This is a genomic window from Streptomyces sp. NPDC097640 (assembly GCF_040302705.1).
GTDB lineage: Bacteria > Actinomycetota > Actinomycetes > Streptomycetales > Streptomycetaceae > Streptomyces.
The window spans coordinates 60,634-153,722 of record NZ_JBEOSB010000009.1; the positions used below are offsets into that span (position 1 = coordinate 60,634).

Below are 93,089 nucleotides of genomic sequence, written 5' to 3' on the forward strand. Positions count from 1 at the left end.
GGGGTGTATCCGTTCCAGCCGTTGCCGATTTTGACGGGTGTTTGGTTGGAGTATCCGCGTTGGCTGGTGCCGGGGTAGAGCCATAGGTCGCCGGTGGTGTCGTTGCGGGCGATGATGTCCTGGTGCTGGTCGTGGTCCCAGTCGGTTGTTCCGAAGGGGGTGTATCCGTTCCAGCCGTTGCCGATTTTGACGGGTGTTTGGTTGGAGTATCCGCGTTGGCTGGTGCCGGGGTAGAGCCATAGGTCGCCGGTGGCGTTGTTGCGCGCGATGATGTCCTGGTGCTGGTCGCGGTCCCAGTCGGCCACCCCGAAAGAGCTATAGGCGCCGGTCGCGGCCGCAGCGCCAGTCGGGTTCAACAGTTGCAGGGTGCTGGCGAACAGCACGGTGGTCAGGGCCCCGAGCCGCCGCCGTCCGCGGCGGTCTCCGAGGCATCGTAGGACGGTAGTGCGAGTATTGGCCTTCACGGTCCCTCCATGGACAATGCGTCACAGTGTCCGCCGCGATGCGTATCCGCCCCGGGGGGCCTGCGGCGGTCCATCAAATTCCGGATACGGCATGCCGTTCTTCCGGTGCAGACAGGCAACGGCCTGCACACCGGGGTGCCATAGCGGCTGATTCCGCTCTCGATCAGGTCGGGGACGCCGTCGGACGGCGAGTCCGGCGGCGCTGTCCCCCCTTGCGTGCCTCATGCACGGGCACCTGGAAGGAAACTATCCCCGGAGCGACGTCGTGTCGTGAGTAATCTGATACTCAATCCCGGCCATGGGCCCGCGGGGCCCGAGGGTGGGGCTGGTCCGCGCAGGAGGGCTCGATGGAAGATCGGGAACAGCGTCCGGCGCCGCTGGGAGGCCCGGGTCCGTCTCCGGGGTCTTGGCCGCTCACCGGCCGGGACCACACATTGGCCGAGTTGCTCTCGCTGCTGGAGCACCCGGACCGGCCTGCTCTGTTGATCGCCGGTCCCGCCGGTGTCGGCAAGACCCGGCTGGCCCGCGAGCTGCTGTCCCGGGCCGCGGCATCGCAGGGGCGGGTACTGGCGGCACCGGCCTCCCAGAGCGCCTCGCAGATCCCCTTCGGGGCTATGGCGCACCTCTTACCGGCGACGCTGCCCGCTGCCGAGGGGCGCCCCAATCTTCTGCGGATCCTCGCCGATGCCCTGCTTGCCCATGCCCACGAAGGACGACAGATCCTGTTCGTTGATGACGTGCACCTGCTCGACACCGGATCCGCCTCCCTGCTGCTGCAACTGGCGGTACGTGGCGGCATCCGGATCGTTGTCACCGCACGTTCCGGTGTGCCGATGCCGGACGCGATCACGGCATTGCTGCGCGGCGGCTACGCCAGCCGGGTCGACGTGCCCGAGCTGAGCCCGGATTCCGTCGGTCTCCTGCTCGAGCGGGCACTGGGCGGCCCGGTGGAGAGCGCGACCGCGCGCCGGCTGTGGAAGTACAGCGGCGGCAATGCCCTGTGGTTGCAGCAGCTCGCGGACGCGGGACTGGCCTCCGGGGCACTGGCGGTCACAGCGGAGGTGTGGCGCTGGCAGGGGGCGTTGGATGTCAGTGAGCAACTGATCGATCTGGTGAGTCGCCGTATCGGACAGCTCCCTTCGGACGTGTCGCGCGCCGCGGAACTGCTGGCATTCGGGGAGCCGCTCGGTGTGACGGTCCTCGAACAGCTCACCGGCGCCGCGGTGATGGACGAACTCGACCGCCGCGGCCTCATCACGAACGAGGAGGACGGCTGGCGCGCACAGGTACGGCTGGCCCATCCCCTCTACGGGGAGGTGCTGCGTCGGCGGACGCCGCCTCACCGGCGGCGGCGGTACTGCCGGGATCTGGCCGCGGCGGTCCAACGGACGGGCATGCGCCGACGCGAGGACCTGGCACGCGTCGGCGGCTGGCGGCTCGAAGCCGGCGATCTCACCGATCCGCAGCTTCTGCTCTCCGCGGCCGGCCATGCCATCATGACCATGGACTTCACTCTGGCGGCCCGGTTGGCCAAGGCGGCCTGTGACGCCGGCGGCGGCGCGCCGGCCCGGCGGGCACTGGCTGTTGCGTTGGGCCACACCGGGCACGGTGCGCAGGCGGAGCAGGCCCACAGCGGCCTGCCGCACGCCGTTACGCCCGATCGCGATCAGTTGCGGTCGGTGCAACTGCGCGCCGCCAACATGTATTTGTCCCTGGACCGGCCCTCCGACGCACTGGACCTGCTGCGCCGCGCCGAACAGGCGATGAGCGACAGCGCCGCGTGTGCGGAACTGGCGGCGCTACAGGCCGTCCTGCTCGCGGCGCAGGCCGACTGGCCGGCATATACGCAGGCCATCGCCCGCGCACGGCAGGGTGGATCACCGAACCCGCGGACAGCCGTGCGGATCCACTACGCGGAGTGCATCGATCATTTCTGCCACGGACGGCCAGGGGCCGCGTTGCAGCTGATCGAATCGGCACTGCCGATGCTGCCGGGCGAGGACGACCTGCCGATGTTACGAGCCGGTCTGCTGAGCTGGTCGTCCACCGCGCAGGCCTTCGCGGGCCGACTGGACGAAGCCGAAGCGACCGCCACCGCCCAGTACCAGCACGCACAGGACGTCCATTGGGTCGGCAGCCAGGGCGCCTGGCAGTTCTACCTCGGCAGGATCGCCGCCCGCCGGGGACGTCTGCGATCCGCCCGGCGGCACATGCGGGAGGCAGCGTCCACGCTGCGCGACGACACCACCTGGGGTCAGCAGGCGCTGCTGCTCGGCGAATGGGCCACCATCGAAGCGCTGACCGGCAGCCCGGCCAAGGCGCAGACGCTGCTCGACCAGGCGCACCTGGCCCGCGTGGAGTCCTATCGCATCCTCCACATCCCGGCCTTCTCGATGGCCCGGCCGTGGATCCTGGCCGTTCAGGGCCGGGTACGCGACGCCACGCGACAGGCGATGCGCGCGGCCGACGACGCGCGGCGCGAGCACGTCCAGCTCTGGGAAGCGGAGTTGCTGCACATACCCGTACGGCTCGGCCGTCCCGCGGCCGTCTCCGGCCGGCTCATGGAGCTCGCCACCGCCTCGGACACCCCGCACATCAGGATCTATGCCCAACACGCCGACGCACTCGCCACCCGAGACGCGGCCGCCATGGAGCAGGTCTGCACCGCGTTCGACACCATCGGCATGCGCCTCCACGCCGCCGAGGCCGCCGGGCACGCGGCGGACCTGTGGTTACGCAAGGGCAGCACGCAGGACGCCCAGCGGGCCGCCGACCGATGCCACCGACTCGCGCACCACTGCGAGGGCGTCACGACCCCCGCCATCGTCGCCTGCCGAACGCCCGAGCTGACCGATCGGGAACGCGACATCGCACGCCGTGCCGCCGCCGGAGAGAGCAGTCAGCACATCGCGAGGCAACTCGGCATCACCGTGCGAACCGTCGACAACCACCTCTACCGGGTCTACCGCAAGACCGGCGTGACCAGCCGAAGAGAACTGCGGAAGGTCCTCGCGGTCGCCCCTGGCGCCGCCGATGAGGCTGCGGACGAATGAGAACCGGGCCGGGCCCGTGGGTGTCGGAATCCGGTCGTCGACTTGATCGGCCTGCGCCGGGTGTGCGCGCTGGTGTTCCTCGATCACGGCACACGCCGACTGCACATCCGGCGCTCGGGGCGGGCGGCAACAACCAAGGCCGGGGCGCACCCGGCCCGTCTCTCGTTCGAACCGAGACGTCGACCCCAGCCGCTGGGCAGCGATCAGTGGAGGCCCCTGTCGCCCGATTCGATCAGCGCTATGGGGTGTGGCGGCGGACCGCGTCGAGGAGCTGGTCGATGTCGTCCGGGGTGTGGGTGAAGGAGGTGACCAACCGGACGATCCCGGGTGCCCAGCGGTCGTGGTAGAAGGCGTAGCCCTCCGCGAGAAGCTGCTCGGTTGTGTGCCGGGGCAGGCGGCAGAAGAGGAGGTTGGCCTGCGGGCTGCCCAGGAGTTCGGTGCCGGGGATGGCCTTGAGGCCGTCGCCGCGCCGGGCGGCCATCGCGTTGGCCTGGCGGGCGTTGCCGAGCCACAGGTCGTCGGTGAGGTAGGCGTCGAGCTGGGCGGCGTGGAAGCGCATCTTGGAGGCGAGTTGACCGGCGCGCTTGGCGCGGAAGGCGAGCTCGGTGGCCAGCGCGGGGTCGAAGGAGACGATGGCGTCGGCGGTCATGGCCCCGTTCTTGGTGGCGCCGAAGGACAGCACGTCGATGCCGGCCTTCCAGGTCATCTCGGCCGGGGTGGCATCGAGATGGTCGAGGGCGTTGGCGAAGCGCGCGCCGTCCATGTGGACGCGCAGTCCCGCGTCCTTGGCGATGACGCCCAGGCGGCGGGTCTCGTCGAGGGTGTAGACGCTGCCGCTTTCGGTGGCCTGGCTGATGCTCAGCACGGACGGCTGGACGCTGTGTACGTCGCCGGCCCGGCGGCGCACCGCCCGTCCCAGGGCGTCGGGGTCGATCTTGCTTTCGTCGCCGGGGACGGTGACGAGCTTGGCGCCGTCGGTGAAGAACTCGGGCGCGCCGCATTCGTCGTTGTTGATGTGGCTGTCGGAGTGGCACAGCACGCTGCCCCAGGGCGGGGTGAGTGCGGCCAGCGCCAGGCAGTTCGCGGCGGTTCCGGTGGAGACGGGAAAGATATCGACGTCCCGTTCGAAGATCTCGCTCAGCTTGCGGCGGGCGCTGTCGGTGAAGGGGTCGTTGCCGTAGGGCGGGGCGTTCCCGGCCGCTGCCGCGGCGACGGCCCGCACTATCTCGGGCGAGGCGCCGGCCATGTTGTCGCTGATGAAGGCGCGGCCGGACGGGGTGACTGCGGTGGTGCTCATGGGGAGGGTTCTCTGGCTTTCAGGTGCTGATGGGGGAGGCGAGGACGACGGTGACGTCCGCAGGCTCGGTGTCGGTGCGGTAGAAGTGAGGGGCGTCGCCCGCGAAGGCGAGCATGTCGCCGGGGCCCAAGCCCTGCGGCGCGTCGACCGGACCGGCGGTCATGTGTCCGGTCGAGACGAGCAGATGCTCGATCGTGCCGGTGGCGTGGGGCACGCCGGGCAGCTCCGTCTCGGGCGGAACACGCAGGCGCCAGATCTCCAGGCTGTTGCCGCTGCTGATGCGGCGCAGCAGCTCTCGGGAGACTTCGCCGGGTTCGGCGACCGTACCGGGCCGGTAGACCGGGCCGGTGTCGGCCTCCCGTGCCAGCAGGTCGGCGAGCGGGATGCTCAACGCGATGGCGATCGCGTCCAGGGTGTCGATCGTCGGATTGCCCTTGCCCGCTTCCAGCTGCGACAAAGTGGCCTTGCTCAGCCCGGCGCGCCGTGCCATCTCGGCCGCGCTCATACCGCGCTGCTGGCGGCGCAGGCGGATCTTCGTACCGACCGCGGCGGCGGTGCTGCTCGCCGGCTGCCGACCGGACACAGAGGCTGCCATCAAAGACTCCTGTGGGCGGCGGTGTAGGAGACGCGGATGCGCCCCTTCTTGATCTTCAGTGTCGGCAGGACCACCTCGGCCAGATCGCCGAGGCTGCGCACATGGGTGCCCCCGCACGGCGCGGCATGCAGATCGTGCAGGTGCACCACGCGCCGCCCCTCGCCCTCGTACCGCGCGAAGACGGGCAGATCGTCAGCGATCGCCGCCGCCACCGAAGCCCGCAGGGTGGCGGTCGCCTCATCCCGGCCATCCGGATCGGCCAACCGCGTCTCCGTCTCCGGCACCTGGAACTCGATCCGCGCCTGACCTGGGAAGTGGTTGTTGCTCACCGTCTCCCAGCCCTGCATCCGCCCCACAGCCTCGACCAGGTGTCCGGCCGTGTGCAGCGCGGCATGCGCCATGCGCGCCTTCGGGTCGATCCGCGCCCGTACGCGCTGCCCCTCGGCGAGGAGAGGCAGGCTGCCGCCCTCCGGCGCCATCGCCACGATCAGCCCCGACTCGCGGTCCCGGACCGGAACGATCTCCGCGTCCTCCAGCCAGCCCCGGTCGGCGGGCTGGCCGCCGCCCTGCGGATGGAACGGACAGTGCTCGACAGCCGCCCAGGGCGACCCGTCGCGGTGGCCGACCGCGATCACCCGCGTATCGGCCTGTTCCAGGTAGGTGTCATCGAGATAGGTGCTGATCTGTACAGCGTCTCGACTGATCCCAGTGAAATGAATCATACGTTCAGTATAACGAACTCGGATAGAGTGCTGAACTAATCGTTCGGCATAATGAACGAGCGAAGACCGGGTGTGCTCACCGAGTCAACGCGAGCAGTTCATCGATCACCGGTTTCTCACCACCGCCACCGAGGTGAGCGATGGCCGCAAACGGCGCGATCACCTGGCTCCAGGCGTGGAGCCGGTCGCCATCGAGGCCGCACGCCGCCGCCACGCGCGCGCAGCGGGTCTCGACGCCCTCCAGCCCGGCGCCGGCCAGGACGTAGTCCACAGCGTCGAAGCACGGATCACCGACACAGGCTTTCGGATCGATGGCCATAAGACCGCGGTCCGGGCCGGCGTCGAGCACGTTGCCCAGGTGCAGGTCACCGTGGAGCAACACGGTTGTCGCTTCCGTGTCCAGCAGCCGCTCGCACCGCTGGATGGCCCTGTCCCACGCGGTGACGTCCATCCGTGCACTGATCGCAGGCTCGGACAGCCGCCTGCCGACCCGGGCGAAGGCCTCCTCGCACCGCCCACGCAGCACACGCGTCGGCAGCGGAGGCGGAGCGACCCCGTGCAAGGCGGCGAGCAGATCCGACCACTGTTCCGGAAGCGAAGCGGCAGGCATGTCCTCCGCCGGCGTTCCGGGCACGATCTCCTCCAACACCATTGCGCCAGCCTCCTCGTCGACGGCCAGCACAGAGGGCACCCGGCCCGAGGCGGCGAACCACCCCAGCATGTCGACCTGCTCGGCCAGAAGGGCCCGCTCCGGACTGATTTTCAGCACCGCAGGCGCGCCGTCGGGCCAACGGCACCGCAACGCGACCGACGAAGCACCGTCCGGGAGGGACTCACCGAGCGAAAGCGAAAGTCCCCAGTGGGACGTCAGCCGCGCGATGAGATCCGGCGTGTCAGCGCACCATTCGGCAACCTGGGGACCGAATCGACGTACCAACCGCGTAGTGACGCTCTCCACATCCACCGGCAGTCGTTTCACACGGGTCAGTCTGCCGCCGGCGCGATCTTTGTCCACCACTTTTCCGCCGCTCCCGGCCCGCGGCGCAGGAGTTGAGGCGGCCGCTGAAACGCAAGCTTCAGGGACAGTGGAGACTGCGGGACAGCCCTCTGCGATGTGATCAGGAGCCCCAGTGGACGACATGGAATTCGCCGAAACTCTGGAGACGGTCCTGCGGGACCTCCAGGCGCAGTGCGCGGTGCAGCCGCAGGTACGTGTGGACGACACGTACGGGATCATGCTCTTCGCCCCCGACGGCTCGGGCCAGGGCCTGACTTCACCACCTGGTGGCACCGCCGCGGAGCGGCTGGCGAACCTGGCAGATCAGGTCCAGGAATGGGCGGTGGAGGCGCTATGGAGTGAAGGCGCATCGGCGGTCTGGCCACAGTGCCCGACACACCCGGACACGCATCCGCTGACGGCGACAGTCCGCACGGACACGGCGGTGTGGGTATGCCCGAAGAGGGGAACGACGCTGGCGCGGATCGGAGAACTGGAGACCCAATAGAGCGGGTACTGTCGGCAATCTCCCGGGCCATATAAGGTGACCATTTTAACGGCCTTGCCTCAAAGGGCAGGCCAAAGAATTACCTGCACGTGACGTCGGCGGATCCCCCGAGTCATCCAACTACTGTAATTATTTCCGACTGCGGAGACTCGCGGCGCCGGCTGAAATATCGGGCTGATAAGACCATGGCCCGGCACCGTGTGCGCGGTGCCGGGCCGTGAGTCTGCCGACGGGTGAGCGGTCAGCCTTGGCGGGCCTTGAAGCGTGGGTCCTTCTTGTTGATCACGAAGGTCACGCCACGGCGGCGGACCACCTGGGCGCCGGGCTTGGTCTTCAAGGAACGCAAGGACTTGCGTACCTTCATCGCTGTCCCCTTCCAGGATCGAACGGGTCCGGCCGTCAGTGTCGAATGGGAGCGGTGCGGCCGTAGCGCCGCTCGAAGCGCTCCACCCGACCAGCGGTGTCCAGGACCCGCGAGGTGCCGGTGTAGAACGGGTGGCTCGCCGACGAGATCTCGACGTCGACGACCGGATACGTGGCGCCGTCCTCCCACTCGACCGTCTGCTGGGCGTCGATGGTGGAGTGGGTGAGCAGTTGGAATCCCGATGCGCGGTCGCGGAAGACAACGGGGCGGGAGCTGGGGTGGATGCCGGACCTCATGGGTTGTGCCTCCTCAGGGGGCCTCCGTCGCCGGGCGACGGAGGCAGGTGTCAGCGTTCTTCGCGGAACAGGACGTGCTCGCCGACCACCGGGTCGTACTTGCGCAGGACCAGCCGGTCGGGGTCGTTCAAACGGTTCTTGCGGGTCACGTAGGTGACTCCGGTACCGGCCGTCGACTTCAGCTTGACGACGGGCCGCGTGGTGCTGCGTGCCATGGGGGACTCCTTTCGCCACCACCCGAGTCTCGAATGACTCGGCCATGTCAGATGTCCCCTTCAACCACACGACCCGGCGCTACATTCCCGGTGGTGTCCGTCTCAGCGAGCACCGACCGCCGCGCGCTCCCGGGCGGCGCGCACGGCCGCCGACAGGCTGCCGGTGTCGTGGGCACCGTGGCAAAAAGGGCAGCGGAAAAGGGAAAACGTCAAAGTGCTGCCGAGGTATTAGCCGAGCGTTTCACGGTCACCGGTCTATGAGTGACACCAATAGGCCGGCGGTTGCGAGGCTCCCTCCGGAGCTATTCACTGGAGACAGGGGCAGAGATTTTCGAAGGGGGCGCATCAACAATGTCCGCCACCGCCCTCCACGCCCTGGACGGCGCTCATCTGTACATGGCTGCCGGCGACGTCATGGTCGACGGCAGCGGCATCCGCGACCTTTCCGTGCCTACCTTTCTGATCGAGCACGAACAGGGTCTTGTGTTGATCGACACCGGGCTGGCCCCGGAGAGCTTCGGCGGGCCGGAATATGGGCGGGAGGCGGTCTACGGGGACCTCCGCGATTTCGCGATCGCCCGCTGCGAGCGGGGAAAGTCCGTCATCGACCAGCTCGCCACGGTGGGCAAGCGCCCGGAGGACGTTACCCACGTGGTTCTCACCCACGACCACTTCGATCACACCGGGGGGCTCCCTCACTTCCCTCAGGCCATCCTCCACATCGGCAGGGCCGACTGGGAGAACGTGCAGGGGGTCATGAACGGAACCCGCGTCGACCCCGTGGTACGTCCAGGGGACTTCGCCCCGGTGCTCGACAGCACGTGGCGGCTGCTCGAAGGGGACGTGGACCTGTTCGGTGACGCAAGCATGCGGCTCATCGCCGAGCCGGGCCACACCATGGGCAACTACGCGGTCCTGCTCCGTTTGCCGTCCCGCACCGTCCTCCTCACCGGCGACACCGCACACCTGCGGGCCCAGTACGACTCGGAGACCCCGATGCCACTGGACGCCGACCGCACGCTCGCCGCGCAGGCGATGCGCAATGTGAAGGACCTCGCGGCGGCAGAGGACGCCGACGTGTGGATCGGCAACGACTTCGGCGACTGGCTGCGTTTCCGCGGGCCGACCACCCTGAAATGACTGAGCGGGCCGGGTGCGCATCCCGGGTACATATTTCGATGACGCTCAAAATTTGACCTCCATCGAAGTATGGGGCAGTGTGGATGGTGTCGCGTCATGAATGCGGCTTTTAACCCACCTTCTTCTCTTGTGGACTGGTGCACCATGGCCAAGCTCGTACAGTTCGACCGTCTCGGCGGCGCCGAGGTTCTCTCCCTCCGTGAGGTCGAGGACCGCGCTCCGGGCGCGGGTGAAGTGCGTATCCGTGTCGATGCGATCGGCCTGAACCGGGCCGAGATCATGTACCGGGACGGCGCGTACTTCTACCAGCCGGTCTTCCCTTCCACGCTGGGCTATGAGGCCGCCGGCATCATCGAGGGCGTTGGCGAGGGCGTGGAGTCGTTCGCCGGGGGCGACCCGGTCGCTGTCGTGCCCGCGTTCCTGCAGAGCGAGTACGGCACCTACGGCGACCACGTGGTCCTTCCGGCGTCGGCCGTGGTTCTCCGACCGGCGAACGTCGACGCCACCGCGGCAGCAGCCGTGTGGATGGCCTACATCACCGCCTACGGTCCGCTGGCCGAGAGCGGCCGGGTGCGCCCCGGTGACTACGTGCTGATCACCGCGGCCTCCAGCAGTGTCGGTCTTGCGGCGGTCCAGATCGCCCGCCACATCGGCGCGATCCCGATCGCCACTACCCGCGGCCCGGGCAAGAAGCAGCGCCTGCTGGACGCGGGCGCGGCCGAGGTCATCGTGACCGACGACGAGGATCTGCCCGCCCGGATCAGGGAGATCACCGGCGGGCAGGGCGTGCGCCTGGTCTTCGACCCGATCGCCGGCCCCGGCGTCGAGTCCCTCGCCCAGGGCATCGCCCCGGGCGGCTTCCTGGTCGTCTACGGTGCGCTCGACCCGCGCACCACCCCGCTGCCGAACGCGCAGGCTTTCCCCGCGCTCAACAGCAGCACCTACACCCTTTTCGAGATCACTACCGACCCCGAGCGCCTCGCCCGCGCCGTCGCGTTCGTCAACGCGGGCCTGGCCTCGGGCTCTTTCACCCCGGTCGTGGACCGCACCTTCGATCTCACCGAGATAGCCGAGGCTCACCGCTACATGGAGGCCAACGGCCAGGTCGGCAAGATCGTCGTCACCGTCAGCCACGGCGCGGCCTGACACATCCCCGGCCTGACACATTCCCGGCCCCGCGCCGGACACACCCCGGCCCCGAGGCCTTGTGCGGTCCGCCGCCTCCGGAGACGGGGTCCATGTCGATCACATGCATTCAAGGAGTCAGATATGAACCGCGCTGTGCGTTTCCATGAGACAGGTGGGCCCGAGGTCCTGCGTCTGGAGGAGGTTCCTGTCCCCGTGCCGGGGCCGGGCGAGGTCCTGATCCGTACCCGGGCGCTGGGGTTGAACCGGGCGGAGTCGATGTTCCGGCTCGGCCAGTACGGCATCGACCCCGTCTTCCCCTCCGGGATCGGGTACGAGGCCGCGGGTGTGGTCGAAGCCCTCGGGGAGGGCGTGCGCGGGCTGAGCGTGGGCGAGGCGGTCAGTGTGGTGCCCTCGTTCGCCATGACCGACTATCCCGTGCACGGCGAGGCGATCCTCGCGCCCGCCGGCGCGGTCGTCGCGCACCCCGAGCGTCTGTCGTTCGAGGAGGCCGCGTCGGTGTGGATGCAGTTCGTCACCGCCTACGGCGGCCTGGTGGACCTCGCGGGCGTCCGGGCCGGGGACACCGTCGTGATCTCCGCGGCGTCCAGCAGCGTCGGCCTGGCGGCCATCCAGGTCGCCCACAAGGCCGGGGCCAGGGCCATCGCCCTGACCCGCACCAGCGCCAAGCGCGAGCAGCTCCTGGCGGCCGGGGCGGACGCGGTCATCGCCACGGCCGAGGAGGACGTCGCCGCGCGCGTGGGGGAGCTGACCGGCGGAAAGGGCGCCCGGGTCATCTTCGACCCCGTCGGGGGTCCGGCTCTGGCCGACCTGGTCAAGGCGGCCGCCCACGAAGCCGTCATCGTCCTCTACGGCCTTCTCGACCGCACGCCGACTCCGCTGAACGTCGGTGAGGTCCTCTTCAAGCACCTCACCATCCGCGGGTTCGAACTCTTCGAGATCACCGCCGACGACCGGCGCCGGGCCGAAGCGGTCGCGTTCGTCAGCGACGGCCTCGCCAAGGGCGAGCTCACCCCCGTGATCGACAAGACCTTCCCCCTGGAGGCCATCGCCGACGCTCACCGCTACCTGGAGGCCGGCGGCCAGGTCGGCAAGATCGTCATCACCGTCGACCAGCCCGAGGGCCGGTCATGAAGTTCGGCTTCATCATGTTCCCCACCCAGGACGCCATCCCGCCCGGCGACCTCGGCGTGCTGCTGGAGAACCGCGGCTTCGAGTCGCTGTTCATGCCCGACCACACCCACATCCCCGCCGTCACCCCGGAACGCTACGACGTGATGAACCTGGCGCCGGAGTTCAAGAACGGCATGGACGCCTTCGTCGCGCTTGGCGCCATCGCGCAGGCCACCACCACTCTGCAGATCGGCACCGCCGTCCTGCTGGTGACCGAACGCGACCCGATCATCACGGCCAAGGAGGTCGCCTCCGTCGACGTGTTGTCCGGCGGCCGGATGAACTTCGGCGTCGGGCCCGGCTGGATCAACCAGGAGATGCGCAACCACGGCACCGACCCCGACCACCGGTGGAAGGTCATGCGCGAACGGGTCGAGGCCATGCGGCAGATCTGGACCCACGACATCGCCTCGTACCACGGTGACCACGTCAGCTTCGACCGCATCAGGTCCTGGCCCAAGCCCCTCCGGAAACCGCACCCGCCCATCCTCGTCGCCGGCAACGGCCCCAACGTCGCCCAGCGCGTCATCGCCTACGGCGACGAATGGATCCCCATGCTCCGCCCCGACGTCCTCGACCACATCACCGAGTTCAAGAAGACCGCCCGCAAACCCGGCACCGACGAGCCCATCCCCGTCACCCTCTTCGGCGGCGAACTCGACGACGTCGACGCCTACGCGGCCGCCGGAGTGGACCGCGTCCTGTTCTGGGTCCGCCCCCAGGACACCGCAAGAATGACCACCACCGTGGACCATATCGCCCTGAGCCTCGGCAGCCGTCTGCGCTGAGCGTGTGTAGGCGACCTGTGGCGGACTTGGTCAAGGCGCCTGTTGGCGAGACGAACGTCAAGTGGTGCGTGCGGCATCGGCTGTGGTCGCGTTGGTACGGGGGTAGCGGGCCCTCATGGCGGGGCTGGCGGCGGGGCCGGCGGCAAATACGTATGCGTGGCCGTCGTCGAGGCGGCGGCCACTCTTGGCATCGACAACCACGGGGTCGACTTCTTCGCCGCTGCCGGTGTCGATCAGGATCATGCTGCGCTGCTCGGGGGTGAGGCGGGAGTTGCCCCAAGCCGCCAGAGTGATGATCACCGGGCGCAGGGTGCGGCCCAGGTCGGTCAGGACGTACTCGTAGCGGACGGGGTTGGTCTGGTAGGGGCGGCGCTCCAGCAGGCCGTCGGCGACCAGAGTCTTGAGGCGCGCGGTGAGCATGCTGGTGGAGATGCCGAGGTTCTCCTGGAACTGGTCGAAGCGGGTGTAGCCGTCGAAAGCGTCGTGGAGGATCAGCAGCGTCCACCACTCGCCGACGTGCTGCACGGTCGTGGACAGCGGGCACTCGAGGTCTTCCGCCCTGATGCGGCTTGCCAAGGTTAGCCACCTCCGCAGAGTTACTGCTAAAGTCGAAGTTAGTAGCTTCTATTTTAGCAGTAATGGTGGGCGCGGTGGTCCCGCCTGCCCGCACACGGAAACGGAGCCCGTCATGACCACACCTGTCAGCGAAGTCAGCGAAGTCAGCGAATCCATGGAGGGCCGACGCGCCCTGGTCACCGGCGGCACCAAAGGCGTCGGTGCGGCCGTCGCCCGACGCCTGGCCCAGGCCGGCGCCACCGTGCTGGTGACCGCGCGCAGCCGCCCGGACGGCGTCGCGGCCTCAGACATCATCACCGCGGATCTGGCCACCGCCGAAGGTGCCGCCACCGTGATCGAGGAAGCCCTCCACCGCCTCGGCGGCGTCGACATCCTGGTCAACAACCTGGGCGGCTCGGAAGCACCCTCGGGCGGATACGCGGTCCTCGGCGAGGACGACTGGGCCAGGGAACTCAACCTCAACCTCCTCGCCGCCGTCCGCCTGGACCGTGGCCTGCTGCCCGCCATGATCGAAGCGGGCCGTGGCGTCATCATCCACGTCTCCTCGATCCAGCGCCGCATGCCGCTGTGGAACGGCACCCTCGCCTACGCCGCCGCCAAGTCCGCGCTGACCACCTACAGCAAGGGCCTGGCCAACGAGGTCGCCCCGCACGGCATCCGTGTCAACACCGTTGCTCCCGGCTTCGTCCAGACCGCCGCCGCCGACCACCTCGTCGCCCGGATGGCCGAGAACGCCGGCACCACCGACGAAGCGGCACTGAACCAGCTCATGGACTCCCTCGGCGGTATCCCGCTGGGCCGCCCCAACCGCCCGGAAGAAGTCGCCGAACTCGTCGCCTTCCTCGCCTCCGACCGCGCCTCCGCCATCGTCGGCGCCGAGCACGTCATCGACGGCGGCACCATCCCCACCGTATGAACCTCCGACTCCCAGGAACCGCCATGCACACCGACCAGCCTCAGAACATCGCCCCCAACGCCCTGCCCGAGGTGATCACTCGCTATCTGGAAGCCCACCGCGGCAAAGACACCGCCGGCGCACTCAGCGCCTTCCACCCGGACGCCACCGTGACCGACGAGGGCAGGGACCACCGGGGTGCCCCGGCGATCGAGACCTGGCTGACCCGCTCCGCCGGCGAATACACGTACACGATCGAACTCACCGGGGCATTGAAGATCGACGCGGCCCACTACGTCGCCACACACCACCTTGAGGGCAACTTCCCAGGCGGGGTCGTGGACCTGCACTACCGCTTCACCCTCAGCGAGGGCCTCATCGAGGACCTTCTCATCGAACCCTGACCCGCGGCCCCGGCACGGCGGGAATCGGCCCCGGTTCAGTAGGTGGCGGGCCCCTTGCCTGGACCGCGAACCCGCGGCGAGCCTGTGTTGCTGCGGAGCCTGAAGGATCAGGTGACGTTCTTTTCCAGCGCGGCGAGGTAGCTGTGGATGGAGTGGTCGCGTACGCCGTCGCTGGCGGGGGCGAAGAGGTCGGCGGTGAGTCCTTTGACGCGGTCGGTGAGCCCGCCCAGGAGGGACATGGACTCGTGGACTGTGCCGTTCGAGTCGATGTAGCGCAGGGCGTCGACGTGGGTGTAGGCGGGCTCGGGCGGGAGCTGGGGGACGATGTCGTTGTTGTTGACGAACCGGTACATGCGCTCTTTGAAGCCCTTGTTGTAGGCAGCGGCCAGTAGGCGGTCGCAGGTGCGGGGCTGGCCGTAGGTGTAGACGCCGTCGGCGGTGAGCCGGGGGTCTTCCAGGTACATGCGGGCGCCGGCGAGCATGGCCAGTGCGCCGCCGAGGCTGTGGCCGGTGAAGTAGACGCTCTGGCCGTTGCTGCGCAGCTGCGCGTGGGTGTCTTTGAGGTCGGGGTAGATGGAGTCGAGGGCTTCGGCGAAGCCGTAGTGGACGTAGCCGGTGTTCGCGGGGCCGGGCCAGGGCGGGGTGGAGGCGTCGGAGAGCCAGTCCTTGATCTGGGCCGGTTCCGTACCGCGGAACGCGGTGACGATCATGGTGTCGCCGGCCAGGGTGTAAGCCTGGGTGTCTTCGAGGGGGAAGGGCGGGGTGAAGCGGGTCTGGTGGTGGCGGATGGTCGTAAAGCCCCACGCACGGGCTTGTTGCTCGATGGTGGCCTTGTCCTTGTAAGCGAGGTCGGATGCCTGAGCCAGCCAGTAGGCGCGGTCCACGCTGTACCCGGCCGGCAGGCCGTCGATCCTGACAGATGCAGCCACGGGTGATCCCTTCACGGAGGAGATGGGTGTGACACGGGGCGCCCGCGCCCCGGCTTAGGCGACCGGCGAGCGCGGGGTGACCAAACCCGTCATAGCGGGCGCGCCGGTGGCAGGCGGTAAGACACACGCGCTGCTCACCCTGATCGCCTAAGGTCTTCGGCACCCAATGGCGGCTCGGTGTGCGGGCGCGCCGATCGGCGGCGCACCGAACACGGATGCACCCCGTCCAGTGGCCCCGGCACTGATCGGGCGGCCGGGCTGACCGCCGGAGAACAGCCCGGGAGAGTCTGTCCGGCCGAGGACGGCATGGCTGCGGGGAATCGCGCCCTGCGGGCGGGTCGACGGGGATGTCGCCGAGTCGGAGACGGACTGCTCCGCCGGTCTGCGGGGTCGTCTGCCGGACCAGGAATCGAGGCTAAAGGAGCCGGAGTTACCGATTTCGCATGTGTGCACAGGCCCGTTTATGATCTTGGTTGTGACTGTGCAGAACTCTGACAAGACGCCGTCCCGTAAGCAGCGACTCCAAGAGAAGCAGCGTCGCCAACTGTCGGTGGTCGACACCGTTGACAAGGCTGAGGTCAAGGTCCGCAAGGCAGAAGCCGAACTGGCCGTTGCCGTCGCCGAGGCGGTGCAGGTGTTCGGCGACGAACGCTCCGCCTCTGAGGGGCTCGACATGCCCGTTGAAGCCATACGTCGTTTCGTTGGCATCGCGGCGAGCGAAACCGCCTTGGCCGACGAGACCGACCCCGCTGGCAGGTCATAAGCTTGTCGATGTCCGTCTGCCAATCGCAGCGACCGTCGACGTAGGCCTTATGCCCGATCCCCGGACGACGGACTGATCGCTCTCGACGCCACCGCTTTCCCCGCACTCATCAGGGCGCGGGCGATGTCGACGCGCTGACGCCGGCCGCCGGCCGCCGGAGAGTTGGTGGGGGTGGCGGTGCGCGCGGTCGGCGAGGCCGACGGCATCGGGTAGTTCCATGGCCCGGCCACGGGCCTTGGCGGGGGAGCGGCCAACGATCCGGGCCATGACCTGCGGTTGTCCGGCGGCGGTGAGCGAGAGCAGCAGATTGGGCTGCTGGAAGACGATCCCGACCTTACGGCGGCGCAGGTCGGCGAGTTCGCCACGGGTCATCCCGGTGGTGGTGATTCCGTCGACGGGGACGGGGCCGGTCGCTCCCAGAGGCCGGTCATGTGTTCGTGGAGGACGTCGTGTGCCTCTTGCGGGGTGAGGTGACCGATGAGGACGTGCGTGGTGAGGCCGTCCGCAAGGGCGAGGAGGGTGCGGGCCTCGCGCGCTGGATCGAGGGGCACGGCGCGGTCGGCGCCCTCGCCGGCTTCCGAGATGAGGCGGGTGAACGTCTCGTGCAGGGCTGCGTAGTTCGCCTTCAGCGTCTCGGCGAGCGCCTCGCTGACAGCCGCCTGCGCGACAAAGGCGAGCCAGACCCGGGCCTCGGCGCGGTGCTCCTCCCTGAGCAGTGAGATCTCGGTGGCGGCGTGGCCCAGGGCGGTGCCGGCCGACTGGGCCGGGCTCCTGACCAGGCGGGCCTGCACGCGCTCGCTGATCCGCTCGCTGACGTGCCCAAGAGCGAATACGAGCATCTCTTCCTTGGTGCGGAAGCACCGCTGAACGGCGCCCATGGACACCTGCGCGCGAGCGGCGACGTCGCGAAGGGTCACGCCCTCGAGGCCACGTTCGTCGGCGAGGTGGCAGACGGCCTCGGCGATGAGGCGGCGTCGGCCCACGTGATCAACCTGCCTGGGCATGCCCGGTCGCCTCCCTGCTCCACGGTGCTCTGCTCGCAGCGCACTTTATGCGATGCGCTCGTATCGGTACCAGGGTACGGTTGCGGTTCCGATGCAAGCGCATCGGTACGTAGGGGAGGAAGGAAAGGCCATGCAGGACGCCCTGTGGAAAATGTCGGCCGCCGCCCAGGCGGAGGCCGTGCGCGGCGCACACGTCTCGGCACTCGAACTGGTCGACAGCCACCTCGACCGCATCGCCGAGGTCAACCCACAAGTGAACGCGGTCACACAGCTCCTGGCGGAGCGCGCACGCGAGGCCGCGGCACAGACAGACCGTCGGCGGGCCGCCGGTGAAGCGCTGGGGCCGCTCGCGGGCGTGCCGTTCACCGTGAAGGAGAGCACCGCCGTCGAAGGTGTGCCGACCACGTTCGGCACGGAGCGCTTCCGCGATCTGGTGGCGCCGGCCGACGCGCCCCCGGTGGCGCGGCTGCGCGCGGCCGGGGCCATCCCCATCGGACACAGCAACATTCCCACCCTGATCCTGGCGGGGATGCACACGCGCAGCGAACTGTTCGGCGACACGGTCAATCCGTGGGACAGCAGCCGGACCCCGGGCGGCTCCAGCGGGGGCGACGCGGTGGCCGTGGCCACAGGCATGGCGGCGCTCGGGCTCGGCAACGACTCCGGGGGATCGGTGCGCGTCCCGGCCCAGTTCTGCGGCGTGGCCGGGCTGAAGCCGTCCACGGGCCGGTTCCCCGCCGACCACCGCATTCTCGGCCCGGACGACCCAGGCCCGGCGTCCCAGATACTGGTCACCGACGGCCCGCTGGCCCGGAGCGTGGGCGACCTACGGCTGGCTTACGAGGTGCTGGCCGGGACCGATCCGCGAGACCCACGGGCCGTACCGGTGCCCGCGTACGGCGAAGCGCTCCCCGGACCGGTGAAGGTCGCGGTCGTGGCGGACCCCGGCGGGCACGGCGTCCACCCCGCGGTTCGCGGAGCCATCGAGACCGCGGCCGACGCGCTCCGCGACGCCGGATACGACGTGCGCGAGGTACGGGACGTACCCCGGATGGACGAGGCTCTCGAGGCGTACGGCCGGATCACCGTGACCGAGTTCGCCCCGACCTGGCCGGTGGTGCGCGAGCTGCTCGGCAAAGGCGGGGACCGCTACATCCAGATGGCGATGGAGCAGACCCCGCCCGCAAGCGCGGACGAGTTCATGAAGCTGATGGGCACCTGGATGACCATTCGCCGCTCGTGGGCCGAATTCCTCGACGCCTACCCGCTGTTGCTCGGCCCGTCGTTCACCGAGCCACCGGTCGAGCCGGGGCTGGAGTCGCGCGACAGGGCGGGCCGGGACCGGGTCGGGTCGGGAATGCGCCTGTGCAGCGTGACCAGCTTCGTGGGCGTGCCCGGTGTGGCCGTACCGACCGGCGTGGTCGACGGGCTCCCGTTGGGCGTGCAGATCGTCGGGCGCGCGTTCCGGGAGGACCTGTGCCTGGACGCGGCCCAGGCGATCGAGGACCGGCTCGGAGTTCTCACACCGGTCGACCCGCGCGTGGGAGGCCGGGCTGAGTGAGCCGTTGCGCCAGGGAGAGCACGCTCGGCGGCCCCGCCTCCCCCCGCAACCCTCACCCTCAGCATGCCGGCCCCGTGCCGAGCATGCGCTCGGACCGTGTCCTGCGACGGGCGGCCCCGCCCCGCAGTCCGGGCACCGGTATGAGCCGGACAAGTTCTCCGCCGCCGGACTCACACCGGCTCGCTCCGAGGTCGTGCGGCCTCCGCGTGTCGCCGAGTGTGCGCTCCAACTGGAGGCACGTGCGGTCGCGCTGACACCGGGCGGAGAGGGCCGGTTCTTCAGCGTCGAGTGCGAGGTGCTGCGCGTCCACGCGGACGAGCGCATCGTCGTGCCCGGCGCGCACTACATCGACCCGGCGGCCTGGAGTCCGCTCATCTACAACTTCCGCCACTATCACGGCCTGGCTCCCGAGGTCGGCCACGGCTTCCGGTCGGAAACGGCCAGGAGCGCGGCGCGCACAGCGTAGGGCGGGGTCACGGAGGTGTACCTGGAGGCACAGGGTTGAATTTTGTCCTATGTCAAACTTATCTTTGACATAGAACAAAGTGTTGATCTGTGCGGCGGAGGCGGTGATCGTGCCGATCAGCGGGACGACGGCGACGGAGATCGTGGGCGGTGTGCGAGATCTGATCGCGTCGGGCGAGCTGACGCCGCGCGACCTGCTCCCGCCGGTGCGGACGCTGGCGGCCGAGCTGGGGGTGAACCGGAACACGGTGGCGGCGGCGTACCGGCAGCTGGTGGCTGCCGGTGTGGCCGCGACACACGGCCGTGGCGGAACCATGCTGCTGAACGCAACAACCGCCGCCCGCCCCCGGCCGAACGCACCGGGCCATATCACTCCGCGAAAGGAACCCCCCGCCATGTTCACCGGCCTCAGCGCCTTCCCTCTGACCCCCATGAGCGAGTCGGGCATCGACGAGCAGGCGTACGCCTGGCTTGTCGCGCGCCTCGCTTCCGCGGGGGTGGACTCGATCGGTGCGCTCGGCTCCACCGGAAGCTACGCCTATCTCTCCCGCGAGCAGCGCGCCCGGGCGGCGCGGATCGCCGTCGAGGCCGCCGAAGGGACCCCCGTCATCGTCGGTATCGGCGCGCTGCGGACCTCGCAGGTCCTCGCGCTGGCCGAGGATGCCCAGAAGGCGGGCGCGTCGGCGGTGCTGCTGGCCCCGATGACGTATCAGCCGCTGACCGAGGACGAGGTGTTCGGACTGTACGAGGACGTCACCCGCGAGCTGTCCGTTCCGCTGTGCGTGTACGACAACCCGAACACCACCCACGTCCACTTCACCGATGAACTACACGCTCGCATCGCCGGGTTGCCGCAGGTCGCCGCCATCAAGATCCCGCCCGTGCCTGACGAGGCGGCCGCCGCGAAGGAGCGCGTTCAGGCGCTGCGGGCGCTGGTCCCGGACACCGTCAGCATCGGGGTGAGCGGAGACCGGGCGGCGGCCACCGGGCTGACGGCCGGGTGCGCGGCGTGGTACTCGGTCGTCGGCGGGCTGTTCCCCCGCACCGCGCTCGCCCTCACCCGTGCCGCCCAGAGCGGGGACGCGGAGCTGGCCACGGCCCTGTCCGAGCGGCTGCAACCGCTGTGGGAGCTGTTCCGCCACCACGGCAGCCTGCGCGTGATCTCCGGCGCCGCCTCCCACCTGGGCCTTGCCTCCGAGACCAATCTCCCCTTGCCGCTGCGCGGCCTCGCCCCCGAGGCCCGCGATCGGCTCGTCACCGTGCTGGACGGCCTGGACCTCGATGTCTCCTCGTGAGCACCACAGCTCCTGTCGTCCCGCACAGCCGCGCGCCATGGGCGGTGCCCGTGCGGCTGCCCGGAGGACCGGCCCCGGGCGCCTCCCCGTCTCCTTTTCAGGCTGAGGCCCAGCGCTTCAGGAACTCGATCGCTGCGGAGCCGACCTCCGCGGGATGCGAGGCACTCAGGAAGTGCTGCCCGTTCTCAATGATCTCCAGGCGCGCCTCGGGGGAGCGGGTGAACATCCGGATCTCCTCCTGGGCGTTCGGCACGGAGTACACCTGGTCCGCGGTGCCGTGCAGCCACAGGACGGGGCAGCGGACCTCGTCGAGCCTGCCGTGGAGCCCGTCGCGGTCCCGCAGGTTCACCGTGCTGAGGCGCAGACGGTGGCGCCCGGCGTCACCGGTGTAGTTCGCACGGTAGGCGGCGAGCCAGAACTCGCGTTCCTCGGCCGAGACGCCGCCCAGGGCCGCGGCGAGGACGGCGTCCACGACCTCGTCCGGCACGACCCAGTCCTCGCCGACCGGGTCGGCGAGGGCGTCGACGAGCGGCGTGTTGGACGCTATCCCGTCCCAGCACCCCAGCTCGCGGCTGCGCGGGCTCTCGAAGTCCATCGACGTGCCGAGCGGGATGAGGCCCTTCACGACGTCCGGGGCGAGCAGCGCCATGCGGACCGCCACCCAGCCGCCCTGCGAGGTTCCCAGCACGAAGGCCTCGTCGATTCCGAGGGCCTCGAGGGCCTGGAGGTTCGCGACCGCGCTGTCCCAGTAGGTGAAGTGCTGGTACGCCGCCCTCGTGCGGCCGTGCCCGTAGGGTTCGAGGGCCAGCAGGTTGGCCGCGGCCCCGAGCTCCGGGTCGGCGAACTGCGGCCGGTACAACTCGGCCGAGGTGGTGTACGAGTTGATCAGGACCAGCGTCGGGAGTGCGGGGTCGTACGGCTTGCCGAAGGTGTACCCGACGGTCGATCCCCCGAGGTGAGGGATCTCGACGGTCTGTCCGGGCTTGCTCACGGTGTACTCCTCGATTCGTATGCCGGGGTCTCTGAGAACGAGGCGTCGGAGCGGAGGACGGGAGTCCGGAGACGTCCGGCAGTCTCCGGTCCGCTCCACGCTTGCCGGCGGGTGGCGATGCGGGCGGTTCCAAGGCGCTGGTCGATGCCCTCGAAGCCCACTCGACGGAGGTCCCCACGAAAGAGCCGAACACGGCTCGACGCGCCTTGCGCTCGGCGCCGCGCCTGGCCTGTCATGGTCACGCAATAAGTCCCTTCGGGGGACGGCTCCGGTCGAGTCCACTGCCATGATGGGCAGATGATCCACAGGATGTCGAATAATGGTTCGGACTCACCCTGTTCGCATCTTTCGTAGCCGTGGCCCAAGAGGGCTCGATCTCGGCGTGCGCCCGCCGACAGGGAGTCACGCAGCCAGCGATGACACGTCAGATCCAGCGGCTCGAGTACGATCCGCTCGGGCGTCGCTACGGGTGAAGCGGGTCGGGGGCGAGGGTGATGGTCATCCATGGCACGGCGGCTTCACGGAAGCTGTGCCCGACCGGGTCGATGCCGCTCTGTTCGGTGAGGCTGAAGGTCGCCACCATGATCATTTCTGAGTCGTCGGCGACGGAGACGAGCTGGGTCCCGCAGCGCGGGCAGAAGCCGCGGTGCAGTGTGGGCCAGGTCGAGTACCAGGTCGGCTCACCTCCATGGCCGGTCCAGGTCAGGTCCTCCCGGCGGAAGCCGACCCATGCCATCGCCGGCGAGCCGGAGAGGAGCGTGCAGTGCTCGCAGGAGCACAGGTGGGGGTCGTCCGGAGCGCCGGTCACCTCGTACGCGATGTCGCCACACTGGCAGCGGCCTGTCCGCTGGTCGCGGGCGGCGGTCGGTTCGGTCACGTGAATGTCTCCCTTGGTGCGGAGCGCGGTTGGGATGTCAGTGTGCTACGGGCCGAGAGGCCGTTACGTTCGGGATGCCGGACTTTGGGAAAGTGCTTTGCATGCCGCCCACCGGCAGGTGGACGTGCGGGTCACGCATTCTGCTCCCCGCGCCTGCGTGGATGATCCCGGTCGCAGTCAGTGAGGTTTTCTCAACGAAATGATCTCGTGAGGTGACTTGGCCCAGAAGGTTCCGCGAGTCGCGATGAGTTCTGCGGCGTTTGGCGGTCCTACTGTCGAACCCGTTACCGAGGAGGACTTCTGATGCGTAACGTGACCTATTCGATGAGCGTCTCACTTGACGGCTACATCGTCGGGCCGGACGGCAACTTCGACTGGACGGCGCCCGACGAGGAGGTCTTTCGCTTCTGGATCGACGAGATCCGAGAGGTCGGCGTCCACCTGTTGGGACGACGGCTGTACGAGACGATGCTGTACTGGGAGACCGCTGACCAGGACCCATCGCGCGACGACTCAGAGCTCGAGTGGACCGCGCTCTGGAAGCCGCTCCCGAAGGTGGTGTTCTCCACCACGCTGTCAGCGGTGCAGGGCCATGCCCGCCTGGCCTCCGGCGACCTGGCGGAGGAGATCGAGCGGTTGCGGGCCGAGCCGGGGGAGGGCGACATCGCGATCGGCGGCGCGACTCTCGCCGCCGAGGCGGCCGCGTCGGGTCTGATCGACGAGTACCGGACCGTGGTCTACCCGGTGCTGGTTGGTGGTGGCATTCCGTTCTTTCCCCAGCGCGAGCGCCGGGCGGATCTCGAACTCGTCGAGACCCGCACCTTCAACTCGGGAGTGGTCTACCTCCGCTATCGCGTGGCGCGCTAGCCGGCTCTCCGCCGAGCCCCGGGAAGAACGGGACGGCCAGTGGGGTTCTCGCGACGGAGATCATTTCCACTGGCCGTCGAAGACGAGGAGGGCGGACGGGGACGTTGATGCCGATGCGGGCACCGATGCGGCCCTTGCCCGCGAGGGCAGGAAGGCCCTTGGCGGCCGCCTTGTACGAGGTGGGCAGGGCATGGAGCCGGGCCGCGGTGATGTCCGGGACGGACCTGTGGATCGCGGCGTTGCCCCCGCTGATCCCTCGGCGGCGCTGGACGCAGGTGTTCCCTGTGACGCCCCGCGCCGTCAATTCCTGGTGCGCAGCCTGCCCAACCCGGCGAACCTTCGCGGTCACGGCACCACGGAGGTCAGACAGCGCGGCCAGGCGACTGACTTGCGCGGTGCCCGAACAGAACGGCCGACACCTGCGCTCGGGGTCGCTGAGCCGGTAGGGGATGCGCCTACCGCGGGGCAGCCGCCGGACCGTGACGCACGGATCAGCACGGCAACCGCACCACGAACACCGTCTCCACGTGCGGCCGGCTCGTCACGGAGACATCTCCGCCGTGTGCCCGCACCAGCTGCCTGACGATGGACAGCCCCAGCCCGCTGCCTCCCGTCCGCCTGCTGCGGGACTGTTCGGCCCGCCAGAAGCGGTCGAACACCCGGGGCAGGTCCTCTTGGCGGATGCCACTGCCCGTGTCCCTCACCTCGATGGCGACGGCGCCTGCCACGCGGCGGGCGGTGAGGGTGACGCGGCCGTCCGGCGGGGTGTGGCGTATCGCGTTGGACAGAAGGTTGCCCAGGACCTGGCGGAGGCGGACCGGGTCGGCATGGACCGAGAGGCCGTCCGGGGCATGGACGGCGGTCTCGACACCGCCGGCGTGTGCGGTCGTTTGGTGCGCGCTCATGGTCTGCTCGATCAGCTCGCGGAGGTTCAGCTTCTGCGGACGCAGGCGCAGGGTGCCGGCATCTGCGGCGGCGAGCACCTGGAGGTCGTCCACGATGTGCTGGAGGAGGTCCGCCTCCTCCTGGAGCGAGGTGAGGAGCGCCGAGTCGGGCTCGGCCAGGCCGTCCTGCGCCGCGTCCAGCCAGCCGCGGATGTTGGTGAGGGGCGTGCGCAGTTCGTGGGCGATGTCGCTGACCATGACCCGGCGCTGCTCGTCGGTGCGTTCGCGGCGTTCCGACAGGTCGTTGAGGGCGGCGGCCAGGTAGCCGGTCTCGTCCTTGGTGGTGACGGGGATACGGAGGTGCCGGCCCGAGGGAGCGCGGGCCGCGTTCGTCAGCGCGCGCAGTGGACGTACCAGCCTGATCGCGATGACGGCGGTGACGGCGATGGTCGCGGCCAGGACCAGACCGGTGGTGGTCAGGACCCGGAGGGTGCCGGCCGGTGACAGGTCGAAGACGGCGGTGGCCGTGCGGGGCGGGCCGGTGACGAACAGAAGGGCCGCCGGGGCGACGTGCGCCGCCAACTGCTCCCGCCGGCCTTCCTCCACACAGTCGTCCGCTGCGCTGGGGCCCCGCGCGGAGTCGTCGCCGTCCACCCGGAAGTCCACCGTGATGGTCAGGGGGGCGGGCAGGCGTACGTGGTTGCGCTCCGCGCAGCTGCGTACGAGTCCGGTGAGTTCGGCCAGGGCCGCGGCCTCGGTCGGGGTGGGGGCGAACAGGTCCTTGGACGCGCAGGCCTGGGTGGAGCCCACCGAGGGCCTGAGCGTGCGCACGGCGGGTCTGCCACTGGCCTCCTCGACGATGTGCGCGCGTACTCCCGTCCGGTCGTAGAGGCAGGTGACCTCCTCACGGGCGAGCTGTCGCAGACGCGCCCGCTCCTCGGCGGGCAGGCGGTAGGGGCCGACGGCTCGTGGGTCGATGCGGGAGACCTGCCCCGCCGGGCCGGCTCCCTGATCCGTGAACGGAGCGACGTGCAGCGGATCGATCACGGCGCTCGCGTTGAGGGGCAGCCGTTCCGCGGCCGGTCGATGCGACGTGGCGATGACCTGGCGCGCCCGCGTGGTCAGGATGATGGTGCGCCCCGTCGACTGGGAGAGATCCAGGACGGTGCGCTCGACACCGTTCCAGTTCCGGTGCGCCGCGGCGAAGCCCTCCAGCGTGTCCTGGATGGTGGCGTCGTCCGCGAGGACCTGGCCTCGCTCCTGCTCGATGGCGAGGGTGGTGCCGCGTACCGTCAGCCAGGCCGTGGCCCCGATGGACACCAGGGCGATCAGCACGGAGGTGATCAGCAACCTGAACAGCAGGCTGTGGCGGAGCGGGACTTCAGACGTCAAGGTGGCCTCGGGACAGCTTGTATCCGACGCCGTGGACGGTCAGCAGCAACTCCGGTCTGTGCGGCGAGGTCTCGATCTTCTTCCGCAGGTTCAGTATGTGCACGTCCACGGTGCGTTCGGTCACGGCTCGGCCGTGGTCGGTGATGCAGCCCAGCAGCTGAGCCCGGGTGAAGACCCGGTCGGGTGCGGCCGCCAACGTGCTGAGCAGGCGGAATTCGCCAGGAGTGCAGTTCACCGGCCGGCCGTGGACGGACACCTCGTGCCGGTCCGGGGCCACGGTCAGCGGTCCGGCCTTGAGGACCACTTCCTCCGTATGCTCCGGATGTCGGCTGCGCCGTAGCAGGGTCCGGATGCGGGCCACCAGTTCGCGTGGCCTGAACGGCTTGGTCATGTAGTCATCCGCCCCGATGCCCAGGCCCAGCAGCAGATCGTCCTCGGTGGAGCGGGCGGTGAGCATCAGAATGGGCATATCGCCCGTGGCGCGTATGCGGCGGCATATCTCCAGCCCGTCCAGACCCGGCAGCATCCAGTCGAGAACGAGCAGGTCGGGTGGCCGCTGGGTGGCTTCCTCGAGGGCTGTCGGGCCGTCGTGCACCACGGTTACGGCATGGCCGTCATGCACCAGGTAACGACGGATCAGTTCTGCCTGCTTTTCGTCGTCTTCGGCCACCAGCACGTATGCGGACATGGCCCGATGATAAACCTGCGGGGCGCGGGGTGAGCGCCGGCATATCTGGTTCAATTCCCTGACAACTTCCTGACAATCGCCTGAAGGGGTCCGGTGGGGGAAGCGTTGACACCTTTCTGACAAAGCCTTGTCATGCTTCCAGGCATGCGAAACAACTCAGGCCGCCCTGACCCCGGTTCGGGCCGCCCGGACAAGGAGACCCTGTTCCTTTCCTGTGCCGTGCTGGCGGTGACGCTGATCACCGGCTGTTCCGGAGGAGACGTCGACAGCCAGGGGGACGGAGTTGTCTCCGTTACGGAATCCGGTGGAGGCGTAGGTGGAGAGGGCGGGGCGACGAAGAGCCCGGCGGCCGACGATTCCGAGTCCGGCCGCCCCCAGATTCGGCTGGACAGTACGGACGCCGAGGAACTGCGCATGTACCAGGGCTACCTGCGCTGCCTCAAGGATCACGGAGTGTCCATTCTTCCGGCCGGGGACAAGTTCGCGGACTGGGCCGATCCCGATTCGTTGGGGTACCCCGGTGAGGATGTGGCAAAAGAGCATCCGGAAGCGGAAAAGACATGCCTCGGAAAGAAGCCGATGCAGCCTGCGGAGCTGGACCCGAAGAAAAACCCCGACTACCTGAACGATTACCGCAAGTATATCGAGTGCAACAACCGCAGAGGGCTCAAGGTGGACCCCCTTCCCGACGGAAGTGGCTGGAACTACAAGCCCGGTGTGAATCCGCCCAGGAATGCCGACCAGATCGACGAGGAATGCATGCGTGAGGCGTTCAGTGGTAAGTGAGCGCGACGCCGGGGACACCATGCCCCTGCGGGTGACGGCCCAGGAAGGGGCGGGCCCCCGCGAGCCGACGGCGGGCCGCCGGAAGAAGAAGGCCGTGTATCTCGCCGTCGTCGCCGTACTGCTGGCAGGAGGAACGGGCGCCGGGCTGCTGTGGGTCGACAGGGGCGGGAACGGCTCCGAACCCGAGTCCGGCCCGAAGATCAAACAGATCGCCGTGGTCAAAACGGATCTGTCGGGCAGCAGAGAGATGGAGGGCACGCTGGGCTACGACTCCGCGCGCACGATCCGCAGTGCCGGTGAAGGACGGGTGACGTGGCTTCCGAACCGGGGTGCGACGGTCAAACGCGGCCGGCAGCTGTACCGCGTCGATGAGCGTTCCGCCGTGATCTTCTATGGCAGCACACCCTTGTACCGCAGGCTCGACACCCCTGGCAGCGTCGGCCGTGACATATGGGTCGTCGCCGACAACCTCAAGGCTCTCGGCTACGACATCGGGGCACAGCCGGCGCCGGGCACGGTCGTCCGGCAGCAGGCCCCCGCGGACGACCCCCCGCCCATGACAACGGACCCCGGGCAGGAGGAGACCACGCCCGCGGCCGACCCGCCCGCGGCCGACCCGCCTGCGGCCGACCCGCCCGCGGCAGGCCAGCCCGCGACCGGCCAGTCCTCGGCTCCGGATGGCCCGGATGGCGGAGCCGGCCAAAGAACCGATGCGCCACAGGAGCGGCCATCGAGCCCAAGTCCGTCGCAGTCCACGGTCAGGGAGGGCGACGGTGTGCTCACCACGTCCCTGATGTCCGCGATCAAGCGCTGGCAGAAGGCCGTGGGCATCAAGCCGACCGGCATTCTCGACATCTCCGACGTGGTCGTGACGAAGTCGGCGGTGCGGGTCTCGGACGTCCTCGCCCAGCCCGGGGACGAGGCGTCGGGAGACCTGATGACGGTGACCGCCACCACCAAGTCCGTGACCGTGCCGGTGCAGTCGCTCGACATCGGGTCCATCAAGTCGGGCCAACGGGTCACCGTGGTGCTGCCCGACCGGTCCACCGCCGCGGGCCGGGTCGCCACGATCAGCACCACCGTGCAGGGAGACCAGGACGACACGGGCAACGCCCGGCAGACCAGGATCAACGTCACCGTGTCGCTGGACGACCCACAGGCCGTCAAGGGCATCGACTCCGCTCCCGTACAGGCCCAGTTCCAGGGGGAGTCCAAGAAGGGTGTACTCGCCGTCCCGGTCGGCGCCCTGCTCGCCCTGCGTGAGGGAGGGTACGCAGTCCGGCTCTCCGGCGGCAGGCTCGTCCCGGTCGACACGGGCATGTTCGCCAAGGGGCTGGTCGAGATCAGCGGCCAGGGCATCAGCGAGGGCATGAAGGTGGAAACCACGGCATGACCCAGGTCATCAGCGTGCACGAGGCGAGCGTGACCTATCCCCCCGGGGTGAGAGCCCTCGACCGGGTCTCCCTGTCCGTTGCGCAGGGCGAACTGCTCGCCATCCTCGGCCCTTCCGGCTCCGGCAAGTCCACGCTGCTCAACATCATGGGCACGCTGGCCCCGCCGACCAGCGGCAGCGTGGTCATCGAGGGGCAGGACGTGGCGGAGCTGTCCGACCGCCGGCTGTCCGCCCTGCGGGGGCGGCGCCTGGGTTTCGTCTTCCAGCACTTCCACCTGACGGACGGCCTCACCGCGGCGGAGAACGTGGCGACCGGCCTGCTGTATGCCGGTGTGCCCAGGAAGCACCGGAAGAAACTGGCCGAGGAGGCCCTGGCCCGGGTCGGACTCACTCGCCGGGCCGGCCACCTGCCACAACAGCTCTCCGGAGGAGAGCGCCAACGGGTCGCCATAGCCCGCGCGGTCGTCCATGAGCCGGCTCTGGTCCTCGCCGACGAGCCGACCGGCGCACTCGACACCGTCAACGGCGCCGCGGCGCTCGCCCTGTTGACCGAACTCAACGCGGCGGGCACCACGATCGCGCTCATCACTCACGACCGTGACATCGCCAACCAGTTGCCACGCAGGGTTCACTTGCGTGACGGTCGCCTGGTCGCGGACACCGCCCTGACCGAAAGCCCATCATGACCGCCCCCGCCAAGCCGTCCCGCGCCGCGCTGCGGCACTCTCCCCGGCGCGCCGAAGACAAGATCAAGCCGGTACGTCTCGCCTTTCTCGACCTGTTGGGTCTCGGGCTCCTCGGCCTGCGCACCCGCAAGCTGCGCGCCGCGCTGTCGGCACTCGGCATCTCGATCGGCGTCGCCACGATGGTGGTGGTGACGGGAATCCCGGCCTCGAGCCACCGGGCGCTGATGGACGAGATGTCGGCGTTGGGGTCCAACATGCTGCGGGTGCAGCCGTTTCCGGGACAGACCGTGCCGGTCAGGATTCCCGAGGAATCGGTCGACATGGTGCGCCGCATCGGACCGGTCACCGAGGCGAGCGCGGTGGCCAACACCGATGCCGTGGTCCAGCGTTCCGACCTCATCGGTGAGGACGACTTCTCCAGTACGGGACTCAGTGTGCTCGCGGCCCGACGCGACCTGCTGAGCGTGGTGGGCGGAAAAGTCTTTTCGGGAAGGTTCTTCAGCGGCGCCGACGAGCGGTTCCCCACGGCCGTACTGGGCTACCGGGCCGCCAGCCGGCTCGGCATCGGGGAAATCCCCGAAAACGAACCGGCTCCACAGATACAGATCGACAAGTCGTGGTTCACCGTGATCGGCATCCTGCACTCCATACCGCTGGCCGACGACCTCGACAACGCCGTACTGACGGGATGGCCGGCCGCCAAGAAGACACTGCGCTTCGAGGGAAACCCCACGGTGATCTACGTCAAGGCACGGGAGGCCCATCTGGAGGACGTACGGAACGTACTCGCCGCCACCGTCTTCCCGGAGCAGCCCGGACAGGTCCAGGTCAGCCGCCCGTCCGACGCCCTGGCGGCCAAGCGCGCCACGCAGAACACCTACTCCTCCCTCTTCCTCGGCCTGGCCGGTGTCGCCCTGCTGGTCGGCGGAATCGGCGTGGCCAACACCATGGTCATCTCGGTCCTGGAGCGCCGAAGGGACATCGGGCTCCGCCGGGCGCTGGGCGCGACCCGCGGCCAGATACGCGTCCAGTTCCTCACCGAGTCCGTGGGACTGTCGCTGCTCGGGGCCATCGCCGGAACCCTGCTCGGTGTCCTCGCCAACGTCGGCTACGCGGCCTACCAGGGCTGGCCAACGGTGATCCCCCTGGTCCCGGTTACGGGCGGCTGCCTCGGCGCCGTGCTGATCGGGGTGGCGGCCGGCGTCTATCCCTCGGTCCGCGCGGCACGCCTTCCTCCTACGGAGGCGCTGGCGTCGACGTGAGCGGCCGGGGCGCGGGCGCGACCGCGCGCCGCGTGCGGTGGTGCGCCGGCGGGGGAGTGGCCGCCCGCGCTTGCCGAGGCGGTCGTCGCCCGTGCCCAGTGGAGCGGGTGCGCCGCTGCCCTGTCGCCCATGAACCAGCTGACAGTTGTCCGACGCGGCAAGCCGCAGCAGACGGTCAAGGAGGACGCCGCTTCCGGACGGCGAGGTCAGTCGGCGAGCACGGTGTCGAGCCAGTCGAAGGTGCGCTGGTGGAACAGGGCGAGGGCGCCCTCGTGGCAGTGCTCGCCCGCGCCTTCGTCCTCACGGAAGGAGATCAGCTCCTTCTGGCAGGTCAGCTCGTCGAACAGACGCTGCGGCTGTCCCTTGAAGAACTGGTCGTTCTCGGCGTCGAGTACGAGTGTCGGGCAGGTGATGCGGTCGGCGATACCCGCCATGGTGTACGCCTCGGTCGCCCTGACCAGCTCGTCGATGCCGGACACGCCGAAGGTCCACCGCCCGTTGCGTACCACCCACCGCGCCGTGGTGTTCTGCGCCATCAACGCCTCGATACCGCCGGGCATCGAGACTGAGCCACAGCGTGTCCGGGGCAAACGGGTGACCGGTGGGTGCTCGTGCAGCCAGGGCGTTTGCGGTCGCGTCTGTTGGTGTCCGATGCTTCGAGCCTTTCGTGGTCGACGTCCTCTGTGCGAAGTCGGGATCGTGATTACCTTGATGGGATCTGCTGTGAACCCGTCAGAGGTGGACGATGAGACCGAGGGTCCTGGTCAACGAGGTGAAGGGCGAGGGGCCGCCGGTCGTCCTGGTGCCTGGCCAGCTCACCGGATGGGTGTCGTGGGCGCCGCTCGCGGACGCCCTGTCGGCGAGACGGCGGACCGTCAGGGTGCAGCCGATCCACAATGAGCTCGGCTCGGCCGGCGAGCGCGGGGACGCCGGGTACACCGCGGCGATCGAGCGTGAATCGCTGCTCATGACGGTGGACGCCCTCGGGGTCGAGACGGCCGACTTCACGGGGTGGTCCGGCGGCGGGCGGGCCCTCATCGAGTTCGCCCTGGCCCATCCGGAGCGGGTGAGGACGCTGACGCTCGTGGAGCCGGCGGCGTACTGGATCCTCGACGGCCGCGGCGAGGCCGCCCCCGAGGTCGCCCGATTGAACCAGTTCCTGCATGCGCTGGCCGGACAGGAGGTGAGCGAGGACGACCTGGCCGAGTTCCTCGAACTCGCCGGACTCGTGTCGTCGAAGGACCAGGCCCGCGACCACCCCGCCTGGCCGCGCTGGGTCCCGCACCGGATGGCCCTGTCCTGGAGTTCGGAGCAGGCCGACCGGCCCGACCGCGATGTCGCCGAACTCGCCGACATCCGGTGCCCTGTCCTCCTGGTCCACGGCTCCGCGACCACCGACTGGCTCAAGCGGGTCGTCGCCGTCCTCGACGAACGGCTGCCCGACACCCGGGTTCTCGAACTGCCCGGCGACCACGCCTGCCACCTCGAGAACCCCGACGCATTCCTCGCTGCGTTGGAGCGACACCTGGCTCAGTGAGCCGAGGTCGACCGCCGCACGGCGCCGAGGAGCACTTCAGCCACCTACGGGTGGACGTTCTGAGCGATCAACGTCCGGAGAGCTCGGAGGCGGGAGGTGTGCCGCGGGCCGAGGCGGCGACGGATCTCGGTGTTTCGGCAGAGGAAGTCGAGCGAGACGGCCGGCCGCGGCGGATCAGCCCTCGGGCCGGAGCGTCAGCGGGTTGCCGCAGCGGCGAGAGCGGGAGGGGCTCTATCGTTCCAGGGTCGGGTAGTCGGTGTACCCTCGGGCGCCGTTTGTATAGAGGTGCTCGGTGTCGATCCGCGTGGTCAACGGCGCGTCGGCCGCGATGCGTGCGGGCAGGTCGGGGTGGGCGAGGAACGCCCGCCCGTAGGAGACGAGATCAGCGTGGCCCTCGGTCACCACGCCCTCTCCCTGTCCCCGGGTGGTGGGGGCATGGTTCTCGCCGACGTTCGCGATCAGGGTGCCGGTCCAGCGTGGGCGAAGGTCGGCCAGGGCCGGATAGTTGTCGTTGTCGGTGAGGTGGAGGTAGGCCAGCCCGAGCGGGTTCAGCGCCTCGACCAGCGGACGGTAGACGGGGCCCGGGTCCCGTTCCACCATCCCGAACTGCGGATTGCCCGGCGAGAGGCGCAGCCCCAGGCGGTGGGCGCCGACGGCCGCGGCCACCGCCTCGACCAGTTCGACGGCGAACCGGGCCCGGTCCTTCCCGTATCCGTCGCTACGGAGATTGGTGTTGTCGGCCAGGAACTGGTGGATCAAGTAGCTGTTCGCGCCATGGAGTTCAACCCCGTCGAAACCGGCGCGCAGAGCGTTGCACGCGGCGTTCACATGGTCGTCCACGGCGACCCGGATGTCGTCGGTCGTCATGGTCCGCGGCGTCGGCGCCTCAACCTTGCCGTCCTTGACGTGCAGCGGGCCCGGCACGGCGACGGCGGAGGGCCCGGCGGGCAGGTCGCCGAGCAGTCGTGAGCGCGGGTGCCCCTGCCGACCGCCGTGCATGAGCTGTGCGTAGATGCGTCCGCCCCGGGCGTGCACGGCATCGGTGACCGCGCGCCAGCCCTCGGCATGGTCCTCCGTCTCCAGGCCCGGCATCCGCCAGCCGCTCTGTCCGCGGCGGTGGGGCCAGATGCCCTCGGTGACCATGAGACCGGCCGCGGCGCGCTGCGCGTAGTACTCCGCCACGATGGGCAGCGGCGTTCCGTCCTCCTTGGCGCGGAACCGGGTCATCGGCGCCATCACCAGCCGGTTGGGGAGGCGAAGGGCGGCCGAGGTGTACGGGGTCAGGAGCGCGGAGGTGACCGTGTGCGACATGCGGGAACTGTAGGATCTGACACCAGTGTCAGCTTCAAGCCCGGCGGCGCGGCCGGGCCGGGGCCGGGAGGTGCTCATGAAGATCGGTGATCTGTCCCTCCGCACGGGCGTCAGCGTCCGTTCCCTGCGGTACTACGAGCAGAAGGGCATGCTCGCCTCGGAGCGCACCTCCGGAGGTCACCGGGTGTATGCGGAGGCTGCCTTCGACCGTGTCGTCCTTATCCAGCAGTTGCTCGCCGCGGGGCTGAGCGGTGAGAAGATCGCGAGCATCTTGCCCTGCATGCGCGACCACGACGGCGGCCCGGCCGAGACGGCAACACCTTGGCTGGTCGAGCAGCTGGAGACCGAACGGGCCCGGATCGACCGCTCCATCGAGGGTCTGCGGTACGCGCGCGAGGTGCTGGACGAAGTCATCGCCGGGGCGCGCGGCTGAGTCGCCGGGTCGCTGGGCATGGTGTGTGCGGCCTGTGGCCGTATCGGCGATGCTCTGCGGCACGGGCAGGCGGCAATGCCGGAGGTCGCTGTATCCGGGAGCGCGGGCCGTCGGCCGGACGTGCTGGTCCGGCCGACGGCCGACGGCCGTCGTTCAGGAGGCCAGGTCACCTCCGTCGACGACCAGGACCGTTCCGGTGACGAAGGCGGCCAGGTCGCTCGCGGCGAACAGTACGGTGCGCGCGATGTCGTCGGGGCGGCCCGTACGTCCCAGCGGAAGCATGGCGCCGTAAGCGTCAAGGACGTCGTTGAGCTGCTCGACCTCACGCTTGTATGCGACCCCTGGCGTCTCGGTGAGTGTGGGCGCGACGGACACCGCGCGGATGCCGTGCCGGCCCAACTCGACGGCCAGGCTCTTGGTCAGGCCGACTACGCCGTGCTTGCTGGCCACGTAGTGTGCGGCGTTGCCACCGCCCACGACGAAAGCGGCTCCCGAGCTGATGTTGATGATGACTCCGGGACGTCCCGCGTCGATCATGCGGCGGGCCGCCTCGCGGGCGCCCGTGAAACTGCCCCTGAGGTTGAGCTGCAAGAGGCGGTCCCACTGCTCGTCGGTGATGTCCATCAACGGACTGGAAGGGTAGGCGCCCGCGTTGTTGACCCAGATGTCGAGCGCGCCGAACCGCTCTACGGCGGTGTCGGCGAGGGCGGCCACCGCCCGGGTGTCAGTGACGTCGGCGACCGCGGCCAGTGCCGACCAGCCGCGTGCCTCCAGGGCGGCGGCCTGAGCCTGGGCGGCCTCCTTGTCGCGGTCGGCGACGACGATGTTCGCCCCGGCCTCGGCGAGCCGCTCGGCGATGGCAGCACCCACGCCCGCCCCGGCGCCGGTCACCACAGCGGTGCGGCCCGTCAGGGAGATGAGGTCGGAGAGGGGGGTTCCGGTGAAGTCGGGAACCATGTGATCAGATCCTTCGGTGTGAAATGTTGGTCGACCAAGGAATTACCTCTCAGGGTAATGTACAGCCGTTGAGTTTCCCGTGACGGGTTCGCGGCGCCCGCTCGCTGTCCCCGGAGGTGGGTCCGCCGTCAAGCCATGTTCATTGGTCGACCGATGTCATGCCGCTGTGCGTTGCCGTCGCCGGCTCTGTAGCGGCCCCGCGGCCGCATTCGGCAAGTGGGTGCGCCCGTGGCGCGCGGCGGGACTCGTCGGCGACCCGGGTGTCGACGTGGTGCGCGTCGCCACCCTGCGCTCGGCCCACCGCACGGACATCGCCCTCTTGCGTAGGTTGCGTGGATGATCTACCGGCGCTCGCAGTGTCCTATGGAGTGGCCGGAGGTGCACAAGTGCCTCCGGCCCTGCGGGCGTCACAAATGCGTGGTTCCGGACCACGCGATACGCCGCTTGTAACATCGATGTGAGCGAGGAGAGGAGGCGGAGCGTGGCTGCCGCCGAGGTGACGGAAGAAGCGCCCGAGTCGAGGTCCTCCGGTCGGGGGCGGCCGAAGAAGCAGGCCCCTGCGGGTGAGGCGGAGTGCGTACGGAAGGGTGAGCGCACCCGGCGGCGCATTCTGGAGGCGGCTCGTCGGAAGTTCGCCGAGGTCGGTTACGAGCGGGCCACCATCCGGGCCATCGCGGCGGAGGCCGATGTCGACAAGTCGTCGGTCATCCAGTACTTCGGCAGCAAGGACGCTCTGTTCCGCGAGGCCGTCCACTGGAGCATCCCGATCGCCGAAGTCACCACCGACGACCCCGGGGAAACGGTGGAGAACTACGTGCGGGGCATGCTCAACGCCTGGGCGGCGGATCCGCACACCCCCATGGCGGTGCTGCTACGAGCCAGCATGACCAGCGAGGACGCCGCCGAACTTCTGCGGGAGCACATCACCACCGAGTCGGTGGAGGCCATCGCCGCCACGGTCACGGCCGACGACGCCCGGCTGCGGGCCGCGCTGGCCAGCGCGATGCTGATGGGGATCGCCAGCCAGCGCTACCTTCTGCGCATGCCCGACCTGGCGTCTGCGGACGTCGAGGACATTCTCCGCCTCGCTGTCCCCGTGCTCCGTGGCCTGATCGCTCCCGGCGACGAGCCGGAATCGATGTCTTCCGGGGGCTCGTGACCTCCTCGATCGTCCGGCGGCACCGCCGTAGAACGTGGGCCGGTCGGGCTTGTTGAACGGGCCGCCCTGCCCGGAGCCGGAGCGGCGGGTCGGAGGCCATCGGCGCCCACCGGGTCGGCCTGCGCATCTCGCCGGCCAACCAACTCCAGCCCGTCGAACCGGTCGCCGGACGCCTCCCTGACCACTCTCACTCGCTCGGTCAGGTCGTCCTCTGTCAGTGAATGGTGTGTCCGAGGCCGGTGAGCAGCCGGGCGACGGCATCCTCGGCGGTCGGTACGGGACCGAAGAGGACTTCCTGGCGGCTGGTGTCGGCGACGTACCGGCCGGTCTCGAACCAGTCGACCATCGCGGCCATGTCCTTGGCCAAGGGCGCGAAGCGGCCGATCAGGAGGCCGACCGTACGCAGGAGACCGGCGGGGACGGAACGAACCTTGATCCGCTCCTTCAGGAGCCGGCCGGCGATGTCGGCGATCTCCCGCATGCTGACCGGACGGTCCCAGCCGATGTCGATCCGCTCTCCGGCGGCCGAGTCCACATCGACCGCGGCCGCGAGGTACTGGGCGAGGTCCGAGGTGTTGACGAAGGTCAGCGTGGTCCGGTCCGAGCCGAACCAGTTGATGCGGTGCTTGGCGAACGCGTCACCGCCGATCTGGGTCACCTGGTCGAGGAAGGCGCCCGGCCGCAGCGCCACGAACGGGACGCCGCGTTCTTCCAGCCGGTCCTCGGCGAGCTTCTTGTGCCAGAAGTGCGGGACGTTTGGAGTCTCATCGCAGGTGAGAATGCTGGTCAGGACGAATCTGCGGATGCCGGCGTCGGCTGCCGCATCCGCGAGGTTGCGGTTGCCGATCACGTCGGTGTCGGCAGTGTCGCCCTTGCTGTGCCGGGTGTAACCCGCCGCCGTGGTGATGGCGGCGTCGACCCCGTCAAAGGCCGTCAGCAAGGATTCGGGATCGAGCATGTCCCCGCGAGCGATGGTCACCCCGGCGGCCGTCAGACGGCCGGCGTCCGATCCAGGACGTACCAGAGCGCGCACCTGCTTTCCGCGGGCCAGCAGAGCGTCGACGACCTGGCCGCCGAGCGCGCCGGTACCGCCCACGACCAGTACGGGCCCATCGGTCATGAACTTCTCCTTACGTGGTGAGTGATCAGGCGTAGGGCGCTGTGGTCGGGGAGGTCTTCTCCGCCGAGTTGCCCATCGACCTTCGTTGCGCCGCCAAGGTCGGCCGTTGTCGGCCCGCCGTGGCTGCCCAGGGCGATGGACGTGGTTGCCGGTGCCCTTACGGAGCAGGCGGCGTCGAGTGTACGTGTGGTGCAATAGAAAAATCAACGCCTGTCTATTTTTTTGAGAAGATGGCGCTGACCACGGAGTTTGCCGCCTTCGGCGGCAGCGGAATGAGGAGAGGAGGCCGGACGTGACTGCCGTCGAGGTAACGGATGGGCCACTGGACCGGAGGTCCGGCAGCCAGGAGCTGCGGCAGGGAGAACCCCCTGAGGGGGAGGTGAACTGCGTCCGTAAGGGTGAGAGGACCCGGCGGCGCATCCTGGTGGCGGCTCGTCGGAAGTTTGCCGAGGTCGGCTACGAGCGAGCGACGGTCCGGACCATCGCGGCCGAGGCCGATGTCGACAAGTCGTCGGTCATCCAGCACTTCGGCAGCAAAGGCGCCCTTTTCCGTGAGGCGGTCCACTGGGGCGGCCCGAGCGCCGAACTCGCCACCGACGACACCGGCGCCGACGCCGACGCCGACGACCCCGGGAAGATGGCGGAGAACTATGCGCGGGGCCTGCTCGACGCCTGGGCGACCGACCCCCACACCCCCATGGCCGTGCTGCTCCGGGCTGCTATGACCTGCCATGAGGCTGCGGAACTCTGGCGGGTGCACGCCGCGGTGGAGTTTGTCGGGCCAATCGCCGCGACGGTCACCGCCGCCGATGCCCGGCTGCGGGCCGCACTGCTCATCGCGATGCTGACCGGGATCGCCGGCGAGCGGCACCTGCTCGGCGTCCCCGACCTTGCTGCGGCGGACGTCGAGGACATCCTCCGCCTGACCGTTCCTGTCCTGCTCGGCTTGATCGCTCCCGGCGGGGAGTCGGAGGCGGCGTGACCTCCTCGCTCGGCCAGGTTCTGCTCAGCCGAGCGCCCTGACCAGCTCCTGTGTGGGCAGGGGTGCGCCCGTCGGGCAGGGCGTCTTCGCATGTCAGAGGCTATTTCCGGGCCGCCGGGAAGTGATGCCCCGCCCCTGCTGGGAATTTTTCTCAACGCTTGTATATTTTTCTCTATGGCACTTGCCACGCAGCACTGACCCTGGAGCCCCCATGCCCACCGAGACCCCGGTCTCCGCCACGGAGGATCGGTCCGCAGTACCCGCAGAGATGCCCCCCGGCCGCCACCTCGGACTGGCCCTGATCGTCATCGCCACCGCGCAGCTGATGGTCGTTCTCGACGCCACGATCACCAACATCGCGCTGCCGAGCATCCAGACGGACCTTCACGTCTCCGCGTCCAACCTGGCCTGGATCGTCAACGCCTACGCGCTGGCCTTCGGCGGCCTGCTGCTCCTGGGCGGCCGGGCCGGTGACCTGTACGGACGCCGCCGCATGTTCCGGGTCGGCATCGCGACCTTCACCCTGGCCTCCCTGCTGGGCGGCCTGGCGCAGAACGAGGGGCTCCTCATCGGCGCCCGAATCGTGCAGGGCATCGGCGCGGCCATCTCCGCTCCCTCGGCCCTGTCCCTGATCGCCACCAACTTCCCCGAGGGCAAGCCCCGCAACCGCGCCATGGGCGTCTACGCGGCCATGGCCGGACTCGGCTCGACGGTGGGTCTGCTCCTCGGCGGTGTGCTGACCGACTACCTCGACTGGCGCTGGGTGTTCTTCGTCAACATCCCCATCGGCGCGGCCGTACTCGTCGGCACGAAGGTGCTCGCCGAGGGCGAGCGCTACACGGGCCGCCTCGATGTGCCCGGAGCGATCACCGGGACCGGTGGTCTCATCTCCCTGGTGTACGCCATCACGCGTGGCGGTGAGGACGGTTGGACCGACACCCTGACGCTCGGCTTCTTCGGGGCAGCCGCCGTGCTGCTGGTGCTGTTCGTCACCCTCCAGACGCGAACCGCGCACCCGATGATGCCGCTGCGCCTCTTCAAGGACCGCAACCGTGCCGGGGCCTACACCAGCATGCTGTTCGTCGGTGTCGGTATGTTCGCCACCTTCTACTTCCTGACGTTGTACATGCAGCAGATCCTGGGCTACAGCCCCGTGCAGACCGGCCTCGCCTACCTGCCGTTCAGTGTGGGCATGGGAGCGGCGGCAGGCGTCAGCTCGCGGCTGATCTCCCGCCTGACGCCCCGGCAGATCGCCGGTCCCGGCCTGGCGGTGGGCGCCGCCGGAATGTTCTGGTTCGCCACGCTCGGGCCGGGAGCCTCGTACGTGACACACCTGATGCCCGCCATGTTCGTCACGGCGGTCGGTCTCGGCATGACCTTCGTCCCGATGACGCTCGGCGCGGTGAGCGGAGTGCGGGACCAGGACTCCGGCATCGCCTCCGCACTGCTGAACAGCTCTCAGCAGGTCGGCGGAGCGCTGGGCCTGGCGGTGCTCTCCACGGTCTCGACGGCGGCGGCGAACGACCGGTTGCCCAACGCGGCGGGAACCCTGTACCGGGCCCTGGCCATGAAGGACTTCGGCCTGGTGACCCGGGCCGGTGACGCCCTCACCCACGGCTACACCAGGGCCTTCGCGGTCGCGGCGGTCTTCTTCATCGGCGCGCTGCTGATCACGCTCTTCGCCATCAACGCGGGCAAGCAGGACCAGGGCGAGTCCGCCCCCGCCGCTCACATGGGCTGACCGCCGGCTGACCGCCGACTCTCACGCGGAAACGAACGACCCCCAAGGAGGACAGCATGCACGGACCCCGTGTCCTGTCGGCCATCACGGACATCGACACCCACAAGATAGGGACGCAGTTCTCGGCACGGGGCTCGCGCTTCGCCGTCGACCTGGATCCCTTCCTCAACATGGATCTCTTCGAGATCACCGGACCGACCTTCGCCCCGCACCCGCACGCCGGCTTCTCAGCGGCCACCTACATGTTCGACGACTCCGTCACCCGGCTGCACAACCGGGACAGCCTGGGCGACAAGAGCCTGATCGAGCCGGGCGGAGTGCACTGGACAGTGGCGGCATCCGGCATCGTGCACGACGAGGTGGTCGAGGAGACCGGCCGTCTCGGACACGGCGTGCAGATTTTCGTACGGCTGCCGGAATCCGCCGAGGAGGCTGATCCGTACGGCATGCACTTCACCCCCGCCGACCTGCCTTCCGGCGAGCTCTCCGCGGGCGTGGCGATGCGGGTGGTGGCGGGTGAGGCGTTCGGGATGCGCTCGCCCGTCCGTGAGGCGGCCGAATCCCATGTCTACGACCTGATGCTGCAACCGGGCGCACGCGTCGAGATCCCCGTGGACCCCGAATTCCGCGGTTTCCTGATGACGGTCCGGGGCAGCGGGCGGATCGCCACGCCGACCAGTCGCGGCGAGATCGGTCCGGTCGGTCTGGCCGTGTTCGAGCAGGGCGAAGGCGCCGTCGAAGTGGAGGCCGGTGACCAAGGCGCGCAGTTCCTCTTCGGAGCCGGCCGGCCGCTGCGCACGCCCGCCTACATGTACGGCGGGTTCTGCATGTCCAGCCGGTCACGTGTCGTCGAGGCCGTGGAGCGCTACCAGTCCGGAGCCACGAACGGTCTGCTGACCGCCCCCTGATCCAACCCGGGACAGGTTCGCACTCGGGCCTGTTCCCAGAACCAGCACACCCACTGAGGAGAATGTGATGTCCAAGAAGGTAGTCGTTGTCGGTGGTGGCTACGGCGGCAGCGGTGCGGCGAAGGCACTGGACGGCGTTGCCGACGTCGTCCTGGTCGAGCCCAAGGAAGCCTTCTTCCATGCTGTCGGCGCCCTGCGCGCGGCCGTGGACCCCGACTTCCTGCCCCGGATCTTCTTCCCGTACGACAAGCTGCTCACGAACGGGCGCGTGGTGCGTGACCGGGCCGTATGGGTGGAGCCGGGCCGAGTGACCCTGGCCTCCGGTGAGGAGCTCGTCGCCGACTACATCGTGCTCGCCACCGGCTCCGCTTACCCCTTCCCCGCGAAGAACGACCTGGACGACACGGAGGCCGCCCAGCAGAAGTACCGGCAGGCCCAGGCCAACCTGCACGCCGCCGAGCACGTCCTGCTGCTCGGTGCCGGGCCGGTCGGGCTGGAGTTCGCGGGAGAGATCAAGCACATCTGGCCGGAGAAGAAGGTCGTGATCGTCGACCCCGTGGCCGACATTCTCAGCGAGTACGATCCCGAGTTGCGCGACGAGGTCCGCCGTCAGCTCGCCGAACTGGACATCCAGCTCGTGCTCGGCTCCCCGCTCAAGGAGAACCCGCCCACCGAGTCCGGCGAGCGCGCCACCTTCCACGTCAGCACCGCCTCCGATGTCGACATCACGGCGGACATCTGGTTCCGCTGCTTCGGCGTCGTCCCGCAGACCGGCTACCTCGCCGACGCGCTGGCGGACGTACGCAAGCCGAACGGGCAGATCGCCGTGGCCGAGTCGCTTCAGGTCAAGGGCCAGGACACCGTCTTCGCCCTCGGAGACATCACCGACGTCGCCGAGCCCAAGCAGGCCAGCGCGGCGAGCCGCCATGTCGAGGTGGTCGCGGGCAACATCAAGGCCCTCATCGAGGGCAAGTCCGAACTCGCCGCCTACCAGCCGGGTCCGGCCGCCATCATCCTGCCACTCGGTCCGGCCGGGGGAGCGGCCCAGCTGCCGGGCATGGGGATCGCCGGCCCCGAGGTGACCTCCCAGTACAAGGGCGCGGACCTGCTGACCGGGCGCCTCGGCCAGCTGTTCGGAGTCGGCGGTGAATGACCCATGTCGGTCAGCGTCGCGCGGATCGTCCATGTGAGCGGCACCGAGGATGGCGCGTCATGAGGCTGCGAACCCGCATCGCGGACGAGCCGACCCGACGGGCCGGCTCGTCCGCACGGCTCGGTTCATCACCACGACGACCTTTGGCACCCGGCCGAATGCGACACCTACTGCGCGCGGGTCGCCCCCCGTGGCCGAGGAACTGGTGGTCGGCTGCGGGCTCGAGTGGGCGCGTGGCCCGTCCGAGATCCACGCCGCCACACGGTGCACTCGGCCCGCCGCACCTGCTTTTCGGCGCCTCGACATGTGTTCCATTCTCCGGCCGGACCTCCGGCCGTCCCCTGGTACGAGAGGACTGAAAGTGACGAATGATCCGAAGGCTGTTGTCAATCGGCTGATCGAGGACGTGATCAACGCCCATCGTCCCGATCTGGCCCACGAGGTGCTTCATCCGCAGCTGCGGACACGGCGTATGGGGATGCAGGGCTCGGCGCAGTACCTCGGGTCTCTGTTCCAAGGGGCGGGGGCCGGTCTGAACGGGCGCGGTGCGCCGCCCACGGACCCGGTCGAGGGGTTCAAGGCCGTCTACGGGCTTCTGCTCCGCGCGTTTCCCGATCTCCGGAACAACGTGGTCGGACCGCAGGTCGTCGCCGACGACCTGGTGATCACACGTGTCACCTTCGCAGGCACCCATGAGGGCGAGTTCCTCGGCCTCGCCCCCACACACCGCAAGGTCGAGTTCGACGAGGTCCTGTTCCAGAAGGTGACCGACGGCAAGGTCAGTGAGGTCTGGGCCGTGGGCGATGAACTTGGCTTCCTCCAGCAGCTCGGGGTGCTCGCCGGCCCCGAGAACTAGCTCGATTTCCCTTGCCGCTTCCAGAGATCAGCACGTCAAGGAGAGATGAAGTGAGTAACGACTCCGCCGCACTGGGCGGCCCCGGGTTCGACCCCGAGGCGATCCGCCGCAAGTACCTCGAACAGAGTGAGAAGCGGCGGTCGGCGAAGCCGACACCGAGCCGCGCCGTCGCCGGCAGCGCAGCGCTGTCCGTCAACGACCCCTTCGTCGAACCGGGATTCGAGCGGGAGCCGTTGCATGACGAGGTCGACGTCATCGTGGTCGGCGGTGGCCACACCGGACTCATCACGGGAGCCTATCTGCGCAACGCGGGCGTGCCGCGCGTGCGCCTGATCGAGAAGGCCGGCGGCTTCGGTGGTGTCTGGTACTGGAACCGCTACCCCGGCATCCGATGCGACGTCGACGCCTACTCGTACATGCCCATGCTCGAAGAGATCGGCACGATGCCCACGGAGAAGTACGCCCAGGGCGACGAGATCCGGGCACATGCCCAGGCGCTCGCCGAGAAGTTCGGCCTGGAGGAGACCGCCTGTCTCCAGACGCAGGTGACCGGCATGCGCTGGGACGACGAGGCCGACCGCTGGATCGTGACCACCGACCGCGGCGACGAGATCCGCACGCGGTTCGTCTGTCTCGGCAGCGGAACGCTCGACAATCCGAGCATCCCCGACGTGTCCGGTCTGGACGAGTTCCAGGGCCATGTCTTCCACTCCAGCCGCTGGGACTACGAGTACACGGGAGGCAGCGAGCGCGGCGGCCTGACCAAGCTCGCGCGCAAGCGGGTGGCGGTGGTCGGCACAGCGGCCTCCGCGATCCAGTTCATTCCCGAGCTGGCCAAATACGCGGCGCAGGTGATCGTTGTCCAGCGCACACCTGTGGTCGTGATACCGCGCAACAACGAGCCCACGGATCCCGAGTGGTTCCACAACCAGCCGCCGGGCTGGCAGCAGGAGCGGGTCGAGAACCTCACCGCCGTCGTGCAGAGCCCTCCGGGCAGCAAGCCGCCGGCCGAGGACATCCTGAACGACTCGCTGACCGGCCTGTCCAAGATGAGCCGCAACCTGTCTCCGGAGCTTGCCGCTCTGCTCGACGGCGCGGACCCGGCCACCCGGATGCTGTACGGCAACTATGCGGCCATGGAGAAGATCCGAGCCGACATCGCTTCGATCGTCAACGACCCGGACACGGCCGAGAAGCTCAAGCCGTACTACAACCTGGGGTGCAACCGCCCGCAGTTCAGCGACACCTACCTTCAGGCTTACAACAACCCCAGCGTCACCCTGCTGGACACGGAGGGACGCGGTCTCGACCGGCTCACGTCGAAGGGCATCGTGGTCGACGGTGAGGAGCACGAGGTCGACTGCGTCATCTTCGGCACCGGATTCGACATGGACGCCGGCCGTTTCCCGGTGATGGGACGCGGCGGGGAACGGCTGTCCGAGAGGTGGGCCGACGGCGTCCGGTCCCTGCACGGCATTCTGAGCGCGGGCTTCCCCAACCTGTTCGTGGTCGGCGGCATCCCGCAGGCGACGCACGCGATCAACTTCACTCATCAGCTCTACGACCAGGCGACTCACGTCTCGACCATCGTCGGGCGCTGCCTCGACGAACACCTCACCAGCGTCGAGGTACGCCCCGAGGCGGAGGAGCGCTGGGCGCAGCAGATCAAGGAAAAGGCAGCGGGCCTTCCCCGGCCGGACCTCAACTGTGCCCCCAACAGGCAGACGGAGCTGATCCACTCCGGCTACCCGGGAGGACCCATCGCCTACGCGCAGGTCTGCCGGGAGTGGCTCCAGGAGGGCGGGTTCGAGCGCGACCTCGTGATCGAGCGCCCGGCCGGCACGACGGCATGACGACAATCAACGCAGGCGGAGGTCCGTACATGGACGCCACGGCCACGGCCACGGGCGGCCGCTCGGCGCGAACGGGCTCCGCCAATGGCTCCGCCGGGTCGTTCCACGTCGTGACCACCGGTGTCGTGGGGATCGACGACTTCAACTTCCTGAACAGACGCTCCGACGTGGTGTTCGCCGCGCTGCACGCCACGAACCACTATCACGAGGAATGACAATGACCTCCGTACCATCCGATGCCGAACTCGCCCAGTCGCTGGAGGGCGGTTTCGAGAGCCGTCACGCCGAGGTGAACGGACTCGACCTGCACTACGTGATCGGCGGCCAGGGACGCCCGCTCTTCCTGCTTGGTGGCTGGCCTCAGACCTGGTGGCAGTTCCACAAGATCATGCCGGAGCTCGCACGCCGGCACCAGGTGATCGCCGTCGACCTGCGCGGCATGGGCTCCTCCGCCAAGCCCGAATCCGGCTACGACAAGCGGACGATGGCCACCGACATCCTCGCGTTGGCACGTTTCCTCGGGCATGACCAGGTGGACATCGCCGGCCATGACATCGGCGCGACGGTCGCCTACAGCTTCGCCGCCAACCATCCCGAAGCCGCGCGCCGGATCGCGCTTCTGGACGTACAGCATCCGGGGGAGCACTGGTACCAGTTCAGCGTGCTGCCCCGCCCCGGTCAGAAGCTCGTGCCCTGGTGGTTCGCCTTCAACCAACTCCGTGGACTGCCCGAGCAGTTGATCAGTGGTCGCTCGCGCTTCCTGATCGACGCGGTGCACAACCCGCTCCTGGCCGACCCCGCGTCCATCAGCGACTTCGACCGCGCGATCTACGCTCACGCCTACTCCACACCGGAGGCGATCCGAGCAGGCAACGGCTGGTACCAGGCCTTCGGTCAGGACATCGAGGACGAGAGGGGCTATGCGCCGCTGACCCCGCCGATCCTCGCGCTCACCAGCGAATGGGGCTTCGATGCCGCACGAACCTTCCTGTTCCGCAGGGCACTCGACGCGGAGGTCGTGACGATCGAGGACTCCGGGCACTACCTGGCCGAGGAACAGCCGGGGCAGGTGGTACGGCACCTCACTACCTTCTTCGGAAAGTAGCGTTCAGCTTTCGGCTGGATCGGCGATCAGGTGTCCGCGGAGGTCTTCGGGTGCCGGGGAGGGGGGCAGTGGCCGTGTGTCGTTCGGGCGCAGCGCGTCCAGGAAGAGGTGGACATGGCGGGTGACGAGTGCGGTGGCGTGGTCGGCGGGGAGGTAGGGGAGGGGGCGGCAGACCAGGGCCACGGTGGTGATCAGATCCATCGGTGTGATGTCGGGCCGGACGACTCCCTGGGTCCGGCCGTGCGTCAGCAGTTCTTCGAGGAGGGGCGCGATCCGGCCCTGTAGCCCAGCCGCCTCGCGGGTGGTGGCGACAGGGCCGCCGATCAGGGGCAGTACGAGCATGTCCCGGTTCTCCACCAGGCGCAGCAGGAGCCTCTCGACGGAGCCCAGCGGGTCCTGTGCGGCGGTGTTCAGTGCCTCCTGTGCCGCTTGGGCCACCAGCTCGAACCCGTCGAGCACCACCTGCTGGATGAGTGAGTCGCGGTCGGGGAAGCGCCGGTAGAGCGTGGCGATGTTGACCCCGGCGCGGCGGGCGATCTCGTCCAGGGGTGCGGCGGTCCCCAGTTCGCGAAAGGCCGTGCGGGCGGAGTCGAGAATCTGTGCGCGGTTGCGGGCCGCGTCAGCCCGCAGCCGTGGCTTGCCTGCGTGGTCGGCAGCGCGGGAAGTCACTGTGAACCCGTCCTTTCTCGGCTTCTGACGGGGTTCGTCGTTGCCTGCGACGCAACGAGGTTACGTCAGCGGCAGGCCTCGAGGGCGAGATAAGTGAAGGATTTCCTTCGGTTGATGCTACCGTGAATGAGCCCGGCGGAGGCATGCCCTGCGTAGCGCCACGGACTGCGCCAGATGTCCCGCCGAGCCTCCTCCGGGCGCCGCCGTTGCCGCTCGGGGCAATTCCCCCCACCATCGGTAGGAGAGCAGAGGTGTCATCCGTGCAGAGCACACGCTTCGAGAGCAAGGTCGCGGTCGTCACCGGCGGCAGCCGTGGGATCGGCGCGGCCGTCGCGCGACGGCTGGCCGACGAGGGAGCGACGGTGGCGATCGGCTACCGAGGCAACAAGGAGGCGGCCGAGGCCCTTGTCGCGGAACTCGGCGCCCGGGGTGGTCGGGCGATCGCCGTACAGGCCGATGCCGCCGATCCGGGGCAGACCCGGGCGCTGATCGAGCAGGCCGTGGCGGAGTTCGGTCGACTGGACGTGCTTGTGTCCTGTGCGGGCATCGAGCACTTCGGCGCCCTGGAGAGGATCACGCCGGCCGACTTCGACCGCATCTTCGCGGTCAACGCGCGCGGACAGCTGTTCGCAGTCCAGCACGCCGTCCCGCACATGCGCGAAGGTGGCCGCATCGTGCTGACTTCCTCGGTGAGCGCCTCCAAGGCGTTCTTCCACCACACCTTGTACGCCGCCAGCAAGGCCGCGGTGGAGTCGATGGTGCTGAACCTGTCCGCCGAGCTCGGGCAGCGTGGCATCACGATCAACGCCATCGCGCCGGGCGGTACCGCCACGGACATGGCCGTCGAGTACGGGGCAGGCTACGTGCACCCCGACCTGGCGGACGAGCGGGACCTCTCCGAGTGGCTCGACGTCCTGGTCGCGATGCGACGCCTGGCCGAGCCGGCGGAGATCGCCGCAGGTTATGCCTTCCTCGCCTCTGACGATGCGGCCTACATGACCGGCCGCACCCTCCAGCTCGACGGCGGGATGTTCTGAGGGCGGGCGGACCTGTCTTCCCGGGGCGGTGGACCTGTCGCCCCACGCCCCGAACGGCCCGCAGCCTCGTCGGGAGCACGCCACTCCAAGGCTGCGGCCCTGTCGACATCGGAGAGTTCCTCACCCCATGCAGTACGGCACAACGTCCACCCCTCCAGATCCGAATGCCGCCCCGACAGCCGACCACGGGCGGCACGCCAAACACGCGCTGGTCGACTCCGAGCCCGGGCTCCCCGCGCCCGTGCTCGCGGCGGCGGCCGGCGCCCGCAAGGCGATGCTCGTACCGGTGATCACCGCATTGACGATCGGCGCCGTGTTCGTCGCGGTCTACCTCGCGGCGTTTCACGCACCGTCGGCGCGCCATCAGCCCCTGGGTATCGCCGCTTCCGACAAGGTGGCCGCCCGCACGGAACTCGCCCTGAACAACGCGGCGCCCGACGGATACACCTTCTACCGATACACGGACGCCGAGGCCGCCCGCCAGGCGGTCACCCACGACAAGGTTCCGGCCGCCCTCGTCGACGACGGCCACGGCATGCGCGTTCTCGTGGCGGGGGCACAGGGGCCGTCCACGGTCTCCACTCTGGTCACAGCGGTGACGGCGGCGGCCGGGAAGCCCGTCCCCGTGAAGGATGTACTGCCCCTGGCGGCGGGCGACTCGCGCGGACTGTCGGTGTTCTACGCCGCCTTCGGCGTGGTGCTGGCCGGCTTCCTCTTCGCGGTGTCCTCGTATCAGATCGCTCCGCGCCTGCGGCTGGCCGTTCGCGTGGTGTCGATGCTCGTCTTCGCCGCCGCCTCCGGCGTGATGGTGGCGCTGATCGCGCACACCGCCCTGGACGCGCTGCCGGCCTCCTTCGCCGTGGTCGCGGTCGTGGTGGGTCTGCTGGCGTGGGCGTCCGCCGCCGCAGCCGGGCTGCTGTTGCGTCTGTTCGGTCCGCTGGGCATGCCGGTCGCCTCCGTGGTGCTGCTGATCCTCGGCAACGCCACCTCCGGGGGAATCCTGCCGGCCACCTATCTGCCCGCGTGGCTGTCCCCGTTGGCCTCGTTCATGCCTCCGGCGGCAGCGGTGCGCGGGCTGAGGGGTGCTGCCTACTTCCATGACACACATCTTGCGGGCGCCATGCTCACCCTCGCCGCGTGGGGTCTGGGGTGTCTCGCTCTTCAGTATGTTCTGGACCGTGTTGCCGCACGCCGTAAGCCGGTTGAGGCACAGACCGCCTCGTTCGCCGCCGCCGTGCGCTGACGTCGGGGCGCCGGACACGGCGGCCTGGCCGACGAGGTGGGCTGCTTCACCCCGGCGGAGCGCGCGAACGTCGCGGTCGTGCAACCCGATCCGATCCGGGCCCGCCCCGAGACCGACCTCGTGGCCAGGCCGGCTCGGTGCCATCGGGGGGAGGCCCCTCCCTGCCGGTGCTGATGGGCCGCTCCATGGTCGATCCACTCGCTCTCGTGGGACTTCGAGAACTCGTCGGCCTTCCCGCGCGGCCCGAAGCGCTCAGTTCATCAGTTGCCCGAGGGCGGGCGGCTCGCCTTGGACCTTCGCCCGGATAGCGGATTTCGTGTGTTCACACTATGGGGAATATGTGTGCGCCGTCCTATGCTGGTACTAATGATTGGCCGACCAAGTATTCATGTAGGTGTCCAGCCGATCTCCTGCCGGCCCGCATGGCCGGTTCGCACATCCAGAGAGGTCCCCTCATGTCCGCACAACCCTTCACTGCCGACAACGCCGCCATGCTGCTCATCGATCACCAGGTGGGCACCATGGGATGGGTGCGGTCCATCCCGTTCGAGTCGATGAAGGCCAACGCGCTGGCGCTGGCCCGGACGGCCAAGGCTGTCGACATTCCCCTGGTGCTGACCTCCTCGATGGAGGAGTACGCCCAGGGCCCGCTGCTCGCTGAGCTCCAGGAGATCGCTCCGAAGGAGTTCGAGGCGAGGACCCGGCGCCAGGGTGTCGTCAACGCCATGGACGACGAGGGCTTCGCCGCGGCAGTGCGGCAATCCGGACGCAAGAAGCTGATCATCGCCGGCGTCACCAACGACGTGTGCACCGTCTACCCGACGCTGACAGCGCTCCAGCTGGGTTACGACGTCCAGGTCGTCGCCGACGCGGGTGGCTCTCCGGCGAAGATGGCGGACGACATCGCGATCCGCCGTATGGAGAAGGCCGGCGCCACCATCACTTCCACGGTCCAGCTCCTGGCCGAGCTGGCCGAGAACTGGACCAGCGAGCGTGGCGGCAAGATCATCCCATTCGTCATGGGCCTCATGCCGCAGCAGTGACCGATCGGGGTGAGGGGCGGGCGCCCATGCCCGTCCCTCACCTCTGCGTTGCCCCCTTCAATCCCGGCCGGAAGGCGCTGCCTCCGTTACCCGGGTGAATCAAGAGATGGCTCTCGGTCGTCAGGAGGCGGCCGAGGGCTTGTCGGCATCGGAGGAAGTGCCAGTGAGGTTCGCCTCGATCCGCGCCAAGGCCCGCATGACCTGCTCGCACTCCTCGTCCGTGAATCCGGCGACAGTGATCGACTCCAGCTCGCGCCATGCCTGGAGGACCCGACCACGCAGGGCCTGGCCCGCCCGCGTGGTGTTCACCATGACGGCTCGGCGGTCGTGGGGGGAGGGGCTGCGGGTCACGAACCCGGACTGTTCCAGGCGTTGCAGCATCTTGGTGACGGTGGACGGATCGAGGCCCAATGTCTTGATCAGATCGCCTTGACGCTGTTCGCCCTGCTCCCAGAGCTGCATCATCAGCAGTTCCTGCCCGGGGTACAGGCCGGTCTCGCGCAGCAGATTGCCCGCCATGATCCGGTGCACGCGGGCGGCGCGGAAGATGGCCTCGCTCATCGGAGCGTCGGCGACGGTCGGAACCGCGTCGTCTTTGCCCTGGACCGATTCGGACGCTGGCGGCATGGTGGGCGTTCCTCCTTGCATGAGCGAGTGGCTTGTCTTCGAATCATCTCACCTATACTAAATTGGTCGACCAATAGAGTGCGATGTGACGGCGGGCCCCGGACGGGGGTCACGAGCGTCAGCGGGGCGTGTTCGCCCATGAGGTGGTCCCGGCGGCGCGGCAGGCGCTCGCGGCGTCCTGGGCGGGGGCGCCCCGTGTATGGCAGGGAGTGCCTCTGTGGTTTCTGTGCCTGGGGGGAATGCCTGGCCCGTAGCGTACGCTGAAGGAGTTAATTGGTCGGCAAGCTAATGTCGTCCTAGGTGATCTGTTGGCCGGTACCCGTAGCTGGTCAACGCATCAGAGGGGCCGGACGGAGCCCTTCCTCATCCGATGCGTCCCGCGGACTCGTCCCGGTCCGCCCCAGAAACCCTCTCCCGAGCCAACCCCCGGAGAATTCTGTGCAGTTCGGTACCTTTTCCATTGGTGATGTCACCCCCAACCCCGCCACCGGCAGGCCGCCGACCGAGCAGGAGCGCCTGAAGGCGATGGTCGCGATCGCCGTCAAGGCCGAAGAGGCCGGACTCGACGTGTTCGCGACCGGTGAGCACCACAACCCGCCGTTCGTCTCCTCCTCGCCGACCACCCTGCTGTCCCATATAGCCGCCAGGACCAGCCGGATCATCCTGTCCACCTCGACCACGCTGATCACCACCAACGATCCGGTCAAGGTCGCCGAGGACTACGCGGTACTCCAGCACCTCGCCGACGGCCGCGTGGACCTGATGCTGGGCCGCGGCAACACGGGCCCCGTCTACCCCTGGTTCGGCAAGGACGTCCGGCACGGCATCCCGCTCGCCATCGAGAACTACGCGCTGCTGCACCAGTTGTGGCGCGAGGAGTACGTCGACTGGGAGGGACGCTTCCGGACCCCGCTCCAGTCCTTCACCTCGGTCCCGAGGCCGCTGGACGGCATACCGCCCTTCGTCTGGCACGGCTCGGTGCGCAGCCCGGAGATCGCCGAGCAGGCCGCCTTCTACGGCGACGGCTTCTTCGTCAACAACCTCTTCATGCCGAAGGACCACTTCCGCCGTCTGATCGGCATGTACCGCGAACGCTACGCCCACTATGGCCACGGCACCGCGGAGCAGGCGATCGTCGGCGCCGGCGGGCTCGTCTTCGTCCGCCGGAACTCCCAGGACGCCGTCCGTGAGTACCGTCCGTACTTCGACAACTCCCCCATGTCCGGGCACGGCCCGACGATGGAGGAGTACATGGAGCAGACGCCGCTCATCGTAGGCAGTCCGCAACAGGTCATCGACAAGACGCTGACGTTCCGCGAGCACTACGGTGACTACCAGCGCCAGCTCTTCGCGATCGACACCGGCGGCATGCCGCTGAAGTCCGTACTGGAGACGCTCGACCTGCTCGGCGAGGAAGTCATCCCCGTCCTGCGCAAGGAGGTGGCCGTCGGCCGGCCCCGCAACCTGCCGGACGCCCCCACCCACGCCTCTCTGCTGTCCGCACACCAGGGCAACTCCGAGGAGGTGGCCAAGTGAGCATCCGCAAGCCCCTGCGCCTCGCCGTGATCTCGGCCGGCCTCAGCCTTCCCTCCTCCACTCGTCTGCTCGCCGACCGGCTCGCCGAGACCGTCCGCACGGAACTGGCCGCGGCGGACCGCGAGGTCGAGGTACGGATCATCGAACTGCGCGATCTGGCCGTCGACATCGCCAAGAACTTCGCCTCCGGCTTCCCCTCGCCGGAGCTGTCCGAAGCCATCGAGGTGGTCACCTCTGCCGACGGACTGATCGCTGTCACACCGGTGTTCACCGCCTCCTACAGCGGTCTGTTCAAGTCGTTCTTCGACGTCATCGACAACGGCGCCCTCACCGGCAAGCCGGTGCTGGTGGGCGCCACCGGCGGTACCGCGCGGCACTCCCTCGCCCTGGAACACGCGCTGCGCCCCCTGTTCGCCTACCTGCGGGCCGTGGTCGTACCCACCGCCGTGTACGCGGCGTCGGAGGACTGGGGCGGACACGGTGACTCCCTCACCGACACGCTGCCCCGCCGGATCGCCCGTGCGGGCCGAGAACTGGCGGGTCTCCTGCGTGACCTTCCCGGGGGCGACTCGGCGGCGGACGAGCCGGACGTGGTGCCGTTCGCGGAACAACTGGCCGCCCTGCGGCCCGAGTAGACGGCCAAGGGACACCCTCCGGGAAGTCAGGCTCAAGCCGTGGGACCCGCCGGAGGAGAAGCGGTATCCGGTCCTCGACGACCTGCTGGCCGCCTGGCGGGCCACAGGCCGTATCGGCAGCGGGATTCAGGACTAAATGTGTATGCAGATACGCCATAATGGGCGACATGCCTCAGCCGACCATCCTCATCGACGGCATCGAGCCGCTTGATCTGCCCGGTGCCCGGCAGTCGATCGCCCCGCTGCACACGTTCCTGCGTGAATGCATCCTCGACGGTCGGCTGGCGCCGGGCACCGTGTTGTCGCAGGTGGCGCTGGGCCGACAGCTGGGAGTGAGTCGTACGCCCGTGCGTGAGGCGCTGCGCATGCTCCAGGAGGAGGGTTTCGTCGAGGCGGAGCCCAACCAGCGGATGCGGGTCACGGCCATCGACCCGGCCGAGCTGGACGCCGACTACGCGATGCGCATCATGCTGGAGACGTTGGCACTGACCATGACCATGGACGGCTTCGGCGCCGGGGAGAGACGCGCGGCCAAGGCTCAGGTGACAGCGATGCGCCGCGCCGCCCGGGCGAAGGACATGGAGGGCTGGTTCACGGCTCACGGCGAGTATCACCGCCTCCTCACCACCGGCGCCGGTGCGGCTCTTCAGCGGCAGCTGCGGGCCCTGTCCGATCGGAGCGTCCGTTACATCCGCATCATCCAGCGCTTCGATTCGACGAGCTGGTCCGAGCCCGGCAATGTCGAGCACCCCGCGATCCTGGACGCGGTCGTCGCGGGTGACCGCGATGCCGCGGTGTCGTGCCTTGCGCACCATCTGGAGCGGACTGCGCTGAGGGTGCTGCGGGACCACGCGCCCGACTACGTGCCGGCGGCTGTGCCCAAGGCGATGACGCTGATCAAGGCAGGGCCGTCGCCGTGGGAGACATGAGTCGGCTGATCGGGCCGAATACTCCTGCGCCCGTGCCGAAGGCCGACTCGGCGAAGTAGTTGGTCGGCCAGCATGCGGTGCAGGCGGGCCACACGGAAGATCGCGTGATTGATCGCGCCGGCTGCGATGGAGTCCGACATCTCCACGGCCGAAACCCCTGCGCCTCCGGCCGGTCACCCGGCCGGAGGCGCGCACAGGCAGCCGCGGCACGATTCACAGCCCGATCACTCCGCGAAGAGAGGCGCGACGTCGAGGACGACCTGCATGTCGTCGATCAGACCGTCCGATCGGCGGTGCAGCACTGTGATTGCCGGCAAGGACAGGGTGTTGCCGTTGTGGAGGGTGTAGCCGACGTCGGCCACCAGCACGGCTGACTCGCCGCACTGCCAGACCTGACGGAACCGGTGGCACATGCCGCGCACCGACTGGAGGAAAGCGCCGGCGCCGACGAGGAACTCGTCGTGGCCGACGGTCGGTTCGCCGTTGCCGAAGCGGATCCGGCAGTCCGGGCTGAAGTACGTCAGCACTGCCTCGACGTTCAGGGTGTCGAAGCATGAATACAGCTCGGCCATCCAGGCGGGTGTCTCGCCGACGATCTGTGCGGTGTGCAGCTCGGTCTGGGGCATGGTCTCTCCCTTGAGGCCTGGTCGTCCCTTGGTGGTGCGTCGTGGATCCCGGTGGTCGTGCGACGTGTGGTGGTTGTCGGACTGGGTCGGATTCGGGCCGGCCGCTTCGGTGGCACCTGGTCTCGCGCCCGCGTGACCTCAGGCACAGGCCCGAGCCGCGCCGGGCTCCTTCTCGGTCTCGCCGGCCGGTTCGCATCTCAGCACCCCACCGTAGGAAGGAGAGCCGACTTGGCATCCGACACCAGGGGGGAGGGGCGCGTTTTGTACGGGAGACGCCCCTCCCTGGGGGAGGTCAGGCTGTTGGCTTCCGGATGCCGAGCAGGTGCTCGTAGTACGCCCGCTTCTCGGCCCGGTCCTTGTCGAGGTAGGCCAGGACCAGGGCGTAGATCTCGTCCTGTTGGATGGTGTAGTGCTCGTCGTTGCCCGCGAGCAGCTGGCCCAGCTGGTCCATGTGCAGGTGCCAGGCGGCGGCCAGGAGGTGCTCGCGGAAGACGTTGTGCGGCAGGGAGTGGGTCAGGGTCAGCTTCGAGCCGTCGCCGTCCGTCTCGACGGCCCACCGCATCCTCGTGCCCATGAGGTCCGGGGTGTGGCCCCAGGCGGGGACCTCCCAGGTCAGCGCCAGGACCTGCTGCGGCACGTACTCGAGGACCTCGCCGTACACCGTCGCGCCCATCTTCGGTGCGATCTGGATGAGGACGTCGCCGCCCACCTGCGGCTCCAGCTTGTCGACCGGGCCGCCCATCCACTTCGTGAGCAGCTCCGGCTCGGAGACGAAGCGCCACAGCTCCTCCAGCGGAGCGTCGAAGTGGCGCACGAACTCAACCTCGTTCATGTCAAGGGTGTGCCGGATGGTCCCGTCCACGTTCTCAGGCATGGTGTCCTGTCCTTCGTATCCGATGTGATGTGCCGCCGGGTGAGCGAAGTCACCTGGTCCGGCGGGCGGCGGGGTCTGCTGCTGCCACCAGGGGTATCGGTCCGCGTCCTCGTGCCCGAGGTCGGGATCGAAGTAGACGTGCATCCTGCTGATCCGGCCGTCACGGAAGTCGAAGACGGCGCAGAAGTGCCCCGGAATGGTTTCGCGGCCGTCCCAGGTCCGGCCCGAGACGGTCTCGCCCTCCGTGGTGCCCTCGACGACGACCCGGTCGCCGTACTCGACGATGTCGAACGCATCGACGTGATGCTCCATGTGCTGGAACATCGCGCGGCCCTTGCCGGCCGCGACCATGGCGTCCATACCGACGGCGACACCGAACTTGGGCGTGTAGATCTTGACGTCTTCGGTGAACAACTCGGTGGGATTGCCCGTGATTCTGCCGTCGGCTATGTCGTAGAACCGTTTGATCGTCGTGATGTTCGCAGAGTCCGCCATGGGGTCTGCCTTCCTTGAGAGTGGTGCCGAGTACCGGGTGTCGGCGGGAGAACGGTCAGTGCGCCAGATAGCCGCCGTCGACGTTGAGGATCGCTCCGGTGATCAGCGAGGCCTCGTCGCTGCACAGCCAGGCCGCCGCGGTCGCGACCTCGTCCGGCTGCCCCGGCCGTCCGATCGGCTGTCGCGCCAGGATCGCGGCGATGGCGTCGGGCGGATTGCCGGCCGTCATCGGTGTCTCGACGTAACCCGGGGACACGGCGTTGACCCGGATGCCTCGGGCGGCGTACTCGATGGCCGCGGTCTTGGTCAGACCGGCGACACCGTGCTTGCTGGCCACGTAGGCCGCCTGGGTCGGCATGCCGGTGTGGGCCCAGATCGACGCGGTGTTGACGATGGCGCCGACGCCGGCCTCCAGCATCCTGGGGATCTGGTGACGCATGCAGAGGAACACACCGAGCAGGTTGACGTTCACCACCCGGGTGAAATCCGCCTCCGAGAGCTCACCGGTGAGCCCCATGGCGAACGTACCGGCGTTGTTGTGGGCGAAGTGCAGCCCGCCGTACGTCGTCGCGATGGTGTCCACGGCCTCGTGGACCGCATCGCCGGACGACACGTCGGTGTGCAGGAAGAGGGCCGTTCCGCCGGCGTTCTCGATGAGCGACACGGTTTCCTTGCCGCCCTCGGCGTTGACGTCGCAGACCCCGACCGCCGCCCCGCGGGCGGCGAACGCCCGGGCGGAGGCCCTGCCGATTCCCGATCCGGCGCCGGTGACCATGGCGACGCGCCCGGCGAACTGCTCGGATGCTGTCATCTCGTCCTCTTTCGGCAGGTGCGGGCATGCGAGGACCCGCTGAGGCCGATCGCAGCAGGTGAGGTGGGGGAGAGAACCGCCGGCGCCTCGGAGTGCGCGGACGGCGACGGCCGGCCAGCGGCGGCGCGGACGCGTCATTCCGGCTTCGCCTCGAAGTTCCGCAGGAACTCGTCCGGCATGATCGGGCACCACACGGCGGGCGGAACGTCCCAGTCCTGCCCCTGCCAGTCCTCGCTGATCTGGTCGATGTCGGAGAAGTACTCGATCCAGCTGCCCCAAGGGTCCCGCAGATAGTGGAAGAGGTTGGAACCCAGGCTGTGCCGGCCGAGGCCCCAGCCCACGGTGTGTCCCTTGTCGGCCATGATCTGGGCGCCCATCGCCAGCTGGTCGAGGTTGTCGACCTCCCAGCTGGAGTGGTGCAGACCCGGGTGGCTGCTCTGGATGAACCCGAACACGTGGTGGTCCCCGGGGCCGGAGTTCATGAAGACGGCCTTGCCGGTGATCCGGTCGGACAGCCTGAGGCCGAGCGTGCGCTCGTAGAAGTCCTGCGAGCGGTTCACGTCCGAGGAGAAGATCAGCATGTGCCCCAGCCGACGCGGACGCGGTGCGGTGTTCGCGGTCAGCCAGCGGGCCTCGTCCACCCGCCGGTAGTCGCCGGCCAGGTTCTGCTTGAAGGGTTCGGTGGAGCGCGGCGGGGCCGGCTCCTGCTCGCGCACGTTGACCGCGTTGCCGTCCGGGTCGCGGAACCACAGGCCGCCCTCGGACCCGCCCGCAGGCGGGTCCTGGAGGGCGATGCCGAGGGATTCGAGGTGGCGCTGCAACTCGGGCAGTGAGCCGTCCGGTGCCGCGAAGGCGACGTGGTGCAGGCGCTTGTCGTGTCCCTCGACGAGCACTGTCTGGTCCTGGTCCCGGCCGTCGCAGCGCACGACCAACTGGTCACCCCGTTCGTCGACGCTCAGGCCGAAGTCGGTGTAGAAGTCCTTGCCCTGGGCCAGGTCGGGCAGTTGGAGGCCGTAGTGAAGAAGGCCGCTGACACGCATGGTGCTTTCCTTCGCTGGTAAGTCCTCCCCGGGATGTGGGGCGGACGGTTACGTCACTCGTCGGTCACGGTGGCGGTGGGCACGGCTCGGACGCCGTCGAGGCTTCGCAGGTGGGCCCAGAGCCGGTCGAGCAGGGGAGGTGCGGCTGCTCGCCAGGCCGTGATCTCCTCGGAGGTGAGGCCTCGGATCGCTCCGGCCTGCCGTGCGGTGAGATGCAGTCGGCAGGTGGTGTCGAGGAGCCACATGCGGGCGACGGCGTGACCGGGGGTGTGCCCCGTGGTGACGGCCCCGTTGCCCCGCAGGACGAGTGCGTCGGCGTGGCCGAGCGTGCGGGCGGCACCTTCGGCGATGCCGGCCGAGCGCATCAGGCGCGCGTCGTCGTGGATGGGTACTGCCTCGCCGAGCATGGCGCCCTGCCCGTGGAGGGGCGGGATGCTGTGGGAGACGACCGCGCCGGCCGCGAACGCGGACTCCGGTATGGCGCGGGCAACGGCGTGCACGTCCGGCCGCGCCTGGTAGACCGAGAGATGGATCCACGCCTCGCCGGGAGCGTTCGTCGGCAGAGCCGTCGAGTTCAACGGAATCTCGAGAAGCGTTCCCTCGGTGGCCTGGGCGAGGTCGATCGCGGGTGTCATCAGTATTCGGTCGCCATGACGCGCCGATACGTGTCCGAACGCTGTCACCAGGCCGAGCGCGGCAAGTGTGCGCGCCGCGGTGGCCACCTCCAGGGCAGTGGCCGTACGGTCCGCCACCGCCTCGTTCGCGAGCTGCCCGGTCATGGCTCGCGTGCCGTTCGGGCGGCGGGGCGGCCGGTCAACCCGTCACCTCGTGGGCAGTCACGGATTCGGCGTCGAGGATCGCGAACAGCGGTGCGGCGTCGATGTGCACGCGCAGGGAGGTGACCGGGCCCGAGGGGTTGCGGTCGATGACCGTGACGCAGGGCAGGACCACCTCGGCACCGCCGCGGGTGGTGTAGTGGACCCGGGCCTCGAGGATCAGGGTTCCCCGGTCGACGGTCCAGCGGTTGCACCACTCGTGCCGCAGGCCGGCGAGCGCGTGGCGCAGGTTGTCCAGGACCTCGCGCATGGCGTCGTGGCCGATGGCGGGCGGATTGTTGCCGAACACCAGCTCCCCGTCGGGGGCGAAGCGGTCGAGGACGCGCTCCGTCAGCTGCGCGTCGATGTCGGCGTAGAAGGAGTCGATCCAGTCGGACATGTCAGACATCTTTGTCCCCAGTCGTCCGTACTCGGTAAGGACCACACTCAGTGGTCATGGGACCGGTTCAGGTCACGCGGCGTCGGCGACGGCGATCCGGCGCATGGCGTCGCGGGTGGCGATGAGGGCCTGGATGTAGTCGCCGGTCATGGTTTTGGCGTACCGCTCCTCGGCCTCGGAGTTGCCCGGGGTGCCGGCGAGGACGAGGGCGAAGCTGAAGCGCAGTCGCATGTCGTCGCCCTCGCCCTCGATCTCGTTGGCGATCGTGCCCAGGATCGGGCCCGCAAGGCGGGTGAACACCACCCGGTGGGGTCCTTCGAGAGTGATCCGCTCACGGAAGGCGTCCCCCCGGATACGGATGTCACGGTCGAAGCAGGCGTCGCTGTAGCGCTCGACGACCTCGCAGTCGCTCATGGCGGGCACGAACGGCAGGGCGTTGTTGGCCTTGAGGACCAGTCCCTCCCAGACGGTGGCGCGGTCGAGCCGGGGCTGCCCCGGTTCGTTGACGGGGATCACATGGCTCACGAAGATCATCGATCCTCCCTCCGGCCGGCGGCACTGCCGGCCTCGTATGGGCTGTATGCGGGTACCGGCCCGCACTACGGCTTCGCGGCGGGCGCCGGCTGGGGCAGCTGGCGCTGCCGGGTCGTGGGTGCCACAGGGCCGCGCCACATGTCGATCGACGAGGGCTGCTCCGGGTCGAACACCCGCGGGGTCCACGCCGCGTCGTCCGTGATGAGCTCGCCGCCAACGGCGTACTCGTACGTGAGGTTCTCCGGGCCGCGGAAGTAGAGGAACACCGAGCCGGAGGTGGGGTGGCGTCCCGGGCCCATGACGATCTCGACACCCTGGTCGACGAGGAAGTGCCAGTTGCGGAAGACGTCATCGAGGGAGTCGACCTGGAAGTTGATGTGGCAGAGGGCCGCCTCCTCACCGCGGAAGACGGCGAGCTTGTGGTGGACCGGGTCGATGCGCATCAGGCAGGCGCCGTCGCCCACCCAGTCCGACACCTTGACGTTGAAGTTCGTGGACCAGAAGCGGTAGGCCTCGTGCACGTCGGGGGCGTCCAGGCACAGGTGCCCGAACTCGGTGATCCCCGACCCCCGGGTCAGCCGTACCGGATCGGCGGAGCGGTACTGCGCCGCGGCCAGCTCGACATGGTTGCCGAAGGGGTCGTCGAAGGCGATGTACTCCGACACGCCGCGGGAGCGCGCCCCCGCCCGGTCACCGCGTGCGACGCGCAGACCCTGCTTCTCCAGCTCGGTCTCGGCCTCGGCCAGGGCCTCGGGGCCGGCGACCGTGAAGCCGGAGGAGATCACACCGGAGCGGCCCTGCACGAAGGTGAGGCAGTGGCCCCGGACGTCGGCGCGCAGATGCGCCACTCCGGGCTCGCCGGAGTCGACCACTTCGAGTCCGACGATCTCGCTGGCGAACCGGACGGCGCCTTCGAGGTCCTCGACGCCCGAGCGTACATAGGCGATGTCGGTCAGGGTGATCACGAGGCGGTCCCTTCGTCATAGCCGAGGTACCCGCGGGCCCGGGCGCGCTCGGGCCAGCTCTCGCAGATGGACCCGGTCAGCTGGGTCCGCAGGCACAGACCCGTGTCGCAGGCACAGGTGTGCACGGTGCCGACCGCGCCGGCCCGCACCTTGCGCGGCCAGTCGGGGTCGACGAAGAGCGGCCTGGCCAGACCCACCGCCTGCGCCTGGTGCGACTCGATGACCCGCGCCGCGTCCCGGGGATCGCCGAGGCCGCCGTTGGCCACCACGGGGATGTCCACCACGAGCTGTAGTGCCACCGTGTCGTCGAGCGAGTAGCCCGGCTTGCCGAGCATCCCCGCGTTCTGCGGCATCCGCATCGTCTCGAACGTGGTCGGGACGGCGAACAGGAACCCGGCTCCGGCATCCTCCAGCAGCGGGGCGAGCCGGACCGCGTCGTCGAGGGTCCAGCCCCCGGCCACGCGCTCGTCGCTGAGCAGGTGCACGCCGACGACGAAGTCCGGGCCGGTGGCAGCGACGACGCGCCGCACCACTTCCAGGGGCAGCCGGGTGCGTCCCCCGAAGTCGCCGCCCCACTCGTCGGTGCGCCGGTTGGTGCGTGGCGAGAGGAAACCGGAGAGGAGGAAGCCTTGCGCCACGTGCACGCCGACTCCGTCGAATCCGGCGCGCTCGCACAGCTGGGCGGCGCGTACGAACTCCTCGATCACCTCGTCGATCTCCTCCGGGGTGATCTCCTGCGGCGTGACCACGCGGCCCGGGGTGAGTTCGAACGGGACGGCCGAGGGGGCCAGGCGGCGCCGCTTCTCGTACTCCTCCCAGGGGCCCGCGTACCGGCCCGCGTGCACGATCTGGACGATCGCCAGAGCCCCGTGCCGGTGGATCTCGGACGCCATCCGAGTCAGTCCCGGCAGCTGCTCCTCGTCGCTCACGAGAGTCTGGAGGGGCATCTGGCGCCCCGCGACGCTGATCGCGAAGTTCTCGGTGACCACGACGCCGACGCCACCCTGGGCGCGCCGGGCGTAGTGCTCGATCTCCCGGTCGGTCACGGTGCCGTCGGGTTTGGCGTAGCCGACGGACATGGGGGCCTGCACGATGCGGTTGCGGGCGCTGCGGCTGCCGAGGTTCAGCGGCGTGAACAGCGGAGCGAGATCGGCCGGATCGCCGGCGCGGCTCGCGCTCGAGGGGGAGGTCATCACGGCTCCAAGGTGTTCCGGGCCGCCGGGGTGGCGGAGAGGGCGGCGGGCTGCTCAGCGAGCCGTACCTCGTTGGCCAGTACGCCCAGCGGCTCGATCTCGATGCGCAGCCGGTCACCGGCCCTGAGCGCGATGCCCTTGGCGACGCCGACGCCGGCCGGGGTTCCGGTGGCGAGGACATCGCCCGGCTCCAGGGTCATCAGGGCGCTGGCGGCCGAGACGAGCTGCGCCACGCTGAAGATCATGTCCTTGGTGTTGCCGTCCTGTTCCAGCACGCCGTTGCGCCAGAGCCGGACCGGAAGGGTCTGCGGGTCGGGTACGAACCAGGCCGGCGTCACAGCAGGGCCGATCGGGCTGAAGGTGTCGCGTCCCTTGGACGCGAGCCAGTCGTAGGCGAACGGCGGGGCCAGCGGGTTGCTCCTGGCATGCAGACCGCGCGCGGAGATGTCATTGACGACGGTGTAGCCGGCGACCGCGTCAAGTGCCTGTTCCACGGGCACGTCGTGGACGCGTCGCCCGATCACCACGCCGAGTTCGGCCTCCCAGTCGACCCGGGCATCCGGGTCGTCCGGGATGGTGATCGTGTCGTCCGGGCCGACGATGGTGGTCGGCGGCAACAGGAAGAAGTACGGCTCCATGCCGTTCGGTACCTCGCCGACGCCCATCTCCCGAAGGTGATCGCGGTAGTTGGCGCCGGCGAAGACCAGTTTGCCCGGCGAGGGTACCGGCGTCAGCAGCAGTGCCTCCTCGACGAGCTCGCCCTCGGTGGGCTGCCAGCCGCGCAGGGCGGGCTCCAGGTCTGCCCAGTCACTCATCGCCGCACCCACGTCCGGATAGCGTGCAAGGTCAGGGTGGCGTCGTACCCGGCCCTCGGTGTCGACGACGGCGACGAACGATGCGGCTCCCTCGTCCTGGGGGCGGCAGGTCACCAGGCTCCATGCGGACATGCGAACTCCCGAGCTAACTAATTTGCCGTCCTACTATCGCCATAGACGGCGACGGCTCCTTGTCGGATGGCTGATGCTGACCACACTGCATACAGTTTCTGCGCCAGTCAATAGGTCGACCAAGGGTTGACTTCGATCCTCGAAAGTGCACACAGTTTGGTCGTGGACCGCCTGCCTGGACGACGTACGGCGGGCACTCGACCGACCCGATCGGAGATCGCCATGACGGACTTGATCGCACGCCCGGCGGAGCAGGACGAGGGGGCGCCGGCATGACCGCCGTGACACGGGCCGAGGCAGCGGACCTCCTCCTGGCCGCCTACGACACCCGGGTTCCGATCGAACCACTGGCGGGGTCGGCCAAGTACCAGGACCTCACCCTCGCCGACGCCTACGAGATCCAGCTGTCGCAGATCCGCCGCCGGGTGGCCGACGGGGCGCGGATCAAGGGCCACAAGGTCGGGCTGTCGTCCCCCGCCATGCAACGCCAGATGGGTGTGGACCAGCCCGACTACGGTCACCTCCTGGACGACATGTTCTGGCTGGAGAACGCCGCCGTGCCCGCCTCCCGGTTTCTGCAACCTCGGGTCGAGCCGGAGATTGCCTTCGTACTCAAACGCCCCCTGGCCGGACCCGGGGTCACGGTCGCGGAGGCCGCCGCGGCCGTGGACTTCGTACTCCCGGCCCTGGAACTGATCGACTCGCGCATCCGCGACTGGCGCATCGGCATCATCGACACCATCGCGGACAACGCCTCGTCCGGCGGGGTCGTCCTCGGCAGCACCCCGGTTCCGCTCGCCGACGTCGATCTCCGCCTCGCCGGCTGCACGCTGCACCGCAACGGCGAACTCGTCGGCACGGGCGCGAGCGGCGCCGTGCTCGGCTCGCCGCTGACCTCACTGGCGTGGCTGGCCAACACCGTCGGCGCGCGCGGGGTGGTCCTGGAGGCCGGGCACGTCGTGCTGCCCGGCTCCATCACCGCCTCCGTGCCGGTCGCCGCCGGCGACACCGTCACCGCGGCCTACGCCGGACTCGGCAGCGTCACGGCACGTTTCACCGAGGAGACCTCATGAGCAAGGCGACCGCGGCCATCGTCGGCCCCGGCAACATCGGCACCGACCTGCTCTCCAAACTCCTGCACAGCGAGACGGTCGACGTACGGTACATGGTCGGCGTGGACCCCGCCTCGGACGGGCTGGCCCGAGCTGCCGAGCTCGGTGTGGAGACGTCCGCGGGGGGAGTGGACTGGCTGCTGTCCCGGGACCAACGGCCGGACCTGGTCTTCGAGGCCACGTCCGCCAAGGCGCACATCGCCAACGCGCCCCGCTACGCCGAGGCGGGCATCCAGGCGATCGACCTGACACCCGCCGCTCTGGGCCCGCTGGTCTGCCCGCCCGTGAACCTGCTCGAGCACCTGGACGCCCCGAACATCAACATGATCACCTGCGGCGGCCAGGCCACCATCCCCATCGTGCGCGCGGTCTCCCGTGTGGTTCCGGTGGAGTACGCGGAGATCGTCGCGTCGATCGCCTCCCGCTCGGCCGGACCCGGCACCCGCGCGAACATCGACGAGTTCACCGAGACCACCTCTCAGGCGATCGAGCAGGTCGGCGGCGCCCGGAAGGGCAAGGCCATCATCATCATGAACCCGGTCGAACCGCCGATGATCATGCGCGACACGGTCTTCTGCGCGATTCCCGAGGACGCCGACCGCGACGCGATCAGCGAGTCGATCGTCCGCATGGTCGGCGAGGTGGCCGAGTACGTGCCCGGCTACACGCTGCGCGCCGATCCGCAGTTCGACGACCCGCGCCCCGAGTGGAAGGACCAGGCCAGGGTGGCCGTTTTCCTGGAGGTGCGCGGCCGGGGCGACTACCTGCCGCCCTGGGCAGGAAACCTGGACATCATGACGGCCGCGGCCGCTCGCGTCGGTGAGCTGCTGGCGGGCGCGAAGACGACGGCGGTGACCTCATGACCCCCGAAACGCCCCGCGAGAACGCCCAGCAGCCGCGTAAGTTGCGGATCACCGACTCCACCCTGCGGGACGGCTCGCACGCCATGCGGCACCAGTTCACCGAGGGACAGGTGCGCGGTGTCGTACACGCCCTGGACAAGGCCGGTGTCGAGGTCATCGAGGTGGCCCACGGCGACGGCCTCGGCGGCTCCAGTTTCAACTACGGCTTCTCCAAGGTCGATGAGATCGAGCTGATCGGCGCGGCCGTCGACGAGGCCACCCGCGCGAAGATCGCGGTCCTGATGCTGCCCGGCGTCGGCACGGTCACCGAACTGAAGCGGGCCCACTCCGTCGGCGCGAGCGTGGCACGCATCGCCACCCACTGCACCGAAGCGGACACGTCGGTCCAGCACTTCACCGCCGCGCGCAAGCTGGGCATGGAGACGGTCGGCTTCCTGATGCTCTCGCACCGCATCGGCCCCGGCGAACTCGCCGAGCAGGCACGGATCATGGTCGATGCCGGAGCCCAGTGCGTGTACGTCGTCGACTCGGCCGGCGCTCTGGTCCTGACCGATGCCCAGGCCCGGGTCCAAGCCCTGGTCGACGAGATCGGGCACGAGGCCCAGGTCGGCTTCCACGGCCACCAGAACCTCTCCCTGGGCGTCGCCAACTCCGTCCTCGCCTACCAGGGCGGGGCCCAGCAGCTCGACGGGGCCCTGTGCGCGCTCGGCGCGGGCGCGGGCAACTCGCCGACCGAGGTACTGGCGGCCACCTTCGAGCGGATGGGCATCCCGACCGGCGTCGACGTCGACCTGGCCCTCGCCGCCGCCCAGGACGTGGTCAAGCCGTTCATCCCCCGACTGCCGTGGATGGACCGCTCCTCGATCGTGCAGGGCTACGCGGGCGTCTACTCCAGCTTTCTGCTGCACGCCGAGCGGGCCGCGGAACGCTACGGCGTACCCGCCCACGAGATCCTCGAAAAGGTCGGCGAGGCCGGCTACGTCGGCGGCCAGGAGGACATGATCATCGACATCGCCCTGCGGCTCGCCGAGGAGCGCGAGAAGGCGGGGGCGGAGCGATGACCTGGGATCCCGACCGTGCCGCGACCGCCCTGCTGGCGGCGGAGGACACCCGCACCGGCCGTGGCCCGATCACCGACGACTGGCCCGACCTCGACCTGGACACCGCCTACACCGTGCAGGACGAGACCCTGCGACGCAGGCTCAGCCGGGGCGAGAACATCGTGGGTGTCAAACTCGGCCTGACCTCGCGGGCCAAGCAGGAACGGATGGGCATCTCCGTCCCGCTGACGGCCTGGCTGACCGACGCGATGGTGCTGCCCACCGGAGAGCCGGTCCCTCAGGGCCAGTTGATCCACCCGCGCGCCGAACCGGAGATCGTCTTCGTGATGAAGGACCGGCTGGCCGGCCCCGGTGTCACCGCCGCCACCGCGCTGGCCGCGGTCGGGTCGGTGCACGGTGGCATCGAGGTCATCGACAGCCGCTACCTCGACTTCCGGTTCAAGCTGCCCGACACCGTCGCGGACAACGCCTCCTCCGGCCGCTTCCTCACCGGCCCCGTCGGTCTGCCGCCCGAGAAGCTGGACCTCGCAATGGAGGCCTGCCTCGTGGAGGTGGACGGCCAGATCGCCGACAGCGCCACCGGCGCGGCCGTCCAGGGCCACCCGGCCGAGGCCCTGGCCTTCGCCGCCAATGAACTCGGCCGCCGAGGCCATGCGATCGAGCCCGGCTGGATCGTCCTCACCGGCGGCATGACCGACGCCGTACCCGTACCGTCCGGCACCACCGTCGCGGTGCACTTCACCCACCTCGGTTCGCTTCACCTGACAGGAGGCTGACATGCCGCTCATCGAAGTCACGCTGGTCAACGGCCGTACCCCGGAGGAGCTTCGCTCACTGATCCACGAGGTCACGGGTGCCGTCGTCAAGTCGCTCGGCGTGCCGCAGCAGAGCGTGCGCGTCGCCGTCCGGGAACTGCCGAAGACCCACTGGGCGGCCGGTGATGTCACCATCGCCGAGCGGGAGGCGGCGGCAGCCGAGGCCGGGGGAGGGGCCAACTGATGGAGTTCTACGGCCATGTGATCGACGGCGAGGAGGTGCCCTCGCTCTCGGGCGCCACCTTCGCCTCGATCGATCCCTACACCCGCCGCCCCTGGGCGGAGGTGGCGCTCGGCGACGGGGCCGACGCCGACCGCGCGGTGACGGCCGCCCGCCGCGCCTTCGACACCGGGCCCTGGCCGCGGATGGGCGCGGCCGAGCGAGGCCGTGTCCTGCACCGCCTGGCGGACCTGATCGAGGCCCACGCCGACGAGCTCGGTAGGGCGGACACCCAGGACATGGGCAAGCCGATCACTCAGTCCCGCGGCACCGACGTACCCCGCACCGCATCGAACTTTCGATTCTTTGCCGACCATGCAAGGCTGTCTGCGGCCGAGGCCTACCCGATGGACACGGGGCACCACGCCTACACCCGATTCGACCCGGCCGGGATCGTCGCGGCAATCGCGCCATGGAACTTCCCGATGATGCTGGAGTCCTGGAAGGTCGCGCCGGCCCTCGCGTGGGGCAACACGGTCGTGCTGAAGCCGGCCGAGGACACCCCGGTCTCGGCCACGCTGATGGCACGACTGGCCATGGAAGCGGGCATGCCTCCCGGCGTGTTCAACGTCGTCCACGGCTACGGCCCCGACTCGGCGGGTCAGGCACTCACCGAGAACCCGGCCGTGGACCGCATCACCTTCACCGGAGAGTCGGGCACCGGTCGCGTCATCGCCGCTGCCGGGGCCCGCAACCTCACGCCGGTCAGCCTCGAACTCGGCGGCAAGGGCGCCAACGTGGTCTTCGCCGACGCGGACCTGGCGGGCGCCGTCGAGTGGTCGATCCGCGCGGTGTTCACCAACTCGGGCCAGGTGTGCCTGGCAGGTTCCCGGCTGTTCGTCCAGCAGGAGGTGTACGACGAGTTCCTGACCCGCTTCGTCGCGGCCGCGGACGCGATGGTCATCGGTGACCCGAAGGAGGAGTCCACGCAGATCGGACCCCTCGCCTCCGAGGAGCATCACGCCAAGGTCGCCGGCTACGTGGACACCATCACGGACCACGGCGGCACGCTGCGTACCGGCGGTCACGGCAGCGGCTGGACGATCCGACCCACGGTGATCACCGGCATGGGCCACAAGGCCCGGCACGCGCGCGAGGAAATCTTCGGCCCAGTCGTTGTCGTGATCCCGTTCGCCACCGAGGCCGAGGCGATCGAACTGGCCAACGACACGCCCTACGGCCTCAACGCGATGCTCTTCACCGAGAATCTGCACCGCGCACACCGGGTCGCGGCGGCGCTCCGTGCGGGCACGGTCTGGGTCAACTGCTTCTTCGTACGGGACCTGCGAGCGCCTTTCGGCGGTGTCGGCGACTCGGGAATCGGCCGGGAAGGGGGCAACTTCAGCCGCGAGTTCTTCACCGAGCCCAAGGCGGTGGTGATGCAGATCAACGCCACCGTGGACGGTCGTTGAGGAGGGCGGCGAGCCCCGTCCGACGCGGGGCCCACCGCCAGGGTTCGGTCCGGCAGTGCGACCGGGGCGTCAGCCGGATGACCGGCAACTCACGGTCGGTCTTCTCCTGGTACCGCGCGAAACGGGGCATGGCGGTGGTGATCTTCCGCCATGCCCTCATTCGCGCCAATCATTGGTCGGCCAATGTTACGCTTGTCGGGCCCGCTCGGTCGACGGGGGGTGCCGGTCCGGCAGACGTGTTCGACGAGTGCCTCCCAGCTGCCGGCCAGCCGGTCGACGTGGCGGCCGGAGTCGGCATCCTCCGGCTTGGCCAGATAGAGCAGGATCGGGGCTTCGAGAGCGGCGGCGAGCTGGACGGCCAGGGTGTCGAGGTCCCTGATGTCCGGCCGCGCCTGCCGCAGGAGCATGTGGATGTGGACCTGGGAGATGCTCGCTTCCCCGGCCGGGACGGGTTGGTTGCGGTCGAGCGCGGCCCGCGCGATCGCGAGGTGGGCCATCAGGAAGGTGATCCGGGCGCGACCGTAGGTGATCAGCCGCTCGACCGGTTCGGCTCCGGGGCCCAGTGGTGGCGGGCCGGACAGCACGCTTTCCTGGAAGGCGCGCTCGTCGTCGTCCAGGACCGCGTGGAAGATTCCCGCGCGGGTGCCGAACCGTCGGAACACGGTTCCCTTGCCCAGGCCGGACCGCTCGGCCAGTGCGTCCATGGTCACCTTGTCCACTCCGGACTCGGTGATCATCTCGCGGGCCGTGCTGAGCAGCCGCAGGCGATTGCGTGCCGCGTCGGCCCGCTCCGCGCGCGGCTTGCCGAGGGGAACCATGACTCTGTCCACGCGGTGCAGCGTACGGCACCGATTGCTAAGCGGGGTAAAGTCCGCTTCTGCTATCGTCGACAGTGACATCGAGGCTCCCCGGCGCGTCCTGACCGGCCGCACGGGTCGCAGCCCTCGGCTGTGTCCGGCAGTAGCCCGGGCGCACGCACAGACCAGACGCACAGGTCAGACGCACAGAATGGACCCCCTTGTGAACGCACCGACGAACGCCGCCGCGAGCGATCCGGCGGCTCCCAAGAAGCCCAAGCAGCGGCTGAACGGAGTCGTGGACCGCAGCCTGGTCATTCCGGCCACCCCGATCGAGCGGCTCGACCTGTCGTCCAAGCACCTCCTCGTCATCGGCGGAACGAACGGACTTGGCCGGGCGGTCGCCCAGCAAGCACTGGAGCGGGGCGCCGAGGTCACCGTGGTCGGCCGTACGTTCCGGGATCAGCCGGCGGGCCGGCTGACCTTCGTGCAGGCCGACCTGTCGTCGATGCGCGAGGCGGTCCGGCTGGGGAACGAACTCCCGGCGGAGTCCTATGACGTCGCCTATTTCTCCCTCGGGATCATGGCGGCCAAGACCCGGGAGGAAACCGCCGAAGGCGTCGAGCGGGATATGGCGATCAGCTACCTGAGCCGTCTGGCGATGCTCCAGGGGCTGAGCTCCAGGCTTGGAACCGCGCGCCCCGACGGCGCTCCGCAGCCGCGCGTGTTCGTGATGGGCGCTCCCGGTACTGGCAACATCGGCGACCCCGACGACCCGAACTCGGAGAAGAGCTACAAGTCCTTCGCGGCCCATGCGAACACCGTCGCAGGCAACGAGATGCTCGTGCTTGCCGGCCCCGACAGGCTGCCCGGCCCGGCGTACTTCGGTCTGAACCCCGGCTTCATCAAGACCGGTATCCGGTCGAACTACCTGGGCGAGGGCAGCGTCGCTCACCGTGTGGCCGAGGGGCTGGTGGGTCTGCTGGGACCGTCGCCGGAGACCTATGCGGAGCGGATCGTGCCGCTCCTGTTCACCGATGCTCTTGAAGGTCGAACAGGTCTCATGTTCAACAACAAGGCCCAACCGATCCTTCCGACCAAGGGGCTCGACGAGGGCTACGTCGACCGCTACATGTCCGCGTCGGAAGCGCTCCTGCGGCGGGCCCTGGACTGACACATACGCGCGTTCGCAAGTTGAGCCAGAGCCCGGGTTTTGAAGGCAGCACGGAGCTTGCCAGGACGGTATCGGCGCCGTTCCTCATGAAGGGTCCCCGTCATGCCGCGGGCCCCGAGCCGTCGTCTGATCCGGACGCGACCTCGGAGACGGTTTCGATGAAGGAGCGGACCCGCGCTGTGACACCGTTGCGCGGCCAGACCAGGCCGTACTCGATGGGTGGCGCGTCACGGAACGGTACGAAGACGATGCCGGGCCGCGAGTGGTACTGCGCGGCGCGCAGTGCGGTGGGCGATACTCCACGGCCGGCCGCGACAAGCGAGAGCTCCTCCATCCAGTAGACGGCGGTGGCGCCGTGAGCGATGGGCCGTCCCCCGGGTGTCTGGCGGGGGTAGTGGTAGTCGATCCAGTACTGCGGGATATCGCCCGACACGCTCACCAGCGGAGTGCGCGCCAGGTCTTCGAGGCCGACCGACTCGCGCCGGGCGAACGGATGCTGTGCGGGCATGATGAGTGCGCGCGGTTCGGAGAACAGCACCGGTCCGGCGACCAGATCCGGCTCGGCAACGGGGAACTCGGTGAGTTGCGGATCGAACGCGTTCGCACGCAGCGGGCCGAACGGGTCGCTGAGCTGTACCTCCTGAATCTGTACCGCGCAGTCGGGATACCGTGCCCGGAACACGTCAGTGGCCTTGATGAGCAGGTCGGCAGCCCACTGCGAGGAGAAGCCGACCCGCAGGGTTCCGGTGACACCCTTGCCACTCGCGACGGCCCGCGCCACCGCCTCCTGGATCCGGCGGTACGCCGGGGCCAGGTCGTCGCGGAACTGCCGCCCGGCTGGGGTCAGCGCGACATGGCGGCTGGTGCGTTCAAACAGGGTTACACCGAGGCGATGCTCCAGCCTCCTGATCGTTTGACTGACCCTGCCATGGGCCAGCCCGAGCCGCTCGCCGGTACGACGGAAGTGCAACTCCTCGGCCAGGACCAGAAACGCCTCGATCTCGTGCCGCTCCATCGCCTTCCCGGGACAGCTCGCTCATTGATGAGTTCTGCGCACCGATCGTAGAACACATCGGTCTTGTTCGGCCCTGACGGCCATTGGAGCCTTGAGGCCATGGGACCTGCCAACGAGCTCTTCGACTACAGCCCGATCACCGAACGCCCACCGTTCACCTGGCCCGGCGGCGCCAGGGTCGCCGTCTACATCGGGCTCAACATCGAGCACTTCCTGATTGACCGCCCGTCCACCAGCATCTGGCCGGGCACCTCCGACCTGGTCCCGGACGCGCTCAACTACGGCTGGCGCGACTACGGGCCTCGCGTCGGTATCTGGCGCGTCATGGAGATCCTGGACCGGCACGGCATCAGGGCAAGCGCATTGCTGAACTCCGACGTCGCCCACCACAACCCGCAGATCATCAAGGCGGGCCTGGAACGTAACTGGGCCTGGCTCGCGCACGGGCGGACCAACTCGATCCTCCAGGCGGGCATGACCCGCGACGAGGAGCTCAAGCACCTCACCGACGTTGTCGACACCATCGCCGCCGCCACCGGTCAGCGCCCGCACGGCTGGATGGGGCCTGGACTGACCGAGACGTTCCACACCCCGGCCCTGCTCGCCGAGCTCGGCCTGAGCTACGTACTGGACTGGACCAACGACGACCAGCCCTACCCGTTGAACGTGCCCGGGATGCTCAGCGTCCCCTACACGGTCGAACTCAACGACCTGGGCCTGTTCTCCAAGGGCACCACCGGAGCCGAGTTCGTCCAGATCGTCAAGGACCAGTACGAACAACTGCACGCCGACTCCGAGCACAGCGGACGGGTGATGGCCCTGGCACTGCATCCGTTCGTGATCGGCCAGGCCTTCCGCGCCACGTATCTGAACCAGGCCTTGGCCTACCTCGCGACACAGCCCGACGTCTGGCTGACCACCAGCGACGAGATCGCGGAGCACTACCGGCACACGGTCCAGCCGCGAACCTGAAGTCCTCCCGCCCGCAGAGATCGCGGTGGACCGGTGCACAGCCTGCCCATTCCCCTATCGTGCCGGCATGGGGTGCTGGACTGCGTATGCCCTGCGGGCCGAGGACGGCACGAGCTGGGTCATGGGGGAGAAGTGGGGGATGTGGGACCTCACCGACGCGACCGACCGCGTGCGCCTCGTCGAGGCGGTGCTTCGCCGCGGCACCCGCGTGGGCGACGGCCGTGCCCGCGGTCTTCTGGGCGGCGCCTTCTGCCGAGGCGTCGCCCTCGACCTGGTCGCCCGCCGATACCGCTACTACAGATGTGACCCGCCGGACGTCCACTACCTCGACTGCCACGCGCGGCAACGGGCGACGGCGCCGGACTGGGATGGTTGGGATGTGGCGTACGCCTGGGGCGGACGTGATGACCTCGCCGACATGGTGGCGGCGGCCGGGCCGGTCTTCACCGAGGTCGAGACGGACCCGGCACTGCCCGACGCGGTGCCGCTGACCTCACGGCAGGACTGGTTCATCGGCTGGGACCCCGGCGAATGGCGGATCTCGGTGCTCCACAGCGAGATCATCGCCGACCTCCTCGCGCCCGCCGAAGCGGTGGTGAGCCTCATCAGGGCCGATCACACGGTGCTGGACCATCAGCTGGCCATCCGCGAGGTCGTGCCGTGGCTGGCCCGGCACGGCGAGTCCCTCACCGAGACACTGCCTGCCCACGCCCCGTACCCCATGCCGATGGAGGGGACCGTCAACGCCGGCGTGGTCGTCGACCTTCCCGCGCGCCGACTGCGCTACTGGACCACAGAGCCTGTGCCTCCCCGACTCACCGCACGCACGGCCGCCGCCTGGCCGGGGTGGCGCGTCGAGCGGCTGCCGCTCGGCTTCGTCGGCCATCTGGCCGCCACCGGGCGAGACGACCCGGACCTGCTGCTCACCGACACCGAGCTGCGCGACGCGCGGTGGGACGAGGACCTCATCGCGATGCGGAACACGGACCGCCGCGCGCTGCGCGTCGACCCGAGAATCCTGCGAACACCGCGGGTGGAGGTGGTCGAGGACGGCCGAGAAATTTAAGTGTGTTCCTTGCGTTCGGCGGCCAGGACGTCGCGGTGGCGGCACGGCTGTGCCGGCCTGACTCCTTGTGCCAGGTCCATCCCGCAGTGGGATGCGCTGTACGACGGCAAGTTGGTGTCGTAGCGCCAAGCTCTCCATGTCTATCGCCGCGCTCGACCGGGCCGGCAGCGCGAGCCATCGGGTGGTCTGACACCCGAGTAGACAGATCAGACGCATGCGCGCTCTGGTGAATCCGAACCCGCAGGTCACCTCGGGTGACACAGCGTCTGTCACTCACAAGCCCACGCCCGCCCCAGCCACTCGGAGCAGGAACGCCGCGACACCTTTCCCGGCTGGGCGGATTGTTCGTGCCCGGGACGACTGGGCGTGGGAATGCAGCGGCTTGTCGGCCATCTGCATACATACGATCACCATCATGGACACACCGCGCTGAAGGGCCAACGACCCGTCAGCCGCGTCCCCAACCTCACCAGGCAATACACCACCATCACCAGGCAGGCATTTCGACATGACGGTCCCCGCCTCGCACCCCGCGCTCATACGTGTCCGTCCCTCCGCACCGTCCGCCCGCACTGTCATCACCACGCTCCTGGGCACCACCCTCCTCATCAAGGCATGCGGGTTCGCCTACGACTTCCTGGGTTACTACATCGGCGACGCCCACGGGACGACGGCGGCCGGTGCCGCACTGACGGTGTTCGGCGTCGGCTGGTGCGTCGGGCAACTGGCCAGCGGTGTGGTGACCGACCGGCTGGGAGCGCGGACGGCGTGTTCGATCGGCCTGCTGCTGGCCGCCGTTGTCTGCGTCGGCCTCGCCGCCGCCGACACGTTGCGGTCGCTGCTGCTGCTCGCGTTCTGCCTCGGATGCACCATGGACGTATCGCGGCCCGCCCTGTCCGCGGAGATCAACGACCGGGTGATGAGCGAGGGCGCTCGCACCCGCGCCCAGGGCTGGTTGTACTGGGTATCGAACGTGGGTGTCTCCCTCTGTGGTGGTGTGGGCGGCTACTTCGCCCACCAGCACGGTTACCGGGCGCTGTTCGTCGCCAACGGTGTCGCCTGCGTGGCGGCAGCCGTGCTCGCACGCCGAGTGCTGTCCGGCCGGCCGTCCCCGGCCCGGGCCGGACGAGAACACCGCTTTTACGCGCAGATGCTGGCCGACACCCCCCTGCGGTGGATGGTCGCCGCCGCGATCGGCGCGATGGTGTGTGCCTACGGCCTGGTCAGCGTGCTCCCCCTGGTGATGAACGCGGACGGCCTTCCCCCGTCCGCGTACGGCACCGCCATGATCGCCAACACCGTCGCCGTCCTGGTGCTCAGCCCGCCTCTGACCCGTTTTCTGGTCGGCCGGGACGACCGCGTCCGCTACTCCGTCGCCCCGGTGCTCGCGGCGGGGAGCCTTATCCTGGGTGCCGCCATGGGGCTGGCGGCCCTTCAGCACACCACGCTCGGCTACTCCACGGCGGCCGTGGCCATGGTGCCCGGCGAGGTCTGCTACTGCGTCGCGATCGGTGCCTACCTCGCGACGGCCGCCCCGCCCGGCGCGATCGGCCGCTATCAGGCGGCACTGAGCGGAGTCGGCGCCATTGCCTCGCTCACCCCGCTCGGCATCGCCTTCGCCCTCAACACCGGTGGCCGCCCCCTGGTCGCGGGCCTGCTGGCAGCCAGTGCGGCTCTCGCCGCCCTCGCGTGCGTGCCGCTGTCCCGCTCCCTGCGCACGTCAGCCCCGCCCCGCCCCGCCGCCGAGCCCGTCCCGGCCCAGCACTGACCACGCGGTGTCGCGATGCCGCGCCGCTTCCCCGCTGTGAGAGGAACAACCACATGAAGATCGCGATCGTCGACGGGTACTCGACCGGGGCCGCCCTGGCCCGGCGTCTTGCCGGAGCGGGCGTCGCGTGCGTCCACGTGCAAAGCCGCGCGGACGTCCAGCCCTTCTTCCTCCGGGCGTTCCGCCCGCAGGACTACGTGCTCGACCTGGGCTTCACCGAGGACGTGACGGGTGTGGCGGAGCAGCTCCGGCGCCATCGCGTCTCCCGCGTTCTGGCCGGCACGGAGTCCGGTGTCCTCCTGGCGGAGACGCTCTCGCACGCGCTGGGCCTGCCGACGAACGTGCCCGAACTGCTGCACGCACGTCGGGACAAGGCCCTCATGGCCGAGGCCGTCCGTGCCGCGGGCCTGGCGACTCCGCACAGCACCGTGGTGCGATCCGCCCGTGCCGCAGCAGACTGGTTCGCCGCATCCGGGCTGGCCGAAGCCGTCGTCAAGCCCCTCGCCAGCGCCGGCACCGACGGGGTCACGTTCTGCGGTTCGCCGGAGGAAGTCGCCCGAGCCGGCCACGCCGTGCTCAGCGCGCCCAACGCCTTCGGCGAGCCCAACCGCGCCGTGCTCGTCCAACAGCGCGTGCACGGCACCGAGTACTACATCAACACGGTGTCGGTGGCCGGTATCCATCACACGGCGGAGATCTGGCGCTACACCAAGCGGGTCGGCCCCGCGGCCACGCCCATCTACGACTTCGAGGAGCCCGTCGCCCCTGCCAGTGCCGAAGGACAGGTGCTGACGGCCTTCGTAGGGGAGGTGCTGGACGCTCTCGGCATCGCCGAAACACCGGCGCACACCGAGGTCATGCTCACCTCCGAGGGCCCCGTACTGATCGAGACGGGCGCCCGCCTGGGCGGAGCCACCGCACCCGATGTGGTGGACACCTATCTGGGCCTGTCCCAGACATCCCTGGCAGTCGCCGCCGTGACCGATCCGCGGTCGCTGGGCAGCCACGGTGCCGCCGACGTCTCCGGCGGCCGGTGGCTTCGCTGCGTGGAATTCATCAACCACCACCGAGGACGCGTCAGCGCCGAGGCCCTCACCAAGATCTCGGAACTGCCGAGTGTCGTGTTCGCCACCCCGGCCGCCGACCCGGGCACGCTCCTGGAGCCGACCACCGACCTTCTGACCTCTCCGGGCTACGCCTACTTCGCCGCCTCCGACCTCACGGAACTGATGCACGACTACGAGACCCTGCGCGCCTGGGAGCACCAAGGCATCTACACCAGGTGAGCCCCGCGTGGGCCCGGCTTCCACGCCCCGCACCCGCACGCGCACGCCTTCGCCCTCGGGTTCGCGGTACGCCCGGTCATCCGATAGCCGATATTGAAGGGAGACCGTACCCAGGTCGTTTCACACAGGAGGACTGCTTCATGAATGACTTGCCCTTGACGCTCATGGCGGTACACGCCCACCCCGACGATGAGGCCACCGGAACAGGAGGTGTCCTCGCGCGGTACGCGGCGGAGGGCATGCGCACGGTCCTCGTGACGTGTACCGACGGCGGTTGCGGTGACGGACCGGGGGGTGTCAAGCCGGGCGATCCCGGACACGATCCGGCGGCTGTCGCCCTGATGCGGCGTCAGGAGCTCGAGGCGAGCTGCGAAGTCCTGAAGGTCAGTCATCTGGAGATGCTGGACTACGCCGACTCCGGGATGATGGGCTGGCCGACCAATGACGCCCCAGGCTCCTTCTGGCAGACACCCGTGGTGGAGAGCGCTGCCCGACTCGCGGAACTTCTGCGGCGCTACCAGCCCGATGTGGTCGTCACCTACGACGAGAACGGCTTCTATGGCCACCCCGACCACATCCAGGCCAACCGCATCACGATGGCGGCGCTGGCGATGACCGGGCTGACACCAAAGGTGTACTGGACGACGGCGCCCCGCTCGATGATGCAGCGGTTCGGGGAGGTCATGAGCGAGTTCGTGCCGGACTGGCAGGAGCAGGATCCCGATGAGGCCGCCGCGATGGCCGAGATCGGGCTCCCCGACGAGGAGATCACCACCTGGGTGGACACCACGGCGTTCGCCGGGCAGAAGTTCGATGCGCTGGCCGCGCATGCCAGCCAGGGCGCGAACATCTTCTTCCTCGCGATGGGCCAGGAGAGGTTCACCGAGTTGATGGGCGTCGAGACCTTCGTACGTGTCCGGGGCATCACCGGCGCGGTCGTGCCCGAGAACGACCTCTTCGCCGGGCTGCGCTGATCCGCCCGCCCCCTTGATCATCAGTGGCCCTGCCCGGTCGCGTGGCGGTGAGAGGACGCCGGTCCCCCCCGCTCACCCGGGCAGGGCCGTTGAGCGGGAACGTTAGGCACCGCGGGAGTGTGCTTCGGCGTCATCGTCCCGCGCCCGACTGGTGTCGCTGTTGTGGTGGTGTTTCGGTCGCGGCCGGGGGGCGCCCTCGACGATCGCCCGGAGCGCCGCGACGTGCCCCTCGAAGGCGGTGCGGCCGCGGCCCGTCAGCCGTACCCTGGTGCGCCGCTTGCGGCCGCCGCCCACCTTGTGGAGCTCCAGATATCCGGCCTCCTCCAGGGTGTGCAGCTGCTTGGAGAGCGCGGAGACGCTGAGCGAGAGGCTGTCGCGGACGAACGCGAAGTCCGCCCATTCCGTCGCGGCGAGCAGCGCGACCACCGACAGCCGGGTGGCGGGATGGATCAGCTCGTCGAAGCCGGCGGGAACGCTCATCGGCCCGCGCCTGCCGGCCGTGCGGCGCGGCTCCGCGCCGACTCGGCCGCCCGGCGGTTCGTCGGCGCGACGAACAGCACGAACACCGCCGCCGAGATGGTGGCCTGGATCAGACTGGCGGACATCTGCTCCAGCGAATCGACCAGACGGCCGGACAGCAGGGCCGTCCCGCCGGTCACCACCGCCCCCGCGACGAAGGTGCCCAACATCCGCCGGGTGCACCGGGTGTGGTGCAGGCGCACCCGGCTGCGGCGGTTGTGGAGCAGGGCCAGCACGCTCGTCAGCGCGATGTACGCGGCGAGGACCAGCCACACGCCCCACCCGGGCAGGTCCAGGCCCAGACCGGCCAGGAAGAGCCACATGAGCGCGGCCATGGCCCAGGTGGTGCCCGAGCCGCCCGCGGCGGACCGCTCGACCTCGTCGTACACCCGCTCCTGCGGCACTCGGATGCGCTGTAGATCGCTCCATGCCTGTTCGGCGTCTACCGGCGTGCTCATGGCCCGTGCCCTCCTGCCCTCACTTTACTTTCCTAGGAGGAAAGTCATCCTTGGCTTTCCTGACAGGCAAGTCGGTGGTCGGTCGGTGCCGGCACCGGTGGAAACGGGAAGAGGGCTCATGCAGAAGGACCTGCTCATCGTCGAAGACCTGATGCTGCTGATGTTCGACGACTCGTCGGGGGCGATCGCGGGGGCCGGCACCCTGTACTACACCCTGGGCGGCGCGGTGCTGGTCGAGCTCGCCCAGGCCGGCCGCGTCAGGGTCGACGAGCAGGACAAGGGGCTGAACGGGCTGAGGGTGCACGCCGTTGCCGGTTGGCCGTTGCCCGATCCCCTGCTCCGGGCCGCCGACGAGAAGGTCGCCGAGCGAGCACGGGGCGTACAGACCCTCCTCATCCAGATCGGCACCGGGCTTCGCGAGACCGTGCTGGACCGGCTCGTCGAGCGGGGTTTACTGCGCCGGGAGAGCAAGAGGACGCTGCGCGTGTTCCGGACGACGGCCACGCGGGCCGCGGACACCCGGCACAAGGAGGCCCTCGTCGAGCGCGTACGCGCGGCGCTGGTGGACGGCGCGGAGCCCGATACCCGTACGGCGGCGGTGATCGGACTGCTCTCCGCGAGCGGCACGCTGCCGAGCCTGCATCGCGTCATCCCCTGGTCGGGCGCGGTCCACAAGCGCGCGAAGCGGCTGGAACAGGCCAGCTGGGGCGCCGAAGCGGTGAACACCGCAGTGATACGGACCCTCGCGGCGACCACCGCGGGAGCCGTGGTGACCGCGACCGCCGTCACCAACTGAGCGCGCCTGAGACGTTGGTTGCACTCCTGAGGGAACCTGTGCCCAGTAAGCGGCGATCACTTACCGTTCGCGTTATGCGGACTCCTTCGCTCCCGACCGATCCGCTCGTCGGCAGACACGAGTTACAGCAACGCGTCGACGAGCTGACCCGCGCCGCGCTTACGGGACAGGGCGGCGCGCTGGTGCTGGAGGGCGAGGCGGGCATCGGCAAGAGTGCCCTGCTGGACCACGCCCACAACGCGGCGCCCGGGTTCCGGGCGGTCCGGACGTCCGGGTCGGAGTTCGAGCAGGAACTGCCGTACTCCGCGCTGCACCAACTGTGTGTGCCGATGCTGAAGCACCTCACCGAGCTGCCCGGCCGGCATCGTGACGCCCTTCAGGTGGCCTTCGGGTTGGCCGAGGGCACACCCGACCCGTTCCGCATCGGTCTGGCGGCCCTGGGACTGGTAACGGCAGCGGCCCGGGAGCGGCCCCTGCTGTGCTTGATCGATGACGCGCAGTGGGTTGACAGCGCGTCCGCGAGGGCGATGGTCTTCCTTGCTCGCCGGGTCGCCGCCGACCCGGTGGCGATGATCTTCGCGGCGCGGTCAACGGACACGGCGACCGGACTCGGCGAGCTGCCGAAGCTGGCCGTCCGCGGTCTGAGCGACGAGGACGCCAAGGTTCTGCTGGCGAAGCGAAGCCCGTTCCCCCTCGACGACCAGGTCCGGGAGCGGCTCGTCGCCGAGGCCCAGGGGAACCCGCTGGCGCTGCTGGAGCTGGACCGCGCCGGTGGCTTCGTCCCGCCTGACATGTCCTCGGTGCCGACCCGGATCGAGTACGGCTTCCGAGCCAGGCTGGCCGGTCTGTCCGCCGAGGCCGGGCTTCTGCTGACCGTGGCGAGCGCCGACCCGACCGGCGACCCCGGCCTGCTCTGGCCGGCCGCGCGTCAACTGAACCTCGATGTGACACCGGCCAGCGCGGAGGCGGACGCGACGGGACTGGTCGAGTTCGGTACCCGCATCCGTTTCTGCCACCCGTTGGCACGTTCGGCGGTCTACCGAGCCGCCGACGCCGGCCAACGCCGCGCGGTGCACGCCGCTCTGGCGGCCGTCACCGACCCGGTCATGGCGCCGGACCGCCGGGCCTGGCACCGCGCCCAAGCCAGCCCTGGCCCCGACGACGACGTCGCCGACGAGTTGGAGCGGTGCGCGACGCGTGCCCAGGCGCGCGGGGGCGTGGCAGCCGCGGCAGCCTTCCTCGAGCGCTCGGTGGCGCTGTCGCTGGACCCCGCACGCCGGATCGAACGAACTCTGCACGCCGCCCAGGCCGGCTTCGACGCGGGGGCGCCCGGCAGGGCGGCCAACCTGCTCGCGACCCTGGAGACCACCACGCTGGACGAGTTCCAGCAGGCGGACGTCGGCCTGCTCCAGGGCCGCATCGCCTTCACCCGGCACGGCGACGGCTCCGGACCGATGCTGATGGTGCGCGCCGCTGGGCGGCTGGCGAGCCTGGATCCGGACCGGGCACGTGACTGTTTCCTCGACGCCGTCGAGATGAGCCTGTCCGTCGGCCGCGGCGGTGTCGTCATCGACCGGGTGCTCACCGCCGCCCGGTCCACGGCGCCGCCCCCGGGCTCGCCGGACGCCCTTGACGCCTTGATCGTGCTCGCCACCGACGGGTACGAAGCCGCGGTTCCGCTGCTTCGCCACGCCCTCTACGACATCGGCGACGCGTTCTGGACGCGGCGTCCCGCGCTCGCCACGATGATCGCAATCGAGCTGTGGGACCCGGACACCCATGCCGCCATCGCCGCATGGCTGGTGAAGGCGGGCCGCGCTTCGGGCTCGCCGCTGCTGCTCAGGCTCGGCCTCGCGCAGAAGGCGGTCGACGCCACCCTGATCGGTGACATCGGGCAGGCGATCGCGGCCACCGCGGAGGAGGCGGCGATCGCCGACGCGACCGGCGCACCCCCGCTGCTCCATCACCGGCTGCATCTCGCCGCGCTGCGCGGCCGCCGCGACGAGGTTCTCCACCTGCGCGAGGCAGCCACCGCGGCACCGGCCGCCGGAGGTCCGGGACAGGTCACGAACCTGCACTGGACAACAGCCATGCTCAACAACGGGCTGGCCGACTATCCGGCCGCGCTGGCCGCGGCTCGCAAGGCCACCGAGCACGGTGATCTGTTCCTCACCGGAGCGGCCCTGCCGGAACTGGTCGAAGCCGCGGTCCGTTGCGGCGACCACCTCACCGCGGCGCGGGCAGCGGACTCCCTCACCGAGCGCACACAGGCCGGCGGAACCGTCGCCGGCCGGGGAATCGCGGCCTACGCACGAGGACTTGTGACCGGCATCGAGGATCACTACCGGGAAGCCATCGACCTGCTCACCGAGGGCCCACTGCTTTCCTACCTGGCCCGGGCGCACCTCTTGTACGGCGAATGGCTGCGGCGCGAAGGCCGTCGGCGTGACTGCCGCGAGCACCTGCGCACCGCCCACGAACTGCTGTCCAGGGCCGGGGCGGATGCCTTTGCCCGGCGGGCCGCCGGCGAGCTGCGCGCCACCGGCGAGAAGGTCCAGGCCCGGTCCGGGCAGACGTACGAGAAGCTGACCATGCAGGAGGTCGCCGTCGCCCGCCTGGTGGCCTCGGGCGCCACCTCGAACGAGGTCGCCGTCCAGCTCTACATCAGCAAACGCACCGTTGACGCTCACCTGCGCAACATCTTCCGCAAGCTCGGCATCAACTCACGCAGGCAGCTCAAGGATCACCCCGACCTCGTCATCAAGGACAGGCTCGACAGCCGGTGAGAGGGGATCGCGCAGGTGCCTACGCGCCGTCGCCGTCGAATAGGCAACTTGTGCCGATGTGACGAGACACCAGGCCAGTTCATAGTCGGCTCAGGTGCGGCGCTCCTGCTCTGCACCGTGTCGGCGGCATACGTTTCGCCGCCTACGAATTCACCACCTGTGAAGGGGAGCACGATGATCTACCACAGCATCCGGCTGAAGGCCAAGGCGGGCGTGACGCAGGAGCAGATCGAGGAGGCGCTGGAGAGCATGCGCAACCAGGGCCGGGTCATCCCGGCCGTGAAGTCGTTCGTCGTCGGCCGCGACTTCGGAAGCGATTTCGACTGTGGCGCCGTGTTCGTCATCGAGGACCTCGACAGCTACTGGGAGTATCTGACGCATCCGGCGCACGCGCACACCGACCGGGTCGGTATGCCCTTGGTCGAGAAGTATCACTCGTACGACATCACCGACGATGACGACCCGCAGATGGGCGCGAAGATCGCCGAACTGCACCGGCGACGGTACGCAAACGACCCCGAGCTGGCCGCGCTGGTGAGCAAGCTGCCCTAGTCCCCGGGACCCGCCTTTCGGCCCGCAGGCACCCCCAGCCGCAGGTGTTGTCGGATGTCACGGCTGTCCCTACGGATGGGGGGTGCGACGGACCCTGCCTGAATCTCGCCCACGGCCTTAGCGTCGAGTTATGAACGATGAACAATTGATCGCGGACCTGCACAGCCGCTGGGTTTTCGGTTGGGAGCGCAATGAGGGGGACGCGCCGTTCGACTTTCGGCGCACCTTCGGCGAGTTCTACGACTTCAGCTCTCCGGACGTCCGGCTCTACGACGACTTCGACCCCGAGCAGCGCGTGGCGACGACAGCCGCCGGATACGGCTCGATTTGGGAGCCCAACTTTCACACGATGATTTCCGCGCACCATGCCGTCGACGACGGCCCGCACGTCATCGCCGACCACGATCTGGCCGCGTCCACCCTGACATTCGTAGCGCGGATCACCATGCCCGACGTCACCACGGACATTCGTACCACGACCTCGCTGGTCTGGCGTCGAACGCCGGACGGCTGGCGGATCGTCCGCGAACACAACTCGACCAAGGTTCTGCCCGCGGGGGAGCCCGTAAACGGTTCCGCGAAGGAGAGTTCACATGCTGCACCAAAGCATTTCCCTGGTCGGTACGGTGGAAAACGGGGAATTGGCGAGAATGATTCGTGCCGAGCCGGCTGAACGGCAGAAAAGGATTCCCGTGGTGGTCCACGCGCCGGATCCGATCCTGCGGGAAGGCGCGATCAGCCAGCTCCGGCGGCACCCGGAGGTCGACCTCGTCGACGAGGCCACCCCCCATGACGACGGCGTGGCCCTGCTCCTCGCCGAATCGCTCGACCAGGCATTGCTGTCCCGATTACGTAGACTCGTTCGCAGCGAGGGCCTGCGCTCCGTCCTGGTGATCAGCCTGATCCGTGAGGCCGAGTTGCTGGACGTCATCGAAAGCGGTGTCGGCGCCATCGTCTGGCGGCACGAGGCCACCAGTAGCCGACTGCTGCGGGCGGTGACCGCGGCCTTCCACGGCGACGGCGACCTGCCCTCCGATCTGCTCGGCCGGCTGATGAACCAGGTCAGCATGTTACGTCCGGGAGCGGTGGCCAACCCCGCGGCCCAGACCAGTCATCTCACCCCGCGCGAGATCAACGTCCTGCGGCTGGTCTCGGAAGGAATGGACACCAATGAGATCGCCGAGAAGCTCTCCTATTCGGAACGAACCATCAAGAACATCATGCAAGGACTCACCACACGGCTGAATCTGCGCAATCGCGCCCATGCCGTGGCGTACGCACTGCGTGAGGGGTACATCTCGTGATTCACGAAGTCGACGGGCTGCTGCGGAAACTGCTTCAAGGCGGCGCACTGACCGGAAGCGACATCGACATCGTCTTCGACGCCCCGACCGGCGAATGGGCCGCCCGGCGCAATGCGCCGGTACTGGACTGCTACCTGTACGACATACGCGAGGACGTCAAGCGTCGCGAACGCGGCATGGCCCCCGTCCGCGACGAGCGGGGCATCACCGTGAGCCGGCGCCGCCCCCCGCGCTGGTTCCGGCTGTCGTACCTGCTCACCGCCTGGGCCAAACGGCCCGAGGACGAGCACAGGCTGCTGTCGGCCGCGCTGGCCACCCTGATGCCCCAGGAGGTGCTGCCGCCGAGCAGCCTTCCGGAACCCCTCGCCGGGCTCGGCCTGAGCGTGCCGCTCACGGTCGCCGGGGTGCAGGCCGAGTCCCGTTCGCTGGCCGAGATCTGGTCCGCGCTCGGCGGCATGCTCAAACCGTCGATCGACCTCGTGATCACCGTGCCGTTCCCGCCCTACCCCGACTACGACGCCGGACCGCCCGTCACCGAAGGCGCTCTGGTACGCGTCCGCGAACTGGACGGCCCTCTGGAGGATGACGGCCGGACACACCAGCCGCGCCACCTCACCCGGGTGGCCGAGGGAGCACGCCCCCGGTGACCGACAGCCCGACGCCCGCGTCCGATGTCTCCTCATCCCGCCGCCGCGCCGGCGACCCGGCGAGCGCGGTCGTCGCCCGGCTCGCCGTGCTGCGGACGCGGATCACCGCCCTCGTCGAACGGCGCAGAGCCGGCGACCCCACCGCGGCCGACCCGCTGCGCGGCCTCTACCTGTCCGATGAGGCCATACGCCACCATCTGCGACGGCCCGGCGACGGCGACCCGCCGCCCCTGGAGGACGACGGGAGCCCGGAGCCCACCGACGGGCCCTCGCCGGCCGGTGAGCCACCGCGGGCAGACGACCGCCTGCCCCGGCTCGCTCAGCGCCTGGGCCTGACCGAGCTGGACACCGCCGCCCTCCTCATCGCGCTCGCCCCCGACCTCGACCGCGGATTCGAGCCGCTGTACGGCTACCTCAACGACGACGTCAGCCGCCGGCGGGCCACCACCGGGCTGGTGCTCGACGTCTGCGGGCTGCCCGCGACGCATGCCGCCGCCCGTGACCGGTTCCACCCCACGGCGCCCCTGTCCGCGCTCGGCCTGCTGATGGTCGAGGAGCCCGAACGGCCCTTCCTCAGCCGCTCGTTGCGCGTTCCGGACCGGCTGGCCGCCCATCTGCTGGGCGACGAGGCGCCGGACGCCGCGCTCGACGGACACCTCCGCCCGCTGCCGACCTCGCCCGCCGGGGCGGACGCGGGCGACGGCGGCCCACTGGCCCACCGGCTCGCCGAGCACCTCGACGCCGCGCCCCTCACCGTCTACCTGCGCGAACACCGGGAGGGCGAGGGCCTGCTGTGCGCGGCCACCGCCCTGCGGGCCGCCGGATACGGTGCGCTGCACTACACCCCCGTCCCCGTGGGGCACACGGACGGACACGAGCCGGGCGTCGAGGGCGGCGCCGGGCACGGCGACCATGCCGCCCACGCCGCTGAGCGTCATGGCGCCGCTCTCCACGGCCCGGTGCGGGAACTGCTGCGCGAGGCGCGGCTGCGCGGCTGCGGGATCGTCGTCTCCGAACTGCCGGGACGGCCGGGACCCTTGATCCGGGCGCTGTCCGTACGCGACGTACCGGTGCTGTTCACCGGAGCGCGCCCCTACGATCCGCAGTGGTCCGACCGTGACCCGCTGGTGCTGGACGTCGAACGGCTGCCCTCGGGCGGGGTGGAGGCGTGGTCGGCCGCGCTCGGCATCGACCCGGCGGACGACCCCGGGTTCGATCTGGCGGCGACCGTCGCCCCGTACCGTATCGGCGGTGAGCGGATCCACCGGGCCGCGCGGTCCGCGCTCGCGCTGGCGGCCCTGGAGGGCACCCCCCTGGCCGCCGGCCATCTGAAGCGCGCGGCGCGTCAGCTCTCCGCCTCCGGGCTGGAGCAACACGCCCGCCGGATCCGGCCGGCCGTCGGCTGGGACGACCTGGTGCTGCCCGACGAGCCGCTCGACCAGCTCCGCGAGCTGGCCCGGCGCGCCCGCCACCGCGACCGGGTGCTCGGCGAGTGGCGGCTGAGCGCGGGCGGCGGGCGGGGACACGGCGTCCTGGCACTGTTCGCCGGGGAGTCCGGCACCGGCAAGACCCTCTCCGCCGAGGTGGTCGCCGCGGATCTGGGGCTGGACCTGTATGTGGTGCAGCTCTCCTCGATCGTCGACAAGTACGTCGGGGAGACCGAGAAGAACCTGGAGCGCATCTTCACCGAGGCCGACCGCACCGACGCCGTGCTCCTCTTCGACGAGGCCGACGCGGTCTTCGGCAAGCGCTCCGAGGTCAAGGACTCCCACGACCGCTACGCCAACATGGAGAGCGCGTATCTCCTCCAGCGGCTGGAGGCGTTCGGCGGCATCGCCCTGCTCACCACCAATCTGCGGGCCAACATCGACGATGCCTTCACCCGCCGGCTCGACCTGGTGGTGGACTTCCCCTTCCCCGACGCCGGGCAGCGGCTGGCCCTGTGGCGGCGGATCCTGGTCCATGTGCCGTGCGAGGAGGGCATCGACCCGGGCCCGTGCGCCCGCGAGTTCGAGCTGGCGGGCGGCTCCATCCGCAGCGCGGTGGTGACCGCCGCCTACGCGGCGGCCGACCGCGGCGAGCCGGTCACCGGCGCCGATCTGCTGGCCGGTGCCCGGCGGGAGTACCGGAAGGCGGGCCGCCTGGTGCTGGACGAGGTGTCCTGGTGAGCGGCGGCCCCCGCACCAGGCGGACTCAGGCGGACTCGCTCAGTTCCCCTCGTTCTCGGGCTTGACGATGAACCACCTCTGATCGTCGTCATCAGAGCAGCCGAAGAGGGTGAGCCTGGCGCCGTCCGCCCGGTCCGTTCCCCGGGAGGCGTAGCCGGAGACGTCCAGGCAGAGCTGGTTGCTGGCGTAGTTGTGGATCCAGTAGAGGCCGCCTGTGTTCGGCCGCTCCTCCAGCCACCAGAGCTGGTTGTCATCGATCTTGCGGTTGCAGGGCGCCTCCTGCACGACCGTGGTGGCGGGTGCCGGGTCCGGCCCCGGCAGGTCCATGCAGTAGCCGTCCATGGTGTTGCGGATCTGGAGGAGGTCTGCGTTGCCCGGCCCCTTCCCCTTGAACACCGTTTCGAGGTTCCACCGCTGCCGCGGCTTGTCCTCGTCGCAGGGGAACTGGGCGGTCTTCCCTTCCAGCTCGCCCCTCGGCTCGACCGGGGCGGCGCACTTCTGCGTCGTCCCGTTCCGGAGCAGGACGCGGGTGAACTTGTCGTCCGGCTCCCGCTCCTGCTCCTTCTCCGGTTTGGGCTCGCCGCCGCCACCGGCGCCGTTCCCGTCACCGCCTGCCGGCTGACTCGGCTCGGGCTCCACGCTCGGCGTGGGCAGCGAAGGACTGGAGGCCGATGGCCCCGGGGTCGGCAGCGCGGAGGAGTTGACCTGCTCGGTCCGGGGCTGGGCCCGGGTGTTCACCTGGGGCTTATTCGCGAACCAGATGGTGACGAAGGCGATGGTCAGCGCGATCAGGACGCTCAGGAACATCCCCAGCCAGCGCGGCATCAGCCCCGGCTGCTCGTAGGTGCCCCGCACCGGCAGCGGTTCGGCGCCGGATCGCTGTACGGAGAGCGTGAACGGCCGGGCCTCTTTGGGGCCCGCCCAGATGATCCCGCGCGGTTTGAGGGTGGTCTTGATGAAGGCGGCCCGGCCGGGCTCGATCTGGACGTTGGCCGGGTGGATGTCGTAGGAGATCTGGTCGCCGTTGTCGCTGCCGCTGACGGAGGCGGTGAGCTTGACGTTGCCGAGATTGTCGACCGCGAGCTTCGGCCGCCCCCGGAACCTGCCCTTCACCGTCTGCGGCACGAGCTCGGCGCGCACCTCGCTGAACGGCGTGACGGTGACGTTCCCCTCGGGGACTGTGGTGGCCTCGGGGTGCTCGGCCGGGAGGATCTGCACCCCGTACGGATTCGGCCCGGCCGTCGCCTCCGGGGTCCGGGGCGGGGCGAAGGTCAGCTCCACTGTCCCGGTCGTGCCCGGGTAGAGCCGGAGCGTCTGCGGCTCCACGGTCGTCCATGGGGACAGGGTGCCGACCGGTACGAAGCGGTACTCGTCGACGACGTCGCCAGTGTTGCGCAACCGCAGCCGCACGGTGGCCGAGCCACCGGGGTTCACGGTGGTCGAGGCAGGTTCGAGGGAGGTCCAAAGGCTCACCGTACGGACGCTATGGCGGGCGGCCGCCCGCCGTCCCAGGCGTGGGGGCAGGGTCCGTTGCCTGGAAGGTGTGGCGCCGTGCCCCGACGGGCGGCCGGTGGCCCTCGGGGCCGGGTGGTTGCCCCCAAGAACGGGGAGGGCTGCCCCGGGGCATCTACTGAACACACGGACGCGTGGCGTATCGAGAGAGGACGTATCGGAGCAGGGAGAGGCGAGGCGATGCACGAGCGACAGACGCCGGAGAACGAGCGGTCCCCAGGCCGTTCCAGGCCCCGGACCCGCCTCGCGGCGGCCCACACCACCACAGGGCCGACGGCACACCTTGCGTTCCGCGATCCGGTGACCCCGGGCCAGATGGGCACCCTCCAGAGCCTGGCGGGCAACGCCGCCGTCGTCCAGAGACTGGCACAGGACCAGGAGCAGGACCGGCACGAGCACGACGGGGCCTGCGGACACACGCCCTCTGTGCAGCGCTCGACCGTGCTCGACGTGCTGGCCATGCCAGGGCAGCCCTTCGACGGCCCGCTGCGTACGGAGATGGAGGCCCGCTTCAACCGGCCCCTGTCCCATCTGCGGGTGCACACCGACGTCGCTGCCCAGCGCTCGGCGGAGGAGATCGACGCCGAGGCGTACACCTCCGGTCACCACATGGTCTTCAAGCCGGAGAGTCTGCGGAAAAAGCGTGTCGTCGCCCACGAGATCGCGCACACCTTCGACCAGGAGAAGGGGGAGGTCCCCGGCACGGACCAGGGCGACGGGACACGGATGTCGAGCCCGGGCGACGCCGGCGAGAAGGCCGCCGACGCCAAGGCGGACGAGGTCATGAGCAAGCCGGTCCCGGCCGGTGCGGCAGCGGCTTTCACGCCCACGGAGACGGGGACGGGGACGGGGACGGCGGCCCACGCGAAGACGGCGACGCCGATCGGAGACGTCGCCGTCCAGCGGTGGCCCGGGGCCAGGCAGTCCACCCGCGACGCGCGGCGGCGTCCGGTGGACAGACGCGGTCGTACCCGAGAGGCGGAGCGCCAGCGCAATCACCCCGAGGGCACGGAAGACCTGCTTACCGCGGCCGAGAACTTCATACCCAGCAGGAGAAGGGTCAACGGCACGCGGTTGTGGGACGGAAACCGGGTGGCATTTGCCCCGGGCGTCAGGGCGGGGATTCTCGCCAGCGATGAGACAGAGAAGAAGTGGAACAGCCGGGGTGAGCTGACCTACCGCTGCCGGGGGCGATGCAAGGAGTACAAGACCGCCGACAAAATGGACATCGATCATGTCGAGGGGATCATCGCCTATATCGTCCGGGCGGCGAGTTTCACGAACTTCCAGGTGGACCTGGGGCTGTACAACGAGCGTTTCGTGGGGATCTACCGCGACCTCTGGGCGATTACCCAGGACGACGCCGTAGCGGCGGCGAACCACGCGCCGAACCTCAGGGCGAAGTGCGCGCGCTGCAACCGGAGAGACGGGCAGAACAGCGAGTCACGCGACATGGACAGGAGCATGCAGGAGTGGGGCGTGGCGTACTACTCGCAGGGCAACGAGCAGACGGCCGCCCCGGCCGGCCCCAGCTCGTACGGCGGTGGCGGTGGCGGTTACGGCGGGGGCGGTGGCGGTTACGAGGGCGCGGACATCTACACGGTCACCCGAGAGCCGAACTTCTAGGCAGAGCGAGGCCCGGAGCCTGGCCGCCGCTGTACCTTCGTGCACCGGCTCTGCACCGGGCCAGGTACCCAGGGACCTGGGCGGGGGTGCGGCGTCCCGTCAAGAGTGAGGGTGGCACGGTTTCCCCACCCTCCGAGGAGCACAGCGCATGCCGTCGTATCTGTCGCCCGGCGTCTACGTCGAGGAGGTCGCCAGCGGCTCCCGACCGATCGAGGGGGTGGGCACTTCGGTGGCCGCCTTCGTCGGGCTCGCCCCCCGCGGACCGCTGAACACCCCGACGCTGGTGACCAACTGGTCCCAGTACGTCGCGTCCTTCGGCGAGTTCATCGATGGGCTCTACCTCGCACACGCCGTCTACGGCTTCTTCAACAACGGCGGCTCCGCCGCCTACGTCGTGCGGGTCGGTGGCACAGCCGAAGGGGAGACCGGGGCGGCCGGTGCCCCGGCCGCGGTGGCGGGGGGTGCCGGTGGCCCGGCCGAGCTGCCCCCGGGCGCCCCCGCCGAGCTGGGCACGTTCACCGTCCGGGCCCTCACACCCGGCGGCGCGCTCAGCGTCGAGGTGGCGGACGCGGAGGGGGAGGGCCCGGCCGAGCGGTTCAAGCTGATCGTCAAGGACGAGGGCAAGGTCGCCGAGTCCTTCGACGTGACGGCCAAGAAGGGCAACCGCTCCTACGTCGTCACGCAGGTCAAGGAGCGCTCCAGGCTCATCACGGTCCAGGAGGCGGCCCCCGCCGCGCAACTCGCGCGGCCGCAGAACCAGACGGTGGCCCTGGCCCGTCCCGCCGCCCCCACCCCGGCCGGCGCTCCGGCCGAGGCGGGTGAGGGTCACCCCGGCCCCGCCCAGTACCTCGGCGACTCCGCCGACCGCACCGGCTTCGGCGGCCTGGAGGCGGTGGACGAGATCTCCATGGTGGCCGTCCCCGACCTGATGGCGGCCTACCAGCGCGGCGCGATCGACCTGGAGTCGGTCAAGGCGGTGCAGCTCGGACTGATCGCGCACTGCGAGCTGATGGGCGACCGGGTTGCCGTCATCGACCCGCCGCCCGGCCTCAACGCCCGTGACATCCGGGTCTGGCGGCAGGAGACCGCGGGCTACGACTCCAAGTACGCGGCCCTCTACTACCCCTGGATCAAGGTCTTCGACCCGGCCAGCGGCCAGTCGGGCCTGGTCCCGCCGAGCGGTCACATCGCGGGCATCTGGGCGCGCAACGACTTCGAGCGCGGCGTGCACAAGGCCCCGGCCAACGAGGTCGTGCGCGGCGCCATCGACCTGGAGACCCAGGTCACCCGCGGGGAGCAGGACCTGCTCAACCCGATCGGCGTCAACTGCATCCGCGCCTTCCCCGGCCGCGGCATCCGCGTCTGGGGTGCGCGCACCGTCTCCTCGGACCCGGCCTGGCGCTACATCAACATCCGCCGGTACTTCAACTACCTGGAGGAGTCGATCCTGATCGGAACCCAGTGGGTGGTCTTCGAGCCCAACGACCACCACCTGTGGGCCCGTATCCGGCGCAACGTCTCCGCCTTCCTGGTCAACGAGTGGCGCGGCGGCGCCCTCTTCGGCTCCTCTCCGGAGCAGGCCTTCTACGTCAAGTGCGACGAGGAGACCAACCCGCCGGAGTCGGTGGACCTGGGCCGGGTCGTCTGCGAGATCGGCATCGCGCCCGTCAAGCCCGCCGAGTTCGTGATCTTCCGGCTGGCCCAGTTCTCCGGCGGAAGCGGCGAGCTGGAGGAGTAGAGCTCCGTGGGCTGTACGTAGCCCGACCTCCGATCAGCAAACAAGCAGAAGGACAGACAGCGGCTCATGAGCATGGCACCCGGCGATACCCTCACCTCACACAATTTCGGCCTGCAGATCGACGGCGTCATGGTCGAATACCTCAAGAAGGTCGAAGTCCTGAGCTTCCAGCAGGACGTCATCGAATACCAGCAGGTCTCGGCCACCGGCCAGCCCAAGGTCAGCAAGATGCCGGGCGTGCAGAAGGCGGGCGAGTGCACCGTCGTGCGCGGCATGACGCACTCCTCGGCGTTCACGGAATGGATCAAGGAGTCCATCGAAGGCCGCATGTCGACGGCCCGTAAGAACGCCACGATTCTCGTGATGGACCCCGAGAGCAACCCGGTCAAGCGGTACAACCTGCGCAACGCCTGGTGCTGCAAGATCGACGCCAGCTCGGTCGAGGCCGGCGCGGCCTCGGCGCTCACGGAGACCGTGACCATCACCTACGAAGAGCTGGTCATCGAGTAATGCGCCGCACCGCCCTCCGGCCCGAGACCGTGGCCACCGGTACCGACCCGGCCGCACCCCCGGCCCAGCAGCCCGCGGCAGCGCAGCACGTCGCCGCCGAACCGCAGCGGCTGCGCACCGAGTTCGAGTTCGAGCTGCCGCGCGGATACGTCGACGAGTCCGGCACCGTGCACCGCACCGGGGCCATGCGGCTGGCGACCGCCCGGGACGAACTGGTGCCCCTGCGGGACGTCCGGGTCCAGGAGAACCCGGCCTATCTGTCGGTGGTGCTGCTCGGCCGGGTCATCACCCGGCTCGGCACGCTGCCGACGGTGCACGACGGGGTGGTGGAGAACATGTTCGCCTCCGACCTCGCCTTCCTCCAGGACTTCTACCGCCAGGTCAACGCCGAGGGCCACACCAGGGCCGGGGTGACCTGCCCGCACTGCGAGCACGCCTTCGAGGTGGAGCTCGGCGGGAGCCGCCTGGGGGAATCGTGACGTACGCGGCCGACCGTATCCACGAGGAGATCGCGTACATCGCCTACCACTTCCACTGGAGTCTGGAGGATCTCCTGGACCTCGAACACCGCGACCGGCGGCGCTACGCCCAGGAGATCGCCGCCCTCGTCACCCGCGCCACGGAGGGGTAGATGGCCCTGCTCGACAGGCTGCGCGGCCGCCGCGCCCGCGAGGCCCGCGCCGAAACGCCGGCGACGGCCGCGACGGCCGCGACGGCGGAAGGCGCGGCCCAGGCGGTGGTGGAGCGCGGGGCGGCCGGCTGGTCCGGCCTGCCCCCGATCCGGCCGATCGCCGCCGCCCGGCCACCGCGCGGTGTCGCCGACCCCGGCTTCGGCGGCGCGCTCACCACCTGGCAGAACCCCTCCTTCGCCGGGACGCTGTCGCACGCTGTGCTCGACGGCGCACCGGGCGGCCTGGTCCGCGGCGCCTTCGTCACGTCGGGCAACCCGTCCCCGGCCCTCGGTGCGCCCGCGCTGACCCTGCCGGTGGCCCGGCGGGAGGAGCCCGCGGGGCCCGCCGGTGCGGCGCCCGCGGCGCCGACGTCCGCCCGGGCGCTGGGGCCCCGGGTGCGGCCGGTGCAACGGAGCGCCGTACGTACCGCCCGCCCGAACACTCTGACCACGGCCCCGGCGGCCCGCGCCGTACAGCGCCGCTCTCTGCCGACGGCCCCATCGGCGCCCCGGCCGCCCGCCCCCGCTCCGCCCGCCCCCGCTCCGGCTGTCCCTGCTCTGCCTGCTCCCGCCCCGCCTGCTCCCGGTCCGGCCGTCCCTGTTCCGTCGCCGACACCGGAGCCCGGTGTGGGCTCGGCCGAGCGGCAGCCGAGCGGCCCGGACGCGCCGACGACCGGAACGGCCCCGCTGTCCGCCGCTCCTTCACCTGTCGTCCCGTCACCTGTCTCTCCCACACTGCCCGTTCACCGGCACCCCTCGGCGGGGCATGGCGGAACCGGTCCGTCCGCCGGTCCGTCCGCGGGGTCGGCCCCGGGCCGGCGGCGTACGGGCCTGGGCACGCCCATGACCGGGAAGCCCCCGGCACCCATTGAGCGGCACGTCTCGTCCGCGCCGGGTGCGCCGTTCGCCACCCCCTCCGGGCCCGGCCTCCGCACGGGCCTGGGCGCGCCCCTGCCGTCGCGTCCGGCCCCCGCGACACCGGCACCCTCGGCAGCTCCGCAGGCGCGGACACCGTCGCCGGAGCCAGGACGGCACGACCCGTCCCCGCCCGCCGAGGGGGCCACGCCGACCGTGACCGCCGCGCCGGTCGTGCGGCCCGAGGCGAGGGTTCCGGTACTGGCGGCCCCTTCCCCCGCCCCCGCTGCGGACGCCGGTTCCGCATCGGCCGGGCCCCGGCGGGAGACGAGCCGTCCCAGGCTCCCCGCCTCGCTTCCCTTGGCGTCGGCGCGGGCCCTTACCTCCGCGCTATCGACGGTGG

Annotated in this window: 95 protein-coding genes and 3 pseudogenes; 61 read left to right on the forward strand and 37 right to left on the reverse strand. The window is 69.6% G+C overall.

Features of this window, described 5'->3' with window-relative positions; genetic code table 11:
- Positions 1-383 (reverse strand): FG-GAP-like repeat-containing protein (locus ABTY62_RS15915; RefSeq protein WP_352129993.1); only part of this gene is annotated, 383 nt, incomplete at its 3' end.
- A 428-nt stretch (positions 384-811) separates the two neighbouring features.
- Between ABTY62_RS15915 and ABTY62_RS15920 the strand changes: the two genes are divergently transcribed.
- Positions 812-3,517 (forward strand): AAA family ATPase, encoded by a 2,706-nt coding sequence (locus ABTY62_RS15920; RefSeq protein ID WP_352129994.1) that lies wholly within the window; start codon positions 812-814, stop codon positions 3,515-3,517.
- Positions 3,518-3,755: 238 nt separating this feature from the next.
- Here ABTY62_RS15920 and ABTY62_RS15925 read toward each other — a convergent pair whose 3' ends face one another.
- From ABTY62_RS15925 to ABTY62_RS15940, 4 genes are all read right to left on the reverse strand, one after another.
- Positions 3,756-4,814, reverse strand: a complete 1,059-nt coding sequence (locus ABTY62_RS15925) for a threonine aldolase family protein (protein WP_352129995.1) — start codon at positions 4,812-4,814, stop codon at positions 3,756-3,758.
- A gap of 19 nt (positions 4,815-4,833) precedes the next feature.
- On the reverse strand, positions 4,834-5,409 hold the full coding sequence (locus tag ABTY62_RS15930; protein WP_352129996.1) for a helix-turn-helix domain-containing protein: 576 nt from the start codon (positions 5,407-5,409) through the stop codon (positions 4,834-4,836).
- Entirely contained in the window at positions 5,409-6,131 is a 723-nt protein-coding gene (locus ABTY62_RS15935; protein ID WP_352129997.1) for an alanyl-tRNA editing protein, read from the reverse strand. The genes ABTY62_RS15930 and ABTY62_RS15935 overlap by 1 nt, the downstream gene beginning before the upstream one ends.
- A 76-nt stretch (positions 6,132-6,207) precedes the next feature.
- Positions 6,208-7,089 carry an aminoglycoside phosphotransferase family protein gene (locus ABTY62_RS15940; RefSeq protein ID WP_352130249.1) on the reverse strand — a complete coding sequence of 294 codons (882 nt, stop codon included), beginning with the start codon at positions 7,087-7,089 and terminating at the stop codon, positions 6,208-6,210.
- Between the two features lie 181 nt (positions 7,090-7,270).
- Between ABTY62_RS15940 and ABTY62_RS15945 the strand changes: the two genes are divergently transcribed.
- Positions 7,271-7,636, forward strand: coding sequence for a hypothetical protein (locus ABTY62_RS15945; protein WP_352130250.1), 366 nt, complete (start codon positions 7,271-7,273; stop codon positions 7,634-7,636).
- A gap of 241 nt (positions 7,637-7,877) precedes the next feature.
- Here the strand turns inward: ABTY62_RS15945 and ykgO are convergent, their stop codons facing one another.
- The 3 genes from ykgO to rpmG are packed head-to-tail and all read right to left on the reverse strand — an operon-like array spanning position 7,878 to position 8,511.
- Entirely contained in the window at positions 7,878-8,000 is a 123-nt protein-coding gene (ykgO, locus tag ABTY62_RS15950) for a type B 50S ribosomal protein L36 (protein ID WP_030322549.1), read from the reverse strand.
- A 35-nt stretch (positions 8,001-8,035) separates the two neighbouring features.
- Entirely contained in the window at positions 8,036-8,296 is a 261-nt protein-coding gene (locus ABTY62_RS15955; RefSeq protein ID WP_352129998.1) for a type B 50S ribosomal protein L31, read from the reverse strand.
- Positions 8,297-8,346: 50 nt separating this feature from the next.
- On the reverse strand, positions 8,347-8,511 hold the full coding sequence (gene rpmG / locus ABTY62_RS15960; RefSeq protein ID WP_352129999.1) for a 50S ribosomal protein L33: 165 nt from the start codon (positions 8,509-8,511) through the stop codon (positions 8,347-8,349).
- Between the two features lie 351 nt (positions 8,512-8,862).
- On the opposite strand from rpmG, the gene ABTY62_RS15965 reads away from it, so the two are divergent.
- The 4 genes from ABTY62_RS15965 (at position 8,863) to ABTY62_RS15980 (ending at position 12,758) form a co-directional block, all read left to right on the forward strand.
- Positions 8,863-9,651: an N-acyl homoserine lactonase family protein gene (locus ABTY62_RS15965; protein WP_352130000.1), complete on the forward strand. Its 789-nt coding sequence runs from the start codon at positions 8,863-8,865 to the stop codon at positions 9,649-9,651.
- Positions 9,652-9,795: 144 nt separating this feature from the next.
- Complete coding sequence (locus ABTY62_RS15970; protein WP_352130001.1) at positions 9,796-10,797, forward strand: zinc-dependent alcohol dehydrogenase family protein; 1,002 nt, start codon at positions 9,796-9,798, stop codon at positions 10,795-10,797.
- Positions 10,798-10,920: 123 nt separating this feature from the next.
- Entirely contained in the window at positions 10,921-11,931 is a 1,011-nt protein-coding gene (locus ABTY62_RS15975) for a zinc-dependent alcohol dehydrogenase family protein (RefSeq protein ID WP_352130002.1), read from the forward strand.
- Complete coding sequence (locus ABTY62_RS15980) at positions 11,928-12,758, forward strand: LLM class F420-dependent oxidoreductase (protein WP_352130003.1); 831 nt, start codon at positions 11,928-11,930, stop codon at positions 12,756-12,758. The genes ABTY62_RS15975 and ABTY62_RS15980 overlap by 4 nt, the downstream gene beginning before the upstream one ends.
- A 57-nt stretch (positions 12,759-12,815) precedes the next feature.
- On the opposite strand, the gene ABTY62_RS15985 is transcribed toward ABTY62_RS15980, so the two are convergent.
- A complete protein-coding gene (locus ABTY62_RS15985) occupies positions 12,816-13,334 on the reverse strand; it encodes a winged helix-turn-helix transcriptional regulator (protein ID WP_352130004.1) in 519 nt (172 codons plus the stop codon).
- A 112-nt stretch (positions 13,335-13,446) separates the two neighbouring features.
- Between ABTY62_RS15985 and ABTY62_RS15990 the strand changes: the two genes are divergently transcribed.
- Positions 13,447-14,250 carry an SDR family oxidoreductase gene (locus ABTY62_RS15990; protein ID WP_352130005.1) on the forward strand — a complete coding sequence of 268 codons (804 nt, stop codon included), beginning with the start codon at positions 13,447-13,449 and terminating at the stop codon, positions 14,248-14,250.
- 23 nt (positions 14,251-14,273) lie between these two features.
- Positions 14,274-14,633 (forward strand): nuclear transport factor 2-like protein, encoded by a 360-nt coding sequence (locus ABTY62_RS15995; RefSeq protein WP_352130006.1) that lies wholly within the window; start codon positions 14,274-14,276, stop codon positions 14,631-14,633.
- A 107-nt stretch (positions 14,634-14,740) separates the two neighbouring features.
- Here ABTY62_RS15995 and ABTY62_RS16000 read toward each other — a convergent pair whose 3' ends face one another.
- A complete protein-coding gene (locus ABTY62_RS16000; RefSeq protein ID WP_352130007.1) occupies positions 14,741-15,562 on the reverse strand; it encodes a lipase family protein in 822 nt (273 codons plus the stop codon).
- A gap of 475 nt (positions 15,563-16,037) precedes the next feature.
- Here ABTY62_RS16000 and ABTY62_RS16005 point away from each other — a divergent pair, with 475 nt between their 5' ends.
- Entirely contained in the window at positions 16,038-16,325 is a 288-nt protein-coding gene (locus ABTY62_RS16005) for a hypothetical protein (protein ID WP_352130008.1), read from the forward strand.
- Positions 16,326-16,429: 104 nt separating this feature from the next.
- Here ABTY62_RS16005 and ABTY62_RS16010 read toward each other — a convergent pair.
- Together ABTY62_RS16010 and ABTY62_RS16015 are read right to left on the reverse strand one after the other, a co-directional pair.
- Positions 16,430-16,736: pseudogene (locus ABTY62_RS16010) on the reverse strand (ATP-binding cassette domain-containing protein); the annotation flags it as partial.
- Positions 16,694-17,329: a TetR/AcrR family transcriptional regulator gene (locus ABTY62_RS16015; protein ID WP_352130009.1), complete on the reverse strand. Its 636-nt coding sequence runs from the start codon at positions 17,327-17,329 to the stop codon at positions 16,694-16,696. The gene ABTY62_RS16015 and the pseudogene ABTY62_RS16010, both read right to left, overlap by 43 nt.
- 130 nt (positions 17,330-17,459) lie before the next feature.
- On the opposite strand from ABTY62_RS16015, the gene ABTY62_RS16020 reads away from it, so the two are divergent.
- The 3 genes from ABTY62_RS16020 (at position 17,460) to ABTY62_RS16030 (ending at position 20,650) form a co-directional block, all read left to right on the forward strand.
- A complete protein-coding gene (locus ABTY62_RS16020; RefSeq protein ID WP_352130010.1) occupies positions 17,460-18,890 on the forward strand; it encodes an amidase in 1,431 nt (476 codons plus the stop codon).
- Between the two features lie 193 nt (positions 18,891-19,083).
- A complete protein-coding gene (locus tag ABTY62_RS16025) occupies positions 19,084-19,356 on the forward strand; it encodes a hypothetical protein (RefSeq protein ID WP_502997469.1) in 273 nt (90 codons plus the stop codon).
- Between the two features lie 82 nt (positions 19,357-19,438).
- Positions 19,439-20,650 carry a dihydrodipicolinate synthase family protein gene (locus tag ABTY62_RS16030; protein ID WP_352130011.1) on the forward strand — a complete coding sequence of 404 codons (1,212 nt, stop codon included), beginning with the start codon at positions 19,439-19,441 and terminating at the stop codon, positions 20,648-20,650.
- A 97-nt stretch (positions 20,651-20,747) separates the two neighbouring features.
- Here the strand turns inward: ABTY62_RS16030 and ABTY62_RS16035 are convergent, their stop codons facing one another.
- On the reverse strand, positions 20,748-21,641 hold the full coding sequence (locus ABTY62_RS16035) for an alpha/beta fold hydrolase (RefSeq protein WP_352130012.1): 894 nt from the start codon (positions 21,639-21,641) through the stop codon (positions 20,748-20,750).
- Positions 21,642-21,976: 335 nt separating this feature from the next.
- Between ABTY62_RS16035 and ABTY62_RS16040 the strand changes: the two genes are divergently transcribed.
- Positions 21,977-22,114 carry a helix-turn-helix domain-containing protein gene (locus tag ABTY62_RS16040; RefSeq protein WP_352130251.1) on the forward strand — a complete coding sequence of 46 codons (138 nt, stop codon included), beginning with the start codon at positions 21,977-21,979 and terminating at the stop codon, positions 22,112-22,114.
- On the opposite strand, the gene ABTY62_RS16045 is transcribed toward ABTY62_RS16040, so the two are convergent.
- Entirely contained in the window at positions 22,105-22,518 is a 414-nt protein-coding gene (locus tag ABTY62_RS16045) for a GFA family protein (protein WP_352130013.1), read from the reverse strand. The two genes, ABTY62_RS16040 and ABTY62_RS16045, sit on opposite strands and share 10 nt — an antisense overlap.
- Before the next feature lie 303 nt (positions 22,519-22,821).
- Between ABTY62_RS16045 and ABTY62_RS16050 the strand changes: the two genes are divergently transcribed.
- Positions 22,822-23,385 carry a dihydrofolate reductase family protein gene (locus ABTY62_RS16050; RefSeq protein ID WP_352130014.1) on the forward strand — a complete coding sequence of 188 codons (564 nt, stop codon included), beginning with the start codon at positions 22,822-22,824 and terminating at the stop codon, positions 23,383-23,385.
- A 491-nt stretch (positions 23,386-23,876) separates the two neighbouring features.
- Here the strand turns inward: ABTY62_RS16050 and ABTY62_RS16055 are convergent, their stop codons facing one another.
- Both ABTY62_RS16055 and ABTY62_RS16060 read right to left on the reverse strand, forming a co-directional pair.
- Complete coding sequence (locus tag ABTY62_RS16055; RefSeq protein ID WP_352130015.1) at positions 23,877-25,661, reverse strand: sensor histidine kinase; 1,785 nt, start codon at positions 25,659-25,661, stop codon at positions 23,877-23,879.
- On the reverse strand, positions 25,651-26,349 hold the full coding sequence (locus tag ABTY62_RS16060; RefSeq protein ID WP_352130016.1) for a response regulator transcription factor: 699 nt from the start codon (positions 26,347-26,349) through the stop codon (positions 25,651-25,653). Before ABTY62_RS16060 ends, ABTY62_RS16055 begins: the two co-directional genes overlap by 11 nt.
- Positions 26,350-26,493: 144 nt before the next feature.
- On the opposite strand from ABTY62_RS16060, the gene ABTY62_RS16065 reads away from it, so the two are divergent.
- From ABTY62_RS16065 to ABTY62_RS16080, 4 genes are read left to right on the forward strand one after another with little or no spacing between them, the layout of a single operon-like run.
- Entirely contained in the window at positions 26,494-27,135 is a 642-nt protein-coding gene (locus ABTY62_RS16065; RefSeq protein ID WP_352130017.1) for a hypothetical protein, read from the forward strand.
- Entirely contained in the window at positions 27,113-28,528 is a 1,416-nt protein-coding gene (locus ABTY62_RS16070) for an efflux RND transporter periplasmic adaptor subunit (protein ID WP_352130018.1), read from the forward strand. The genes ABTY62_RS16065 and ABTY62_RS16070 overlap by 23 nt, the downstream gene beginning before the upstream one ends.
- Complete coding sequence (locus ABTY62_RS16075) at positions 28,525-29,214, forward strand: ABC transporter ATP-binding protein (protein WP_352130019.1); 690 nt, start codon at positions 28,525-28,527, stop codon at positions 29,212-29,214. The genes ABTY62_RS16070 and ABTY62_RS16075 overlap by 4 nt, the downstream gene beginning before the upstream one ends.
- Positions 29,211-30,476 carry an ABC transporter permease gene (locus ABTY62_RS16080; protein ID WP_352130020.1) on the forward strand — a complete coding sequence of 422 codons (1,266 nt, stop codon included), beginning with the start codon at positions 29,211-29,213 and terminating at the stop codon, positions 30,474-30,476. The genes ABTY62_RS16075 and ABTY62_RS16080 overlap by 4 nt, the downstream gene beginning before the upstream one ends.
- Before the next feature lie 206 nt (positions 30,477-30,682).
- Here ABTY62_RS16080 and ABTY62_RS16085 read toward each other — a convergent pair whose 3' ends face one another.
- A complete protein-coding gene (locus ABTY62_RS16085; protein WP_352130021.1) occupies positions 30,683-31,012 on the reverse strand; it encodes an alpha/beta hydrolase in 330 nt (109 codons plus the stop codon).
- Between the two features lie 209 nt (positions 31,013-31,221).
- Here ABTY62_RS16085 and ABTY62_RS16090 point away from each other — a divergent pair, with 209 nt between their 5' ends.
- Entirely contained in the window at positions 31,222-32,013 is a 792-nt protein-coding gene (locus tag ABTY62_RS16090; protein WP_352130022.1) for an alpha/beta fold hydrolase, read from the forward strand.
- Between the two features lie 231 nt (positions 32,014-32,244).
- Here ABTY62_RS16090 and ABTY62_RS16095 read toward each other — a convergent pair whose 3' ends face one another.
- Entirely contained in the window at positions 32,245-33,324 is a 1,080-nt protein-coding gene (locus ABTY62_RS16095) for an alkene reductase (RefSeq protein ID WP_352130023.1), read from the reverse strand.
- Positions 33,325-33,400: 76 nt separating this feature from the next.
- On the opposite strand from ABTY62_RS16095, the gene ABTY62_RS16100 reads away from it, so the two are divergent.
- The gene (locus ABTY62_RS16100) at positions 33,401-33,757 is read left to right on the forward strand and encodes a MerR family transcriptional regulator (RefSeq protein WP_352130025.1); all 357 of its coding nucleotides are present in this window, start codon (positions 33,401-33,403) and stop codon (positions 33,755-33,757) included.
- A gap of 153 nt (positions 33,758-33,910) precedes the next feature.
- Here ABTY62_RS16100 and ABTY62_RS16105 read toward each other — a convergent pair whose 3' ends face one another.
- Positions 33,911-34,714, reverse strand: coding sequence for an SDR family NAD(P)-dependent oxidoreductase (locus tag ABTY62_RS16105; RefSeq protein WP_352130026.1), 804 nt, complete (start codon positions 34,712-34,714; stop codon positions 33,911-33,913).
- Between the two features lie 481 nt (positions 34,715-35,195).
- Here ABTY62_RS16105 and ABTY62_RS16110 point away from each other — a divergent pair, with 481 nt between their 5' ends.
- Positions 35,196-35,873, forward strand: coding sequence for a TetR/AcrR family transcriptional regulator (locus tag ABTY62_RS16110; RefSeq protein WP_352130027.1), 678 nt, complete (start codon positions 35,196-35,198; stop codon positions 35,871-35,873).
- Between the two features lie 214 nt (positions 35,874-36,087).
- Here ABTY62_RS16110 and ABTY62_RS16115 read toward each other — a convergent pair whose 3' ends face one another.
- Positions 36,088-36,993 carry an SDR family oxidoreductase gene (locus ABTY62_RS16115; protein ID WP_352130028.1) on the reverse strand — a complete coding sequence of 302 codons (906 nt, stop codon included), beginning with the start codon at positions 36,991-36,993 and terminating at the stop codon, positions 36,088-36,090.
- Positions 36,994-37,285: 292 nt separating this feature from the next.
- On the opposite strand from ABTY62_RS16115, the gene ABTY62_RS16120 reads away from it, so the two are divergent.
- The 8 genes from ABTY62_RS16120 to ABTY62_RS16155 all read left to right on the forward strand — a co-directional run bounded on the left by ABTY62_RS16120 (position 37,286) and on the right by ABTY62_RS16155 (position 45,591).
- Complete coding sequence (locus tag ABTY62_RS16120) at positions 37,286-37,975, forward strand: TetR/AcrR family transcriptional regulator (protein WP_352130029.1); 690 nt, start codon at positions 37,286-37,288, stop codon at positions 37,973-37,975.
- A 211-nt stretch (positions 37,976-38,186) separates the two neighbouring features.
- Positions 38,187-39,716, forward strand: a complete 1,530-nt coding sequence (locus ABTY62_RS16125) for an MFS transporter (protein ID WP_352130030.1) — start codon at positions 38,187-38,189, stop codon at positions 39,714-39,716.
- 56 nt (positions 39,717-39,772) lie between these two features.
- Positions 39,773-40,624: a pirin family protein gene (locus ABTY62_RS16130; RefSeq protein WP_352130031.1), complete on the forward strand. Its 852-nt coding sequence runs from the start codon at positions 39,773-39,775 to the stop codon at positions 40,622-40,624.
- A gap of 67 nt (positions 40,625-40,691) precedes the next feature.
- Complete coding sequence (locus ABTY62_RS16135) at positions 40,692-41,777, forward strand: NAD(P)/FAD-dependent oxidoreductase (protein WP_352130032.1); 1,086 nt, start codon at positions 40,692-40,694, stop codon at positions 41,775-41,777.
- 361 nt (positions 41,778-42,138) lie between these two features.
- Positions 42,139-42,633: an ester cyclase gene (locus tag ABTY62_RS16140; RefSeq protein ID WP_352130033.1), complete on the forward strand. Its 495-nt coding sequence runs from the start codon at positions 42,139-42,141 to the stop codon at positions 42,631-42,633.
- A 50-nt stretch (positions 42,634-42,683) separates the two neighbouring features.
- A complete protein-coding gene (locus tag ABTY62_RS16145) occupies positions 42,684-44,486 on the forward strand; it encodes a flavin-containing monooxygenase (RefSeq protein ID WP_352130034.1) in 1,803 nt (600 codons plus the stop codon).
- A 29-nt stretch (positions 44,487-44,515) separates the two neighbouring features.
- Positions 44,516-44,701 carry a hypothetical protein gene (locus ABTY62_RS16150; RefSeq protein ID WP_352130035.1) on the forward strand — a complete coding sequence of 62 codons (186 nt, stop codon included), beginning with the start codon at positions 44,516-44,518 and terminating at the stop codon, positions 44,699-44,701.
- Between the two features lie 2 nt (positions 44,702-44,703).
- Positions 44,704-45,591 (forward strand): alpha/beta fold hydrolase, encoded by an 888-nt coding sequence (locus ABTY62_RS16155; RefSeq protein WP_352130036.1) that lies wholly within the window; start codon positions 44,704-44,706, stop codon positions 45,589-45,591.
- 3 nt (positions 45,592-45,594) lie between these two features.
- On the opposite strand, the gene ABTY62_RS16160 is transcribed toward ABTY62_RS16155, so the two are convergent.
- Entirely contained in the window at positions 45,595-46,260 is a 666-nt protein-coding gene (locus ABTY62_RS16160; RefSeq protein WP_352130037.1) for a TetR/AcrR family transcriptional regulator, read from the reverse strand.
- Between the two features lie 260 nt (positions 46,261-46,520).
- On the opposite strand from ABTY62_RS16160, the gene ABTY62_RS16165 reads away from it, so the two are divergent.
- The 3 genes from ABTY62_RS16165 to ABTY62_RS16175 all read left to right on the forward strand — a co-directional run bounded on the left by ABTY62_RS16165 (position 46,521) and on the right by ABTY62_RS16175 (position 49,583).
- Positions 46,521-47,297 carry an SDR family NAD(P)-dependent oxidoreductase gene (locus tag ABTY62_RS16165; protein WP_352130038.1) on the forward strand — a complete coding sequence of 259 codons (777 nt, stop codon included), beginning with the start codon at positions 46,521-46,523 and terminating at the stop codon, positions 47,295-47,297.
- Between the two features lie 127 nt (positions 47,298-47,424).
- Positions 47,425-48,540: an ABC-2 transporter permease gene (locus ABTY62_RS16170; protein WP_352130039.1), complete on the forward strand. Its 1,116-nt coding sequence runs from the start codon at positions 47,425-47,427 to the stop codon at positions 48,538-48,540.
- Between the two features lie 455 nt (positions 48,541-48,995).
- Positions 48,996-49,583 carry an isochorismatase family protein gene (locus ABTY62_RS16175; RefSeq protein WP_352130040.1) on the forward strand — a complete coding sequence of 196 codons (588 nt, stop codon included), beginning with the start codon at positions 48,996-48,998 and terminating at the stop codon, positions 49,581-49,583.
- A gap of 120 nt (positions 49,584-49,703) precedes the next feature.
- Here ABTY62_RS16175 and ABTY62_RS16180 read toward each other — a convergent pair whose 3' ends face one another.
- A complete protein-coding gene (locus ABTY62_RS16180) occupies positions 49,704-50,210 on the reverse strand; it encodes a MarR family winged helix-turn-helix transcriptional regulator (protein WP_352130041.1) in 507 nt (168 codons plus the stop codon).
- Between the two features lie 438 nt (positions 50,211-50,648).
- On the opposite strand from ABTY62_RS16180, the gene ABTY62_RS16185 reads away from it, so the two are divergent.
- The 3 genes from ABTY62_RS16185 to ABTY62_RS16195 all read left to right on the forward strand — a co-directional run bounded on the left by ABTY62_RS16185 (position 50,649) and on the right by ABTY62_RS16195 (position 53,310).
- The gene (locus tag ABTY62_RS16185; RefSeq protein ID WP_352130042.1) at positions 50,649-51,746 is read left to right on the forward strand and encodes a CE1758 family FMN-dependent luciferase-like monooxygenase; all 1,098 of its coding nucleotides are present in this window, start codon (positions 50,649-50,651) and stop codon (positions 51,744-51,746) included.
- Positions 51,743-52,381, forward strand: a complete 639-nt coding sequence (locus ABTY62_RS16190; RefSeq protein WP_352130043.1) for an FMN reductase — start codon at positions 51,743-51,745, stop codon at positions 52,379-52,381. Before ABTY62_RS16185 ends, ABTY62_RS16190 begins: the two co-directional genes overlap by 4 nt.
- Before the next feature lie 167 nt (positions 52,382-52,548).
- Positions 52,549-53,310 (forward strand): GntR family transcriptional regulator, encoded by a 762-nt coding sequence (locus ABTY62_RS16195; protein WP_352130044.1) that lies wholly within the window; start codon positions 52,549-52,551, stop codon positions 53,308-53,310.
- A gap of 224 nt (positions 53,311-53,534) precedes the next feature.
- Here ABTY62_RS16195 and ABTY62_RS16205 read toward each other — a convergent pair whose 3' ends face one another.
- From ABTY62_RS16205 to ABTY62_RS16250, 10 genes are all read right to left on the reverse strand, one after another.
- Positions 53,535-53,936, reverse strand: coding sequence for a nuclear transport factor 2 family protein (locus ABTY62_RS16205; protein ID WP_352130045.1), 402 nt, complete (start codon positions 53,934-53,936; stop codon positions 53,535-53,537).
- Between the two features lie 292 nt (positions 53,937-54,228).
- Positions 54,229-55,305, reverse strand: coding sequence for an SRPBCC domain-containing protein (locus ABTY62_RS16210; RefSeq protein WP_352130046.1), 1,077 nt, complete (start codon positions 55,303-55,305; stop codon positions 54,229-54,231).
- Positions 55,306-55,360: 55 nt separating this feature from the next.
- On the reverse strand, positions 55,361-56,116 hold the full coding sequence (locus ABTY62_RS16215) for an SDR family NAD(P)-dependent oxidoreductase (RefSeq protein ID WP_352130047.1): 756 nt from the start codon (positions 56,114-56,116) through the stop codon (positions 55,361-55,363).
- A 134-nt stretch (positions 56,117-56,250) separates the two neighbouring features.
- A complete protein-coding gene (locus ABTY62_RS16220) occupies positions 56,251-57,156 on the reverse strand; it encodes a VOC family protein (RefSeq protein ID WP_352130048.1) in 906 nt (301 codons plus the stop codon).
- Between the two features lie 53 nt (positions 57,157-57,209).
- On the reverse strand, positions 57,210-57,935 hold the full coding sequence (locus ABTY62_RS16225) for a class II aldolase/adducin family protein (protein ID WP_352130049.1): 726 nt from the start codon (positions 57,933-57,935) through the stop codon (positions 57,210-57,212).
- A gap of 34 nt (positions 57,936-57,969) precedes the next feature.
- A complete protein-coding gene (locus ABTY62_RS16230; protein WP_352130050.1) occupies positions 57,970-58,371 on the reverse strand; it encodes a nuclear transport factor 2 family protein in 402 nt (133 codons plus the stop codon).
- Positions 58,372-58,443: 72 nt separating this feature from the next.
- On the reverse strand, positions 58,444-58,905 hold the full coding sequence (locus ABTY62_RS16235) for an SRPBCC family protein (RefSeq protein ID WP_352130051.1): 462 nt from the start codon (positions 58,903-58,905) through the stop codon (positions 58,444-58,446).
- A gap of 65 nt (positions 58,906-58,970) precedes the next feature.
- Positions 58,971-59,870, reverse strand: coding sequence for a VOC family protein (locus ABTY62_RS16240; protein WP_352130052.1), 900 nt, complete (start codon positions 59,868-59,870; stop codon positions 58,971-58,973).
- Positions 59,867-61,063, reverse strand: coding sequence for an oxidoreductase (locus tag ABTY62_RS16245; RefSeq protein WP_352130053.1), 1,197 nt, complete (start codon positions 61,061-61,063; stop codon positions 59,867-59,869). Before ABTY62_RS16245 ends, ABTY62_RS16240 begins: the two co-directional genes overlap by 4 nt.
- A complete protein-coding gene (locus ABTY62_RS16250) occupies positions 61,063-62,010 on the reverse strand; it encodes a fumarylacetoacetate hydrolase family protein (protein ID WP_352130054.1) in 948 nt (315 codons plus the stop codon). Before ABTY62_RS16250 ends, ABTY62_RS16245 begins: the two co-directional genes overlap by 1 nt.
- Before the next feature lie 272 nt (positions 62,011-62,282).
- Between ABTY62_RS16250 and ABTY62_RS16255 the strand changes: the two genes are divergently transcribed.
- From ABTY62_RS16255 to ABTY62_RS16280, 6 genes are read left to right on the forward strand one after another with little or no spacing between them, the layout of a single operon-like run.
- Positions 62,283-63,083, forward strand: coding sequence for a 2-keto-4-pentenoate hydratase (locus ABTY62_RS16255; protein ID WP_352130055.1), 801 nt, complete (start codon positions 62,283-62,285; stop codon positions 63,081-63,083).
- Complete coding sequence (locus ABTY62_RS16260) at positions 63,080-63,985, forward strand: acetaldehyde dehydrogenase (acetylating) (RefSeq protein WP_352130056.1); 906 nt, start codon at positions 63,080-63,082, stop codon at positions 63,983-63,985. The genes ABTY62_RS16255 and ABTY62_RS16260 overlap by 4 nt, the downstream gene beginning before the upstream one ends.
- Positions 63,982-65,046, forward strand: coding sequence for a 4-hydroxy-2-oxovalerate aldolase (dmpG, locus tag ABTY62_RS16265; RefSeq protein ID WP_352130057.1), 1,065 nt, complete (start codon positions 63,982-63,984; stop codon positions 65,044-65,046). The genes ABTY62_RS16260 and dmpG overlap by 4 nt, the downstream gene beginning before the upstream one ends.
- Positions 65,043-65,822 (forward strand): 2-keto-4-pentenoate hydratase, encoded by a 780-nt coding sequence (locus ABTY62_RS16270; protein ID WP_352130058.1) that lies wholly within the window; start codon positions 65,043-65,045, stop codon positions 65,820-65,822. Before dmpG ends, ABTY62_RS16270 begins: the two co-directional genes overlap by 4 nt.
- 1 nt (position 65,823) lies before the next feature.
- Complete coding sequence (locus tag ABTY62_RS16275; RefSeq protein ID WP_352130059.1) at positions 65,824-66,045, forward strand: tautomerase family protein; 222 nt, start codon at positions 65,824-65,826, stop codon at positions 66,043-66,045.
- Complete coding sequence (locus ABTY62_RS16280) at positions 66,045-67,493, forward strand: aldehyde dehydrogenase (RefSeq protein ID WP_352130060.1); 1,449 nt, start codon at positions 66,045-66,047, stop codon at positions 67,491-67,493. Before ABTY62_RS16275 ends, ABTY62_RS16280 begins: the two co-directional genes overlap by 1 nt.
- Positions 67,494-67,582: 89 nt before the next feature.
- Here ABTY62_RS16280 and ABTY62_RS16285 read toward each other — a convergent pair whose 3' ends face one another.
- Positions 67,583-68,323, reverse strand: coding sequence for a TetR/AcrR family transcriptional regulator (locus ABTY62_RS16285; protein ID WP_352130061.1), 741 nt, complete (start codon positions 68,321-68,323; stop codon positions 67,583-67,585).
- A gap of 190 nt (positions 68,324-68,513) precedes the next feature.
- Here ABTY62_RS16285 and ABTY62_RS16290 point away from each other — a divergent pair, with 190 nt between their 5' ends.
- Positions 68,514-69,464, forward strand: coding sequence for a Rossmann-fold NAD(P)-binding domain-containing protein (locus ABTY62_RS16290; RefSeq protein ID WP_352130062.1), 951 nt, complete (start codon positions 68,514-68,516; stop codon positions 69,462-69,464).
- Positions 69,465-69,564: 100 nt separating this feature from the next.
- Here ABTY62_RS16290 and ABTY62_RS16295 read toward each other — a convergent pair whose 3' ends face one another.
- Complete coding sequence (locus ABTY62_RS16295; protein WP_352130063.1) at positions 69,565-70,479, reverse strand: LysR family transcriptional regulator; 915 nt, start codon at positions 70,477-70,479, stop codon at positions 69,565-69,567.
- A gap of 99 nt (positions 70,480-70,578) precedes the next feature.
- Here ABTY62_RS16295 and ABTY62_RS16300 point away from each other — a divergent pair, with 99 nt between their 5' ends.
- The 6 genes and pseudogenes from ABTY62_RS16300 to ABTY62_RS16320 all read left to right on the forward strand — a co-directional run bounded on the left by ABTY62_RS16300 (position 70,579) and on the right by ABTY62_RS16320 (position 76,545).
- Positions 70,579-71,451: a polysaccharide deacetylase family protein gene (locus tag ABTY62_RS16300; protein WP_352130064.1), complete on the forward strand. Its 873-nt coding sequence runs from the start codon at positions 70,579-70,581 to the stop codon at positions 71,449-71,451.
- Positions 71,452-71,518: 67 nt separating this feature from the next.
- Positions 71,519-72,517 (forward strand): hypothetical protein, encoded by a 999-nt coding sequence (locus ABTY62_RS16305; RefSeq protein ID WP_352130065.1) that lies wholly within the window; start codon positions 71,519-71,521, stop codon positions 72,515-72,517.
- A gap of 279 nt (positions 72,518-72,796) precedes the next feature.
- Positions 72,797-73,000, forward strand: a pseudogene (locus tag ABTY62_RS47515) (hypothetical protein); the annotation flags it as partial.
- Positions 73,001-73,025: 25 nt separating this feature from the next.
- Complete coding sequence (locus ABTY62_RS16310) at positions 73,026-74,285, forward strand: MFS transporter (protein WP_352130066.1); 1,260 nt, start codon at positions 73,026-73,028, stop codon at positions 74,283-74,285.
- Between the two features lie 53 nt (positions 74,286-74,338).
- A complete protein-coding gene (locus ABTY62_RS16315; protein ID WP_352130252.1) occupies positions 74,339-75,571 on the forward strand; it encodes an ATP-grasp domain-containing protein in 1,233 nt (410 codons plus the stop codon).
- Positions 75,572-75,711: 140 nt separating this feature from the next.
- Complete coding sequence (locus ABTY62_RS16320) at positions 75,712-76,545, forward strand: PIG-L family deacetylase (protein WP_352130067.1); 834 nt, start codon at positions 75,712-75,714, stop codon at positions 76,543-76,545.
- Positions 76,546-76,647: 102 nt separating this feature from the next.
- Here ABTY62_RS16320 and ABTY62_RS16325 read toward each other — a convergent pair whose 3' ends face one another.
- Together ABTY62_RS16325 and ABTY62_RS16330 are read right to left on the reverse strand one after the other, a co-directional pair.
- Positions 76,648-77,025, reverse strand: a complete 378-nt coding sequence (locus tag ABTY62_RS16325; RefSeq protein ID WP_352130068.1) for a transcriptional regulator — start codon at positions 77,023-77,025, stop codon at positions 76,648-76,650.
- Entirely contained in the window at positions 77,022-77,522 is a 501-nt protein-coding gene (locus tag ABTY62_RS16330) for a hypothetical protein (RefSeq protein ID WP_352130069.1), read from the reverse strand. Before ABTY62_RS16330 ends, ABTY62_RS16325 begins: the two co-directional genes overlap by 4 nt.
- 118 nt (positions 77,523-77,640) lie before the next feature.
- Between ABTY62_RS16330 and ABTY62_RS16335 the strand changes: the two genes are divergently transcribed.
- The 7 genes from ABTY62_RS16335 (at position 77,641) to ABTY62_RS16365 (ending at position 85,775) form a co-directional block, all read left to right on the forward strand.
- Positions 77,641-78,318 carry a GOLPH3/VPS74 family protein gene (locus tag ABTY62_RS16335; protein WP_352130070.1) on the forward strand — a complete coding sequence of 226 codons (678 nt, stop codon included), beginning with the start codon at positions 77,641-77,643 and terminating at the stop codon, positions 78,316-78,318.
- Positions 78,319-78,392: 74 nt separating this feature from the next.
- A complete protein-coding gene (locus ABTY62_RS16340) occupies positions 78,393-81,104 on the forward strand; it encodes an AAA family ATPase (protein WP_352130071.1) in 2,712 nt (903 codons plus the stop codon).
- A 174-nt stretch (positions 81,105-81,278) separates the two neighbouring features.
- Positions 81,279-81,656: a Dabb family protein gene (locus tag ABTY62_RS16345; protein ID WP_352130072.1), complete on the forward strand. Its 378-nt coding sequence runs from the start codon at positions 81,279-81,281 to the stop codon at positions 81,654-81,656.
- 130 nt (positions 81,657-81,786) lie between these two features.
- Positions 81,787-82,329, forward strand: coding sequence for a YybH family protein (locus ABTY62_RS16350; RefSeq protein WP_352130073.1), 543 nt, complete (start codon positions 81,787-81,789; stop codon positions 82,327-82,329).
- The gene (locus ABTY62_RS16355) at positions 82,307-82,960 is read left to right on the forward strand and encodes a helix-turn-helix transcriptional regulator (protein WP_352130253.1); all 654 of its coding nucleotides are present in this window, start codon (positions 82,307-82,309) and stop codon (positions 82,958-82,960) included. The genes ABTY62_RS16350 and ABTY62_RS16355 overlap by 23 nt, the downstream gene beginning before the upstream one ends.
- Positions 82,957-83,607: a Pvc16 family protein gene (locus ABTY62_RS16360; RefSeq protein WP_352130074.1), complete on the forward strand. Its 651-nt coding sequence runs from the start codon at positions 82,957-82,959 to the stop codon at positions 83,605-83,607. The genes ABTY62_RS16355 and ABTY62_RS16360 overlap by 4 nt, the downstream gene beginning before the upstream one ends.
- The gene (locus ABTY62_RS16365) at positions 83,604-85,775 is read left to right on the forward strand and encodes an AAA family ATPase (RefSeq protein ID WP_502997470.1); all 2,172 of its coding nucleotides are present in this window, start codon (positions 83,604-83,606) and stop codon (positions 85,773-85,775) included. The genes ABTY62_RS16360 and ABTY62_RS16365 overlap by 4 nt, the downstream gene beginning before the upstream one ends.
- A 39-nt stretch (positions 85,776-85,814) precedes the next feature.
- Here the strand turns inward: ABTY62_RS16365 and ABTY62_RS16370 are convergent, their stop codons facing one another.
- Positions 85,815-87,248 carry an RICIN domain-containing protein gene (locus ABTY62_RS16370; RefSeq protein ID WP_352130075.1) on the reverse strand — a complete coding sequence of 478 codons (1,434 nt, stop codon included), beginning with the start codon at positions 87,246-87,248 and terminating at the stop codon, positions 85,815-85,817.
- Positions 87,249-87,467: 219 nt separating this feature from the next.
- Between ABTY62_RS16370 and ABTY62_RS16375 the strand changes: the two genes are divergently transcribed.
- From ABTY62_RS16375 to ABTY62_RS16400, 6 genes and pseudogenes are all read left to right on the forward strand, one after another.
- Positions 87,468-88,913 carry an eCIS core domain-containing protein gene (locus ABTY62_RS16375; protein ID WP_352130076.1) on the forward strand — a complete coding sequence of 482 codons (1,446 nt, stop codon included), beginning with the start codon at positions 87,468-87,470 and terminating at the stop codon, positions 88,911-88,913.
- A gap of 148 nt (positions 88,914-89,061) precedes the next feature.
- Positions 89,062-90,651 (forward strand): phage tail sheath family protein, encoded by a 1,590-nt coding sequence (locus ABTY62_RS16380; protein WP_352130077.1) that lies wholly within the window; start codon positions 89,062-89,064, stop codon positions 90,649-90,651.
- A 66-nt stretch (positions 90,652-90,717) separates the two neighbouring features.
- Positions 90,718-91,161: a phage tail protein gene (locus tag ABTY62_RS16385; protein ID WP_352130078.1), complete on the forward strand. Its 444-nt coding sequence runs from the start codon at positions 90,718-90,720 to the stop codon at positions 91,159-91,161.
- Positions 91,161-91,640, forward strand: coding sequence for a hypothetical protein (locus tag ABTY62_RS16390; RefSeq protein WP_352130079.1), 480 nt, complete (start codon positions 91,161-91,163; stop codon positions 91,638-91,640). Before ABTY62_RS16385 ends, ABTY62_RS16390 begins: the two co-directional genes overlap by 1 nt.
- Positions 91,637-91,792, forward strand: coding sequence for a DUF6760 family protein (locus tag ABTY62_RS16395; protein ID WP_352130080.1), 156 nt, complete (start codon positions 91,637-91,639; stop codon positions 91,790-91,792). The genes ABTY62_RS16390 and ABTY62_RS16395 overlap by 4 nt, the downstream gene beginning before the upstream one ends.
- A pseudogene (locus ABTY62_RS16400) lies at positions 91,793-93,089 on the forward strand (hypothetical protein); the annotation flags it as partial.

What these genes read in the sequence shown, in the direction of transcription:
- ABTY62_RS15920 (WP_352129994.1), top strand. Translation starts at nt 812, where the DNA reads ATGGAAGATCGGGAACAGCGTCCGGCGCCGCTGGGAGGCCCGGGTCCG.
- ABTY62_RS15925 (WP_352129995.1), bottom strand. Translation starts at nt 4,814, where the DNA reads ATGAGCACCACCGCAGTCACCCCGTCCGGCCGCGCCTTCATCAGCGAC.
- ABTY62_RS15930 (WP_352129996.1), bottom strand. Translation starts at nt 5,409, where the DNA reads ATGGCAGCCTCTGTGTCCGGTCGGCAGCCGGCGAGCAGCACCGCCGCC.
- ABTY62_RS15935 (WP_352129997.1), bottom strand. Translation starts at nt 6,131, where the DNA reads ATGATTCATTTCACTGGGATCAGTCGAGACGCTGTACAGATCAGCACC.
- ABTY62_RS15945 (WP_352130250.1), top strand. Translation starts at nt 7,271, where the DNA reads ATGGAATTCGCCGAAACTCTGGAGACGGTCCTGCGGGACCTCCAGGCG.
- ykgO (WP_030322549.1), bottom strand. Translation starts at nt 8,000, where the DNA reads ATGAAGGTACGCAAGTCCTTGCGTTCCTTGAAGACCAAGCCCGGCGCC.
- ABTY62_RS15955 (WP_352129998.1), bottom strand. Translation starts at nt 8,296, where the DNA reads ATGAGGTCCGGCATCCACCCCAGCTCCCGCCCCGTTGTCTTCCGCGAC.
- rpmG (WP_352129999.1), bottom strand. Translation starts at nt 8,511, where the DNA reads ATGGCACGCAGCACCACGCGGCCCGTCGTCAAGCTGAAGTCGACGGCC.
- ABTY62_RS15965 (WP_352130000.1), top strand. Translation starts at nt 8,863, where the DNA reads ATGTCCGCCACCGCCCTCCACGCCCTGGACGGCGCTCATCTGTACATG.
- ABTY62_RS15970 (WP_352130001.1), top strand. Translation starts at nt 9,796, where the DNA reads ATGGCCAAGCTCGTACAGTTCGACCGTCTCGGCGGCGCCGAGGTTCTC.
- ABTY62_RS15975 (WP_352130002.1), top strand. Translation starts at nt 10,921, where the DNA reads ATGAACCGCGCTGTGCGTTTCCATGAGACAGGTGGGCCCGAGGTCCTG.
- ABTY62_RS15980 (WP_352130003.1), top strand. Translation starts at nt 11,928, where the DNA reads ATGAAGTTCGGCTTCATCATGTTCCCCACCCAGGACGCCATCCCGCCC.
- ABTY62_RS15990 (WP_352130005.1), top strand. Translation starts at nt 13,447, where the DNA reads ATGACCACACCTGTCAGCGAAGTCAGCGAAGTCAGCGAATCCATGGAG.
- ABTY62_RS15995 (WP_352130006.1), top strand. Translation starts at nt 14,274, where the DNA reads ATGCACACCGACCAGCCTCAGAACATCGCCCCCAACGCCCTGCCCGAG.
- ABTY62_RS16015 (WP_352130009.1), bottom strand. Translation starts at nt 17,329, where the DNA reads ATGCCCAGGCAGGTTGATCACGTGGGCCGACGCCGCCTCATCGCCGAG.
- ABTY62_RS16020 (WP_352130010.1), top strand. Translation starts at nt 17,460, where the DNA reads ATGCAGGACGCCCTGTGGAAAATGTCGGCCGCCGCCCAGGCGGAGGCC.
- ABTY62_RS16050 (WP_352130014.1), top strand. Translation starts at nt 22,822, where the DNA reads ATGCGTAACGTGACCTATTCGATGAGCGTCTCACTTGACGGCTACATC.
- ABTY62_RS16060 (WP_352130016.1), bottom strand. Translation starts at nt 26,349, where the DNA reads ATGTCCGCATACGTGCTGGTGGCCGAAGACGACGAAAAGCAGGCAGAA.
- ABTY62_RS16065 (WP_352130017.1), top strand. Translation starts at nt 26,494, where the DNA reads ATGCGAAACAACTCAGGCCGCCCTGACCCCGGTTCGGGCCGCCCGGAC.
- ABTY62_RS16075 (WP_352130019.1), top strand. Translation starts at nt 28,525, where the DNA reads ATGACCCAGGTCATCAGCGTGCACGAGGCGAGCGTGACCTATCCCCCC.
- ABTY62_RS16080 (WP_352130020.1), top strand. Translation starts at nt 29,211, where the DNA reads ATGACCGCCCCCGCCAAGCCGTCCCGCGCCGCGCTGCGGCACTCTCCC.
- ABTY62_RS16085 (WP_352130021.1), bottom strand. Translation starts at nt 31,012, where the DNA reads ATGGCGCAGAACACCACGGCGCGGTGGGTGGTACGCAACGGGCGGTGG.
- ABTY62_RS16090 (WP_352130022.1), top strand. Translation starts at nt 31,222, where the DNA reads ATGAGACCGAGGGTCCTGGTCAACGAGGTGAAGGGCGAGGGGCCGCCG.
- ABTY62_RS16095 (WP_352130023.1), bottom strand. Translation starts at nt 33,324, where the DNA reads ATGTCGCACACGGTCACCTCCGCGCTCCTGACCCCGTACACCTCGGCC.
- ABTY62_RS16100 (WP_352130025.1), top strand. Translation starts at nt 33,401, where the DNA reads ATGAAGATCGGTGATCTGTCCCTCCGCACGGGCGTCAGCGTCCGTTCC.
- ABTY62_RS16105 (WP_352130026.1), bottom strand. Translation starts at nt 34,714, where the DNA reads ATGGTTCCCGACTTCACCGGAACCCCCCTCTCCGACCTCATCTCCCTG.
- ABTY62_RS16115 (WP_352130028.1), bottom strand. Translation starts at nt 36,993, where the DNA reads ATGACCGATGGGCCCGTACTGGTCGTGGGCGGTACCGGCGCGCTCGGC.
- ABTY62_RS16125 (WP_352130030.1), top strand. Translation starts at nt 38,187, where the DNA reads ATGCCCACCGAGACCCCGGTCTCCGCCACGGAGGATCGGTCCGCAGTA.
- ABTY62_RS16130 (WP_352130031.1), top strand. Translation starts at nt 39,773, where the DNA reads ATGCACGGACCCCGTGTCCTGTCGGCCATCACGGACATCGACACCCAC.
- ABTY62_RS16135 (WP_352130032.1), top strand. Translation starts at nt 40,692, where the DNA reads ATGTCCAAGAAGGTAGTCGTTGTCGGTGGTGGCTACGGCGGCAGCGGT.
- ABTY62_RS16150 (WP_352130035.1), top strand. Translation starts at nt 44,516, where the DNA reads ATGGACGCCACGGCCACGGCCACGGGCGGCCGCTCGGCGCGAACGGGC.
- ABTY62_RS16155 (WP_352130036.1), top strand. Translation starts at nt 44,704, where the DNA reads ATGACCTCCGTACCATCCGATGCCGAACTCGCCCAGTCGCTGGAGGGC.
- ABTY62_RS16170 (WP_352130039.1), top strand. Translation starts at nt 47,425, where the DNA reads ATGCAGTACGGCACAACGTCCACCCCTCCAGATCCGAATGCCGCCCCG.
- ABTY62_RS16175 (WP_352130040.1), top strand. Translation starts at nt 48,996, where the DNA reads ATGTCCGCACAACCCTTCACTGCCGACAACGCCGCCATGCTGCTCATC.
- ABTY62_RS16180 (WP_352130041.1), bottom strand. Translation starts at nt 50,210, where the DNA reads ATGCCGCCAGCGTCCGAATCGGTCCAGGGCAAAGACGACGCGGTTCCG.
- ABTY62_RS16195 (WP_352130044.1), top strand. Translation starts at nt 52,549, where the DNA reads ATGCCTCAGCCGACCATCCTCATCGACGGCATCGAGCCGCTTGATCTG.
- ABTY62_RS16205 (WP_352130045.1), bottom strand. Translation starts at nt 53,936, where the DNA reads ATGCCCCAGACCGAGCTGCACACCGCACAGATCGTCGGCGAGACACCC.
- ABTY62_RS16210 (WP_352130046.1), bottom strand. Translation starts at nt 55,305, where the DNA reads ATGGCGGACTCTGCGAACATCACGACGATCAAACGGTTCTACGACATA.
- ABTY62_RS16215 (WP_352130047.1), bottom strand. Translation starts at nt 56,116, where the DNA reads ATGACAGCATCCGAGCAGTTCGCCGGGCGCGTCGCCATGGTCACCGGC.
- ABTY62_RS16220 (WP_352130048.1), bottom strand. Translation starts at nt 57,156, where the DNA reads ATGCGTGTCAGCGGCCTTCTTCACTACGGCCTCCAACTGCCCGACCTG.
- ABTY62_RS16225 (WP_352130049.1), bottom strand. Translation starts at nt 57,935, where the DNA reads ATGACCGGGCAGCTCGCGAACGAGGCGGTGGCGGACCGTACGGCCACT.
- ABTY62_RS16230 (WP_352130050.1), bottom strand. Translation starts at nt 58,371, where the DNA reads ATGTCCGACTGGATCGACTCCTTCTACGCCGACATCGACGCGCAGCTG.
- ABTY62_RS16235 (WP_352130051.1), bottom strand. Translation starts at nt 58,905, where the DNA reads ATGATCTTCGTGAGCCATGTGATCCCCGTCAACGAACCGGGGCAGCCC.
- ABTY62_RS16245 (WP_352130053.1), bottom strand. Translation starts at nt 61,063, where the DNA reads ATGACCTCCCCCTCGAGCGCGAGCCGCGCCGGCGATCCGGCCGATCTC.
- ABTY62_RS16250 (WP_352130054.1), bottom strand. Translation starts at nt 62,010, where the DNA reads ATGTCCGCATGGAGCCTGGTGACCTGCCGCCCCCAGGACGAGGGAGCC.
- ABTY62_RS16255 (WP_352130055.1), top strand. Translation starts at nt 62,283, where the DNA reads ATGACCGCCGTGACACGGGCCGAGGCAGCGGACCTCCTCCTGGCCGCC.
- ABTY62_RS16260 (WP_352130056.1), top strand. Translation starts at nt 63,080, where the DNA reads ATGAGCAAGGCGACCGCGGCCATCGTCGGCCCCGGCAACATCGGCACC.
- dmpG (WP_352130057.1), top strand. Translation starts at nt 63,982, where the DNA reads ATGACCCCCGAAACGCCCCGCGAGAACGCCCAGCAGCCGCGTAAGTTG.
- ABTY62_RS16270 (WP_352130058.1), top strand. Translation starts at nt 65,043, where the DNA reads ATGACCTGGGATCCCGACCGTGCCGCGACCGCCCTGCTGGCGGCGGAG.
- ABTY62_RS16275 (WP_352130059.1), top strand. Translation starts at nt 65,824, where the DNA reads ATGCCGCTCATCGAAGTCACGCTGGTCAACGGCCGTACCCCGGAGGAG.
- ABTY62_RS16280 (WP_352130060.1), top strand. Translation starts at nt 66,045, where the DNA reads ATGGAGTTCTACGGCCATGTGATCGACGGCGAGGAGGTGCCCTCGCTC.
- ABTY62_RS16295 (WP_352130063.1), bottom strand. Translation starts at nt 70,479, where the DNA reads ATGGAGCGGCACGAGATCGAGGCGTTTCTGGTCCTGGCCGAGGAGTTG.
- ABTY62_RS16300 (WP_352130064.1), top strand. Translation starts at nt 70,579, where the DNA reads ATGGGACCTGCCAACGAGCTCTTCGACTACAGCCCGATCACCGAACGC.
- ABTY62_RS16305 (WP_352130065.1), top strand. Translation starts at nt 71,519, where the DNA reads ATGGGGTGCTGGACTGCGTATGCCCTGCGGGCCGAGGACGGCACGAGC.
- ABTY62_RS16310 (WP_352130066.1), top strand. Translation starts at nt 73,026, where the DNA reads ATGACGGTCCCCGCCTCGCACCCCGCGCTCATACGTGTCCGTCCCTCC.
- ABTY62_RS16315 (WP_352130252.1), top strand. Translation starts at nt 74,339, where the DNA reads ATGAAGATCGCGATCGTCGACGGGTACTCGACCGGGGCCGCCCTGGCC.
- ABTY62_RS16320 (WP_352130067.1), top strand. Translation starts at nt 75,712, where the DNA reads ATGAATGACTTGCCCTTGACGCTCATGGCGGTACACGCCCACCCCGAC.
- ABTY62_RS16325 (WP_352130068.1), bottom strand. Translation starts at nt 77,025, where the DNA reads ATGAGCGTTCCCGCCGGCTTCGACGAGCTGATCCATCCCGCCACCCGG.
- ABTY62_RS16330 (WP_352130069.1), bottom strand. Translation starts at nt 77,522, where the DNA reads ATGAGCACGCCGGTAGACGCCGAACAGGCATGGAGCGATCTACAGCGC.
- ABTY62_RS16335 (WP_352130070.1), top strand. Translation starts at nt 77,641, where the DNA reads ATGCAGAAGGACCTGCTCATCGTCGAAGACCTGATGCTGCTGATGTTC.
- ABTY62_RS16340 (WP_352130071.1), top strand. Translation starts at nt 78,393, where the DNA reads ATGCGGACTCCTTCGCTCCCGACCGATCCGCTCGTCGGCAGACACGAG.
- ABTY62_RS16345 (WP_352130072.1), top strand. Translation starts at nt 81,279, where the DNA reads ATGATCTACCACAGCATCCGGCTGAAGGCCAAGGCGGGCGTGACGCAG.
- ABTY62_RS16350 (WP_352130073.1), top strand. Translation starts at nt 81,787, where the DNA reads ATGAACGATGAACAATTGATCGCGGACCTGCACAGCCGCTGGGTTTTC.
- ABTY62_RS16355 (WP_352130253.1), top strand. Translation starts at nt 82,307, where the DNA reads ATGATTCGTGCCGAGCCGGCTGAACGGCAGAAAAGGATTCCCGTGGTG.
- ABTY62_RS16375 (WP_352130076.1), top strand. Translation starts at nt 87,468, where the DNA reads ATGCACGAGCGACAGACGCCGGAGAACGAGCGGTCCCCAGGCCGTTCC.
- ABTY62_RS16380 (WP_352130077.1), top strand. Translation starts at nt 89,062, where the DNA reads ATGCCGTCGTATCTGTCGCCCGGCGTCTACGTCGAGGAGGTCGCCAGC.
- ABTY62_RS16385 (WP_352130078.1), top strand. Translation starts at nt 90,718, where the DNA reads ATGAGCATGGCACCCGGCGATACCCTCACCTCACACAATTTCGGCCTG.
- ABTY62_RS16390 (WP_352130079.1), top strand. Translation starts at nt 91,161, where the DNA reads ATGCGCCGCACCGCCCTCCGGCCCGAGACCGTGGCCACCGGTACCGAC.